Below are 113,215 nucleotides of genomic sequence, written 5' to 3' on the forward strand. Positions count from 1 at the left end.
CCCTTGGAGCTGGGCTGGACGGTCGGGCTGTAGGTGCCGGGGGCGTGCTGCTGCAGCACTTCCACCACCATGTCCGGCAGGGCCGGGTCGGCAACGCCGAGCACCTTGAACGGGAACTTGCAGGGGAACTCCAGCAGTTCATCAAACTTGGTATTCATTTACTCACCTTTTGCGGTCGTCGCGAGACGACTTTCTTGCTTGTGGCTAATGGCCGTTGGCCCCTCGGGGCCGCCATGCCCCCGTCTGTGCGGGGCAATGCTCAAGTGTATATGGGCATTGCCCGGGCCGGGATCAAGGCCGGATCGGCAGACAAGGGATGGAGGTGCTGCTTTTTACCACAAATCGTCAGTCGGCGGAACCTGCAGTTTACAGGGTTATTGACTGGCCAGACCCCAAAAAGACAGCAGCGGCGCCTGTTGGCGCCGCTGTTTGGTCGGGATCCTGCGTGCGGATTACTTGAACCAGCTGGAAACCAGCATCACCAGGTAGTCCCACAGACGGCTCATCAGGCCACCCTCTTGCACCTCTTCCAGGGCGACCAGCGGTACCTGCTTGATCTCCTTGTCCCCTTGCTTGAGGAACACGGTGCCGACGCGCTGACCCTTGGCCAGCGGTGCCTTCAGTTCGCTTTCGAGCTGGAAGTCCGCCTTGAGGTTGTTGCCCTGGCCACGGGTGACCAGCACGGAGACGTCCTTGTCGACGCCCAGCTTCACTTCCGGCTTGTCGCCCATCCAGATCTTCTGGGTCACCAGCTCGGTGCCCGCCTTGTAGGGGGTCAGGCTCTGGAAGAAGCGGAAACCGTAGGTGAGCAGCTTCTTGCTCTCGGCGGCGCGGGAGGCTTCGCTGCTGGCGCCCAGTACCACGGCGATCAGGCGCATGCCTTCGTTGTTGGTGGCGGAGGAGACCAGGTTGTAGCCGACCTGGCTGACGTGACCGGTCTTGATGCCGTCAACCTGCAGGGACTGATCCCACAGCAGGCGGTTGCGGTTGTGCTGGGTGATGCCGTTGAACACGAAGGATTTCTGGGCGTAGATCTTGTACTCCTCCGGCAGGTCGCGGATCAGGGCCTGGCCCAGGCGCGCCATGTCGTGAGCGGTACTGTAGTGACCTTCCGCATCCAGACCGTGCGGGTTCATGAAGTGGCTGTCGTTCATGCCGAGCTTGGCGGCCCAGCTGTTCATCAGGCTGGCGAAGGAGTCGGTGCTGCCCGCCAGGAATTCGGCCATGGCGACGCAGGCGTCGTTGCCGGACTGGATGATGATGCCCTTGTTCAGGTCATCGACGGAGACCTGCTTGCCCACCTCGATGAACATCTTGGAGGAGTCGGAGTAGTTCTTGGACCAGGCGTTCTGGCTGATGGTCACCATGTCGGTGCGCTTGATGTTCCCCTTCAGCAGCTCCTGGCCGATGATGTAGGAGGTCATCATCTTGGTCAGACTGGCGGGCGGCAGACGCTCTTCGGCGTTCTGCTCGGCCAGTACCTGACCGGAGTAGTAGTCGATCAGGATGTGGGCCTTGGCGGAGATCTCCGGCGCGGCGGGAACCACCACGGGGTTGGCGTTCGGCGTCGGGGTCGGTACAGGCGTGTTGGCCTGGGCGGTGGCGCTTATCAGGGAGGCCAGAATAACTGAACGGGCAAATTTGGACATCTTGAAATTCCTGGTGCCTGGTTGGGGTAACCCAAGTTAAAAATGCGGGCTTCACTATACCAGAAGCGACCGTCGGTCAAAGCCCGACGTGCCATCTGGTCTGGTTTTTTCTCCGTCCGTAGCCGCCATCACGCCGGGAAACGACGTGATGGCGGGCCACAGAGGGCGGTTCGGTCAGCTTGAGCCTGAGACGCTCAGGGGACGATGAAGGCTTGCTCCAGCCCCCCCTGGCGCACTTTCTCCAGGGTGGCGGCCTGCTGGTCGGCAGGCACGGGGCCGATCAGCACCCGGAAGATGGCACCATGGGCGTCCACCCGATAGGGCAGGCCGTGACGCTGGGTCATCACCTTGCCCATCGCCTCCGCCCGTGCCTGCGAGCCGCTGGCCAGCACCTGGATCATCTTACCCTCGCCGCTGCTGGCGGGCGCCGCCGTCTTGGCCGCTGCCGGTTTGGCGGGTTTGGTGACCGGCGCCTTGACGGGGGCCGGCTCTTCTGCCGCCGGCGTGGCCATGGCCAGCTCGGTGGGTTGGCCGACGAAGCCGTCCTGAGCGACGGGGGCCGTGGCGGCCGGGGTGGTCGGCGTCATCTCGATGGGCTTCATGGGGGCCATGAGCACCATCTGATCCGGGGTGTCGTTGATGAGTTCGAGCCGCACCCGCGCCTCGCCCCCTTCCACCATCCCCAGCTGCTTGGCGGCGGCATGGGAGAGGTCGATCAGCCGATCGCTGCCGAAGGGGCCGCGATCGTTGACCCGCACTATGGTCTCCTGTCCGTTGTCCAGGTTGGTGACCCGCACATAGCTTGGCAGCGGCAGGTTGCGGTGGGCGGCGCTGAACAGCTTGCTGTCCTGCACGTCGCCGTTGGCGGTCTTCTGGCCGTCCAGATCCTGGGAGAGCCAGCTGGCTGTGCCTTCTTCGCTGTAGTGCTTGATGTCGCGCCACACCTCGTTCTTCTGCTTGCCTATCCAGTAGTCACGGTTGCCGCTGGCGCTCAGGGGCTCGGGACGCGGGATGGCGCCGGTGGCCTGCGGGATCTCGATGACCTGGGGTTTTTCCGGCTGGACCGGTTCGGGAGGCGGGGGAAGCTGTTCCGGCTGGCTGCTACAGGCGGCCAGCAACAAGGTCAGGCTGAGCGGGAGAAGTTTGTGGCTGTAATGCATACGCGTCCTGGATTGCTTGACTGAGTTGATGCACCGCCATCGCATAGAGCGGGCTGCGGTTATAGCGGGTGATCACGTAAAAATTGTGGCGCGCGACCCAGTATTCCGGTCCATCGGCCTGTTCCAATGCCAGCAGTTTCACCGGCGTGTCGGGTGCCAGCGGGGTGGCGAGTTCAATGCCCGCGGCGGCCAGCTCGGCCCAGGTCTGGGTCAGCTCGGGGGCAGGCCCCAGCAGGGTACCCACTGGCGCCAGTCCGATCAAGGCGGGTTCGACCGCCGACTCCCCCCAGCGCCACTGATGCTCGGCAAAATAGTTGGCGACGCTGCCGATGGCATCCACCGGATTGGCGAACAGATCGCGCTTGCCGTCGCCGTCGAAGTCGACCGCGTAGTGGCGATAGCTGGAGGGCATGAACTGACCCATCCCCATGGCACCGGCATAGGAGCCCTTGAGAAGGGTGAGCGGCCACTTCTCTTCCCGGGCAAGCAGCACCAGCTGGGCAAACTCCTTGGCGAAGAAGTCGGCCCGCTCGGGGTAGTGGAAGCCCAGGGTGTAGAGGCTGTCGAGTACCGGATGACGGCCCATCTGGCGGCCGTAGAAGGTCTCGATGCCGATGATGGCGACGATGAGGGAGGCCGGCACCTGATAGGTCTGCTCGGCCCGCGCCAGGGTGGCGGCGTGGCGTTGCCAGAAGCTGACCCCGTCCCGGATCCGCTCCGGGGTGATGAACAGCGGCCGGTAGCGATGCCAGGGTTTGGCCTCCCAGGGGCGGCTGATGGTGTCGAGCACCTCCTGGCGCAGGCTAGCCTGGGCGGTGGCGGCCTGCAACTCGGCCAGCGGCACCTGCTGCTGCTCGGCGAGCCGGGCAAGCCCGGGGGGCTCGACGGCCGCGGCTGCGGCCTGGGCAACGAGCGAGAGCAGCAAACCGGCCAGTCGCATCAGGCCAGTAACCTTCTGTGGGTTTGGATGGACATCAGGATGCCGAAGCCGGCCATCAGGGTCACCATGGAGGTGCCGCCGTAGCTCACCAGCGGCAGGGGGACCCCCACCACGGGCAGGATACCGCTCACCATCCCCATGTTGACGAACACATAAACAAAGAAGGTGAGGGTCAGGGCACCGCCCAGCAGACGTTCGAAGCTGTTCTGGGCCTGCATGGAGATAAACAGGCAGCGGCTGATGATGTAGAGGTAGATCACCAGCAGGAGGGCGACCCCCACCAGGCCGAACTCCTCGCTGAACACCGCGAAGATAAAGTCGGTGTGGCGCTCGGGCAGAAACTCGAGCTGGGACTGGGTGCCCTGCAGCCAGCCCTTGCCGAACACGCCGCCGGAGCCGATGGCGATCTTGGACTGGATGATGTGGTAGCCACGGCCGAGCGGATCCTTCTCCGGGTCTAGCAGCATCAGCACCCGCTGGCGCTGGTAGTCGTGCATCAGGAAGAACCAGAGCACCGGCATGAAGGCGCAGATGAGCAGCACCGCGAGGCCGATGAGCCACCAGCTGATCCCCGCCAGAAAGATCACGAAGAAGCCGGAGGCGGCTACCAGGATGGAGGTGCCAAGGTCGGGCTGGGCCGCGATCAGCAGGGTGGGCAGCAGCACCATGATGAGGCTCAGCACCAGGTGGCTGAACTTGGGCGGCAGCGAATGACGACTGAGCCAGGCGGCCACCATGATGGGCATGGAGAGCTTCATCACCTCGGAGGGCTGGAACTTCATGAAGCCGAGGTCCAGCCAGCGCTGGGCCCCCTTGCCGATGTGGCCGAACACGTCCACCGCGATGAGCAGCAGCACCACCACCGCAAACAGGGGCACCGACCAGCGGGCATAGAGAGAAGGTGGCAGCTGGGCCATGCCGATCATCAGGGCGAACGCCAGTCCGCCGCGCACCAGCTGGCGCACGATGGAGTCGACGTCCTGACCGGAGGCGGAGTAGAGCACCACCATGGAGAGGGACATCAGGGTCAGCAGGCCGAGCAGCAGCGGCAAGTCGATATGCAGCTTGTACCAGATGCTCTGCTGGCGAGCGGAGTTACTCATGAGAGGCAACCTCTTCGGATTGGGGCTTCTTGGCCGGTGCCGGCGGCAGCTGGGGCTCCGGCGGCAGCAGATAGGCATCCAGCATGTTGCGGGCGACCGGCGCCGCCATGGCGCTGCCGCCCCCGGCGTTCTCCAGCACCAGGGCGACTACCGCCTTGGGTGCTTCGAACGGGGCGAACGAGACGAACAGGGCGTTGTCGCGATGCTCCACCTTGGTGGTGGCCGCGTTGTAGACCTGGTTCTCCTTGAGGCCCACCACCTGGGCGGTGCCGGACTTGCCCGCCGCCTTGTAGGGGGTGTTGGCAAAGGCGCGTCGACCGGTTCCTTCGTGGCCGTTGATGACCCGCCACATGCCGTCCTTGGCCACCTGCCAGTAGCTGTCGCTCTTGGTCTGGATGGCCATGTTCGGGTTGATGGGGGCGTTGACCACGCCATCGATGGAGGCGGTGCTCTTGAGCAGGTGCGGCGTCACGTCGTGGCCGTTCTGGGTCAGGATGCTGATGGCCTTGGCCAGCTGGATCGGGGTGGCGCTCCAGTAGCCCTGGCCGATGCCGATGGAGATGGTGTCACCCTGATACCAGGGCTGGCGCCAGCGGGCCATCTTCCAGTCGCGGGACGGCATGACCCCCTTGGTCTCTTCGTAGATGTCGACACCGCTGTACTGACCGAAGCCGAACCTGGTCATGTAGCTGTTGATCTTGTCGATGCCGACCCGGTAGGCGAGATCGTAGAAGTAGGTATCCGCCGACACCTCGATGGCGCGATAGACGTCGAGCCAGCCGTGGCCCCAGCGGCGCCAGTCGCGAAACTTCTTGGTGGTGCCCGGGATGGAAAAGCTGGGGCCGCCGAAGTAGCGGTAGTTGGGGGTGATGGCCCCCTCGTTGAGCCCCATCACCGCCATCATGGGCTTGACGGTGGAGGCGGGGGCATAGATGCCCTGGGTGGTGCGGTTCACCAGCGGCCGGGCCGGATCGTTGAGCAGCGCCGAGTAGTTGGCGCTGGAGATGCCGGTCACGAACAGGTTGGGGTCATAGCTCGGGCTCGACTCCATGGCCAGGAGGGCGCCGGTATTGGGATCCATCATCACGATGGCGCCGCGGCGGCCGGCCAGCAGCTGCTGGGCCTTGAGCTGCAGGCGGATGTCGATGTTGAGGTAGATGTCCTTGCCGGGCTCGGGCGGCTGGAATTTCAGGGTGCGCACCACCCGGCCGCGGTTGTTCACCTCGACCTCCTGGTAGCCCGCCACGCCGTGCAGCTGATCCTCGTAGTACTTCTCCACCCCCTGCTTGCCGATATCCTTGGTGGCGGCATAGTTGGCGAGCTTGTCCTCCTTGTCGAGGCGCTCCACGTCGCGGGTGTTGATCTTGGCCACGTAACCCAGCGCATGGGTCAGGGTGTCGCCAAACGGGTAATAGCGCTTGAGGTAGGCCTCGATGCTGGCACCCGGGTAGTTGTGCTGGTTGACCGAGAAGAGAGCGACCTGATACTCGGTCAGCTTCTCGTACAGGGCGACCGGCTTGAAGCGGCGCTGGCGTTTCACCTCGGCCAGGAACTTCTCCTTGGTCCCCTCCGGCAGCTTCAGCAGGGCGATCAGCTCGTCGGCGGTCTTCTCCAGATCCTTGGTCTCTTCCGGCACTATCTCCAGGCTGTAGACAGGGCGGTTTTCCGCCAGCAGCACGCCGTTGGTGTCATAGATGAGGCCGCGCGGCGGCGCCACCGGCACGACGCGTATGCGGTTGTCGTTGGAACGGGTCTGGTAGGTGTCGTAAGACTCTACTTGCAGGTAGTAGAGATTGCCCAGCAGCACCAGCATCAGCACTATCATGCCAACGTAGGCGACCAGGGTTCGTCGGAAGAAGAGGCGACCCTCGGCGCTGTGGTCGCGCATTTCGATGCGAGTCTTCAGCATGCCGCTACCTTATGACTGTCGAGCAGGTGAGAAACGGGGTGCAGATGTGCATGCTCACGCTCTGTGATTCGGGTTTGAGAGGGGAATGCTTGGATAGTGCATGGCTCACTCTCTGTGATACGGGTATGTGAGGGTGATGCTGGAATAACGCATGGTTCACTCTCTGTGATACGGATGATTGGTTGTGATGCTCCAGGCGCGATAGAGGCTCTCGGCCACCAGCACCCGCACCAGCGGATGGGGCAGGGTCAGCGGCGACAGCGACCAGCTCTGCTCGGCGGCAGCCTTGCATTCGGGGGAGAGCCCTTCCGGGCCGCCCACCAGCAGGGCCACGTCGCGGCCATCGAGCTTCCAGGCTTCCAGTTGCACGGCCAGCTGCTCGGTAGTCCAGGGTTTGCCGGGGATGTCCAGGGTCACGATGCGCGAGCGGCCAGCGGCAGCCAGCATGGCTTCCCCCTCTTTTTGCAGAATGCGGGGAATGTCGGCATTTTTACCACGTTTTCCGGCGCCGATCTCGACAAGTTCGAATGGCATGTCTTTGGGGAAACGGCGGCGATACTCTTCGAAGCCATGCTCTACCCAGGCGGGCATCTTGGTGCCCACCGCAATCAACTGGATTTTCATCGGTCGTTACACTTGTGCTCGTTTATTGCGCATTCACCTGAGCGGTGTTGCTCCAGAGTTTTTCCAGCTGATAGAAATCGCGATGCTCATCCTGCATCACGTGCACGATGACGGAGCCCAGATCCACCAGCACCCACTCGCCGGTGAGCTGGCCTTCCACGCTCAGCAGATCGAGCCCGGCATGGCGAGCTTCGCTGGCCAGATGGTGGGCGATGGCGCTGACGTGACGGCTGGAGTTGCCGGAGCAGATGATCATGGTGTCGGTGATGCTGGATTTGCCGCGCACATCGAGGGTGATGATGTCGCGGCCTTTCATGTCATCGATCTTGTCGACGATAAAGGCATGCAGTTCTTGGCCTTGCAATGAGTCTCTCCTGTATTCCGGCGCGCTTTCACGGCGTGAGGGCGGCGGATTATATCATGGTCACTCCCGTTTCCCAGTCCGGTGAAGGGGAGTGGAACAGGGGCCGTGCCCGCTCGGAAAACGGCCCCCTGTTGATCACTATAGTGCGCGATCCGCGTCGGACAACCACCCCGGCAAACCGGGTTCAGGCCGGTCGATAGAGCCCCTGCTGGCGGATGTACTCCGCCACCGATGGCGGCAGCAGATAGCGGGGATCCGCTCCCGCCGCCAAGCGCTCTCTGAGCCGGGTGGCCGACAGCTCGACGGGCAGGTTGTCCGCCAGCCAGATGCGGCCGTGGCGCAGCCGGTGCAGCTCCGCCACTTCGCGGGTCTGGTGACGGGCCAGCAGCGCGACCACGTCGGCCGGGTAATCCGGCTGCCAGCCGGGACGGGTGCTCACCACCAGGTGGGCGTAGTCGAGCAGCTCCTGCCAGCGATGCCAGCTTGGCAGGCTCAGCAGGGAGTCCATCCCCATCAGAAAGCAGAGCGGGGTGTCCGGCAGCTCGCTCCTCAGCTCGATCAGCGTGTCGATGGTCCAGGAGGGGGTGTCGCGCTTGAGCTCCCGCTCATCCACCACGAAGCCCGGGTTTTCCGCCGCCGCCAGGGCAACCATGGCCAGACGCTGCTCGCTCGAGCAGAAGGGGCTGGCGCGGTGGGGCGGGATATGGTTCGGCAGCAGACGTACTTCGGCCAGACCAATGGCGTCGCGGGCCTCGATGGCCGGGCGCAGATGGCCGATGTGGATGGGATCGAAGGTCCCCCCCAGGATGCCGATGGGCGGCTGCAGCATGAGTTCCCCGCCGGTGATGGCCGGGATGTCGACGGGCTGGCTCATGCGTCAGATCCCGCCAGCGGCAAGGGGGTACCATCGCGAAAACCGAGGGCGACGGTCTGCAGCATCAGCCAGGCTTGGTCGGTATCGAAGCGACGCTGGGCGTCGTCGAGGCGGGCCATCAGCTGCCACAACTGCTGCAACTTGGCGAAGGGGAGCCGGGTCAGCGCCTGCTGAATAAGCTGCTGGCGGCTCTGCCAGATGCGCAGGCGGCTGAAATGCTCCACCAGCGGCTGACCGGCGCGGGCCGCCAGCGCCAGTTCGGTGAGTTGCTCTAGCTCGCGACAGAGAGACCAGGCCAGCATGCCGGGCTCGGTGCCCTCGGCGCGCAGGGCCAGCAGGATGCGCTGGGCCCGGTTCACCTTTCCTTCCAGCAGGGTGTCGATGAGCTGGAACGGGGTGAAGTGGGCGTGGCGGATGATGGTCTCCTGCAGATAGGCGACGCTGATGGGCTGGGGCGGCGAGAGCAGGGTCAGCTTCTCGATCTCCTGGCTGGCGGCCAGCAGGTTGCCCTCGTAGGAGTGGCACATGAAGTTGACCGCATCCGGCAGCGCCTTGAGGCCGAAGCGCTGGAAGCGGGCGCTCATCCAGCGCGGGAAGAAGCGGGGCTCGGGGTGGTTGACCGGCACATAGGTGCCGCTCTGGCTCAGCTTGTCGAACCAGGCTGCCTTCATCTGGGTCTGGTTGAGGCGATTACCACTCAGGACCAGCAGCAGGTCGGGGTGCAGCTGCTTGCCGATCTCGCTGATGCGGGCGGCCAGATCCTTGTCGACCTTGGCCGGCAGCTCCAGCTCGATGATCTGGCGGGCCGAGAACAGGCTCATGGCCTGGCAGGCATCGTAGACCTGATTCCAGTCCAGCCCCTGTTCCACCACGAAGCTGTGACGCTCATCGAAGCCCTGTTTGCGCGCCACCTGGCGCACGGCATCGATCGCTTCCAGCTTGAGCAAGGGCTCGTCCCCAAAAATGAGATAGCAGGGCTTGAGCCCTGCCTTGAGATGATCCGCAAACTGCTCGGGATAGACTCTCATCAACACACTCTCATCAGGATGGGCGCATCAGAATTTGACCTGACTGAGCTGGCGGATCACCAGGTTGGCGGCCTGCTCCTGCATCTCCTTGCCGAGCTGCTCCTGCTCGCGGGAGGAGGCGAGCGCCGCGTCCGGCTTGTTCAGGAAGCTGCGGTTGAAGGCGATGGGGAAGACCTGGGTCGGTTTGCCCGGCATGGAGACGGTGAACTGGGTGTTGTAGCCCAGCACGTACTCACGGGCCTGGCCGATGGAGTCGACGGAGGCGACCTGACTGGTGCTGCCGACGCCGGACAGGGTCAGCACCGGAATGCCCTCCTTGTCGGCGAGTTCGACGCCAGCGGCCTTGAGGCGGGTGGTGACCAGCCGGTAGAAGTCGCTCTTGTTGTCACCGACCACCTTCATGGTCATCAACTCGGGCGGGATGGCGGTGCCGCGCATCTGGAAGCCGCAAGCCTGCAGCAGCAGACCGGTCAGCAGGATGGCCATCCAGCGGGTGAGGGTGGTGCCCATAGAAAATCCTCTTTGCATGAAGTGAAGAGCGGCGGGCGCAGGGCCCGCCGTTATCATCCGTTTGCTGTGACCGCTTGGCAACCGCTCCGTTGGCGACGCAGTTGCGTCGACCCGAACCGGTCCCCGGTTGCCAGTAAGCGATATGGCATCAGTTGGCTACGATGTTGAGCAGCTTGCCCGGCACGTAGATCACCTTGCGTACGGTCAGGCCGTCGGTGAACTTCTGCACGGAGGCATCGGCCATGGCCAGCTTCTCGACGTCGGCCTGGCTGATCTCGGCCGGCACGGTCAGCTTGCCGCGCATCTTGCCGTTGATCTGCACCACTACCAGCTTCTCGGTCTCGACCATGGCTGCCTCGTCGGCCACCGGCCAGGCTGCGTGATCGATGTCGTCGCCCTTGCCCAGCATCTTCCACAGCTCGAAGCCGATATGCGGGGTGATGGGGTAGAGCATGACCACCACCGCTTCCAGCGCTTCCTGCATCAGGGCGCGATCCTGGGCGTCGCTGCCCAGCTTGGCCAGGTTGTTCATCAGCTCCATGATGGCGGCGATGGCGGTGTTGAAGGTCTGACGGCGACCCACGTCGTCGCTCACCTTGGCGATGGTCTTGTGCAGCTCGCGGCGCACGGCTTTCTGGTCGCTGGTGAGGGCGGCCAGATCCAGAGCGGCAACGGCGCCACCAGAGACGTGCTCGAAGGTGATGCGCCACAGGCGGCGCAGGAAGCGCTGGGCACCCTCTACGCCGGAGTCGGACCACTCCAGGGTCATCTCGGCCGGGGAGGCGAACATCATGAACAGACGGACGGTATCGGCGCCGTAACGCTCCACCATCAGCTGCGGGTCGATGCCGTTGTTCTTGGACTTGGACATCTTGGTCATGCCGGAGTGCATCACTTCACGGCCTTCGAGGTCGACCGCCTTGGTGATGCGGCCCTTGTCGTCGCGCTCAACCTTGACGTCGAGCGGGCTGACCCAGACGTTGCCGCCCTTCTCGTCCTTGTAGTAGAAGGCGTCAGCCAGCACCATGCCCTGGCAGAGCAGGCGCTTGAACGGCTCGTCGCTGTTCACCAGGCCCGCATCACGCAGCAGCTTGTGGAAGAAGCGGGCGTAGAGCAGGTGCATACAGGCGTGCTCGATGCCGCCGATGTACTGGTCCACCGGCAGCCAGTGGTTGGCAGCAGCCGGATCCAGCATGCCCTTGTCGTAGTCCGGGGAGCAGTAACGGGCGTAGTACCAGGAGGACTCCATGAAGGTGTCAAAAGTGTCAGTTTCCCGGAACGCTTCCTGACCGTTGTAGGTGGTCTTGGCCCACTCGGCGTCGGCCTTGATCGGGCTCTGGATGCCATCCATCACCACGTCTTCCGGCAGCAGCACCGGCAGCTGATCTTCCGGGGTCGGCACGACGGTGCCGTCGGCCAGGGTCAGCATCGGGATGGGGGCGCCCCAATAGCGCTGACGGGAGACACCCCAGTCGCGCAGACGGTAGTTGACGGTGCGCTTGCCGTGGCCCAGCGTTTCCAGCTTGTTGGCGATGGCATCGAAAGCGCCCTGGAAGTCGAGGCCGTCGAACTCGCCGGAGTTGAACAGCACACCCTTCTCGGCGTAGGCGGCTTCGATCACGTTCGGCGCTTCACCATCGGCCTGCTTGATGACCGGCTTGATCTCGAGGCCGTACTTGGTGGCGAATTCGTGGTCACGCAGGTCGTGACCCGGTACTGCCATCACGGCGCCGGTGCCGTAGTTCATCAGCACGAAGTTGGCGACCCAGACCGGCACCTTGCGGCCATCCAGCGGGTGAATGGCGTAGAGGCCGGTGGCCATGCCCTTTTTCTCCATGGTGGCGAGCTCGGCTTCGGCCACCTTGGTGTTCTTGCACTCTTCGATAAAGGCGGCCAGCTCCGGATTGCTTTCGGCAGCCTGCAGCGCCAGCGGGTGGCCGGCGGCGATGCCCACATAGGTCACGCCCATGAAGGTGTCCGGACGGGTAGTGTAGACCTCAAGATGCTCAGTTTGACCGTCGATGGCGAAGCTGATGTTGACCCCTTCGGAGCGGCCAATCCAGTTGCGCTGCATGGTCTTGACCATCTCAGGCCAACCTTCCAGGTTGTCGATGTCGTTGAGCAGCTCTTCGGCGTAGTCGGTGATCTTGATGAACCACTGGGGGATCTCTTTCTGCTCCACCGGGGTATCGCAGCGCCAGCAGCAGTTGTCGACCACCTGCTCGTTGGCCAGCACCGTCATGTCGTTCGGGCACCAGTTGACGGAGGAGGTCTTCTTGTAGACCAGGCCCTTCTCGTAGAGCTTGGTGAAGAACCACTGCTCCCAGCGGTAGTAGTCCGGCTTGCAGGTGGCCAGCTCGCGATCCCAGTCATAGCCCAGACCCAGCATCTTCAGCTGGTTCTTCATGTATTCGATGTTTTCGTAGGTCCAGGGGGCCGGCGCCGTGTTGTTCTTGATGGCGGCGTTTTCCGCCGGCAGGCCGAAGGCGTCCCAACCGATGGGTTGCAGCACGTTCTTGCCATTGAGGCGTTGATAACGGGAGATCACATCACCTATGGTGTAGTTGCGAACGTGCCCCATGTGTAGACGACCAGACGGATAGGGGAACATGGAGAGGCAGTAGAACTTTTCCTTGTCTACTTTCTCCACCGCCTTGAAGGTTTTCTTGGCATCCCAGTGCTTTTGCACTGCTGGTTCTATGGATTGGGGAACGTATTGCTCTTGCATTGGTGACATCCGGATCTGTGAAATGGATAGATAAATCAGCTGGGAAATCGCAATAGAATACCCATATCCTGCGGCGGCAACAACCGCCAGCGTCCCTCGGGCCTTAAGCCGGGCTCGATCAGGGTTCAGTAGAGGAGTAACGGCCATGGACAAACGTCAAAAAGGGTACGAAGCCTTCATTGCCGAACTGCAAAAGCAGTGGCAAGAGACAGAACAGTTCCAGGGGGAGCGCCTCAACCGGATGATCGCCAAGGTACAGGCCTATCTGGAGGCGGCCGGGGATCTGACCCAGGACGAGCTGGCGCTGATCGCCGAGTATGTGAAGCGGGATCTGGGCAACTATGACGAGGGGCGCAAGGATGAGCAGGTGGAGGAGTCCGCCTTCATGCTGGCGCTCAAAGACACCGCCTGGTCCTGGCTGGCGGACGTGACCGACCGCACCCAGGTGGAGTGGCAGGAGCTGGCGGACGAGCTGGAGCACAAGGGGGTCTACCGGGCCGGCGACTGGGTGGGGCTCGGGGTCTTGGTGTGCGATCACTGCGAGTGGCGCCATACCGTGCTGCACCCGGAGCAGCTAGGCACCTGTCCCGAGTGCGGGGCCGATGAGTATCACCGTGAGCCGCTCTCGCCCTGAGAACCTGTCCACACTCTTACTGCGAGGCCGTGATCAAGGCTCATGTACTGCTCGCTTGTTTGTAACCGAGAGTTCTCACGTATATCTATACGCTCCGGTTCCTGCGCTGCTCTTTACCTTGCTGACGACCTCTCGTTGCAGAGCCTGAACAGGTTCTGAGCGGGTATCAGACTGAACAGAAGAGAGGCGCCCAAGGGCGCCTCTCTTATTTATCGGGTTGTACGACTGGGTCAGCCCTTGCGCGCCCAGGGGTGGGCGCGGGGACGCAGCCACAGGGCCAGTGCCAGCAGGGCGGCGGCCAGACCGTACATGGGCCAGCTGCCAAAGCGCAGATAGGGAGTCACGCCGTGGGCGGGACGCACCTCGGTGCGCAGCACGCCAGCCTCGAACTGCGGGATCTGGGCGATGATGCTGCCGTCGATCTCGGTGACTATGGTGATGCCGGTGTTGGTGTCACGCAGCAGCGGGCGGGCCAGCTCGAGGGCGCGCATGCGGGCGATCTCCATGTGCTGCCAGGGACCGATGCTGGTGCCGAACCAGGCGTCGTTGGAGACAGTCAGCAGGAAGTCGGTATCCGGCTGCACGTTGCGGCGCACCTCATCCGGGAAGATGATCTCGTAGCAGATGGCGGCGGCAAACTTGAGCCCCTTGGCGATCAGGTTCGGTTGCACCTCGTCCCCGCGGCTGAAGGAGGACATGGGCAGGTTGAAGAAGGGAGCGATGGGGCGCAGCAGATCTTCAAACGGCACGAACTCGCCGATGGGCAGCAGGTGATATTTGTAGTAGCGGTTCTTGTGCTGGTAGTAGTAGGACTCCTTGCCCTCCGCATCCTGCACCCCCATGCCGAGCACGGTATTGAAGAAGCGCTGCTGCTCGAGGTCGTAGTGGATGATCCCTGCCAGCAGGCCGGTATCGTTCACCTTCATCGCCTTGTCCAGGCTCTCCAGGTAGTTGCCCATCTCCTTCTCGATGGCCGGGATGGCGGATTCCGGCCAGACGATGATGTCGGCATCCTGGTTCTCGCGGCTCAGATCCTGATACTTGCGTACCGTCGGCACCAGGGCCTCCGGATCCCACTTGAGGGACTGCTCGATATTGCCCTGGACCAGCGCCACCTTGACCGGTTCACCGCGGGTCACCCAGTTGAGCTGCATCAGCCCCTGGGCGGCGCCCACCAGGGCCACCGGCACCAGCAGCCAGGCCGGCTTGCGGCTCTGCCAGAGCAGCCAGAGGGCGGAGGCGGTCAGCAACAGCGCGAGGGTGATGCCCTGTACGCCGAGGATAGGGGCAAAGCCCTTGAGCGGACCGTCGATCTGGCTGTAGCCAAACCAGAGCCAGGGGAAGCCGGTCATCACCCAGCCGCGCAGCCAGTCGGCCATCAGCCAGAGCGCCGGGAAGGCGAGCAGCCAGCGGCTCCAGTGACGTTCGCGGAAGAAACGGGCAAACAACCAGCAGGCCAGGGTCGGGTAGAGCGCCAGATAGGCCGACAGCCCGGCCAGCAGCACGAAGGCGACCGGCAGGGCGATGCCGCCGAACATGGTCATGCTGACGTGGATCCACCACAGCCCCGGCAAAAACAGCCCCATGGCGTAGCCAAAGCCGCGCCAGGCCGCCTGCTTGGGGGTGGCCTTGTCCAGCAGGGCGTAGAGGCCGAGCAGGGATGGGATCACCAGCGGCCAGTAGTTGAATGGGGAGAAGGCCAGCACGGCGATGGCGCCAGAGGCCATGGCAAACAGGCTGGTCAGAAGTTTCGATTTTGCGGGCTGTAATTTCACGGGCGATGAGGCTCGGATTGGACTGCTATGGGTTGAATGGCCGGTATCTTAACCCGTAAAGGCGGTCAACGGCGAGCCTCCCGGCCGACGGCCCGAAGCGAGGGGATAAAAGGGTGATGACGGGCCCGGTAGCCGGTGGGAAACAGGGGGCATGTGGCCAAACGAACAGCGCCCCGACGGGCGGGGCGCTGTTGACTCGAACCAGGGCTTATTGGGCCTCGGACTGGGCCGCGACATGGTTGTCGGGGATCTTCACCTGCAGCTGCTGCAGACGACGCTTGTCGGCATGCATCACCTTGAACAGGTAGCCGTCCAGCTCGATCTCCTCGCCCTTCTTGGGCAGGTGGCTGAAGGCGTGCATCACCAGACCGCCGACGGTATCCACCTCTTCATCGCTGAACTGGGTGCCGAAGAAGTCGTTGAAATCCTCGATCTCGGTGAGGGCGCTCACCGAGAAGACCCGTTTGCTGATGCGGCGGATCTCGTCCGGCTCGTCTTCGATGTCGTCGAATTCGTCGTCGATCTCGCCGACGATGAGCTCAAGGATGTCCTCGATGGTCACCAGACCGGAGACGCCGCCGAACTCGTCCACCACGATGGCCATGTGGTAGCGCTCTTCGCGAAACTCCTTGAGCAGCCGGTCGACCCGTTTGCTCTCGGGCACGATCACCGTGGGGCGCAGGATATTCTCCAGTTGCAGCGGCTCGCTGGCATGGTGGCCGCCGAACCCGAACGGCAGCAGATCCTTGGCGAGCAAGATGCCCTCCACGTGATCCTTGTCCTCGTTGATCACCGGGAAGCGGGAGTGGCCCGACTCGATGATCACCGGCAGGATCTCGTCCACCGGCTGGGACTTCTCGATGGTCACCATCTGGGAGCGGGGGATCATGATGTCGCGCACGCGCAGCTCGGCAATTTCGAGCACCCCCTCGATCATGTCCTTGGTGTCCTGATCGATGAGATCGCGCTCTTCGGCGTCGGCTATCACTTCCACCAAATCGTTGCGGTCTTTTGGCTCGCCCTGGAAGAGTTGGCTGAGCTTGTCGAGCCAGGTTTTCTTCGGCGAGCCGGTACTAGGGTGATCGTCGGTCATTTTCTCTCTTGGTTACTCGTATGAACACACTTGAAATCGTTGTGGCTATATGAGGATGACCATCGGCTGTTTCAAGGCGATGATCATCCCGCGGTTTACTCTTCGTCGTTCAGATAAGGATCGGCGAAACCGAGCTCCTGCATGATGTCGCGCTCGAGCGCTTCCATCTCTTCGGCCTCGTCATCCTCGATATGGTCATAACCTAGCAGATGGAGACTGCCGTGCACAACCATATGGGCCCAGTGGGCCATCAGCGGCTTGCCCTGCTCGATGGCTTCGCGCTCCACCACCTGGCGGCAGATCACCAGATCGCCCAGCAGCGGCAGCTCCAGGCCGGGTGGTGCCTCGAACGGGAAGGAGAGCACGTTGGTGGGCTTGTCCTTGCCGCGATAGGTGAGGTTGAGCTCGTTGCTCTCCGCCTCGTCGACGATGCGCACCGTCACTTCGGCCTCCTGCTGGAAGCCGAGAATGGTGCCGTCGAGCCAGCCCTGCAGCTGGGCCTCGCTCGGCAGGCCGTCGGTGTTGGCACTGGCCAGTTGCAGATCCAGGGTCACGCTCATTGGGCACTCTCTTTACTGGTGTGGGTGGCGACTTTGTCGGCCGCCTGTTTGGCATCGAACGCCTCGTAGGCCTGCACGATGCGGGCCACCACAGGGTGGCGCACCACGTCGGCGGACTGGAAGAAGTTGAAGGAGAGGCCGTCGACATTCTGCAGCACTTCCAACGCGTGGCGCAGGCCCGATTTCTGGTTGCGGGGCAAGTCTATCTGGGTGATGTCACCGGTGACCACCGCCTTGGAGTTGAAGCCGATGCGGGTCAGGAACATCTTCATCTGCTCGGTGGTGGTGTTCTGGGCTTCGTCCAAGATGATGAAGGCGTCATTGAGGGTGCGGCCGCGCATGTAGGCGAGCGGCGCCACTTCGATGATGTTGCGCTCCATCAGCTTCTCCACCCGCTCAAAGCCCAGCATCTCGAACAGGGCGTCGTAGAGCGGGCGCAGGTAGGGATCCACCTTCTGGGAGAGATCACCGGGCAGGAAGCCGAGCTTCTCGCCCGCTTCCACCGCCGGCCGGGTCAGCAGGATACGACGGATCTCCTGGCGCTCCAGCGCATCCACCGCCGCCGCCACCGCCAGATAGGTTTTGCCTGTTCCTGCAGGGCCTATGCCGAAGCAGATGTCGTGGCGCACGATATTGGCGATGTACTGGGCCTGATTGGGGCTGCGCGGCTTGATGAGGCCACGTTTGGTCTTGACCGTCACCTCCTTGCCGTAGGGGATGCTCGGCGCCGGCTCGTCATCCTGCTCCAGCACCCGCGACTCCTGAATGGCCAGATGGACCATGTCGGGGGTGATGTCGGTCACCTTGCCGCCCTTGAGCGGCTGGGTTTCCACATAGAGGTGCTTGATGATGACGGCGGCCGCGTCCACCTGGGCCTGTTTGCCCAGCAGCTGGAAGTGGTTGTCGCGGTAGCTGATCTCGACGCCGAGGCGGCGCTCCAGCTGTTTGATGTTGTCATCGAACGGGCCGCACAGACTGGCGAGACGCTGGTTGTCGGCGGGTTCCAGATGCAGATTCAGGGTCGAGAGGTGTCGGCTCAAAGTGTCCTCGTCTTGACGCGACCCCATCCGGCCGGGGCCGGATGGGGTGAACAGATTAGTGGGGAGTGAAGGCGGCCACGCCCAGCTGATCCGGTACGTTGTCCGGGCGGCGGGCCAGGATTTCGCTCGGGGCGGTGGCGATGCGCAGGTTCATCTCGTTCTCGCCGCGCAGGAATTTGCCGCGCAGGGAGTTGGGGCGCACCTCGGTGATCTCCACGTCGGCAAAGCCGCCGATCAGGGTGTGCGGGCCTTCGAAGTTGACCACCCGGTTGTTCTCGGTGCGGCCGCACAGCTGCATGGGGTCGAGCTTGGAGGGCCCTTCCACCAGGATGCGCTGGGTGGAGCCCAGCATGGCGCGGCCAATCTGCATCGCCTGGTTGTTGATGACGTGCTGCAGGCGGCTCAGGCGGGCTTTCTTCACCTCCATGTCGACGTCATCGGGCAGGTCGGCGGCCGGGGTACCGGGGCGCGGGCTGTAGATGAAGCTGAAGCTCATGTCGAAGTTGATATCCTCGATGAGTTTCATGGTGGCCTCGAAATCCTCGTCCGTCTCGTTCGGGAAGCCGACGATGAAGTCGGAACTGATGGTGATGTCGGGACGGGCGGCGCGCAGGCGGCGGATCTTGGACTTGTACTCCAGCACGGTGTGCGGGCGCTTCATCATGGTCAGGATGCGGTCGGAGCCGCTCTGCACCGGCAGGTGCAGGAAGCTGACCACTTCCGGGGTGTCCTTGTAGACCTCGATGATGTCGTCGGTGAACTCGATGGGGTGGCTGGTGGTGTAGCGAATGCGGTCGATGCCGTCGATGGCGGCCACCAGTCGCAGCAGCTCGGCGAAGGTGCAGATGCCGCCGTCGAAGGTCGGGCCCCGGTAGGCATTGACGTTCTGACCGAGCAGATTCACTTCGCGCACACCCTGCTGGGCGAGCTGGGCGATTTCATAGAGCACATCGTCGAGCGGACGGCTCACCTCCTCGCCGCGGGTGTAGGGCACCACGCAGAAGGAGCAGTATTTGGAGCAGCCTTCCATGATGGAGACGAAGGCGGTCGCCCCTTCGGCGCGCGGCTCGGGCAGGCTGTCGAACTTCTCGATTTCCGGGAAGGCGACGTCCACCTGGGCGCCACGCCCCTCCTGTACCTGCTTGATCATGGTGGGCAGGCGATGCAGGGTCTGCGGACCGAACACTATGTCCACATAGGGGGCGCGGGTGCGAATGTTGTCCCCCTCCTGGGAGGCGACGCAGCCGCCCACGCCGATCACCAGACCGGGCTTGTTCGCTTTCAGTTTTTTCCAGCGTCCCAGCTGGTGGAACACCTTCTCCTGCGCCTTTTCGCGGATGGAGCAGGTGTTGAGCAGCAAGACGTCTGCCTCTTCGGGCTCTTCGGTCAGCGTGTAGCCATTGCTGGCATCCAACAGGTCGGCCATCTTGGACGAGTCGTACTCGTTCATCTGGCAGCCCCAGGTTTTAATGTGAAGTTTCTTGCTCATTGCTTCTCTTGACTTGTTTTGAATGCGGCATGGTCAAAGGACCGGGCATTTTACTCCGCAATCCGGAGACTGCCTAGCAAATATCCAGCCCGCCATGGCCGGAACGCAGCCGTAGCCGCCCCGAGAGGCATCGGCTTTCTCCTTGATTTGGCGCACTAATTCTCCACGGCCTTCACTGTTTCTCGGCGCCCCTTGCGTTATCATGTGACCATTCGGTCCGGCTGCGCTCTCCCCTTGCCCGGGCCCACCCCTTGCAGGAATCAAGTTATGGAACAGTGTGATATCGCCATCGTCGGGGCCGGCATGGTCGGCGCCGCCACCGCCTGTCTGCTGGCGGCGCAGGGCCTCTCCATCCGGGTCATCGAGACCCGGTTGCCGGAGCAGTACGCCCCCGAGCAGCCGCTGGATCTGCGGGTCTCCGCCATCAGTCAGGCCTCGGTGGCCCTGCTGGAGCAGGCCGGTGCCTGGCAGCACCTGCAACAGATGCGGCTGTGCCCCTATCGCCGGCTGGAGACCTGGGAGCTGGACGGCTTCGTCACCCGCTTCAACGCCGCCGACCTCGGCCAGCCCCAGCTCGGTTACATCATCGAAAACCGGCTGGTACAGCTGGCGCTGCTCAGGCGCATGGAAGATTTCCCCAACATCCAGACCCATACCCCGGCGGCGGTGACCAGCCTGCACCAGGGCGCGGACGAGGCGGTGCTGACCCTGGATGATGGCAGCGAGCTTGCCGCCCGCTGGGTGCTGGCCTGCGATGGCGCCGAATCCCGTACCCGCCAGCTGGCCGGCATCGGGGTGTCGCGTTTTGAATACCGCCAGCACTGCATGCTGATCAACATCGACACCGACTTCGAGCAGGAAGACATCACCTGGCAGCAGTTCACCCCGAGCGGCCCGCGCGCCTTCCTGCCGCTGCCCGGCCAGCATGGCTCCCTGGTCTGGTATGACAGCCCGGCCCGGATCCGGGCGCTGGCGGCCATGAGCAACGAGGGGCTGGCAGCCGAGGTGCGCCGCCACTTCCCGAGCCGGCTCGGCGGCTTTACTGTCACCGGCAAGGGGAGTTTCCCGCTGGTGCGCCGCCACGCCAACGACTACCACGCCGGCCGGGTGGTGCTGCTGGGCGATGCCGCCCACACCATCAACCCGCTGGCGGGGCAGGGGGTCAACCTCGGCTTCAAGGATGTGGCCTGCTGGGCGGATCTGTTGCACAGTGCCGGTGCCGAGTGGCACAAGCCCGAACTGGCGACCCGTTATGAACGGCGGCGCCGCCCGGACAACCTGCTGATGCAGTCGGGGATGGATCTCTTCTACGGCGTGTTCAGCAACGAGATAGGCCCGCTCAAGCTGGCCCGCAACCTGGCCCTCAATCTGGCGGACAAGGCGGGCCCGCTCAAGGAGATGGCGCTACGCTATGCGCTGGGGCTGGTTTAAGGCGCGTGGCGCCATCATGAGGGAGGAGAGCCCATGAACAAGGCATTGCTGGTGATCGATTTCATCAACGACATCGCCCACCCGGACGGGCGCATCGCCGCCTCGGCGGCCCATGTGCTGGAGCAGGACGCCATCGCGCACGCCAACCAGGCGCTGGCCCATGCCCGCGCCCACGGCTGGCTGGTGGTACAGGTCAAGGTGGGCTTTGACCCGCACTATCTGCTGCAGCCCAAGGGCTCCCCCATGTTTGGCCGGGCCCACCAGTTCGGCGCGCTGTCGCTGGCCGACCCCGGCACCGACTTTCACCCTGATCTGGATGTGCAACCCGGCGATCTGGTGCTGACCAAGCCCAGGGTCAGCCCCTTCTACGGCACGGCGCTGGAGCCGGCGCTGCGGGCCAACCACATCGACCATCTCTATTTGTGCGGCGTGAGCACCGGCTGGGCCATTCAGGCGGCGGCGCGGGAGGGTCACGATCGGGATTACGCCATCACCATCCTGGAAGATGCCTGCGCAGCGGCGGATGCCAATGAGCACCACGCGTCGCTGCGCCTGCTCGGCCGCATCGCCGAGATCATCAAGGTGGCCCAGCTGGCCTGAGCCCGGCGGCAGGCGGAGCTTGCTCACTGTTTTGACATTTTGTCTGCGGCCCCCTGTCGGGCCGCAGCCATTTTGGGCAACATGAAGCGAGCATCGATGGCCACAAGGATGGGGACATGCGTTATCAGGGACGGATCGTGCGCTGGAACGAGGCGCGCGGCTTTGGTTTTATCGCGCCCGAGCAGGGGGAGGGTACCCCGAAAGGGGCCGAACTGTTCGTGCACATCTCGGCACTGAGGTGCGACGGCCTGCCGCCCATGGCGGGGGAGCGGGTCTCCTACCTGGTGGGGGCCGGCCAGGATGGCAAGCCCAGGGCCGAGCTGGTGTTTTTCCCCGAGCGTCCCCTGTCGCTGGCAGACGGCAATGAGAGTCGACCCACGCTAGCGGGCCGCCGCATGTCGGAGGGCAGTCGCATCCTGGCGGTCCGCGGGCCTACCCCGCAGCACACGCGTCCTCGCCCCGCCTACCGGCGCCGCAGCCACTGGCGCGGCAAGCTCATCCCGCTGCTGGTGCTGGTCGGGATCTTCTCCCTCTACTCCCGTTTTTCGGCCGAGTCGGTTTCACCTACCTCCACTTCCGCGTTCAGCCAGGCAGAGGCCGACAGTTCGGACACCCCGCAGCAGACCGCCAATTTCGTCCGCCAGTGCGACGGTCGGCAGTACTGCTCCCAGATGACCTCCTGCGAGGAGGCGACCTGGTTTTTGCGAAACTGCCCCAATACCAGGATGGACGGCGAGGGCGACGGCATCCCCTGCGAGCGGCAGTGGTGTGGTCACTAGCGGACCCGGAGGCCGACTCAAGTCGTTGATCATCTATCATTATCTTGCTGGTCGGGTCATGGCAGGTGTGGCCTCGGTCATTGGCAACACGCGGGCGGGCCGGGATGGCTCCGGTTGTCGCGGCCATGTCGGGGACGTCGTTTTTGGGTGAGGAGTGCGGTCATGGCGGACTATTTTCAGGGCTCACTGTTTCACTTCTCCGATCGGGCGCAATACCTGGCCGCGCTGCTCAATTCGCTGGAGGAGCAGATCTCGGTGATCGACCGGGACGGTGTCATCCACTACACCAACCTCGCCTGGAATCGCTTTGCCGAGCAGAACGGCATGCCGGCAGGCTATGACTGGCTGGGGGTCAACTACTTGCGGGTGTGCGACAACTCGGTGGAGCCGCTGGCCCTGATGGCGGCGGAGGGGATCCGGCGGGTGCTGCGCCATGAACAGCAGCACTTTCATCTGGAGTACCCCTGTCACAGCCCGGACACCCAGCGCTGGTTCATGATGCGGGTCTCCGCCATCCCGGGTATCGAGGTCGAGTTCTATACCATCAGCCACATCAACGTCACGGAGCGCAAGCTGCAGGAGCTGGATATGGCCTACCTCTCCCTGCACGATCCGCTGACCGGGCTGGCCAACCGACGACTGTTCAACAGCTTTTTGCACAACGAGTGGCGGCGCAGCATGCGCGAACAGACCCCGCTCTCCTTCATCATGCTGGATCTGGACAACTTCAAGCTGTGCAACGACCATTTCGGCCATCAGGTGGGGGATGACTTCTTGCAGCAGGTGGGCCGGCTGCTGAGCACCTTTTGCCAGCGAGCCACCGATCTGCCGAGCCGTTTCGGCGGCGACGAGTTTGCCCTGATCCTCGGCAACACCGGGGCCGAGGCCGCCGCCCGCATGGGGGAGGCCATTCGCCTCGGCATCGGCGAGCTGCTGATCCAGGGGGCGGACACCCTTAGGCTCAGCGCCAGCGTCGGCATCGCCACCCTGCTGCCGCAGCAGGCCCGCGTCTCGGAGGAGGAGTTGCTGAGCGCCGCCGACATGGCGCTCTATCTGGCCAAGCAGGGGGGCAAGAATCGCTGCCACAGCGTCAGCTGCAGTGCCCTGCCATCCCCCTGATATTCCTCGTTTTATCCTGCCTGCGACCCTGCTCTCTATGAACGATTCTGCTTGCTGTTAACGCTGTTGCCCGGCCGGCTGCGGTTCGGGATGGGCATCGACGACCAGTTGCAAGAAACGATCGCGGATCGGGTCGGCAAAGTCGGGGTTCCACACCAGGCTTATCTCCCACTCGGAGCAGGGGCCGGAGAGGGGATAGAGGGTGACGTCCCGGCCCGCGATGAAGCTGACGCTGCGCGGCAGGATGGCGTTGCCGATGCCGGCGGCCACCAGCGCCACCAGGGTCTGGATATCCTCTGCCTCCTGCACCATGCCGGTCAGCCGGTTGGCGCCGAGGAAGCTGGCGATCTGCTGGCTGAGGCCGGGGCAGCGGTGCCCCACCATCTGCAGCAAGGGCTGGCTGGCCAAGGCCTGCTCGATGTCGAAGGCGGCCGGATCCGGCTGCGTCATCTGGGTCGGCACCGCCAGCACCAGCCGGTCGGTCAGCAGCCTGTGCTCCCTAAGCTGCGGGGCTTGGGGCCGGCGCATGAAGCCGAGCTGCAGCTGGCCCGACAGCAGCCGCTCCTGCTGGATGGCGGAGGTCATGTCCTGCAGGTGCACCATCACATCGGGGGCCTGCTGTTTGAAGCGGGCCACCAGCGCCGGCGCCAGCGCAAAGCTCGACAGTCCGAAACCAATCTTGAGTCGTCCGGCAATGCCGCTGGCCAGCGCCAGGGCGTGGCGCTCAAAGCCCTTGCCATGCTCGACCAGCGCCCTGGCCTGGGTGAGCAGCTGGGTGCCGATGGCGGTCAGCTCGGCGCCGTGGCGCCCCCGGTTGAACAGGGTGCTGCCGAGGGTCTGTTCCAGCCCCTGGATCTGCTTGGTGAGCGCCGGCTGGGTGATGAACAGGCGGTTGGCGGCCTCCCGGTAGTTGGCGGTCTCCGCCAGGGTCACGAAGGCCTGCAGCTGTCTCAAATCGAATTTCATTCTGTTTGGTTATCGAAAGTGGCCATTTTGTGATTATAAATTATCTAACTGCCTTGTTCTAATAGACCTGAAGCGGGCCCTGTCGGCCCCGTCAGCTTGCTAACAAGGAGTCATTCATGCCTGCCGAACGCTATCTGTTTTTGATCAAGGGAGATCTGGTGCTGGCCCAGCCGCTGGCTGCGCCGGAGACGGGGGAGCTGCTGACCAGCCTGTTGCTGCAGGGCTTTGCGGTGGGTCCGCTGCAAGTCTGGGCGAGCAACGCCGAGCAGGCGCTGGCCTGTTATGAGCAGGCTGCCCAGCGGCGGGCCTTCGGCGAGATCCTGGCCGGGGCCGAACCCGCCGTGGCCGGAGCCGTTTCATGAGCATGCTCACGCTGCGGGCCCGCGCCCTGCTGTTGGACATGGATGGCACCCTGGTGCACTCTACCGGCGAGGTGGAGGCGGTGTGGCGGCTGTGGTGTCGCCGCCACCGGCTGGATCCCGAGCCCGTGCTGGCCATGTGCCACGGGGTACGCTCGCGGGAGGTGATCCGTACCCTGGCCCCGCAGCTTGACCTGGCACAGGAGGTGGCCCTGCTCGACGATCTCGAGATCCATCACACTGGCCAGGCCGAGGCCCTCGCCGGCGCCCGGCCCCTGCTGGCAAGTCTGCCCGTCGAGCGCTGGGCAGTGGTGACCTCTGCAAGTCAGCGGGTGGCCAGGCATCGATTGCGCAGCGCCGGTCTGCCGCTGCCCGTTCTGCTGGTGGGGGCCGAGGATGTAGAACACGGCAAGCCGGATCCCGAACCCTATCTGTTGGCGGCAGAGCACCTGGGGCTGGCCGCCGCCGATTGCCTGGTGTTTGAAGATGCGCCCGCCGGTATCAGCAGCGCCCTGCGGGCGGGTTGCCGCGTGGTACAGGTGGGGGGCAGGCAGCGGCTCAGTCCCGGCATCAGCGCCCTGATCCAGGACTGGCGCCAGGTGAGCGTGGTGGTGGAGGCTGAGGGTCTGCAGCTGACGCTGCTCACCTGACAACAAAAAGCCCCCGCGAGCGGGGGCCTGACTGGCGACGGGACTATTACTTGAACACGCGAAAACGCACGGCGTCGTCCATGAAGGTCTTGTCACCGGCCGGTTGCTGGATGCTGCCAAAGGGCATCTGGGCGCGCAGCAGCCAGCTGGCGGGCAGGTTCCACTCCTTGCGCACCGCCTCGTCGATGAGCGGGTTGTAGTGCTGCAGGGAGGCGCCGATCTTCTCCTGGGCCAGGGTGGTCCAGACCGCAAACTGGGCGATGCCGGTGGCATGTTCCGACCAGATGGGGAAGTTGTCGGCGTAGAGGGCGAATTTTTGCTGCAGATCCTTGATGACGTCGGTGTCTTCGAAGAAGAGCACTGTGCCGACACCTGCGCGGAAGCTGCCATTCACCTTGGCTTCGCTCTGGGCGTAGGCTTCCGGCGGCACTATCTTCTTCAGCTCAGCCTTGACGATGTCCCACAGTTTGTGATGCTGGGCACCAAACAGGATGACGGCGCGGGAGCTCTGGGAGTTGAACGAGGAGGGACTGTGCTTGATGGCGTCCTGGATGAGGGCGGTCAGCTGCTCCGGCGTATGGGAAACCTGGTCACCCAGGGCATAGATGGTACGACGTACTTTGATCTGTTCGATAAACGGACTGCTCATAACATCTCCTTTGTTTGACGGGGAATCGTCTTCGGTGATCCTTGGCAAGGCCATCCGGCTCCGATTGCTCGAGTTGTAGACTATAACACCCTCTTGCGGGTTAGCCGTCAACGCACAGTGGTCACTGTTTTTACTTTTTGTTGATATGCCTCTTCGTGACGCGGGGGAGCGGTGTCACGTTTATGTGTTTTTTGTCAGTTAGCCGAAATTCGGCTGATATCAATCAATGAATAATTCCGTTTGAGCACCATAAAATTCTCGCATTCCAGTTTTTGTTGCGGAGTGTTGATGATCCAGTGGTTGGTTAGTCGGCGTTATTATCTGTTGACCTCGTTTACCCTCTTGTTGGGGGCCCTGGTGCTGGTGGTCACCCTCACCCTGGCGATGGCCAGTTATCTGCGCAGCATCGACAAGACGGTGACCGGCTACGGTCACATGCTTTCCTCCCTCGAAGCGGCTCTGATCCACGAGCTGGTGCTGGCCAACCAGCGTCAGATCGCCGTGCTGGAGGCATCGCTGGACAAGGCCGCCATCGCCCGCGGCGAGCCGGCCGACAACCCGCTCTGGGCCATCGCCCACCAGATCAAGCGCGACAGCCACTATATCTACTTCTATCACCCACAGACGGATCGCCTCAGCAGCTACCCGGCCTGGCAGCAGCCGGTCGAGTATCGTGCCGCCAGCCGGCCCTGGTATCGGGCGTTGTCGATGCCGGGGGCGGATCTCGTCTGGCTCGCTCCCTATCCGGCGTTCGACACCCAAAAGCCGATCCTGACCCTCATCAAGCGGGTAAAGGGGCTGGACGATCAACTGCTCGGCCTGCTGATGGTCGACATGTCCTTCAACACCATCGAGCAGGCTCTGCAGCGGGCCATGGGCAGCAACCGGGCGGCCATCTACATCAGTGCACGGGAGGACGGAAAGCTGGTGGTGGGCAGCAACATGGGGCTCTATCAGCCGTCAGCGGCCGAGCCGGGCGGCGCGGACAAGGGGCTGGCGGTGATCTGGCACGGCAGCCACCTGCGCCGCGAGCTGGAGGATATCGACTGGGATCTCAACATCTATCTGCCGCCAAGGCTGTTTCATGACGACCTTGAAGAAGCCCTGCTGATGGTGGCACTGCCGCTGCTCCTGCTGTTTGCCATCTGGTTTTGCAGCATCAACTTTCTGGTGCGGGTGTTCAATCAGGAGCAGGCGCTGGTGGCGGGCTCGCTGACCGGCATAGTGCGGGATCCGACCCAGGCTAGGAGACCCGGCCGACTGAAGACCTGGTTCGTACATGACAGCCTCAGCGAGATAGATCAGGTGCGGGCGAGTTTTCTGCAGGGGCAGGATGCGCTGCTGCACGATCCCCTCACCGGCATCATGAACCGGCGGGCCTTCACCCAGCGTCGCGCCGAGCTGGAAGAGCGCGCGACACCCCACTGGCTGCTGCTGTTCGACGTGGATCACTTCAAGCGCATCAACGACAGCTGGGGGCATGCGGTGGGGGATGGCGTGCTCTGCAGGGTGTCCGAGCTGCTGGTGAGCGAGCTTGGCAGCGGCAGCGTCTTCCGGATCGGGGGGGACGAATTTGCCGCCCTGCTGCCCTGGCCGCGCAGCGAGCTGGAGGCGGGGCTGACCCGGTTGCTGACCAGGGTGCGCAACCAGCGCTGGCGCGAGTTTCACGAGGCGGTGACCCTGAGCGTGGGCGGCGCCCACTGCCCGGAGGACGGGGCCCTGCTGTTCGAGCGGGCCGACGAGTGCCTCTACCGGAGCAAACGGCTGGGGCGCGACGGCTGGTCGCTGACGCAGTGGCCCCGGCCGGACGGAGATGCTGACAGATCCTGTCATATCGATCATGGGTGAGCGGGGGCGCTCTGCCCGGGGGGCCAGCGACTGCCTCTGCTGCTATTTCACAACATCTGTTTTTTAGTAAGCAAATTCAAAAGGTTAATCCTGATTTGGTCAGCGCGGCAGGTCGTGCCTAGCCGGGTGTCGCTCTGCTGCGACAGTGGCGCCCTTTGCCGGGAATCGTATAGTTCGGGGAAATTAATCAGGTTTGACAGGAGTACCCCATGGAGATGAACAAGCACGGCATGCGCGCCCTGGCCCTGTTGGGCTCACTGCTGCTGGCCAGCGGTGCGGCGCAGGCGTCGGAGACCCTCAACACCATCCTGGGCGGCGGTGCGGGCGGCGTGGCCGGCACCATGATCGGCAAGGAGCTGGGCGGTGACACCGGCGCCCTGGTGGGTGCTGCACTGGGCGGGGCGGCCGGCGGCGCGGCCACGGCCAACAAGGGCAACAAGAATGAAGCTGCCCTCGGCGGGGCCGTCGGGGCATTGGGCGGGGCCGCCATCGGCAAGAGCGTGGGTGGCAGCACGGGTCAACTGATCGGGGCCGGCGTCGGCGGGGCCAGCGGCTCTGCCATCGGGGCCAAGACCGGGGATGGCCACAAGAGCAACGATCGCTACTACGACGATGACCACAGGCACTACAAGAAACACAAGAAGCACAAGAAACACAGATGGCACGACGATGATTGATCGCCGCCAGCATTGAGAGAGGGGCCGACGGGCCCCTCTCTCGTTTTGGTCGCTAGAGGGGTCACACCAGCCGGTGCTGGCGGCGCCCCTCGGCGAAGGCGTTGATGTTGTCGATCAGCTGATCGGCGAGGCGCTGCATCGACTCCTCGCTGGCCCAGGCCACGTGAGGGGTGAGGATGAAGTGGGGGTACTGCAGCGCCTTCATCAAGGGGTGGTCGGGGGGCGGCGGCTCGACGCTTGCCACGTCGAAACCGGCGCCGCCGAGGCGACCGTTGGCCAACGCTCGCAGCAGGGCCTCCTCGTCCACCAGACCGCCGCGGCCGACGTTGATCAGCAGGGCACCCGGCTTCATCAGCCCCAGCTCCCGCTCGCCGATGAGGTTGCGGGTATAGGGGGTGAGCGGGCAGTGCAGGCTGATGACATCCGCGCTTTGCAACAGCTCGTCCAGCGGCAGTCGATCCTCGTCGTGGCTGGCGTCGACCTGGCTCTGGGCGTAACGCACCTCCATGCCGATCCCCCTGGCCCGCTCGCCGAGGGCCTGGCCGAGGGTACCCTTGCCGATGATGCCGAGCCGCTTGCCGTGCAGATCCGTGATGTGGTGATCGAAGAAGCAGAACTGGCCGCTCTGCTGCCAGCGCCCCTCCAGCAGCGACTGGCGCCAGCAGAAGAGGTTGCGCGCCAGGGCCAGCATCAGCGCCATGGCGTGCTCCGGTACCGAGGGGCCCGAGTAGTTGCGGATGTTGCATACCCCGACGTTGGCGGCGCGGCACGCCTCCAGATCCACGTTGTCGCTGCCGGTGGCCGCCAGCGCGATGAGTCTGAGCTCCGGCAGCTGGGCCAGCTCGGCTGCGCCGATGCGCACCTTGTTGATGATGGCGATGCTGGCGTCTTTGAGCCGCGCCACTACCTGTTCGGGGGCCGTGCTCGGGTAGCTCTGCCAGTGATGGGGAAAGTCGGGGTGGCGCAGGGTGATGCCGGTATCCAGGGTATCGCTGTCGAGAAACACAATTTGCTGCATGAAGCCTCCTGCCGTTGAGGCGTCCATGATGCCAAACATCGGCGGCCGAGGGCCAGTTTGCTGCACCTCAAGGCCTTGGCAATCGCGCCGGATGTGAGACAGGCGGCATTTTTGGCGTCAGAGCCAGCCGAGGTGGGTGAGCCAGCCCTGGATCCGGGTTGGCGTTTCATCCAGCTCCAGCAGGGCGTAGGGGCGGTAGTTGAGCTTGTGGCTGCGGCGGCTCTCGCTTCTGCGCGCCTCGGCGGCCAGCAGCGGCCAGCGTCCGCCATCCTCCTGATAGAGGTCGAGGGTCGGCATGGTGGCCTGGGCGATCTCCTTGGCGAAGATCTGGTTGCTCTGCTGGTCGGGGAAGAAGCCGTCGAGCAGCACCAGCGCATCGGGGGCGGGCAGCTGTTCGCTGGCGATTAGGTTGGTGGCCCAGGCGGCGCCTGTGCCCTGTGCCAGTATCAGCTTGAAGCCCCCCTCCTGCAGCTTGGCGTCTCCCAGCTTGCTGATGCGGGTGGCAAACTGCTTGCGAAAGTCGTCGATGGCCTGCTGTTTCTTCTCGGCGGCGGGGTCAAATTCGGTTTGCTGCGGTGAGGGGAGCAGCAGCAGGGTGTCGAAGCCGAGCCGGCCGAGGGCCCGGGTCAGCTGCCACAGCTGGCCGCTGCGCTGCCAGTCGGGCAAGAGGATGGCGAGCCCCACGTAGCTGTCGCTGTCGTGCTTGGCAAACAGCACCGTCTGCTTGTCGATCTGGGTGCTGTTGGGCAGCCCCTGCCAGTCGCTGTTCTGCCAGTAGTCGAGCGGCGTGAGCGGTGTGCTCTCGCTGGCCTGCAAGGGGTTGCTTGCCAGCAGGGTCAGTAACAGCAGTGATAAGAACAGTCTGGCCATAGTGCGCTCCCCCGGTTATTCGGGTTAGCGGCACCAGGCCGGATTTCTGAAGGGGAAGTGGCAGCGCTAGCGTGACGACCGCTTGAGGCTTGCCAGCCCGGCCAGCTGCCGGTCGTGCAGGGGGGAGAGCAGCAGCAGGGCGCTGACGGCGCCAATCAGGGCGAAGAACATGTCGGACTGGGTATCCCAGGGATCGCCCTGGGTGCCGAGAAACTCATCCGCCCCCTGACCGAGCGCAAGGGCCGCCCCCCACTCGATGAACTCGTAGGTGGCGCTGATGGCGAGCACCACGCAGACCACCAGAAACGCCAGCATGCGCCGGCCCTGCACATAATCTCCGCGCAGCAGGACCTCCCGGCACACCAGGGCGGGCACGAAGCCCTGGAAGAAGTGGCCAATCTTGTCATAGGGGTTGCGACCGAGCTCGAGCCACTGCTGCAGCTCGAACCCGAGCGGGACGCGGGCGTAGGTATAGGCGCCGCCCAGCATCAGCACCATGGCGTGCAGGGTGATGCACAGATAGAGCAGGCTGGTGAGCGGAAAAGAGCGGTGCGTCAGGATAAGCAATGGCATGGCGATGAGCACGGGGGCGACCTCCATCAGCCAGGTAGCCCGGTCATAGGGTTGCCAGCCGGAGAGGGCCAGCAGTAGCAGGGTCAACAGCAGCAACAGCGCTTTGTGCAGGGATGTCATGGGGCGCTCCGGGGGATGGCACAAGCCAGCATGCTCCATTTAGCCATGTTTGCGCCGTGAATACAGCCAGGGGGCCGATGCGCCCATAAAAAAAGCGAGCCGACGGCTCGCTTTTTTACCACTGATCCAAGGGGGCAACTTAGTTGACGCGACGCTTGAACTCACCGGTGCGGGTATCGATTTCGATCTTGTCACCGATCTCTACGAAGGCGGCAACGGCCAGCTCGTAGGTGGTGCCCTTCAGACGGGCAGGCTTGGTCACTTTACCGGAGGTGTCGCCACGGGCAGCCGGCTCGGTGTACTCAACTTCGCGCACGATGGTGGTCGGCAGCTCTACGGAGATGGCTTTCTCGTTGTAGAAAGTCACTTCACACAGATCTTCCATGCCGTCTACCAGGTAGTTCAGCGCGTCACCCAGGTTGTCTTTCTCGACGTCGTACTGGTTGTATTCGGTATCCATGAATACGTACAGCGGGTCGGAGTAGTAGGAGTAGGTGCACTCTTTACGTTCCAGCTGAACAACGTCCAGCTTGTCGTCGGCCTTGAAGACGGTCTCGGTGGCGCTGCCGTTCAGCAGGCCTTTCAGCTTCATTTTGACCACGGCGGAGTTACGGCCGGATTTGTTGAATTCAGCCTTCTGGACCACCATCGGCTCGGTGCCGATCATGACTACGTTACCAGCGCGGATTTCCTGTGCGGTTTTCATGTAAAAAATTCCTGTTCGTGAAACGGACGGATAAAAACTGCCAGATTATATACGGCTTTCTAAAAATTTCACCAACCTCGTGACGAGATCCCCGTCCTGGAGCAGCTTATGTGACCAGTGTCGCCCATGTTGCTGCCATATCGCGGCGTGATCCGGCCATTGGGCCCACCATTCACGGGTATTTTCCCCCTGATTGAGGGCATGGCTGAAACCGCGCAGCCACTGGCCGGTGGCGGTGGGCAGCTCTGCCAGATAGTGGTCGAGAAAGCCGTCCAGCTTGACCATGTGCGCCTGCTCTTCCTGCGGGTAGATATGCCAGAGGAAGGGGCGGGCAGCCCACTGGGCCCGCACGAAGGAGTCTTCGCCGCGCACCAGGTTGAGATCGCAGCTCCACAGCAGCCGATCGTAGCCGGCCTGATCGGTCATCGGCAGCAGCTTGATGGTGAGGTTGCCCACGCGCAGCAGATCCCCCGCCCGGGCCGTGGGGACGGCATCTGCCAGCCCGGCGCCGGTGAGCACGTCGTTGAGGGAGCGCCCGAGCGGCAGCAGCAGGGTGACGGGCGTGGCGCCCTGGCACCAGCTCTCGACCAGGCTGGTCAGGGCGGCGCTCTCGTAGGTAAAGAGGCTGACCCGCAGCTCGAGCTCCTGTTTGGGGGGCAGGCCCAGGCTCGCCCAGTAGGCGGCAAGGCCCGCCTTATCCTGTTGCCAGCGCTCGCGCTCGACGATGAGACCGCGCTCGCACAAGAGGCCGCCGGTTCTGGCGGTGAAGCCCGGGAAGAAGAAGTATTTGTTGAGACTCAGGCTGCCGAGACTCTGGCTCTCGAGACGTTGGGGGGAGGCGAGGCCATGGCAATCCTCGACCCAGCTCTCGGCCGAGAGGTATTCGAGGTTGAGCCAGCAGGGGGGCCTGGGCTGGTTCGCCATTCGCTCAATGAAGGGGGCGGGCAGTTCACAGGCGAACGCCTCGATCACCACCCGGGCCGGGATGGTGTCCGCCGGCAGGGTCTCGTGCCAGTGCTGGATATGGATGCCGTCGACCCACTGGCTCTCCAACGCCGGGTCTAGCCCAGGGCAGATGCGGGCGAAGCTCGCCAGATCGTCCACCCAGAGCCGCACCTGAACCTCACTCTCCTGTGCCGGGAGCGCTCCTTCCTGTTTCAACTGGCGGGCCAGCCGCCAGGTGACACCGATGTCACCGAAGTTGTCCACTACGCAGCAGAAGATGTCCCAGTCAAACGGGGGGAGGGGGCTTGTCATGTCGTGGGGTTCCAGATGCAAAAAACCGGTGCGCAGGGTAGCACACCGGTTGGCTGGCTTCTAACCGTCAGCGCGTGACGGTGGCTGCGGCGAGTTACTCCTTGCCGTAGACGTTGTTCTCTTGCTCGCGCACCCGGATAAAGGTGGTGCGCTTGGTGAGTTCCTTCAGCTGGCTGGCCCCCACATACGTGCAGGTGGAACGCACGCCGCCCAGGATATCGCGCACCGTGTTCTCCACCGGGCCGCGGTAGGGCAGCAGCACCGTCTTGCCCTCGGAGGCGCGGTACTCGGCGACGCCGCCGGCGTGCTTGTCCATGGCGCTGGACGAGCTCATGCCGTAGAACTTCATGAAGGGTTCGCCATCTACATCGACGATCTCGCCACCGCACTCCTCGTGGGCCGCCAGCATGCCGCCCAGCATCACGAAGTCGGCGCCGCCGCCAAACGCCTTCGCCACATCCCCGGGGCAGGTGCAGCCGCCGTCACCGACGATCTGGCCGCCCAGGCCGTGGGCCGCATCGGCACACTCGATGATGGCGGAGAGCTGCGGGTAGCCGACGCCGGTCTTGACCCGGGTGGTACAGACCGAACCCGGGCCTATGCCCACCTTGACGATGTCGGCGCCGGAGAGGATCAGCTCCTCCACCATCTCGCCGGTCACCACGTTGCCCGCCAGGATGACGTGGTTGGGGCAGGCCTCGCGGATCTTGCGCACGAATTCGACGAAGTGCTGGGAGTAGCCGTTTGCCACGTCGACGCAGATGAAGCGCAGCGCCTCGGACATGGCCAGGATCTGGCGGGTCTTGTTGAAGTCATCCTCGGAGGTGCCGGTGGAGACCATCACATGGCCCAGCAGCGCCGGGTCGGTTTCGCTCACGAAGGTTTGCCACTGCGCAAGGCTGTAGTGCTTGTGTACTGCGGTCATCATCTCGAAGCCGGCCAGGGTACGCGCCATGGCGAAGCTGCCGACGGTATCCATGTTGGCGGCGATGACGGGCACGCCCTGCCATTGGGTCTGGGTATGCTTGAAGGTGAACTGGCGGGTCAGGCTGACTTGGGAACGGCTCTTGAGAGTAGAGCGCTTGGGGCGGAACAGGACATCCTTGAAACCGAGCTTCAAGTCTTCTTCGATACGCATTACGAATTCCTTATTGAGCCTTGTTTGATAGGTCACTTTGCAGTGGCAACTTTTCGGCAGGCACAAAAAAACCGGTGGTTTTCAGGGCCTCCGGTTTACAACAGTGTAGGCAAAAATCCCTCCGGAACAAGACTGATAATTCGCGAAGCCTTGTGGTAGCCTTTGGCGTCACAACCTGAGCACAGCCTCGGGTTTCATCCAACGCCAATCTTGCCTCCCTCCTTGCCTGCCAGGTCAGCTTCTGATGACTCTGTTCTGCTCCGTCACCGCAGGCTGCTGACGCACCGCATCCGGCCACTCGTCACTCGCTGGTCTGCCGTGCTTTTCAGCGGTTGACAGCGGCGCCTTCCATCCCCACTCTGGGCGGCTCGGGCCTGTGTCGGCCCCGTCCTGACAAGGAGTAGACATGATCCGATTGCGAATGATACCGCTGCTGCTGGCCGGGTTCGCCCTGCCGGCCCTCGCCGCGCCGGCGCCCGCCATCTATGGCTGGATTGAGAAGGGGCTCATCATGCCGAGCGGGGTGGCGGTGAAGATGAAGCTGGATACCGGGGCGCTCACCTCCTCGCTCGATGCGCGGGATCTGCGCCACTTCAAGCGTGACGGCAAGCCCTGGGTGCGCTTTACCCTGCTGGTGACCGATGCCAATACTGACCGGCAGGTGAGCCAGACCCTGGAGCGGCCGGTGGAGCACATGGTGACGGTGCGTGGCGCCGGCGGCATGGAGCAGCGCCCCACGGTCACCATGTCCATCTGTTTGGGCGACAAGGTGTACGAGGAGTGGTTCACCCTGCGGGATCGCAGCAAGATGATCTATCCGGTGCTGCTGGGACGCCGCCTGCTGGCGGATCTCGGCGCAGTGGATTCGAGCCGCACCTTCACGGTGCAGCCGAGCTGCCGCTAGAGCAATTTCGGCGCGGATCTAAAAAACGGCGTTTCACAGCTAAATCACACTGTCTCTGCCAGCGGTAGCATTTGCACCATACCCTCGATGCGGGCGAGCCCATTCGCCCGCAAGGGATGGAGCATGGAGTGGAGCATAGTGAAAGCCTACCAACAAACCGTATCTGAATGGCTATCGCTCGCAGGTGAGCAGCAGGGCGTTGCCTTGAGCCTGGGAAGTGATGGCCACTGCCGTGTGCCGTTCGGCCAGGATGGCGAGTGTCTGGTCGAGGTGCCAGACAACGATGAGCTGCAAGCGTGTTACCTCTATATCCCGTTGTTGCGCCTACCGGAAGATACCAACGGCCAGTTGACCCTGACTCGGGCAGCCCTCGAACTGAACATGTTTGGCCTTGTCACCGGGGGCAGCCAGATCAGCCTGGACAGTCGCAGTAACCACCTGGTGCTGACTTTTTCTTCTCTCATCGAAATGCTTGATAGCGCTCTGTTCATGCAGACCTTGGGCGAGTTTCTCGATCTCGGCGTTACGTTGCTGGGGCAGTTGCAGAGCGTGCTCGCGCAGCAGGAGAGTCCCTCGCGTCCATCCCCGTTGTCCGGCGTCATCATTCCATGTTGACGGGTGTCCGCTCGTATTAATCAGGAACAGAATATGTCTATCCAAAACATTGGGCAGCCCCTGCATACCACCACAGTTACTTCTCATGCTCATGGCGAGGTACAGACCTCGTCTCGTCAGAGCAAGGTGCACCACAATCTGGCGTCTCACTATACCAGCCTCGGGTTCGGTTCCCGTGTACAGCCAGGCAAGGTATTGAATACCTCGCTCAAATGGCTGACCCTCAGTGCTCCGGCTCGCAAGATTGGCATTGCCATTCAGGGTGGTCATGACTCTCATGCCCAGAGCGCCAAAGGCAAGGCTCGTTACTGGACAGGCGCCCTCATCAAGGGCTTGGCCAATATCACTGGGGGCATCAGCAGTGTCGCCAGTGGCGTTGTGACCGCTGGCGCTGCCGGGGTGAAAAATCTGGGTGAGTCGGCCGCCCGTCTGGTTGCCTCCTCTTCATTGGGACTGGCTGGTGCCGTGATGAAAGGGGCTTCCCATTTGCCCCTGGGCGTGTCGGAGCGACTGCAGCAAGGGTCACAGCAGGCGTTGAGTGCAGCCAAAGAGGTGCTCAAGCCTGCCTTCGTAGCCAAGTCGGAGCAGGAACCACTCACTGCCGAAGGGGCTCGTGCCGTCATGGATGCCGCCCAGCTGGCAAGAGTCAGTTGTTCCAGCAGCTATCGGGAGATGCCGGCTGGTTATCATCACGCTACGCTGGCGGACATACCGCCTTCTATCCTGGCGCGGCGTGAAGATGGAACCGGTGGTAGCGGGAGTGCGCTGGCCCTTCATGTTGTTGCGAAAAAGGGTGAAAACGACCCCTTCATCCTGGCTGGGGATGCCTGGTCTGCGCTCAAGGTCGCTGTCTACAAGCGTGACGATACCGTGGTGCTCTCGTTTGTTGGTACTCAGCCAACCAAACGACCGGGGACGCTGAAGAGCGATGCCGGTGCGGCACTCGGGATCAAGGACAGCGCGTTTCAGGATGCAGACCGTCTGGTCAAGGCGTTTGCCCAGCAGCATGGTGGCAAGGTCGAGGTACAGGGTCACTCTCTGGGAGGTGGTCTGGCGCAATATGCCGGTATCAAACACGGGTTGAAGGTTACGGCCTTTAACAGCATGGGGTTGCATGTTGGGCTACGGGATCGCCTCGCCCACAAGCTTGATCAAGCCAACGTAACCCATATCAATACCAGTGGCGATCCGCTGAGCCAGAAGGTTGAGCACGGGATTTTCGGGCTGGATGCCTCTGCTCAGGTGGGCAAGCGGTATGTCATAGAACATTCCGGTGGCCACCGGATGGAGGCCGTGACGGCCGGTTTGGACAAGCTGCTTGCTTGAGTTGCCGACTGCAGCCTGGCTGCTTCTGCGTAATCAACCAGTGTGAACAACGCCTCCGATGGGAGGCGTTGTCGTTTCCGGGTCATGGCGGGGATGGGGTGCGAGAGGGCAGCAGCACGCTCACTTCCAGCCCCCCTTCTGGCCGGTTGTGGATGTCGAGATCGGCGCCGTGCAGCTGGGCGATGCGCGAGACGATGGCCATGCCGAGGCCGACCCCGTCCCCCTGCTGGGGATTGACCCGAAAGAAACGCTCGCACAGGCGCGACAGGGCGGCGGTGGGGATGCCGGGGCCGTTGTCGCGGATGTCGACCCTGACCCTGTGCCCCTCCTGGCAAGCCTCGACCACGATCTCGCCCTGCGCCTGGGTGTAGCGCAGGGCGTTGTCGATGAGGTTGCTGAACATCAGCTCCAGCAGGGTGGCCTGCCCCATCACCGTCAGTTGCTCGGTGCCCTCCAGCGACAGCTGTTGATCCTTTTTCAGGGCGATGGGGGCCAGGGTGGCCAGGGTGCCCTGCAACAGCTGGTTCAGGTTGAGCTCGCTCAGCTCCAGTCCCTGCTGGTTGTCGATACGGGCCTGGGTCAGCAGCTGGCGTAGCAGCCGATCGCTGCGATCGAGTGCCAGCAGCATCTTCTGCAGGGAGTGCTGACGGCTCTCGGCATCCTCGGCGGCCAGCGCGTTCTCGCTGTGGATGCGCAGCACCGCCAGCGGGGTGCGCAGTTCGTGGGCCGCCTCGTTGGTGAACTGCTTCTCCCGCTCTATGGTGTCGGCAAGGGCGTGCATCAGCCGATTGATCTCGTTGGTGAGCGGGGTCAGCTCCTGGGCCCGGATCTTCAGGTTGAGCGGGCTCAGGTTGGCCGGGTGGCGCTCACCGATGGCCTGGGCCAGCTGGCGTAGCGGCGCCAGCCCGCGGGAGATGAGCCACCACAACAGGCCAAGCAGGAAGGGCAGGGTGATGAGCAGCGGCAGCATGGTCAGGGTGGCCATCTTGCTGGCCAGCTCGCTGCGCTCGTCGTCCCGCTCCGCCACGATGAGCCAGGTCTGTGCATCCTGGTTGTAGAGGGTGAAGGTGCGCCACTCGTGGTTGTCTTTGGTTACGCTGTTGAAGCCGGGAGCCAGGGTACCTAGGGGCTGGCTGGGGGCACTGGGGGAGCGCAGCAGTATGCCGTCCTGCTCGCTTAGCAGTTGGAAGTAGAGGTTGCGCTCGAACTCGTGGCCGAAGGGGGTGAGCTCTCTGTCTTCCCCCCGCAGGTTGAAGCTCTTGTCTTTCTGCCACGGCTCCGGGTTGCTCTGCTCCCACTCCTGATAGACGGTGCCGTTGGCGGGCAGCTCGCCGTTTTGTTCCAGATAGCGGCCGAGCAGCTGGTTGGTGATGCGTGCCGACTGGGCGAGCCTTGCATCGAACAGCTCCTCCATTTCGTGGCTCGCTTCCAGATAGCCGATGAGGGCGCTCACGGCCAGGCTGGTGCTGACCAGCGCCAGGATGCCGGAGAGCAGGAAGCGGCGGATGGAGCGGGGACGTGTCATGCCCGGCCATCCCGGCGCTGGGCCTGTTCAAGCTGGGGAATGATGTAGCCGACCCCGCGGATATTGCGGATGAGGTCGCTGTAGAACTTCTTGCGCAGGTGGTGAATGTGCACCTCCACCGCGTTGCTCTCGGCCCCCTCGTCCCAGCCGTAGAGGCTCTGCTGCAGCTGATCCTTGCTCAGCACCCGGCCGCTCTGGGTGATGAGCTCCTGCAGCAGCTTGTATTCGTGGGGGGTGAGCTTGACCGGCTCGCCCCGATAGGTGACCTGCTGGGATTCGGGATAGAGCTGCAGCTCGCCGTATTCGAGCACCGCCTGGGCCTGGCCCTTGCTGCGGCGCACCAGGGCGCGCAGGCGGGCGTTGAGCTCCTGCAGGGCGAACGGCTTGACCATGTAGTCGTCGGAACCCGCATCCAGCCCCAGCACCCGGTCGTCCAGGGCGTCACGGGCGGTGAGGATCAGCACCGGCAGTGTCTGGCCTTCCCGGCGCAGCTTGCGCAGCAGGCTGATGCCGTCGATGTCCGGCAGGTTGAGATCCAGAATGAGCGCGGCAAACTCCTCGCTCTTGAGCACCGACAGGGCAGGCAGCCCCTGCTGCAGCCAGTCCACCGTGTAGCCGCTGCTGCGCAGGGCATCCACCATGCCGTCGCCCAGCATCACATCATCTTCCACCAACAGGATCCGCATTGTTATTCCCCTCAAAAGACGCTGCCCACCAGTATGCAAGCTGGTGGGCAGAGTTTAAATAGCCCGCTGATCCCGAACGGATTTACAGCTTGTCGAGGCGATCGCGGATCTCGATGCGTCGACCCTGATCAGCCAGCTCGCGACCCGGTCGGGGCGGGGCAGACAGCGCTTTTTCCAGATAGCCCTTGGCCTCGGCCTTGCGGCCCTGATCCAGCAGGAAGTCGCCGTAGAAGAAGTTGGGGTCGATGCCGGTCGGGTTGATGGCCAGCGCCTGCTTGAGCAGCTGCTCGGCCTTCTCGTCATCGCCAAAGCCCACCGGCCAGCCCGGCACCTGGTAGTAGAGCGAGCCCAGGCTGGTGTAGGCGGAGCCGTCCAGTGCCTTGGGGTCCTGCCGGAGGGCGATCTCCAGCTTGGCCTTGGCCTCCTTGACCAGACCGAGCGCACCCAGCCCGCCCTTGGCGCCGGCCCAGGTGCTCTTGACGATGGCCGACCAGATCAGCAGATCGGTGCGAAAGGCCTCCTTGGCGCTGGCCTGATCGGCCTCGCTGCTCAGCTGTTCGAGGCAGCTCTCCTTGGCCTTGCCGGTCTGTTGATACTGACAGACCGCCCACTGCTGCTGGATGACGGGCAGGGCGTCGGCGGCCTGGGCCATCCCCGAGCCCAGCATGAGCAGCAGGAGGGCGCCGTGGGTGAAACGGGGGCGGAAAGTGGCGTGCTTCATCTTAACGTTCCTTCTCTGTCATGACGGAGGTGGCGTGCCCCGACGTGCCGGCAGCGGGTGCCGGGTGGCGGGCATAGCGCTCTATGATGGGTTTTTGCCTGGCCAGCGCCCGGTCGACCAGGCCAGGCAGCAGGCCGTTGAGCCGCACGAACAGCTTCTCCGGCCAGCCGAGCCAGCTGCGGCGGGTTTCGTTGCACAGGGCGATGACGGCCTCCTCGGCCACGTCCTGCGGGCTGTCGGTGTGGGTGCCGAGCTCGGCATTCATCTCGTAGGCCGCCTCCGAGTTGAGGCGGGTACGGGTGGCGCGGGGGGCAAAGTGCAGCACCTGGATGCCGGTTCCCTCCAGCTCGCGGCCGAGTGCCTCGCTGAAACCGCGCAGGGCGAACTTGCTGGCGCAATAGACGCTGTAGCCGGCATAGCCGATGGCGCCGAAGCTGGAGCCGATGTTCATGATCACCGCCGGCTTGCGCAGGCGGGGCAGCAGCATGCGGGTGAGCTGGATCGGCGCCTCGACGTTGAGCAGCAGCTGGCGCTCGACCTGCTCGCTGCTCTGATCCTCCAGCCAGGCAAACTGGTTGCAGCCGGCGTTGTTGATCAGCACGTCCAGCCCCTCGTCCAGCGCCGGGTGCTGCAGCAGTCTGGCCCGCTCCTGGGGCGAGCCCAGATCGGCGATCACCGTCTGGTGGCGCTCCGGGTGCGGCAGCTCCTTGCACAGCCGCTCCAGTGCACCGGCCCTGCGTCCGTGCAGCAACAGGTGTGCTCCCTGGGCCGCCAGCTCCTGGGCCAGCGCCTCGCCGATCCCGCCGCTGGCGCCCGTGAGCAGCACGAGTTTTCCTTCAAGCTTCATGATGTCTGGTTTTCCGTCAGTTGATAGAGCATGTCGGCGTAGAGGCGGTAGACCACCCTGGCCGAGTGAATGATGGCCGCCTGATCGGCCGGGCTCTCCACCCGGTTCATCAGGGATTCGAAAAACTTGAGGTGATCCTGATCCAGTGCGCCGTGGGAGCTGAGATAGCTCATGGCCTGGGGCGGCAGACCGAGGCCCGCCTTGAGCTGGTCGGCCACGGTCAGGGCGATGGCGACGCTGGTGCCTTCCAGCACCTGCACCATGCCGAAGAAGCCCATGGGGTTGCCGCGCTGCACCTGGTCATAGAGAAAGGCCACCATCAGCTCGATGGGCAGATCGGGATGGCCGTGGCGCACCGCCTCGGCATCGCCACCACAGGCGCGGATGTCGCTCAGGATCCACTCCTGATGGCCGTACTCCTCGTCGATGTACTCCTTGATGGCGCCGCGCACCCACTCATACTCCTGGCCCAGCTTGCCGCCCGTGGCCATCAAGAGCGGCACCGTGTGGCGCACGTGATAGAAGGCCTGGGAGAGGAAGCGCAGATAGGTGTCGCGGGAGATCTCCCCCTTGCGGCATGCCTCTATGATGGGGGCGTTGAACAGATGCTCGCGCTCACTGGCAGTGGCTTGTTGCAGAGTCTGATAGAAGCTCATGAGGTCTCTCCTGTAAGGCATTGGCTGATCTGCCGGGAAAAGTGGTGATAAATCCGTTCGCGACGGGGGCGGCCGTTGGCGGTCAGCAGCTCCGGATGTTGATCCAGCGCCACCGGCAGCCAGTGATGGATGCGGGCGTAGTCGGGCAGGCGATGATTGAGCTGCTCGATCTGCTGGGCCAGCAGGGCGTCGGTGCCGGGCTGCGGCTGGATCAGGGCGACGTTGGCCGGCTGGCCGTCGCCGAAGATCACGATGCGGGCGATGGCCGGGCAGAGCTGGGCTTCCGCCTCGACCCATTCGGGGGAGAAGTTGCGACCGAAGGCGGTGATCTGGACGTTCTTCTTGCGCCCGGTGATGTGCAGATAGCCCTCATCATCCAGGTGGCCCAGATCGCCGGTGGCGACCAGCGCTGGTACCGCTTCATCGCTGCCCAGATAGCCGAGCATGGCGGCTCCCTCCACCAGGATCTCGCCGTCGGCGGCGATCGATACCCGGCAGTGGGGCAGTGGCTGGCCGACGCTGCCCAGGCTGTGGCCGTCGGGGCCGTTGAGCGCCACGACGGAGCCGCACTCCGACAGGCCGTACCCCTCGTAGACTGGCAGCCCCAGCTTGCGGGCCCGGCTGATGAGCTCGGGCGAGACCTTGCCGCCCCCCACCGCGACGAAGCGCAGGGCGGCCAGCTGTTCGGCCAGCGCCGGGTTGGCGCTGCACAGGGCCAGCAGCAGGCGCAGCAGTTCGGGCACCAGCACCAGGCTGTGGGTGGGCCAGCGCAGCAGGGCCTGGGCCAGGGTGGCCGGGTCCAGCTTGCTGGAGCCGGCAAAGCCGAGCTCTGCCAGCGAAGGGATGCGACTGCAGGCACCGGTGAGCAGTGGCACGTAGAGACCGGTCAAGTTTTCCAGCAGGGTGGTGAGCGGCAACAGGGTCAGGTGCTTCTCGACCTTGGCCGGGGCGACCCGTTCGGCCAGCGAGCTGCAGACCGCCATCATCTGGGCCAGCGACAGGCAGACCCCCTTGGGCTGGCCTGTGGTGCCGGAGGTATAGGTGATCTTGGCGGTGCCGGCCGGCAGGGGCGGCAGCCGGGCAGGAGTGCGGCGCCACAGCGGCAGCTCGCCGACCGCGAGCGTCAGCGGTTCGCTGGCCTGCCAGCCCGGATGGTGGGGGCCGATCAGGGCGTCGGCGCCGCTGCTCTCCAATAGCCACTCCTGCTGCTCCAGGCTGAAGAAGTGGGGGATCGGGATCACCACGATACCGGCCATGGCGCAGGCGAGATCGATGAGTGCCCAGGGCAGGCTGTTGTCCAGTTGCAGCGCCAGCCGGCTGATCCCGGCCATCTGCAGGCGGTCGGCCAGCGCTGGCAACTGCTGCCACAGCGCCTCGTAACTGAGGCTGTGCTGGCTGCTGGCAAGGGCCGGGCTGTGGGGCGTCTGGCGGGCGAAATAGGCGATTTGGTCAAACAGCATCATAAGGCGCTCCGATGCGGGCAGTTGAACAGGGAGGGCATGGGGGCCAGCAGGGAGAGCAGCAGGCTGCCCCGGGCCAGCGCCTGCCGCCCGAGGCCGAGGTCGCCGACCATCACCTTGGGCTGGCAGTGGTAATAGGCGCCCCAGGCGCTGGCGTCGTCACCCACCTTGTCGGCCCGGGCGGGGGCCAGCTCCACCGGGGTGAGGTGAAGGCGGTGGAAGCTGTTGCGCAGCTTGGCGGTGCCGGTGAACACCACGTAGTCGAGATCGTTGTCGCACAGCAGACGGCAGAGCGCCGCAAACATCAGGCGGGCGTTGCCGGGCTCGCTGCAGGCGAGGTTGCCCACCTCGACGATGCGATCCCGCCGGGCGGGGGCGCCGAGCCGGGTTTCAATGGCGGCCTCGATGGGCTGATCCAGATACTGCTCCAGATAGAGGCGCTCGCTGCCGGCCAGCTTGAGACCGCAGGCGCCGACCAGCAGGCCGTCGGCCCGGTAGAGGCCGAGCAGGCAGGGCAGAAAATGGGGAATGCGGGCGTTGAACTCCTGGCTGTAGGCCGCCTGGATGTAGCCCTGCAGTGCCATGACCTGTTGCGGGGTATCGGCCAGCGCCAGCCGATAGGGGGCTTGAATGTCTGTGGTCATGGATGGCTCCTTCTTGTCGATTGTCATCAGACTAAAGGGGCAAACTTAAGAAACCCTTAAGAGGTGAAAAATCTGTTTCACACAGAGGCAACTGGTTGAAAAAATAGGTAAAGCTGCAACCCGAACACGGGGCGGGCGGACAAAAAACCTTGTCAGCCGCCAGGCGGGCAGGCAAGCTGCGGCCACGTTTGACCGCCCGCTTTCGAGAGGAGATGCCATGACCCCCTTATCCTGCCCGCTCTGCTGCGCCGCCGATGCCTATGAGCTGCCGGTGGCCGGCAAGCTGTACCATCGCTGCCGGGCCTGCGAGCTGATCTGGCTGGATGCGGCCGAGCACCTGGATCCCGCGCGCGAGAAGGCGGTCTATGACGGCCACGACAACCAGGTGGATGATCCCCGCTATCGCGCCTTTTTGCTGCGGGCCTTCGGCGAGGTGCTGCGCCGGCTGCCTCCGCCGGCCAGTGGCCTCGACTTTGGTTGCGGCCCGGGCCCGGCGCTCATCGCCATGGGGCGGGAGGCGGGCTACCAGATGGCGGGCTACGACAAGTTCTATGCCGACGAGCCCGAGTTGCTGACGCGGCAGTATGACTTCATCACCAGCACCGAGGTGATCGAGCACATCGCCGAGCCGCGCGCCGTGCTGGAGAGGCTGTGGGGCTGCCTCAAGCCCGGCGGCCTGCTGGTGCTGCAGACCCAGCGGGTGCTGGGGGACGAGCGCTTTCGGCAGTGGCGCTATCGCCACGATCCGACCCACATCGTCTTCTTCGCCGAGGCCTCCTTTCGCACTCTGGCGGCCCGCTGGCAGGCGCAGGTCGAGTTTCCCCACGCGGATGTGGCGGTCATCACCAAACCCTGAACGGGGCATTTTCATTTGGTGGCGGCTTGGGCATGCTGAGGGCCTGATTGGCGGGTCCTCTTGCCTGTTTCCCTGCATTGAGTCCCAGGCGCCGCAAGCCGCCCGTATCCCGACACCAAGGAGTGGTTCGTCATGTCGATTCCCCATCTTTCACTGCAGGATGCCCGTCATCTGCAACTGGCGGCCCAGGGGCTGCTGACGCCGCGCCGCGGCAAGGCGAAACCGGCCGATCTGCTGGCCACCATCCGCCGCATGGCGCTGCTGCAGATAGACACCATCTCGGTGGTGGCCCGCAGCCCTTACCTGGTGCTGTTCAGCCGGCTGGGGCAGTACGAACCAGGCTGGCTGGAGCAGTTGCTGGCCGATGGCGATATCTTCGAATACTGGGCTCACGAGGCCTGCTTTGTGCCGCGGGAGGATTATCGCCTGCTGCGCCACCGCATGCTGGATCCCGCCGCCATGGGCTGGAAGTTTTCGGCCAACTGGCTTGCCACCCATCAACAGGAGATTGGCGAGATCATCGAGCGCATTCGCCAGCATGGCCCGGTGCGGGCGGCGGATTTTGAACGCAAGGGGGGCAAGGGCAATGGCTGGTGGGACTGGAAGCCGGAGAAGCGCCATCTGGAGGTGCTGTTCACCGCAGGCCAGCTGATGGTGCGCGAGCGGCGCAACTTCCAGCGGGTTTACGATCTGGCCGAGCGGGTGATGCCCGAGTGGCGCGACGCGCGGGATCTGCCGAGCCCGGAACAGGCGCAAAGGGACATGGTGCGAGCCAGTTGCCGGGCGCTGGGGCTGGTCAAGACCGGCTGGGTGGCCGACTACTATCGGTTGCGACGCGGCAAATACGACGCCCTGCTCCATCAGCTGGCGGACGAAGGTGAGCTGCTGCCGGTGCGGGTGGAGGGGTGGCAGCACGGCGCCTTCGTGCACGCCTCGCTGGCGGACGAGCTGGCCCGGGCCCAGGCTGGCACCCTCAAGGCCAGTCACACCACGGCGCTGTCACCGTTTGATCCGCTGGTCTGGGATCGCAAGCGGGCCAGCGAGCTGTTCCAGTTCGACTATCGCATCGAGTGCTACACCCCGGCACCCAAGCGCCAGTACGGCTACTTCGTGCTGCCGCTGCTGCATCGCGGCAAGCTGGTGGGCAGGATGGACGCCAAGGCCCATCGCCAGCAGGAGATCTTCGAGATAAAGAGCCTCTATCTGGAGGCGGGGGTCAGGGTGACCCGGACCCTGGCGCAGGATCTGGCCAAAGCGCTGCAGCGGCTGGCCGACTGGCACCAGACTCCGACCTTGCGCTACGGCGCCATCCCCGCGCCCCTGCTGGCCCTGTGGCAGGAGGGGGCACCCTGACGGGGAGCATCACCCCCGTCTGCACTAAGCTGCAAGGGAGGCGAAGGAGGGAGACGATGACGCGAGCCATGTTGTTGCTGCTGGGATGGGGCCTGACCGGGCTGGTGGAGGCAGCGGAGCCCGAGGTGCAGATCTGCCTGGGGGAGGGCAACGAGTGGGCCCCCTTCACCTACTGGGAGCGCAAGGATGGCGTGCCCGATACCCGGCGTCTCACCGGCTCTGCCACAACCCAGGTGCTCGAGGCCCTGAAGCGGCTCGGTTTGTCCTACAAGATCCGCTATCTGCCCTGGGCAAGGGTGCAGCAGGAGCTGGCCGACTATCGCCAGAACCGCTTGTGCGAGCTGACCTGGGATGCCAGTTACAAGCCGGAGCGGGCGGAATATGCTTTCTACAGCGTGCCGCTTTACTACACCCACCTCGGATTTTTCTACCTCAAGCGGCGCTTCCCCGAGGCGCCCGATCTGCAGACGGTCAATCGCTCACGGGTGTGCGGGGTGCTCGGCTACAACTATGCCCCCTACGGGCTGGCGCAGGAGCCGCGCCGGCTCAAGCAGTTGCAGCAGGCGCTGGACATGCTGGGGCGCGATCGCTGTGACTTTTTGCCCAGCGAGATTGAACCCCTGATGAGCGGTATCGGCCTTGGCATCTACCAGAGCGAGAGCGGCCTGCTCCACCTCGCCCTGCCCAGCCGCAAGGGCTTCTATCTGCTGGTGAGCAAGGGCTCGCCGCGCTCCTATGAGCTGGTGACCCGCCTCAACCAGTTGCTGATCGAGTTTCAGGACAGCGGTTACAGCGACGAGGTGATGCGCCGTTTTTTGCCGCCGATAGAGTGATGACCATAAAAAACCGGGCCTGATGCCCGGTTTTTTATGGCTGTGATGACGCTGACTGGGGCGGCAACTTATCAGCAGGTTTCGCGTTCTGATGTCATCTCGCCCTTTGCCGTGACGCAGCCTCCTGGCCGAGGGGGCTTTACCCTCGCACCAGGCCGGGCAGGACCAGAGCAACGGCGGCGGCGATGCGCGCACGGATATCGCTGCCTGGCGCCAGCAAGCCGAGCGCCATCTGGCGCAGCGGCTCCGCCATGGTCATCGCCAGCAGCAGATCGCTGGTCTGGGCTGAATCAAGCTCGCGCAGCCAGCCCAGTTGCTGCTGGCGCTGCAACCACGCCGCCAGGGTCGCCCTGCCGCGGGTTATCCCGTTCTCCTGATAGGCCGCCAGCAGGGCATCGCGCCCCGTGAACTCATGCTGTAGCAGCCGGAACATGCCCACCGCCTGAGCACTTAGCACCTGATCTGCAATCGCCTGCAAGCCCTGCTCCAGCATCTCCCCCAGGGCGCCTGGGTGAGTGGCATCCTGCTCGAATGCGGGTTGAAAGGCATCGGTCCAGCTGCGCACCGCCTGCGCCACCAGTTCGTCGCGGTTGGCGGCAAAGCGGTAGAGGGTCTTCTTGGCGACCCCCGCCTGTTTGGCCACCGCATCCACGGTCGTGGCGCCGTATCCTCCCTTGAGCAGCAAGGTCAGCGTTGCCTCGGCGAGGGCGCCACGCAGATCCGCTTCCGGGGTGACCGGACGGCCTCGTGAGCGTGTCTCTTCATCGGTTTGCTGTGACATGATGGGCTCCTGGAAAGCATTGACAGACTCAGCATACAGGCATAGCGTAATTTAGGAAACGACTTTCGTTTCCTAAATTTATCGGAGTCTCATCATGAATACTTCCGCCTTGCTTGCCCCCTGGGGCGTCAATGACATCAATGAGTTGCTAAGGCCGCAGCCGCTGCGCCTGGAAATGGGCCTGACCCGCAGCACCGAGGGCCTGCTGACGGTCGCCATCCGCACCGATCTGCACGGCTGCAAGGGGCGCATGCTGGATTGGTGGTTCACCTTCTTCGAGACGACCCAGCACATCCGTTGGTGGCACCCCCACGACCACGTTGAACACCGGGGCTGGGATCATCACTGGAAGAGAGGTGAGCGTTATGTGGGAGCCAGCATAGAGGCGGTGGAGTGGCTTGCCGAGCTGCCGCCGGTAGCGGCTCGCCTCAAGTTCCACGGCGCCGAAGAGGTGTTCGCCCCGCAGCTGCTGCAGGGAGCGCGGGAGACACAGGTTCTCTCTGCCGCCATCTGCGCCCGTATCGGCTTTGGCGATGAGGTGGCGCTGGATGAGAACGGGGCGCCGCTGGATGGCGAGATGCTGCACCTGGCGCGCGATACCCCATACGGCTGTGTGCTGCGCAGCCGCTTCCTGCTGGGCAAGGCTTGCGCCAATCCGCTTGACGAGGTACCGGACGAGGTCGGTTTCAACCTGATGCGCCACTGCTACAGCGAGTTCAGCTATCTGGCGCAGTTTCTGCCGTCGCTCTACTACGCGGAAAACGGTCGTGAGCCGGCACCGCGGCTCTGGTGAAGGGATGTTGAAAGCTGTCTCATCAAACGCGCTGGCCTGCTATCGTGCGGAGATGAGCTGCAGAGATGATCATAAAAAAACCGGGCACTTGGCCCGGTTTGTCATGCAGTCTGGATGTGCTTACTGGAACACCAGCACCATCAGCAGACCCAGGGTGATGGCGGACACCAGGAAGGCGAAGCCATAGAACACATAGTGGTGCAGCTTGGTGGTGTGGATCCCCAAGTCATGCAGGCCATGGTAGATGCGGTGCATGCCGTGCCAGATGGGCAGGGCGATGATGGCCAGCAGGATGCAGGCACCCCACCAGGAGCTGGCGAATTCCAGCACGCGCTCGTAGCTCATGGTCTCCACGTCCATGATGCCCATGGGCACCAGCAGACCTGTGATGAGGACAATGACCGGCAGCAGCATGGCAACGACCATGCCACCCGCACCAAACAGACCCCAGTAAATTGGCTCGTCAGAACGTCTCATTGTTTTCTCCTCAGGCCACGATGATCAGGACAAGCAGGGATACCACCGCCAGCGCCACATACTGGGCGATGACGATCGGCTTCTCCGGCACCAGGTCTTCGCCACGGAAGATGCGCATGGCTTTCGGCGCCAGGGCGAACCAGGTCTTGGCGTGGAACAGGCAGGCTGCCAGGGCGATGACATGGAACAGGATGGCGATCGGGCTCTGCAGGGATTCCAGCCAGCCGTTGAACGCCTCCTGACCCTGTACCAGCCGCAACAGACCCCACATCAGCACGACGGCGTAGATGGAGACGAAGATGCTGGTGCCTTCGCGGATCATGTAACCGGTGTAGAAGGCATTCTTCAGCCACCAGTCTTTCTTCATTTCGCGGACGTAAGGCTTACGTTTGCTATTGGTGTTGTTCATGGTCTCATTCCTGCTCTCAATCTGGCTTGAACATGGCGATCATGTAGTCCTTGGCGCTCTCGACCTTGCCAAGCTGGATAGCCGCCGCCGGATCCACGCCTTTCGGGCACACTTCGGAGCAGTAGCCCACGAAGGTGCAACCCCAGACGCCCTCGTCCTGGCTGATGATTTTCATCCGCTCTTTGGACGCACTGTCGCGGTTGTCGGCGTTGTAGCGGTAGGCCAGTGCCAGGGCCGCCGGACCGGTGAACTTCTTGTTGATGCCATACTGCGGGCAGGCCGCGTAGCACAGACCGCAGTTGATGCACATGGAGAACTGGTGATACTTCGCCATGTCAGCCGGGGTCTGGGTGTACTCGCCATCGCACAGGTTGCGCGGCTCAGACGGGATGATGTAGGGCTTGATGCTCTCCAGCTTCTCGATGAAGTCGGACATGTCGACCACCAGATCGCGCTCGATCGGGAAGTTGTTGAGCGGCTCGATAGTCATCTTGCCCGGCAGGTAGTCGCGCAGGAAGGTCTTGCAACCGAGTTTCGGAATGCCGTTGACCATCATGCCGCAGGAGCCGCAGATTGCCATCCGGCAGGACCAGCGGAAGCTCAGGGTTGAGTCCAGATGATCCTTGATGTATTGCAGCGCATCCAGCAGGGACATCTCTTTGAGGTAGGGCACCTGGAAGGTTTGCATCCAGGGCTCGTTATCCTGCTCGGGACGGTAGCGCAGGATTTCAATTTCGATCATCTCAGCCATTCTTCTTAGCCTCGTCTTGTTTCTCACCCTCGGAACCGTACACGCGCTTGGCCGGTTGGGATTTAGTGATCTTCACATCGGAATAGTCGATGGTCGGGGCCCCTTCGCCGTTGTAGAAGGAGAGAGTGTGCTTGAGGAAGTTGACGTCATCGCGCTCCTCGTAACCGTCCAGACGCTGGTGGGAACCGCGGGACTCTTTCCGGTTGATGGCGGAGTGCGCCATGGCTTCGGCCACGTCCAGCATGTAGCCCAGTTCGATGGCGTACAGCAGATCGGTGTTGAAGACGGAGGACTTGTCGTTGATCTTGATCTTCTTGTAACGGGCTTTCAGTTCGTTGATCTTGTCGATGGTGCCCTGCATCAGCTCTTCGGTACGGTAGATACCGACCCCGGCTTCCATGGACATGCCCAGTTCGTTGCGGATATCGGCCGGGTTTTCGGTGCCGTCGATGTCGAGCAGGGAGAGGTGCTGCTTGATCAACGCCTCGGCCTTGGCGGCCAGCGCCTGGGTGTTGCCGTGAGACTGGGTCTTGGCAAATTCACCAGCGTGCTCACCGGCCACCTTGCCGAACACCACGATCTCGGACAGGGAGTTTGAACCCAGACGGTTGGCGCCGTGCAGACCGACGGAGGCACACTCGCCCAAGGCATAGAGGCCCGGCAGACGGGTGGCGCATGCGCCGTTGGTCTCGATGCCGCCCATGGTGTAGTGGGCAGTCGGACGTACCGGGATCGGCTCCTTGACCGGATCCACACCCACGTAGGCCTTGGCCAGTTCGCAGATAAACGGCAGACGCTCCTTCAGGTACTTTTCGCCAAGGTGGCGCAGGTCGAGGTGAACCACGTCGCCCATCGGGCCCTGGATCACGCGGCCTTTCTGCTGCTCCTGCCAGAAGGCCTGGGAGAGGCGGTCACGGGGACCCAGCTCCATGTGCTTGTTCTTCGGCTGGCCGACCGGGGTTTCCGGGCCCAAGCCGTAGTCTTGCAGGTAGCGGTAGCCATCCTTGTTGAGCAGGATGCCACCCTCACCACGACAACCTTCGGTCATCAGGATGCCGGTGCCAGGCAGACCGGTCGGGTGATACTGGACGAACTCCATGTCGCGCAGCGGTACGCCGTGGCGGTAGGCCAGCGCCATGCCGTCACCGGTGACGATGCCGCCGTTGGTGTTGTAGCGATAGACACGGCCGGCGCCACCGGTGGCCAGGATGACGGATTTGGCCTGGATGAAGCGGGTGATGCCGTTCTGGATGTCAAAGGTCAGTACACCCTGGACGCGGCCATCTTCCACGATGAGATCCATGCAGAAGTGCTCGTCAAAGCGCTTGATGCTCGGGTACTTGATGGAGGTCTGGAACAGGGTGTGCAGAATGTGGAAACCGGATTTGTCTGCCGCGAACCAGGTACGGGGGATCTTCATCCCGCCGAAACGGCGCACGTTGGCCTTGCCGTCCGGCTTGCGGCTCCAGGGGCAACCCCAGTGCTCCAGCTGGATCATCTCGTTGGTGGCATTGTTGACGAAGTAGTCGACCACGTCCTGCTCACACAACCAGTCGCCACCGGAGACGGTGTCGTTGAAGTGGTTTTCGAGGGAGTCATCATCACGGACGACACCGGCGGCGCCGCCCTCTGCGGCCACCGTGTGGCTGCGCATCGGGTAGACCTTGGAGATCAGGGAGATCTCCAGCTCCGGGTGAGCTTCCGCTATGGCGATTGCGGCACGCAGGCCACCACCACCAGCACCGATGATGGCGACATCGGTCTTGATAATATCCACATCTGCCTCCTTAGGGATAGATTTGCTGGGCACGATTTTGCTCTATGAAAAAAATTCAGGCTTGATGCAAGTCAAACTGGTCTGTTTTAGTGCTTGGCAATGGTGATCTTTATCAAAATCACCCCATTCCTTGGATGAAAACGCCGTAATTATCGCCATCCTGCAGTTATCGGTATCAGCCGCTGTCATTACTATGGTTATTTTAAGCTCAGGATTATACGTAGTTTTCTTTCAAAAAAATGAGAAACACCTCTCTTTTTAGGTATTACCCCCAAAGTTTTTAAGTTTTTTATCAAAAATATTTAATAAGAATTATTCACGGATAGAAGAATGTGGTGGTTGAGTTCAAAAAACTAATCCGAAGATCGTGGTGAGTCAGCTGTTGCAGGATCGAGGGCTGACCGGTGTCGTGCAGGAGAGTCGGTAATCCCTGCGGGTTGATGTGGTAATAACTATTGAAACCAAAGCATTTTTTCATAAAAAAAGGGGCCTGCATGGCCCCTTTTGTCGATCTGCATCAGATGCGGAACATGCCGACCTGATTGCTCAGTTCACCTGAAATATTTTTAAGTTGTTCAGAGAGATGGCGTGAGCTGTCGGCATCGACCGCCAGCTCGTCCGAGACGTCCTTGACTGCCTGGATGTTGCGGCTTACCTCGTCGGTAACGGCCCGCTGCTCCTCGGCGGCGCTGGAGATCTGGGTCGCCATGTCGGAGATCTGGTTGATGGAGGCGGTGATCTGCTCCAGTGCCTGAGTGGCATCGTTGGCATCTTCCACGCTGTTCTGGGCCAGCAGCTGGCCTTCGTGCATGGTGCTGACGGCGCCCTGGGTGTTGCGCTGCAGGGTCTCGATCATGTTGCGGATCTCGACGGTGGAGCTGTGGGTGCGCTGTGACAGCACCCGCACCTCGTCGGCCACCACCGCGAAGCCGCGACCCTGCTCGCCGGCACGGGCTGCCTCGATGGCGGCGTTCAGAGCCAGCAGGTTGGTCTGCTCGGCGATGCCCTGAATGGTGGAGAGGATGGTATTGATCTCCTGAGCGTTCTTTTCCAGTTCCTGAATGATGCCGGAAGCCTGTTTGACCTGGGTGGCGAGATCCGTGATGGAGCGCTGGTTGCGGGCGATCACCTGCTTGCCGTGCTCACAGCTGCTGGAGGAGCTGCGGGCTGCATCGGCGGTCTGCTCGGCGTTGCTGGCCACTTCCACCGCGGTGGCGGACATCTCGTGCACCGCAGTCGCGATCTGGGAGATCTCGTTTTGCTGGCGAGCCAGACCCTGGCTCGATTTCTCCGCCATGTTGTGGGACGACTTGGCCTGCTGGTTCAGTTGCCCGGAGGAGTTGGAGATGTCCTGCACCATCACGTGGATGCGGTCGATGAAGGTGTTGACGTGTTTGGCGACTATGCCCACTTCGTCTTCCCGCTCGATCTTGACGCGGCGGGTCAGATCCCCGTTGCCGCGGGAGAGATCGGCAATCGCCTCGCCAAGGGTCTTCAACGGTGCCAGGGAGCCACTGATGGCGACGTAGGAGAAACCGGCCACGATGAGGATGGTCAGCAGGCCTTGCAGCAGGGCGGAGGTGACCATGCGGGAGACGGACTGGTAGGCGACCGCTTCGTCCACCACGATGCCGAAATACCAGTTGGTGTTCGGGATCTCGGTCAGGTCGAATACGCTGGGTTTGCCGCTGATCTCCATCTCGGAGATGGTGTTGTCATGGGCCAGTTCGTTGACCTTGGCTGCGGTCAGATCGGGGGAGAGGGCGGTGGCCGGCTTGAGCGCCAGCTCCTTGTCCGGGTGGGCGATGATGGTGCCATTACCGTCAACCAGAATGGCGTAGGTGCCTTCCGAATTGAGGGCCAGCACATCGCGTACCAGGGCATCGATGGAGACGTCACCGGCGATGACCCCCTGGGTGTTGCCCCGGGTGAAGGGCTCTGCGATGGTGATGATCAGCTGACCCGTGGTGATGTCGGCATAGGGGGCTGTCACCACCATCTTGCCTGCCGCCATGGCGTCCTTGTACCAGGGACGTTGACGGGGGTCATAGCCGGCCGGCAGGTTGGTCGGCTTGCTCTGGATCATCTTGCCATCCTTGGTGCCCACGTAGACCAGGTCGAAGTTGCCTGCGTTCATGGTCTGGGCCAGATGGCTGATGGGTTCGTCTTCCTTGGCGAATGCCTCCTTGGTGGCGGTGACCATGCCGATGCGGGCATCCAGCCAGCGGGAGATGCCTTTGACATTCGAGACCGAGCTGTCGTCGATGAAGCTCCAGATCAGACGCCGGGTCTCGCTTTTCAGTTGACTTGTGTTGTACCAGACCTGCAGGCCTGTGATGACCAGGATAATGACCCCGATGGCGAGGACAAGCTTGTTCTTGATGGATAAGTTCATGTTTACATCCTTGTGAGCTTCAGTCTGCGATGTGTGGTTTTATTGTTATGGGCCAACACTGTATCGGCCAAAGTCGAACTTTTTGTATCCCGGTGCGCCATTAAATTTATAGCTTAAATCAGCGGTTATCGATCACCCCCGACACAATGAGTCCAATTTGGCGGATGGCAGAAAACGATCCGGCCGGTTGGTGAAGATGCCGTCGACGCCGATGGCGGCCAGCATAGCCTGATCGGCGGGTTCATCGACCGTATAGACCAACACTCTTAGCCCGCGTTTGTGGGCATCCTGTACCAGTTGCTGATCGACAAAATCCACGTCGCAGTTGAGCGACCAGGCACCCAGCTCGGCCGCAAAGGCCGCTTGGGTGAGGGGAATGGTGGAGGTGAGCGCCCCCAGCCGGATCTCGGGGCGCAGGGCGGCGAAGCGGGCAAGCTCGGGATGGTGGAAGGAGGAGACGACCCACTGGGCGGTCGTGAAGCCAAGCTCGGCCTCGGCACGCCGGGTCAGTCGGGCCACCTCGTCGGCTGTTTGTGCTCCTTTCAGCTCGATATGCAGCTCGGCCTGTCCGGCGATGGCCTCCATCACCTGCCACAGGGTCGGGATCCCCTCTCCCTCGCCGGCATTCAGGCTTTCCAGATAGGTGCGTGACTGGGCCATCAGCACGCCGCGGCCGTCGGTGCAGCGCTCCAATCTTCGGTCATGGAAGACCCACAGCTCGCCGTCGGCCTGCTGCACGTCGATCTCGATGGCTCCAGCCCCCAGCGTCAACGCCAGCCTGATGGCCTTGAGGGTGTTTTCCGGTGCCAGTCCGCTGGCGCCGCGATGGGCGATGATCTGCATGTTGTGCTCCTGTGAGGGCGACTCAGGCCCGGCTCAGACGAATGTCGATCTGCTGGTGCGGCAGCCCCAGCCCCTGTTGCTGCAGTTTCTCCAGCACCAGCGAGTGGACCTCGTGGGTGATGGGCATGCGGTGATCCATGCTGTTGACGTAGAGCCGGATCTCGTAGATCAGGGCCGAGTCGGTGAATTCGATCAGGAACACCTCGGGGGAGGGGGTCTCCAGCACCAGGGTGGAGGCCTTGATCGACTCTTCCAGAATGGTCTGTATCTTTCTCGGCTCCTGGGTCAGGCCGATGCGGATGCGCAGCCGTACCCGGGTGATGGCGTCGGACAGGGACCAGTTGATGAACTGCTCGGTGATGAAGGCCTTGTTGGGGACGATGATCTCCTTCCTGTCCCAATCCACTATGGTGGTGGCGCGGGTCTTGATCTTGGTGACGGTGCCGGTCAGCTCGCGGATGGTGACTGTGTCGCCGAGCCGGATCGGTTTCTCGAACAGTATGATGAGGCCGGAGACGAAGTTGGCGAAGATCTCCTGCAGCCCGAAACCCAGGCCCAGGGAGAGGGCCGCCACCATCCACTGCGCCTTGGACCAGTCGATGCCGAGAATGGAGAAGCCGGTCAGTGCCCCCACCACCAGCACTATGTACTTGGTCACTGTGGTGATGGCAAAACCGGTGCCGGGAGAGAGGCTCAGGTGCTGGAGCAGGGTCAGCTCCATCAGGCCCGGCAGGTTGCGGGCGGTGACCACGGTCAGGATGAAGGTGAAGGCCGTCAGCATCAGGTCCTGCAATGTGATGGCGACGACCTGCTCGATGCCGCCGATCTTGCTGCTCACCTGCCACACCTCGATGCTGCGCAGGAAGCTGAACGCCGAGTTGAGTTCGGACCACTGCACCACCACCAGCATGGTGAAGCCCAGCATCAGCAGGGTGCGCACCAGCCCGAGGGACTGGGCACTGATGGTGTCCAGATCCAGCTCGGTGTCCTCCACCACGTCCGGGATCTCGGAGCTGAGCTCGTCGTGTCCCTCTTCCCGGCCGCGCTGGGCCAGGATCTCGGCCCGCTTGCTCTTGGCCCGCTCGAAGGCGAGGCGGCGGCGCTGGATCAGCATCCAGCGGTGGGCCAGATAGTAGACGAGCAGGCAACCCAGCCCCATCAGCAGGCTCAGTTCTAATTGGCGCAACAGAATGCGCGAGGTATAGAAATAGCCGAGCAATGAGCCGATCACCGCCAGCAGCGGCGCCAGCATCAGGCTGTTCCAGATGAAGTGGTGCAGCAGGTGGGGCTTGCTCATGTCGGCCTGACCCCAGGTGAGCGGCAGCCGCTCCCGGTTGAGGCGGGCGAAGAACAGCAGCAGCCAGAGGGCGCCGACGATGAAGGCCAGCCGGCCGAGGGAGTCGTAGAAGGCGTGCTCCTGATAGCTGTTGGCCATGCCCTGCACGAAGAAGCTCGGGATGATCACCAGCAGCAGGGTGCGAAACTGGCTCCACACCTTCTGCACCCTCTCCTTCTGCCAGCGAAAATGGAGGATCAGGATCCCCTTCTCCAGCGTCAGGTGGCGGGCCATCAAGAGCGCCAGCAGCAGGAACCAGATCTCGCCGAGGCCGCGGGCCACCGCCACCGCGAACGGGTATTGCCAGGCGCCGTCGAGCAGGCCGCGCACCATCAGCACCATGGCGGGCAGCGGCAGGGAGGCCAGCAGGGAGCGCATCAACAGCCGGCTGGTGAGGCTGAACTTGTCCTGGGTCACCTTGCCGATGCGGGGCGCTATGTACTGGCTGTAGTGGGTCAGGTGGCGAGCCAGCTTGAACCAGCACCAGGCCAGCACCAGGATGCCGATGCTGGCGAAGGTGAGGGTGATGGGGTTGTTCTCGGCGATGGCCTGGGGCAGTTGCAGCCAGTTGACCGGGTTGAGGGCGAGGCCGAGGGCAGCCGGTACCCCGAGCAGCACGGCCGGGGTGAGCGGGCGCACGTCCGGCATCCAGAACAGGTGGCTGGCGCTGAGCTCGCGGATCTCGTCGATCTTGCTGTTCTGGCGGCTGTAGAGCAGTTTGAGCCGGGTCTGCTCCTGAATGAGGCTGTCGGCGGCGTCGTTGAGTCGGGTCAGCAGCTGCCGTCTGGCCTTGAGCAGGTTGTCGAGCACCGCCAGCTGGGCGCGATCCAGGGTGATGCCGTCGGTGGTCAGCAGCTGATCGCGCAGCTGGCGCGGATCCTTGAGGGCATCCTGCTCGGTCTCGTACTGGTATTTGGCCATGCGGGCGTTGACGATGGCCGACTCCAGCTTGTCGAGGGGGAAGTAGGCGGGCAGATCCGAGAGCTTGCTGCGCAGGTTCTCGCCATAGGCGTTGCTGATCTGCAGCCACTCCAGTTGCTCGCGCACCGAGTTGACCAGGTCGTTCAGGGTCGAGAGGTTCGTGTCGATCACCCGCTGCTCGTCCTGCACCCGTTCAATCTGATCTTCGAGCGCGCCGAGCTGGATGGAGAGCGCCTGGTTCTGCTGTTGCTGCTCCAGCAGCAGCGGCATGTCGGAGGTGAGCTGCTTGCGCAGCCGCTCGCTCTCCGCCAGCGCCTGTTCGGTCTTGTCGCGGCGCAGCTGGTTCTGCTGGTTGAGCAGGCTGGTCTGCCACTCGTCCTCGTCGGTGATGGCGAGGTTGAGCTCCTGCAGCCTGAGCTTGCCCAGATCGTTGCGCTGCTGGGCGGAGAGCTGCTCCAGCTCCAGCATCTGGATCCGGTCCGAGAGGCTCTGCTCCTTGAGGCGGGTCACCAGCTGCTGGGCATCCTGCTGGCGGTCAGACTCGCTGCTGAAGCTGAGCCGATCGAGCAGGGCACGGGTCTGCTGCAACTGCTTGCGCAGCTCGTCGACCCGCAGGTGATACTCCTGGCCGGTGCTCTCCAGCTGGTTGAGGCTGTCCATCACCCCCTGGCGCTCCTTGCGCAGGTTGAGCTGGCGGTTGCTGCTCAGGCCGATGGCTTGGCGCAGCGCCTCCTCCTTCAGGGAGGAGAGGGCAGGGCGAGGCTGGGGCTGGTAGTTGTGCAGGCTCTCCTTGAGGCGGGCCGACTCCTTGGGATAGTCGATGAGCACCTGCTGATAGGCCTTGCCCTGCTCGCGGTAGCGCTGGGCTTCCCGGGCAAATTGCAGCGCCTGCTGGTAGCTCTCCCGCAGCTTCTGGTTCTCCGGGGTGTCCGTCTTGGGCACGCTCTGCAGCAGCTCTTCCACCTGGGTGATGGCGTCATCGGCCTGGGCAAGGGGAGAGAGAAGAGTAAGGCAGAGCAGCAGGGAGAGCAGGCGTTGCAACATGGCGCACGTTTCCGTTCAGGTGGAGTCGCCCTAGCCTAAAGCAGGGGCTTGGGCGGGTAAAGTTTTCCATATTAATGATTTGTAACATAAATAACGGGCGATCCCGGCCCGCTTTGGCTATCATTCCGGCCGTTTTCCCCTCCATTGAGCATCCTATGTCCGCAGTCGATCTGGGCACGGCCCCCCTTTCCCGCCTGTTCTGGCGCTACGTCACTCCGACCGTGGCCGCCATGCTGGTCACCGGCATCTATGTCACCATAGACGGCATCTTCGTCGGCCATATCCTGGGCCAGGACGGCCTGGCCGGCATGATGCTGGCCTACCCCATCTGCGCCGTGCTCTATGCGGTGGGGGCGCTGATCGGCATGGGCTCCTCGGCGCTCGCCTCGTTTTATCTGGGCAAGGGGGAGCAGGCCAGGGCCCGTCACATCGTCGGCAACGCGCTGGTGATGGTGCTCATTGCCTCGGCGCTGCTCGCCTTCATCGGCATCCACTATGGCGACGAGATGCTGGTGTGGATGGGGGCGGAGGGGGCCATCTTCGACGCAGGATACGCCTATCTGCAGTGGTATTCCTGGCTCGGGGTGTTCGCGGTGCTCTCCATGGCCTTTACCGCCCTGCTGCGCAACGACGGGCGACCCGGCCTCACCACCTGGATCCTGGTGGGGGGCGGCGTGCTCAACGTGCTGCTCGACTACCTGCTGATGGCGGTGATCCCCTGGGGGCTGGCGGGGGCCGCCATCGCCACCATGCTCTCCCAGGCGGTGACCGGGGGGCTGTGCCTGTGGCACTTCTTCACCCCGCGCAGCCAGCTGCGCATTGGCTGGGATACCCTGCGGCCCGACTGGCGGCTGATGGGGGAGACGCTGCGACTCGGGGTGTCGAGCTTTCTGATGTACCTCTATCTGTCGGTGGTGCTGGCGCTGCACAACAAGGCGCTGCTCTCGGTCGGCACTTCACTGCACGTGGCTGCCTACGGGGTCATCAGCTACAGCGAGGCCTTCTTCTATCTCATCTTCGAGGGGATCGCCATGGGCATCCAGCCCATCGCCAGCTTCAACGCCGGGGCGGGCAACTGGGCACGGGTGCTGCGGGTGCGCAACCTGGCGCTCGGGGTGACGCTGCTGGTGGCCCTGTGCGGCATGTTGCCGCTCTATCTCTGGCCGGAGGGGGTGGTCTACCTGTTTGCCGGTGACAACGCGGCCCTGTTGCCGGTGGCCAGCCTGGGCATCTGGCTCTACTTCTGGGGCTTGCCGATGGAAGGCCTGCTGCTGGTGGGGGCCACCTACTTCCAGGCCATCAACCGGGCCCGCGTCGCCTCCCTGCTCACCGGCGGCAAGCTGGTGCTGATCGGCGGCTTTCTGTGGGGCTTCTCTTCCCTGTGGGGGGTATCCGGCGTCTGGCTGGCGCTGCCCACCTGCAGCACCCTGCTGGTACTGGTGATGTGGCGGGCGATGAACAGGGAGGCGCACCAGCACAGCGCTGCCAGACAGGTGGTCATTCGGCCATGAAAAAGGCAGCCTCGGCTGCCTTTTTCGTTTTGAACGCCCCTGCCTGCGCGCGACAGGTCTCCGGCCTCAGGGCTTGAAGGCCCCGATAAAGATGGCGGGATCGACGCGGGCGTCGTTGAGGCTGACGTTCCAGTGCATGTGGGGACCGGTGGCGCGGCCGGTGGCGCCGACCCGGCCGACGATGCCGCCGCGGGGCAGGCTCTGGCCCAGCTTCACGTCGACCTTCGACATGTGGCAGAACATGCTGATGAGCCCCTGACCGTGATCGACGAACACCGTATTGCCGTTGAAGAAGTAGTTGCCGATCAGGATCACCTTGCCCGCTGCCGGCGACTTGATGGGGGTGCCGGCACCGACCGCGAAGTCGAGACCGGAGTGGGGGTTGCGTTCCTCGCCGTTGAAGAAGCGGCGCAGCCCGAACGGGCTGGAGAGCGGGCCCTCCACCGGCTTGTCGAACAGCAGGTTGCTGGGCTGGGTCGGGCTGAAGGTCTGGTAGGCGCGGGTCTGTTCCGCCAGCTCGCGGTTGATGCGGGCCATGTCCTCGGCCAGCGGGTTGACCTGACGGCTGTTCTTGAGCTTGATGTGCTGCTCCCGGTAGTGCTTGCTGCCGACCGTGAAGCCGAGGGTGCGGCCATCGCTCACCTGCAGCTGGTGGGGGCCGGGCTGGCTCTTGAGAGGGATGCCGACGATGGCAATCCAGCGCTTGCCCTCTTCACGCACCACCAGCACCGGCTTGTCCTGATAGCGGGCGGTCGGGGCCTGCGCCTCGCTGCCAAGGGGCACCACGGCGACACCGCCAGGCACCGGGTGATTGAGCAGGCGGCTGATGAAGCCCTCGGCGAGGGCGGACTGGCTGGCCAGCAGCAACAATAGACAACAAACGACTCTCATGATGATTCCAGGCTGGGTTGACTAAGACAAAACGGTAACGAAATCAGGAGGCTGGCTGGAAGCGCTGGTAGATGGCCTCCATCTGGACCGAGACCTCCTGGCGCACCAGATCCAGCTCCAGCATGTCTTGCAGCACCTTGAGCTGATCCGGGCTCAGGAATCCACGGCTGCTCTCCAGCACCCGCTGGGTATAGGCGCGCTGGTTCTCCAGATAGGTGCCGGCATCGCCGCTCTCCTGTTGGGCCAGCTGCTGGTTCGCCTCGCTTAACAGGCGCGTCAGGGATTGGCGCTGGGCCGGTGCCAGCAGCTCGCCGCGCTCCGCCAGGCGTCCCTGGATCTCCAGCAGGCGGTTGGTGTCGCCCGAGTAGATCTCCTGCTCGAGCCGGGTGCGGGTATCCTCCCCCAGCAGGTTGCTGAGGTTGCTCCAGATGCGCTGGCTCTCCTGCTCATAGGCGTCGGGATGATCGAAGCCGAGGCGATAGAGCTCGCGCAGTTGCTCCTGCACCTGGCCGCGCACGTCCTCCACGATGTCGAGCCGATCGAAGACGGTGGTGAGCTGGCTGCCCTGCTCGGCGTCATAGAGCCGTTCGATCAGCACGGACCCTTCGCTCGACTGGCTCCACTGGCTGATGGCGGCTTCCAGCTCGGGGTTGGGGGGGTGCGCCTCCTGGGTGGGCGCAGGCTCGCTCTGGGGGCCCTTGCCGGGCAGCTTGGCCAGCAGGTTCTGCCCCGGGTTCTGGCTGCTGCTCTGGGAAGCTGACGCGTCGCACTGGGCTGCGCGAGCGGTGCCGGCGGCGTCGGATTCCGGCTGGGCGGCGGTGTGGTCGGCTTGCCACTGCCAGAGGTTGAGCAACAGGGAGGCCAGCAGCAGCGGCGCCAGGTGAGATGTACGCATTTTGGATTCTCTTGAATAAGTGAACGCCCCTCGCAGAGGGGTCTCTTATGATAACCGTAACGTCTGATACAAGCAGCCATGACGTGCACCTGCGGTGTCGACGGCGGCCCGCCATTGAGTCGGGGGCCCCATGGCTCTAGAATCGGCAACCAGCCGTTTTCATCCGAGGAACTGTTATGAATGGATTGTCCCCCCTGCGCACAGCACCCGCCCGTCACCCCATAGGGCGTGGCTGGGTCTGGGTGCGGTCCGGCTTCGATATCTTCAACAAGGGGATGGGGGCCAGCGTCGGCATGGTTCTCGTCTGGTTTGCGGTCGGTCTGCTGCTGGAACGCCTGCCGGCGGGCAGCCTCATCTCCCAGCTGCTCTACATGGTCTGGGGCGCTGGCTGGGTGGCGGTGGCCCACCACGGCTATGAAGGCAACCCGTTGCGCTTCGCCGACTTCTTCTCCGGTTTTCGCCACAAGCTGACCCCGCTGATGCTGGGGGGCCTGCTGGTGCTGGCCCTGTTCAGCCTGATCGGTCTCATCTGCCTGGGATTGCTCTCCATGTGGGGGCTCACCTCCCTGCTGACCCAGGATCCCGAATCTCTGGTGGTCACGGCGGCCCAGGCCCAGGGGCTGCTGCTCTGCCTGCTGCTGGGGCTGGCGCTGCTGATCCCGGCGCTGATGGCCATCACCTTCGCCCCCGCGCTCATCTATTTCCACGACGTGGGGATCCTGCAGGCGGCCAAGCTCAGCTTCAAAGGCTGCCTGACCAACATGTGGCCCTTCCTCTGGTGGGGCATAGTCGCCGCCATCCTGATGCTGTTTGGTGCGGCGCTGATGCTGGTGGGGCTGCTGGTAGTGATCCCGGCGCTCAACTACTCCATCTATGTGGCATATCGGGAGATCTTCCTGGATGTGGCGCAGGAGACGCCGGCCGAGGCCCCGCTCAGCGGTTTCGAAGCCTGAATGCGGCCAGCGAGTCTGGCATATTGAACGAAAGGGGCCTGCTGGCCCCTTTTTCATGCCGGTTTAATCACGCCACATGGGGTCGGCGGCCATTCGCTCCACCATAAAGTCGAGGAAGCTGCGCAACAGCGGTGACATCTGCTTGCGGGTGCCATAGACGGCGTAGACGCCGAGTCGCTTGGGCTGCCACTGCTCCAGCAGCGGTACCAGAGTGCCGGTCTCGAGATGGGGCTGGGCGGAATAGCGAGGCTGCAGGCTGATGCCGGCACCTTCCAGGGTCGCCTCCAGCAACAGGTTGGAGATGTTGGCGCTGAGGTTGCCGCTGACCGGCACGGATTCGGGCCCGTCCGGCCCCTGAAATTCCCACAGGCTCTTGCCGAAATAGGTGTAGGTGAGGCAGTTGTGCAGGGCGAGCTCCTGCACCTTGTGCGGTGTCGGGTGCCTGGCCAGATAGGCCGGGCTGGCACAAACCACGGAGTGGCAGGTGCCGAGCCGGCGGGCCACCAGGTTGGGATCGAGATCATTGGTGATGCGGATGGCGAGATCGATCCGCTCCTCCACCAGGTTGACGGTCCGGTCCAGCAGCAGGATATCGATGGCGGTGCCCGCATAGCGCGCCAGGTAGTCGTTGGCGGCCCCCACCAGCAGGGCTTCCGAGAGCGAATAGCTGCTGGTGATGCGCAGCTGCCCCTTGGGCGCCTCGTCGCCGCGCACGGCGATCTGCTCCATCTCTTCCCCCAGCGCCAGCATGGCCCGGGCCCGGTTCAACGCCTCTTCTCCCGGGCCGGTCAGACTGAGCCGGCGGGTGGTGCGGTGCAGCAGCCGCGCCCCCATCCACTGCTCCAGCTCCGCCAGATAGCGAGTCACCATGGCGCGCGACATCTCCAGTTTCTCCCCGGCGCCGCTCAGGCTGCCCTGTTCGACTACGCTGACAAAGACCCGCAATGCGGTCAGTCGATCCATGTTCAGGCTCTCTATATGCTCGATTAATGCAACAGTGATGCGCTCATTATGCTGTATTTGTACCGAAAGTGATCCAATAAACTGTGTCCATCTGATGAACCCCTGATGACTTGATGAGGAATACCCGATGAACAATACCCTGATCCGCAATCTGACCCTGGCTACCACCCTGCTGAGCGGTGCCGCCATGGCCGCCCCGCTGACCGTAACTGTCTACAACCCTGGCGAGAAGGCCATCTTCCCGGTCTCCTCTTCCCTGGTGGCCGGTGACAAGGAGGCGATCCTGATCGATGCCCAGTTTGACGTGCAAAACGGTCAGGCGCTGGTCGACATGATCAAGAAGAGCGGCAAGAAACTGACCACCGTCTATATCAGTGCCGGTGACCCCGACTTCTACTTCGGTCTGGAACCTGTCATGGCCGCGTTCCCCGACGTCAAGGTGCTGGCCGACCAGCATGTGGTTGACCACATCAACCAGACCAAGGATGCCAAGCTGAGCTACTGGAGCCCCATTCTGGGCAAGGGAGCACCCAAGAGCCTGACCGTGCCGCAAGTGATGACGGCCAGCCACCTGACCCTGGATGGCGAGAAGATCGAGATCAAGGAGATGAACACTCCGAACGCCTACCTGTGGGCGCCGTCCATCAAAACTGCCTTTGGTGGTGTGCCGGTCTACAGCGGCGTACATGTGTGGATGGCGGACAGCCAGACCAAGGCCGCTCGCAGCAACTGGGTCAAGGCGCTGAATAATCTGCTGGCGCTGAAGCCTGAGCGCGTGGTGCCGGGTCACTTCCTGGGGACTGCGCCCAAGGGTACCGAAGCCGTGACCTTCACCCGTGACTACGTAGAGCGCTTTGAGCAGGAGCTGGCCAAGGCCAAGAACTCCGGGCAGCTGATTGAAGCGTTGAAGAAGGCTTACCCGTCCCTGCCGGTCGACGATGGTCTGGCCATCGGTGCCAAGGTCAATACCGGCGAGATGAAGTGGTAATCCCCTGACGCCTACTTCCCTGTGTTTTTTTACCGGGCCCGAGGGCCCGGTTTTTTATCCAGAATTGAAGCGAGAATGATGATGAACGAAGTGCAAACAACCCTCCATTATGTCTATGACCCCCTCTGTGGCTGGTGCTATGGCGCCGCCCCGCTGCTGAAAGCCGCGGCCGATGTCGCCGGCTTGCAGATCGAACTGCATGCCGGCGGCCTCTGGCTGGGTGGCCGCCGCCAGGCCATGGGTCAGGCGCTGCGCGACTATGTACGCCCCCATGACGAGCGGATCCAGGCGCTGACCGGTCAGCCCTTCGGCGAGCGCTATTTCAACGAGCTGCTGCTGCGCGATGGGCTGCTGCTGGACTCGGAGCAACCGATCCGCGCCATCCTGGCGATGACATCCCTGGGGGGCAATGGGTTGGTGATGCTGCACCGCATCCAGCAATCCCACTATCGCGATGGCATCTGGATCGGTTCTCTCGAGCATCTGACCAGCCTGGCCGCGGAGCAGGTCATTGCGCAGGAGGCCTTCGTGCAGGCTTATCAGGCGGTCGAGCTGGCAAGCCATCTGGCGGACAGCCAGGTCTGGATGCGTCGTCTCGGCGGGCAGGGTTACCCGACTCTGGGGCTGGTGCAGGGGGACAAGGTAACGCCCTTGTCAGCGTCCTCTTTCCTGGGTGAGCCCCAGGCATTTGCCCGCCATATCCAGCAGCTGATGGGGCGCTGAGGGGGGAATTGGTCTCCTGCCGAAGATAATCTTGTCTGGATGAGTCCTGAGTGGATTTTCCTGCCTGGGCGACCCTCATGCTATCCCCGGGCAGGACGATATATTCAGCAGCGGATAGTTTGAAAATCATCCGCTTGCAGTCATCGCGCTATGCTCTATGGGGATAGCCCGGACGTTCGATGTCAGGGGCTTGCGTCTAGCCGCCAAGGATACCAATCATGTTCAAAAATATGTCTATAGGTCAGAAGTTGAGCGCCGGTTTTGCGGTGTTGGCATTATTGGTGCTGGTCATCGCCGGATTTGGGATCTCCAGGCTCTCCTACCTGAATGCGAACACTCAGCTTATTGTCAATAACCTGGTGCCTTCCATTCGCTATGCCAGCCAAATGCACGTTGCGCTGCTGGATGCGCGTCGAGCCGAACTGGCCATGGTCATTGCGTTGACCAACAATGACCAGGCGGATATCGCCAAACGGAACGACAGTTTCTCGGATGCCAAGGCTCGCTTTCTAAAAGCGTTGTCGGATTATGGCCGTTTGGCTTTCAACGACGCAGAAGAAGAGCAGACCTATCGTGCCTTGCAACCAGCAGGAGAGGCCTACTTCAGCGCCCATGATCAGCTGTATCAAGCGGTCATGAACAACGAAGGCGCCAAGATTGGCGAGTATCGGGATGGCATTACCCGCACTACGTTGGACCAGACCACTCAGCTCACAATGACGTTGCGCGAGATTAACGACCGCATTGGTAGTGCCATGCATAGCAGCAGTGAGCAATCATATGAGTCAGCCAAACTGCTCAGCATAGCGATTGGACTCGTGACGCTGCTTTTCGTGGTGTTGGTGGCTTGGTATCTGACTCAACAGATCAAGCGCCCGGTCAACGCGTTGCTTGAGGTGGTTGGTAAAGTGTCGGGAGGTGATCTGGCGACCCATCTTGACACCAGCCAGTTCAACAATGACGAACTGGGTCAACTGGCCAAGGGCTTTGGCGAGATGCAGAAAAACTTGCGCAATCTGGTCAGTGAAGTCTCCGGCTCCGTGGTGCAACTGAGCTCAGCGGCCGAGGAGATCAGTGCGGTGGCCCGTCAGTCCGCCAACAACATGAACAGCCAGCAGCACGAGCTGAACCAGCTGGCCACCGCCATGAACGAGATGCAGGCGACGGTGCAGGAGGTGTCCCGCAACACCAGCGATGCCGCCAGTGCCGCCAGCGCCGCCAGCAGCACCGCCGAGCTGGGGGCCCGCACCGTCAACGACTCCATCAAGCGCATTGAGCAGGTGGCCGGTGCCATCGAGAGCACCGCCGCGGTGATTCATCAGTTAGGTGATGACAGCCGCAACATCGGCATGGTGCTGGAGGTCATTCGCGGGATCGCCGAGCAGACCAACCTGCTGGCACTTAACGCCGCCATCGAGGCGGCCCGGGCCGGGGAACAGGGGCGCGGTTTTGCGGTGGTGGCCGATGAGGTGCGCACCCTGGCGAAACGGACTCAGGACTCCACCTCCCAGATCAACACCATCATTGCCGAGCTGCAGCAGCGGGCCGAGCAGGCCGGCACCACCATGCAGCAAAGTCAGGACATGATGAACTCCACCGTCAGTACGGCGCGTGAGGCGGGGGCGTCCATCTCCGAGATCAGCGGCTCGGTGGAGAGCATCTCCCACATGAACATCCAGATTGCGACCGCCACCGAAGAGCAGGGGGCGGTGAGTGAAGAGCTCAACCGCAACGTGGTCAATATCAGCCATGCCTCGGAAGAGGTGGCGGCCGGGGCAACCCAGATGGCGCAGGCCTGCAACGACCTGAACCATCTGGCCACCCAGCTGCAGGAGCTGGTACGCCGCTTCCGGGTGTGATGAGGCGACGCTGACCCGACGGGTCCGGATCCAGGATCCGGGCCCGTTTTATTTATCCCCTGCGCATGGTCTGTCCAATCTCACCATCCCTTGTCCCTCCCGCCGTTCTTGGGCATGCTAATGGCCCCATTGGTTGGCAGGATTCTGGATGTATGAACCTTCGCGATCTCGAGTATTTGGTGGCGCTGGAAGAGGAGAAGCACTTTCGCAAGGCGGCGGAGCGTTGTTTCGTCAGTCAGCCGACCCTGAGCGGCCAGCTGCGCAAGCTGGAGGATGAGCTGGGGGTGATCCTGATCGAGCGCACCTCCCGCAAGGTGCTGTTTACCCCGGCTGGCGATGCCATGGCGCAGCAGGCTCGCAAGGTGCTCAAAGAGGTGCGCGAACTCAAGAGCATAGGCCAGCACTTTGCCGAACCCATGTCTGGCGAGATCCACATCGGCTTCATTCCCACCGTCGGTCCCTATCTGTTGCCACACATCATCCAGGATCTGCGCGAACATTTTCCCAAGCTGGAGTTCTACCTCTATGAAGAGCAGACCCAGGTGCTGCTCAAACGGCTGGAAGAGGGGGAGCTGGACTGCCTGATCCTGGCCGAACTGGAGGGGATGGAAGGGTTTGGCTCCATCCCTCTCTATCAGGAGCCCATGTGGCTGGCGGTGCCCCAGCAGCATCCGGAGGCGAAGGCCAAGGCGGTGCCGCTCAGCAATCTGAAGGGCAAGAAGCTGCTGATGCTGGCCGATGGCCACTGTCTGCGGGATCAGGCGATGGGCTTCTGTTTTGCCGCCGGCATCGGCGAGGATCAACGTTTCAAGGGCACCAGCCTGGAGACGCTGCGCAACATGGTGGCAGCCGGCAGCGGCATGACGCTGGTACCCAGGCTAGCGGTGCCTGCCAATACCGAAGAGGGCGGCGTGAGCTACCGGCCGGTGATCGATCCGGTGCCGGGGCGTACCATAGCGCTGCTCTACCGCCACTACTCGGTGCGCCGGCCCTGCTTCAACGAGCTGGCGGCCCGCATCTCGAGCCTGATGAAAAGCCTGCTCGGCTGACGACAACGCATTCGTGTTCACCAAAAGAAAACCGGCGCCTGGGCGCCGGTTTTTGTCTGCTGCGGTTGCTTAGAAGATATCGTCGGTGGAGACAGGGCCGTCAGTGTCCGAGCCATCGCCGCCATAGACCTGATTGCCATCCGAGCTCTGGGTGGCGAAGCGGGTCGGTTCGGTGCCTTCCTTGAAGAACTCGTCCGTGCTGCTGCCATCGGTGCGGTTGGTCAGCAGGCCGGTTTCACGGTCGATGCGCACCGTGATGATCCCTTCCGGCACCGGCATCTTGCGCTCGGGGATCTGCTTGAGCGCCGTCTTCATGAAATCGATCCAGATGGGCTGTGCGGCGCCGCCGCCAAACTCGGCCCGGCCCAGGCCACGCTGGTGGTTGTCAAAACCGATCCAGGAGGTGGCGACCAGGTTCGGGGTATAGCCGGAGAACCAGGCATCGCGCGACTCGTTGGTGGTCCCGGTCTTGCCCGAAATATCGTGGCGCTTGAGGTCGCGAGCCGCTCGCCAGCCGGTGCCGCGCCAGCCATTGCCGCCCCAGATGGCGGTGGTCAGGGTATCGGTGACCAGGAAGGCACTCTGGGCACTGATGGTCTGCGGTGCCATGTTGTTGGGCACGACGGGATCGATGGGGCACTGGGCCTTCCAGTCGGGGGCCGTATTGGCATAGGCATCCGCGCTGTCCAGACCGGCGGCGGCCAGTACGCCGCAATCGCGGCAGGCGGCGGCCGGATTGGCCTGATAGAGAGGCGCCCCGAAGCTGTCGGTCACCTCGGTAATGAAGTAGGGGGTGACCTGGAAGCCGCCGTTGGCCAGCACCGAATAGCCGCGCACCACTTCCAGCGGGGTGAACTCGGCCGCGCCCAGCGCCAGCGATTCGTTGGGCGAGATGGTGTCGCGGGCAAAGCCGAAGCGGGTGAGGCCGTCGATATAGGTATCCAGCCCGATGGCGCGCATCAGCCGCACCGACATCACGTTCTTCGACTTGGCAAGACCAAGGCGCAGCGGTGTGGGGCCGTCATAGATAGCCGGGGAGTTCTTGGGCTGCCACATGGGGCCCTTGGAGGGATCCCACTGGTTGATCGGCGCATCGTTGATGAGCGAGGCCAGGGTATAGCCCTGCTCCAGCGCGGTGGCATAGAGGAAAGGCTTGATGTTGGAGCCTATCTGGCGACGTGCCTGATCGACCCGGTTGAACTTGGACAACTCGAAGCTGAAACCGCCGACCAGCGCCTCGATGGCGCCATCCTGCGGATTCATGGCCACCAGGGCGGCGTTGACCTCGGGGATCTGGGAGAGCAGCAGCTCTTCACCCTTCTCCCGTACCCAGATCTGGGCGCCGACCTTGAGTACGTCCCGTGCCGATTTCGGGGCAAAACTCTGGCGATCGTCGGTGATGAAAGAACGAGCCCACTTGATGCCGTTCCAGCCAAGCTCGGCCTGTTTGCCGTTTTTCAGCACTATGGTCGCGCTCTTGTCACCCAGCTTGGTGACCACGGCGGCCATCAGCGGCTGATAGGTCGGCTGCTTGGCCAGATGGGCCATGATCTTGTCGTAATCCCAGTCGGCCTCGCCGCTCTTCCACAGCTGGGCGGTCACCCCCTTGTAGCCATGGCGGGTGTCATAGTCGAACACGCCGTCGAGCAGAGCCTGACGGGCAGCCCGCTGACGCTTGGCGGTGACCGTGGTGTAGACGTGCAGGCCCATGGTGTAGGCGTCTTCCCCAAACTGCTCCACCATCTTCTGGCGAACCATTTCGCCGAGATAGGGGGCGTTGAGAGTGGTTTCGGCACCGTGATAACGGGCCTTGATCGGCATCTTGGAGGCTTCGTCATACTGGGCCTGGGTGATCTTGCCGGTTTCCAGCATGCGGCCCAGCACCACGTTGCGACGGGCGAAGGCCCGCTCCGGCGAACGGATCGGGTTCAGCATGGAGGGGGCCTTGGGCAGACCGGCAATGATGGCGATCTCGTCCAGAGTGAGCTCTTTCACCTCCTTGCCAAAGTAGACCTGGGCGGCGGCGCCGACCCCGAAGGCCCGATAGCCGAGCGGGATCTTGTTGAGGTAGAGCTGCAGTATCTCGTCCTTGGAGAGGTTCTGCTCGATGCGCCAGGCCAGGAAGACCTCCTTGATCTTGCGCACCAGGGTCTTCTCGTTGCTCAGGAAGAAGTTGCGGGCAACCTGCTGGGTGATGGTACTGGCGCCCTGGCGTGCCTGGCCGGAGACGGCCCAGACGGTGGCAGCCCGCAGAATGCCGATGGGGTCGATGCCGGGGTGCTCGTAGAAGCGGGCATCTTCGGTGGCAAGCACCGCATCGATCATGGACTGGGGAATTTCATCCAGATGCAGGGGGATGCGACGAATTTCGCCAAATTGGGAGATCAATTCCCCATCCCGGCTGTACACCTTCATCGGGGTGGCCAGCTTGACGTCGCGCAGTGCGGTCACATCCGGCAACTGGGGCTTGATGTAGAAGTAGATACCGATGAGGCTGGCAACACCCAGCACAGCACCCAGCATCATGACAATAAACAGGCGTACGAGCCATTTCAGCATGGAAGAACTACCAATCGTCTTAAAATTAGCCAACGGGCGCAGAGTATAGCCCTTTTGCCTTCGTGAATTCGAGGTTTTCCTGACGATGGTCCGGCTCCTCGAGAAGAGGCGGGAGGTTAGCACTCTGCGACTCAATAACCAAGGGGAGGAGGGCGCGGCTCGGAAAGCGAGTTGCATCACTTTTCGGCATAAACTTTATGACATTGATAGATAGAGCATTTAGGATGAGTTAAGCCATCATCTTCTGATTAGCTGTCCTACAATCAATCCTAAAACCCATATAACGCATGGATGTGTATATGTTTGGGCTATTCAACAAGGGTTCTCTGCTTCCACTGGCAGGCATTGATTTTGGAAGTCAGACCATCAAGGCCGTGACCATCACCGGCCGTCCCGGCAAGCTGCACCTCGAATCCGTGGCGGAGGTTGCCACTCCCAAAGGTACCCTGGTCGATTATCAGCTGCAGGATATCGAGCGGGTCGGCCAGTCTCTCAAGGGCCTCAAGCGCCTCATCTCGGGCAGCAGCCAGTATGTGGCTACTGCCGTCACCGGCTCCAACGTGATCACCAAGGTCATTCAGGTGGATGCCAGCCTGAGTGAAAGCGAGCTGGAAAATCAGGTCCAGCTTGAGGCTGAACAACTCATTCCTTTCCCCCTCGATGAAGTGAGCCTGGATTTCGAGATCCTGGGCAAGGTCGCCGATCAGGAGCGCCAGGAGGTGCTGTTGAGCGCGGCCCGCACCGAGAGCGTGAATGGTCGGGTCACCGCGCTGGCGGAAGCCGACATGACCACCAAGGTGGTGGATGTCGGGGCACACGCCTTGGGGCGGGCGGTACTCGCCTGTCTGCCTGAGCTGCAGGAGTGGGACAAACCGGTCGGTGTCATCGACATCGGCGCCAGCGCCATGACATTTGCCGCGCTGGTGAAGGGGGAGGTGATCTACTCCCGCTTGCAGAACTTCGGTGGCGACCAATACAGCCAGGCACTGGCCTCTTTCTACAGCCTCTCTCTGGATGATGCCGAGCAGGCCAAGCTGCAGGGCAAGTTGCCAGTTGATCACGAGCTGGATGTGTTGCTGCCCCACATGAATGCGTTGCTGCAGCAGGTGCGGCGCAACGTCCAGCTGTTTTGCAGCTCTTCCGGCCACCGGGAGCTTTCCAAACTGGTGTTGAGCGGAGGGGGCAGCCTGCTGCCCGGGTTGGCGGCTCAGATTGGCAACGAGCTCAGCTGCGAGGTGTTGCATCCCGATCCCTTTACCCTGTTCGGCAAACCCAAGGGAGAGGTCGCTGCCCATGGTGCCAAGTACATGACGGCGCTGGGTCTGGCATTGAGGAGCTTCACGCCATGTCAAATATAAACCTCTTGCCCTGGCGCGAGGCCAGGGCCCAGCGGCAGAAGAAGCAATTCGGGGTCATGCTAGGCATCTTCATGGCCATCACGGCTTCACTTGGCTTTGCCGCCGACTGGCTGGTGGAACAGCAGATCGGCCATCAGCAGCAGCGCAACCAGCGTCTGCAGCAGGAGATGACCATACTCGATGCCCAGCTTGGCGAGATCCGCCTGCTCAAGGAGCGGCGCAAGGAGCTGATTGACCGCATGCAGCTGATCGAGCATCTGCAGATGCGTCGCAATCTGCCGGTTCGCCTGTTCAACCAGCTGCCTTCGTTGGTACCCAATGGGGTGTATCTCAACACGTTGGCTCTGCAGGACAACCGGATCGACGTGAACGGCAAGACCGAAGCCTATGGCAGGGTGGCCAGCATGATGCGTCGCATCGATGGTTCCGGCTGGCTGGGGCAGTCGCAGATCAGCACCATCTTTGCGGCTGACGTGGCACCAGTTTCGCTCAGCCAGTTTTCCATGATGTTCCAGGTCGCCGTGGCGGCTGGAGCCAGCCTCGACATGGCTAAGGGGCAGAAATGAACCTGCAACAGCTCAACGAACTGGATTTCAACAACATCGCCAGCTGGCCCAAACTGGCCAAGGGGATCTTCATCCTGTTCTTCTGTGCCCTGCTTGGGGGCGCCATCTATTACTACGTGATTGCCAAGTCGCTGACTCTGTTGACCCAGGAAACCGACAAGGAGGCAGAGCTCAAGTCACAGTTTGAGAGCAAGGCGATGCTGGCCGCCAATCTCGGTGCCTACAAGGCGCAGATGGTGCAGCTTGAACAACTGGTCGATACCCAGCTAAAACAGCTGCCCAATACCCATGAAGTGGCCGGGCTGCTGGATGACATCAGCTTCATCGCCACCGACAATGGCCTCAAGTTGAATCGCATCAACTGGGAGCCGGAGATCAAGCACGAGTTTTCCACCGAGCTGCCCATGCGAATAGAAGTGGTGGGTACCTATCATGAGATCGGCAAGTTCACGGCTGACATGGCGGCCTTGCCAAGGATCGTCATTCTGGAGTCGTTCACGCTGGGTCAGGGCAAGGAGCAGGATGACATGATCGCCATGTCGATGCTGGCCAAGACCTATAAATACAACGGCAAGACGGTGGAGCAGAAAAAATGAGGATACTCTGCGTTTTGTTGCCGGCATTGTTGCTGACGGCCTGCGGCGGTCAGGATGACATGGATAATTACGTGGCCGAGGTGAAGGCCAGAAAGCCGGTTCCCATTGAACCTCTTCCCGAAATAAAGCCCTTCTCTCCCATGGCTTATCATCTCAGTGACCAGCGCAGTCCCTTCATCGCTCCCCAGCCCGAGGCCAGCAGTGCCAAGACGGATGCCAAGGTGAAACCGGATTGCGCCCAGATTGTCGCCAACAGAGAGAAAGAGGTGCTGGAGAACTATTCACTGGCCAGCCTGAGCATGCAGGGTTCCCTTGGCAAGCAGGGGCAGCTCTGGGCCCTGATCAGAACGCCGGATGGTCAGTCCATCCGAGTGGGCCTCAACCAGCATATGGGGCTGGATCAGGGGCGGGTGATCAGGATCACTGACACTTATGTGGATTTGATTGAGACTATACCGGACGGCAAGGGATGCTGGGTGACTCGAGAAACCCAGCTGGGCATGGCCAATCTTGAAGCAAAACGATAATCAGGGATGAACTGCGATGAGAACAACAATAGGTAAGGCAACCAGAGTGGCCCTGCTGTTTTGCGTCGGTGCATGGGGCCAGGCCTGGGCGGTGGCCACCCTGCAGGAGGTCAAAGTCAATCCGCTGATGGCCGATCAACTGCTGCTGGAGCTGAGTTTCAGTGAACCGGTCAGCGGGTTTACCGATCGGCTATCCTATGAACCCAACCAGTTGCTGCTGCATGTGCCGGGGGCGGTGGGGGCACTCAACGTGAATCCCCTGCCCATCAAGCAGCAGGGGGTGGATAACATCAAGGTAGAGGGCAAGGGGGCGGGTCTCGATATCAAGATTGCGCTCGAACAACTGACTCCCTATCAGGTGCACCAGCAGGGCAACAAGCTGTTAGTTGCGTTGGGGGACAAGGCGGCCATGCCGCTGCCAACCACGACCTCTTCCTCCGGGATGGTGGCTCCCCAGCCGAATTCGTCCGCCCTTATCAATACCCAGCCGGCAACCTCGTCGGCATTAATCAACAGCCAGCAGCTTGCCCGCCAGAGTGCCCCGGTGGCGGCGCCGGTTGCCAGCAAACCTGTGTTGCCAACCCCGCAAACTTCGGCCAGTGGCGCTTACTTCAACTCCGTCAAAGGCGTGGATTTTCGACGTGGCAAGGACGGACAGGGGGAATTTCTGGTGACGCTGGATAACAGCTCTGCCGCCGTGGACGTCAGCAGCCGCGGTCAGACTGTGCTGGCCAAGTTTCACGGCACCCGGGTTCCGGACGACCTGCTCAATCTGATCAATGTGCAGGATTTTGCCACCCCTGTTTCTCAGGTTGAGGTGTTTCGCCAGGGCAATGACACCCTGTTCGAGCTGTCGGTCAACGGTCAGTTTGATTATCGCTACGACCAGGCAGACAAGATGTTCATCGTCGAGGTGAAAAAGCGCACCGCAGCGAGTGCCGGGAAGCAGTATCAGGGCAAACCCATCTCCCTCAATTTCCAGGATATTCCGGTCAGAACCGTGTTGCAGCTCATCGCGGACTTCAACAATCTCAACCTGGTGACCACGGACTCGGTGTCGGGCAACATCACTCTGCGGCTGGATGGGGTGCCCTGGGAGCAGGCCCTCGACATCATCTTGAAGGTGCGTGGACTCGACAAGCGGCTGGACAACAACATTCTGCTGGTTGCACCGGCGGAAGAGATTGCCGCCCGCGAGAAACAGCAGCTGGAGAGTCGCAATCAGGTCGCCGATCTGGCTCCGCTCTACACCGAATACCTGCAGATCAACTATGCCAAGGCATCCGAGGTGGCGGCGCTGCTTTCGTCTGAAAGCACCAAGCTGCTCTCTGCCAAGGGGGCGGTGAGCGTGGATGAGCGGACCAACGTGCTGGTAGTCAAGGACACCGCCGACGTCATCAGCAACATTAAGCGCATGCTGGATATTCTGGATATCCCGGTCAAGCAGGTGGTGATCGAAGCGCGCATGGTGACCATAGACGACGGCTTCGACGAGGCACTCGGGGTACGCTGGGGGGTGACCAAGAACGATGGTCACGGCAACAGTACCTCGGGCTCCATCGAGGGTAATGATGGTTCTGGCAACAACAACGGTGGCTCGACCATTACCCGTCCCGGGGTGGACGATCGGTTGAACGTCAATCTGCCGGTGACCAACGCCGCCGGTACCCTGGCCTTCCAGGTGGCGCGGCTGGCGAACGGTACCTTGCTGGATCTCGAGTTGTCGGCACTGGAGAAGGAGAGCAAGGCCGAGATCATCGCCAGTCCCCGGGTGACCACGGCCAACCAGAAGCCGGCGCTGATCGAACAGGGGACCGAAATACCCTATGTGGAATCCTCCTCCAGCGGGGCTACCTCGGTCACCTTCAAGAAAGCTGTGCTGAGCCTCAAGGTGACACCGCAGATCACCCCCGACAACAGGGTGATCCTGGATCTGACCGTGACCCAGGACACCAAGGGTGAAACCGTACCTACCGGTACCGGCGATGCCGTCTCCATCAACGCCCAGTCGATCACCACCCAGGTGCTGGTCAACAATGGCGAGACGCTGGTGCTGGGCGGTATCTATCAGCAGACCATTACCAACGATGTGACCAAGGTCCCCTTGCTGGGTGATATCCCGGGTCTGGGGGTGCTGTTTCGCAAGACGACCAGCGCGAACAAAAAGCGGGAGCTGCTGATTTTCGTGACACCGAAGATAGTCACCGAGACTTTCTGAAGACTTTACATGTGAAGGTAAAACACATATAACCTTACGCCCCAATGAGGCTGGGGCGTAAGGGCTGCGGTTGCCAGTCCTGATTTCTATTGAGATAATCCCCCTCCTGATCCATCGCAAGATAAGGTTCATAGGTACCCCGATCGAGAGTTTGTCGGGGTCGTACAGTTTGTAATTACTAACGAAAAGACATGGCTGAGAAACGCAATATTTTCCTGATAGGTCCCATGGGTGCGGGCAAGAGCACCATAGGTAGACATCTGGCAGAACAACTGCATATGGAGTTTTTCGACTCAGATCATGAGATTGAGCGCCGCAGTGGTGCCGATATCGGCTGGGTGTTCGATGTTGAAGGCGAAGAGGGTTTCCGGATCCGCGAAGAGAAGGTCATTGGTGACCTTTCCGAACAGCAGGGTATCGTGCTGGCAACGGGTGGCGGTGCCATCAAGAGCCGTGAAACACGCAACAAGCTCTCTGCTCGCGGCATCGTGGTGTACCTCGAGACCACCATTGAGAAGCAGCTGGCCCGGACGCAACGTGACAAACGTCGCCCGCTGCTGCAAACCGAAGAGCCGCCGCGCGAGGTACTCGAGCGTCTGGCGCAAGAGCGCAACGCCCTGTACGAAGAAGTGGCTGACTTTGTCATCCAGACTGATGACCAGAGCGCAAAAGTTGTTGCCAATCAAATCGTCAAGTTGATCGGCATGTAATCAAGAGGACGTCCATGGAAAGGTTGAAGGTCGAACTGGGTGAACGCAGCTATCCCATCGAGATAGCGGCAGGTCTGTTGCAGCATGCAGAGGTGCTGACGCAAACCATCAAGGGCAAGCGGGTCATGATAGTGACCAACACCGTTGTCGCCCCCTTGTATCTTGAGCGCATTACCCAGCTGCTGTCCGGTTATCAGGTTGAACACCTGATCTTGCCGGATGGCGAGGCCTACAAGAACCTGGCAACCTTCGAGCGGATCATGTCCGCTCTGCTGGAAACCAACCATGGCCGTGATACCACTCTGATCGCCCTGGGGGGCGGTGTGATAGGCGACGTGGTCGGCTTTGCTGCGGCAAGCTACCAGCGTGGCATTCCTTTCATTCAAGTGCCTACCACACTGCTCTCCCAGGTTGACTCCTCCGTCGGCGGCAAGACCGCCGTCAACCATCCTCTCGGCAAGAACATGATCGGGGCCTTCTATCAGCCCAGGCACGTGGTCATCGACACCGAGTGCCTTCAGACCCTGCCTGCCCGTGAATTCGCCGCCGGCATGGCCGAGGTGATCAAGTACGGCATCATCTGGGATGTCGAATTCTTCTGCTGGCTCGAAGCCAACATGTCCCGTCTGCAGGCGCAGGAGCCGGCCGCGCTGGCCTATGCCATCCGCCGCTGCTGTGAAATCAAGGCCGATGTGGTCGGTCAGGACGAGACCGAGCATGGCGTGCGTGCCCTGCTCAATCTGGGCCATACCTTCGGCCATGCCATCGAAGCCGAAAAGGGCTACGGCAACTGGCTGCACGGCGAAGCCGTCGCGGCAGGCACCATGCTGGCTGCCTGGACCGCACAGGCCCGTGGCGATGTGACCGAGCAGGACGTAGCCCGTATCCGGGCGCTGCTGCTGGCAGCCAATCTGCCGGTACAGGCACCGCCCGAGATGGATTTTGCCGCCTTCATTCGCCACATGCGTCGCGACAAGAAGGTACTGGAAGGCAAACTGCGTCTGGTGCTGCCGGTTGGCATCGGTCATGCCCAGGTGGTGGCCGATGTCTCCGATGCTGAACTGCTGGCGGTGATCGAGTCTGGTCGTGACAAATAAACTGCTGAAGCTTCCTTCCCAGCGGCAGCTGGTTGACCGGCTGCTGCATCTGATTGAATTCAATCATCCTTTCATTTTTCTTTCCGGCAAACCCGGTAGTGGTCGCGGCACCTTGTGCCAGGACATGCTCGATCGTCTGCCTGAAAAAGTCCGCGTCGCCAGCCTGATCGGCAGTCCGGCCATGAAGATGGTGGACGTGCGTCAGCTGTTGCTGCCCCAGGTGGTGGCCCGCCCGCTGTTCAATCCACAGGATGCGCTGGCAGACAGCTTCTTTCGCATGCTGGAGGGCAAACCGGCCACATTGCTGCTGCTGATCGAACGGGCAGACGAGCTGCCTGCCGAACTGGTTGGCGAGCTGTGGAGCCTGTGCCGCCACAACGACACCCTGGCTGTGCCCCATCAGCTGGCGATCATGGTGTCCGGCAATGACGTCTGGTGTCGCACCCAGAAGGCGTTGCTCAAAGGGCGTGCCATGCCGGCACTGGAGCTGGAAGTCGCGCCACTGAGCGCCCCCGAACAACGTATCTTCTTGTATGAGAAGGCCAAAGAGCTCAAGATCCCGACAGCCCTCTTGCCCAAGCCGAAAGTGGAAGAGATCCTGAAAGTGGCGAATGGACATCCGTCCACCATCATGCAGTTACTGGAGGATATCATGACCGACAGAAGGCCCAAGAAACGTCAGGCCGAGTTGCCCGTCAAGAAGATTGCGACCCTGCTGGCACTGGTTGCCGGCGGCCTGCTGGCCCTGAGTTATCTGCTGCCGGCCCTGTTCAGCAGTGACGACAAAGGGGCCGTGTCTGAACCCGCCCAGAGCACGGCGCTGCCGATCCCCGTGTCGGGTGGCGATCCGCTCACCGTCGGCGGCAGCAACAGTAGCCAGAACGGCAATCAGAGTGTGAACAATGATGGTGCCGCCACCAATCAGGGTGGTGTGGTACGCGACTGGCAGCCCGATGCCAAGGCCTTGCCCAAGGCGGTGGAGAGCGACACGGTTACCACCGAATCGACCAACTACGAGGGGCGCCGGGTGGTGATCTCCGACGAGGTGGTCGAGAAGCTGATGAAGCAGCCCAACGTCAGTGGGGCCCTGCCCACGGCGGTGGTGGATGAGTTGACCGGTGCCGATTCCCGGGCGGCAGCCACCCAGGATGCGCCTGCCAAGCAGGCGGCCACACCCAATGCCACCGCCCAGGCTGCCCAGCCAGTAACAGCCGCCAAGGCTCAGTCAGCGCAGGCTACCAGCAAGCCGGTGGTCAAACCGGCTGCCGCCGAGCCGCTGGCGACTCCGGCGCCCAAAGTGGCGCTGACTCCCGCCGCCACCCTGAACAAGAAGCCGCGCAGCCACTACAGCATCCAGCTGATGGGGGCGAGCAACACCAAGGCGGTCGACAAGTTCGTGGCCGAGAATGGCCTCGCCGGCAAGATCTGGGTCTATCAGACCCAGTTCCGCGGCAGCCCCTGGTACGTGGTGCTGCAGGGGCACTACGCCAGCAGCAACCAGGCCAAGGCCGCCATTCGCAAGCTGTCGCCCGCCTTGCTGAAGGGTCAACCCTGGCCTAAGTCGTTTGCGCAGGTACAAAAAGAGTTGAAGCAATAGCCATTTTGGCCGGGAAGGGGGTAGAATCGTCCCCCTTTTTTGGTCGATGCCTTCTTAACACCGGATTTCCATGAAAAAAACACGCGCTTTTTTAAAATGGGCCGGGGGAAAATACTCCCTGGTTGAAGAGATTGCCGAGCGTTTGCCGGCCGGGCGTGTGTTGCTGGAGCCCTTCGTCGGGGCCGGGTCCGTGTTTCTCAACACCGACTACGACGCCTATGTGCTCAACGACATCAATCCGGATCTGATCGGGCTTTACAACCACCTCAAGCAGACGCCGGACAGCTTCATCGCCGAGGCGCGCAAGCTGTTCGTGGCCGAGCACAACCACAAGGCCGCCTACTACCGGCTGCGTACCCAGTTCAATCAGGCCGATACCAGTTTCGAGCGTGCTCTGCTGTTCCTGTTTCTGAATCGGCACGGTTTCAACGGCCTGTGCCGTTACAACAAGAAAGGGGGCTTCAACGTCCCGTTCGGTTCCTACAAGAAACCCTATTTCCCGGAAAAAGAGCTGTGGGCCTTCGCCGAGAAGGCGCAGAAGGCGACCTTCATCTGTGAAAGTTATGCCGACGCCATCCAGCGCGCCGAAGAGGATTGGGTCATCTATTGCGATCCGCCCTATGCGCCGCTCTCCACCACAGCGAGCTTCACCACCTATTCGGCCGGCGGCTTTACCCTGGACGATCAGGCCGTGCTGGCCAGGCTGGCCCGCCACACCGCGGCCCGCAAAGGGGTGCCCGTGCTCATCAGCAACCACGACATCGAGCTGACCCGCGAACTCTATCGCGGCGCCCGTCTCGACGAGATCCTGGTCAAACGCACCATCAGCCGCAACGGTGGCACCCGCAACAAGGTAGCCGAGTTGCTGGCGCTCTATCCGCCCGGCATCGAGCCGGAGCAGGGCTACTACCCGAGCGACGCTGAACTGGCGCCACTCGGCTGAGACAGACGGCACCTTGGGTGCCGTTTATATTCCAGTATTTCGGTTTGAAAATATGGTAAGCACACTTATCTCCGACTTCGATGGGACAAGGTGCGAAGCGAACACAGCGTGATAACTGGTCGATCAGATTGAAAAAGTGAGTGGACCCACTGACAGGCTCAAACCTGTTATGACATTCAGGGAAGCTTGGCCGTTTTGGTGTGGTTGCATAAACACGATCAGCAAGATTGGAGTCATGGCTCTCTCTGTGCGCCGAAAGGCTCACAGTTGCGCCTGACATACACCCGAACAGCGAATCAAAAACTCACTCAGTGATCGATGCGGATGAGTCAGAAGGCCCAAATTTTTAATTGATGCAGGGACAGAGGACAGGACCATACCTGGTTGAAAGTCGGTACCGGACATTAACCTAACACCATCTACTGAGCTAGCCCAGACGGGCTTATAACAAGGCAATGCACAGTTTTCACTGCTTCCATTATCCCCTTTTCGGGTTCAAGTCGATTGGCGCTGGTTTCAAGCACCCTGGTGCTGTGACTCAGAGGTCACGCATTGCTGGCGGGGTATTTCTTTATTTGGATTGAGGTTGTTGATCCTGCGGCGCAGTGAGGTTTCATTGGTATTGCTGAAAGGCTGGCCTGGGGACTGAATTTTTCTGATCGAGTACTTGGAAACCATGGATACGGCTTTCAGCTTGAATTCGACAGTGGATGAGCGACGTAATCTTGTCATTGGGTACCAGAGGTCAGGATGGTGACTTTACCACCTAAACTTATGAATTGCAGGAAAAGGAAGAGGGGGAATAGGTATCAAAAGGTCTAGGCATCATTGAAGAAGCTCCCCGCGGTTATGATCTGCCTTAAAGTTGTTTTTCCAACACGTGATTAGGACTGTACCAAGAAAAACGCCCCGCTGGGCGGGGCGTGGTGATGGGGATGTCAGTCGCGGGGGGTCTTGAGCGCCTCAATCACATCGTCATTGGGGGCCAGCCCCTCCACGTGATTGAAGTTTTCCACCCCCTCCTGTGGGTTGAGGGTGAAGGCGTCGGCGCTCAGATAGCTGCCGCTGCCGGCACTCTCGACCACGACGATGAGCTCGGGCTGCTTGTCGCCATTGAGATCCAGCAGCTTGAGCTCCTTGATGCTGCCATCGCGCGGCAGCACCTTGCCGTCGATGAACTGATCCAGCGGGAACTGGGGGTTGGCGCCAGAGTAGAGGCGTACGTCGTAGCTGCCGGTGGAGGCCGGTTCGCCGCGCCCTTCGCTGACGGTCACTACCTGGCCTGAGGGGAGCGTCAGCTGTTTGAAGAACCCGTTCGCCGCCTGGCTGGCGAGGGGCAGGGTGAGCAGGCCGAGTGTCATGAGCAAGGCTTTCATCGGTTTGACCCTTGTTACTGCGGCGGCGGTTGCCCGCCACCTGTGTCACTGTGCGAACCGGCCTGGCAGTCCCCGCCGGTTCGCGTCATCCGCCCCTCAGCGGGGCCGTCATTACCAGATCTTGACCCGTTTGGCCGGGTCCAGATAGAGCTTGTCACCCGGCTGGATGTTGAACGCCTCGTAGAAGGCGGGGATGTTCGGCACCACGCCGTTGACCCGGTACTCGGGCGGCGAGTGGGGATCCGAGGCGAGCAGCATCTGCATCAGCTCGGGGCGATACATGCCTTTCCATACCTGAGCCCAGCCGAGGAAGAAGCGCTGCTCGCCGGTGAAGCCGTCCAGCACCGGGGCCTCCTTGCCATCCAGCGACAGCAGGTAGGCCTTGTGGGCGATGGTGAGGCCGCCCAGATCGCCGATGTTCTCCCCCAGGGTGAACTGGCCGTTGACGAACTGCCCCGCGATGGGTTCGAAGCGGTTGTACTGGGCCACCAGTCGGCTGGTGCGGAAGCGAAACTCCTTGAGATCGGTTGGCGTCCACCAGTCGCGCATCACGCCGTCACCGTCGGATTTGGCCCCCTGATCATCAAAACCGTGGCCCATCTCGTGACCGATCACCCCGCCGATGGCGCCGTAGTTGACCGCATCATCCGCTTGCATGTCGAAGAAGGGGGGCTGCAGGATGGCGGCCGGGAAGACGATCTCGTTGTTGCTCGGGTTGTAGTAGGCGTTCACCGTCTGCGGTGACATGTGCCACTCGTCTCTGTCCACCGGCTTGCCGAGGCGCGCCAGGTTGTCGGCGTATTCGAAGGCGCGGGCGCGCTGCAGGTTGCCCACCAGATCGTCGGCGCGGATCGCGATGGCGCTGTAATCCTTCCACTTGTCCGGGTAGCCGATCTTGGGGCGGAACTTGGCGAGTTTCTCTTTGGCCTGGGCCTTGGTGGCTGGCGACATCCAGTCCAGCTCCTCGATGCTCTGGCCGTAGGCGGTGCGCAGGTTCTCCACCAGCTGCTCCATGCGGGCCTTGGCCTGGGGCGGGAAGTAGCGCTCCACGTAGAGCTTGCCGACAGCCTCACCCAGATGATCGTCCAGCACGCCGAGCGCCCGCTCCCAGGGGGCGCGCTGCTTGGGCGTGCCGCTCAGGGTGGTGCCGAAGAAGGCGAAGTTCTGGGCATCGGTCTGGCTGTCGAGGTAGGGGGCGTAATCGGTGATGAGCTGCCACTTGAGGTAGGCCTGCCAGTCGCCGATCGGGGTCTGCTTCATCACCTCGTTGAGGGCCGCGAGATAGGTCGGTTGGCCGATGACCAGGCTCTGCTGGCCGGCGAGGCCGGCCTGGCTCAGGTAGGCGTCCCAGTCGATGGCGGGGGCGAGGCGTTTGAGCTCGCTCTGGGGCCCCTTGTTGTAGTTCTTCTCTCGATCCCGCAGGTTGACGTTGTCCCACTGGATCTTGGCGAGTTTGCTCTCGAGGGCCAGCACCCGCTTGGCCTTGGCGGCGGCATCCGGCTCGCCGAAGCGACCCAGCATGGTGGCGATGTGCTGCTCGTATTTCTTGAGCAGCGCCTGGCTGGCGGCATCCGTCTTGAGGTAGTAGTCCCGATCCGGCAGGCTGAGGCCGGCCTGGTAGAGGTAGACGGCATAGCTGTCCGGGGCCTTGGCGTCGGCGTCTATCCAGAAGCCGAAGGGGGCGCCGCCGCCGTTGCGACCGCTCTGGGCGAAGGCGCGGGCCAGATCCTGGCTGCTCTTGATCTGCTCGATCTCGCTCAGCATCGGCAGCAGGGGAGCAGTACCTTTGGCATCCCTGGTCGTCTGATCCAGATAGCTGTGGTAGAGATCGCGGATCTGCTGGGCCTGGGTGCCGGCGGCAGCCTTGCCATCCAGCCCTTCCACCAGCACCCGCACGTCCGCCAGGGACTTGTCCCGCAGCAGGTAGAAGGCGCCGTCGGCGGGCCTGTCGTCCGGGATCTTGGCGGTGGTCAGCCAGTGGCCGTTCACGTAGCGGAAGAAGTCATCGCCGGGTTTGACGCTGGTGTCCATGTTGGCCAGCGCGAGGCCTGAGTGCTTGTTGCTGGTATCCGGCGCCTGACTGCAGCCTGCCAGCAGGGCCAGCCCGATGAGGCCGGCCAGTATGCTTTTCTTATTGTTCATTTTTTGATTCCAATTCGGGTTATACGGCTTCCTTGCCCACGCAGGGAGCGATTCACTCTAGCAGTCGGGTTAGCGCTTGATAAGCCCGACTCTGCTAAGATCGGCCTGGTCGTATTGGGGAAGCCTATGATTTCTCGTATTTATTCTCGCTTTTGTCAGACTCTGCCTGCGCCCGAAGGTTCCCGCGGCCTGCTGGTGGCCTTCAGCGGCGGGCTCGACTCCACCGTGCTGCTGGTGCTGGCGGCCCGCTTCGCTCACGCCCACGGCCTTGCCCTGCGCGCCCTGCACGTCCATCACGGCCTGAGCCCACATGCCGACGAGTGGGTGGACCACTGCGAAGGGGTGTGTCAGCAACTGGCGGTGCCGCTGCTGGTCGAGCGGGTGCAGTTGCAGCGGGGCAGCGGCGACAGCCTGGAGGCGCAGGCGCGGGAGGCCCGCTATCAGGCCCTCGCCGCTCAGCTGGGGGAGGGGGAGTGGCTGCTCACCGCCCACCATCAGGATGATCAGCTGGAGACCCTGCTGCTGGCGCTCAAGCGCGGCGCCGGTCTGCGCGGGCTGGCGGGCATGGTGCCGAGCCAGCCCTTTGCTGGCGGCCTGCTGCTGCGCCCGCTGCTCGAGGTGAGCCGGGCCGAGCTGGCCGAGGCGGCGGCCAGCCTCCCCTATGGCTGGGTGGAGGATGAGAGCAACCAGGATGTGAGTTATGACCGCAACTTCCTGCGCCAGCTGCTCATTCCCCAGCTCAAGGCCCGCTGGCCCGCCATGGCCCAGACGGCGGCGCGCAGCATGGCCCTGTGCGCCGAACAGGAGGCGCTGCTGGAGGAGCTGGCCGAGGCCGACTGGCGGCTGGCGGCGGCAGGAGAGGCGCTGCAGATCACACCGCTGCAGGCCCTGTCAGGCACCCGGCGCAACAACCTGCTGCGTTACTGGATCCGCCGCCAGGGAGGCGAGATGCCCTCTCGCGAGCAGCTCGGCCTGCTCTGGCAGGAGGTGGCGCTGGCGCGGGAAGACGCCAATCCCCAGCTCAACTGGGGGGAGCAGAGCTGCCGCCGCTTTCAGGGCCGGCTTCACCTGGTGCGACCCGGGTTGCAACCTCGTCACGAGCAGCTGGCGTTGAGGGTGGGGGAGACGCTGATCCTGCCGGACGGGCTCGGCGAGGTGCGACTGATCTCGCGGACGGAGGGCGAAGGGCTGCGGCTGCCAGGGGTGGACGAGCCGTTGTCGGTACGCTTCGGGGTGGCCGCCGGCAGCATGCTCAAGCCGGTGGGGCGCGGCGGCAGCCGGCGCCTCAAGAAGCTGCTGCAGGAGTATGGGGTGCCCTCCTGGCAGCGCGGCCGCATTCCCATCCTCTATTACGGAGAACAGGTGGTGGCGGTGGGCGAGCTGTTCCTCTGTGACGGATTTATGACGCAGGAGCCTGGCCTGGCCTGGCACTGGCTGCCGGCGGCAGCCTGTCAGCCCCCGCTGTAATCCTCTCTGCAGCAAACGGACAAGGCCGGCATATGCCGGCCTTGTCGTATTCAGCGGCTTGCCGCTTCAGTCCAGCAGGCCGGCCTTGCCCGCCTTCTTGCGGGCGTAGAGGTGGGCATCGGCCGCTTCGTACAGGCTGTGCACGTCCACCCCGGACTGCCAGCTGGCGGCCCCCAGGCTGCAGCCGACCGAGAAGGTGCTGAGCTCCTTGTGAGTCAGCAACATGTGCTGCAGACGCAGCCAGACCGGGCGCCAGGCCTCGGGCTCGGCGGGTTGCAGCAGCAGGGCGAACTCATCGCCGCCGAGGCGAAACGCCTGATCCGTGCTGCGGATGCAGTGGGTCAGCAGCTGGGCGAAGCGGCTCAGCACCAGATCGCCCACCGGGTGACCCCAGGTGTCGTTGATCTGCTTGAAGCGGTCGAGATCCAGCAGCACCAGCACCAGGCCGTGGGACTCCCGGCTGTGCTGCTCCACCGCGCGGCCGATGGCCTCGTCGAAGTAGGAGCGGTTGCCGAGTCCGGTCAGGTGATCGAGCCGCACCTGCAGCTCCAGCTGTGACAGGCGCAGATAAAGGGGCAGCGGCAGGCTGAGCAGCTGATGATACTGCTGCAGCACCCGTTGCTGACTGCCGCTCAGGGCGTGTTCGAGGGTGTAGTGCAGCTGGCCCAGCAGCTGGCCATGCTGGCCGCGCAGCTCGAACGGGTAGCTGTGTAGGGTCAGGCTGGCCTGGGGTGGATGCTGGATCAGGGTATGCGGTTGGCCGCAGTCGAAGTGCAGGCTGTGGATCCGGACAATTCTTGCCGCACGATCGGCAAAAGTTGCCAGCAGGCTGCCCAGATCCGTCTGCACCAGCAACTGCTCGAGCAGCTGGTTGCGATCCTGGCTTGCCAGCGGCGTGAGCCGCTCCATCTGGCGAACCCACTGCTCGATGCCATGTCCCAAACCGCTCAATGATGATGTGTTTTCCACGGTACAGCCCTCAAACAACCTACTTCCTGCTGCTTACTTGCAATACCTGTGCCCAAAATATGTTCGATGCGAACAAGGGCGGCTGGCTAGGCTTAAGTAGATAAAAAAGGAGGAAATATTGTACGCAGACGTATTGATCCTGCTGCTTGCCGCCGTCCTGCTGGTGGCGATTTTCCGGCGCCTGGGCCAGCCGGTGATCCTCGCCTACCTGCTCGCCGGGGTCGTGCTCGGCCCTCATGGCGCGGCTGTGATCACCGGCCAGTCGATCATGCAGACCATCGCCGAGCTCGGTATCGTCTTTCTGATGTTTTCGCTGGGGCTGGAGTTCTCGCTGCCCCGGCTCATCGCCATGCGCCGGCTGGTGATCGGGGTGGGCGGCCTGCAGGTGCTGCTCACCTCCCTGCTGTTTTTTGCCATCGCCTGGTGGTGGGGCCTGAGCTTGCCTCAGGCGCTGGTGGTGTCGGGCACTCTGGCGCTCTCCTCCACCGCCGTGGTGATCAAGCAGCTGGGGGATCAGAAGCAGCTGCATACCCGCCGTGCCCAGCTCGGGGTGAGCGTGCTGCTGTTTCAGGATCTGGCGGTGGTGCCGTTGTTGGTGATGATCCCCATTCTGGCCCGGCCGGAGATCCAGGGCAGCGCCCTGCTGGCGGAGATCGCCTGGGCCACCCTCAAGGGGCTGTTTGCCTTGCTGAGCCTGCTGGCGGTGGGCAAGTGGCTGCTGCCTCTACTGTTTCACGAGGTGGCGCGGGCTCGCTCCGACGAACTGTTCGTGCTGAGCACCCTGCTGGTGGCGCTGCTGGCCGCCTCGCTCACCCAGTGGATGGGGCTCTCCATGGCGTTGGGAGCCTTTCTGGCGGGCATGATGCTGGGGGAATCCCACTACCGTCACCAGCTGGAGGTGGACATCCGGCCGTTTCGAGACGTGCTGATGGGGCTCTTCTTCATCACCATCGGCATGACCATGGACTGGCAGCGGGTGGCGCTGGACTGGTGGCTGGTGACGCTGAGCGTACCGGCCCTCATCCTGTTCAAGTCCCTGCTGGTGCTGCTGGCCGGCCGGCTGATGGGGGAGCGCAAGCGCGACGCCATGGCGGCGGGGATCATGCTGAGCCAGGTGGGGGAGTTCGGCTTCGTGCTGCTGGCACTGGCCAATCACCACGGTCTGCTCGATCATCGGCTGGTCTCTTTGCTCATCGGTATCGGGGTCACCTCCATCGCCATGACCCCCTGGCTGGTGCAACAGGCTCACCAGCTGGCCCGCTCCCTCACCGATCCGGCCCTGCTCACCCGCTCCGAAGTGGCCCAGTCGGGCCTGAGCAAGAGCCAGCACGTGATCATCGCGGGCTTTGGCCGGGCCGGCCAGACCTGCGCCCGCTTTCTCAAGCAGGAGGAGATCCCCTTCCTGGCGCTGGATCTCGACCCAGAGCGGGTGAGCGAGGCCAAGTCGGCGGGGGAACAGGTGGCATTCGGCGATGCCAGCCGGCGCGACATCCTGCTGGCCGCAGGCCTGCTGCGGGCCCGGCTGGTGATCATCACCTTTGACGATCCCAAGCGGGTGGAGGCCATGCTGGCGCTCATCAGGGAGCTGGCGGGGGAGGTGAAGGTGCTGGTGCGCACCCGCGATGACAGCTTCCTGGAGGCGTTCAAGCGGGCGGGGGCCTTCGAGGTGATCCCCGAATCCCAGGAGGGGGCCCTGATGCTGGTTTCCCACCTGCTGCTCAACTGCGACATCCCCATTGGCCGGGTGATCCGGCGCATGGAGCACGAGCGCAGCAACCAGTATCGCTTCCTGCACGGCTTCTATTGGGGAGATCAAAGCGCCGGCAACCTGGAGACGGATCAACTGCTCGAGCGGCTGCACCCCGTGCTGCTGCACGAGCAGGCCTGGGCAGTGGGACGCAGCGTGCAGGCGCTGGGGCTGGATGCAGTGCGGATCAGGGAGGTGCAGCGGGGCACACAGCGGCTGGAGCCCAGACCCGAACTGGTGCTGGCGACGGGGGATAAGCTGGTGCTGTTCGGCAATGCGGTGGCGGTGGAGCAGGCGGAGCAGCGCCTGCTGGAGGGGCGTTGATCCCTAAGCCCATGTTGCACCTGGCCTGCTGCCAATGCCGTCCCCGCCTCCCTTGAATGCCCCGGCTCAGGCCTCGGCCCGTACCGCCTCCTCTATCCCCAGAAACTGTTCGACCCGCTGGCGCTCGTTCAGGGTATCCAGGTAGCCCAGCTTGATCAGCTGCTGGCAGTAGCCGGGATAGAACATCAGGAAACTGGCCAGGCTGCTGGTCTCGTCCCCCGTCACCCCCAGTACCCGCAGCAGGCGGCGCAGATGCACCGGCAGCTTGCGCAGATAGGCCAGCGCCAGCAGGTCGAGATCCTGGCTTGGTTTGAGCACGCAGGTCTCCACCCGTTTGAGTTTCAACCGGTTGCGCTCCCGCTCCGGGATGAGATCCAGGGTCTGGTTGATGCGCCACAGCCGCTCCAGATCCGAGTTGAGGGTATCGGTGAAGACGGTGTCCAGCAGGTGGCTGGCGATGTTGGAGCTGGTCAGGTGGCCATGGTGGAAGGTGGGCGCCGTGTGCGCCGGCGGATCCAGGGTGATCAGCAGGATCCGCTCCGCCCCCAGGTGGATGGCGGGGCTGAGCGGGCTCAGCTGATGGATGGAGCCGTCGCCGTAGAATTTCTCGCCGATGTGGGTGGCCGGAAAGACAAACGGCAGCGCCGAGGAGGCGAGCAGGTGATCCGAGGTGAGCAGGGTGCGCAGCCCGCGCCGTCTGGCCCGCTCCCACGGCAGGTGTTCCGCTCGCCCCTGAAAGAAGGTGGTGGAGAGGCCATCGTCGTAGTCGGAGGCGGTGATGGCCAGCGCCTCCAGGCTGCCGTAGAGGATGTTGTCGTCGATGCGGTGATAGTCGATGAGCTGATCCAGCAGGCGGCGCAGCGGCGCGTTGTCGAACAGGTGAAAGGCGTGGTTGGTATGGGGATTGACGAGCCCCGCCGAGCCCTCATACATCAGTCGCCACAACAGGCGTCCCGGGTGAAAGTCGAAGATGTGGTGGGTCTCGAAACGGCGCCAGACCCACTCCAGCTTGCGTACTCCCAGATGAAAGCAGGAGGCGTAGCAGGCCAGTGCGGTGACATTGATGGCGCCAGCCGAGGTACCGCACAGGATGGGAAACGGAATGCCGAGATTGCGGGGATAGAACTCGGCGATCGCCTTGAGGGCGCCGACCTGATAGGCGGCGCGGGCACCACCACCGGTCAACAGAAGAGCTGTGTTGGGTCTGGCCATGATACTGCGCCTTATGCATGCCACTGGGGGTGTTGCCACCGAGCAATTTAACTATAAGACGCTGTATCAAATATAAAAACAGGCCTGCCAACCATTTTTTGCAGGCCCTTTTTGAGGCTGTTCAGTGGTTGCTCTGGGCGGCGCTCAGCTGATCGAAGGCGGCGAAGGCCGGGGCACTGGCGAGGATGCGGCCGTGGCCGAGGCCGCGGGTGCTCACCAGCCGGGTGCGACCATCCTGAGTGGCGCGCAGGGAATCGCCGTGCGGAGCGAAGCGATCCTCCTCGTCGTGCACTATGATGGCAGGCCCGCTGCGGCCAGCGAGCCGCCCCAGCGGGTCGACCGTGCTCAAGGGGTGCTGGTACTCCTGCTCAATCTCCTTGACCACCGCATCGAACAGCCGGATGGAGTAGCCGGAGCGCGCCACCATGCCGTAGAGCTGGGGCACGTAGTCGAGCACCGGCGAGATGAGCAGCAGCGGCAGGGCATCCAGCTCGCGTCGACGGCTGGAGAGGGTGACGGCGCCCCCCATGCTGTGGGCGATGACGCCCTGCAACGGGCCACACTCCGCCGCCATCTTTTCCACCAGTTCGTCGAAGGCGCGCACGAAGCGGGGCAGGTGGCCGGTATGGCCGGCGCTGTGGCCGTGCGCCGGGTGATCGTAGGCAATGGCCATGAAGCCCTGGGCGGCGATGTGGCTCATCAGCGGGTAGAACTGACCGGCGCTGCCTGACCAGCCGTGCATCAGCAGCCAGACCGGCCCTCGGCCGAGCCGGTAGCTCATCAGGGTGCCTTCGCTGGTGTGCACGGCCTGTTTGACCAGTCCGGCCGGCGCCGTGTCATCCCGTTGGTTGCGCTGGGGGGTGAGCAGCAGCTTGCTGGCGGTACGCTTGGCATGAGCGGGGGCCAGGGTGTGATGCAAACGGGTGCCAAGGCCGAGCAGCCATTTGCTAGGGCTGAAGCGGCGGGTGTTGAAGTAGATCTTGCTGCTCATGGTCATCCTGTGGTTTTTATGTGCGAACGGTCGTGCTTTTTTGTCGGTTTTAAAAAAGAGAGGTCAATCCATCAGCGCCAGCCATCCAGCAGCGTCTCCACTTCGGGCCAGAAGTGGCGGGCTGGATCCTGACACAGATCGAGGGCATTGAACACCTGATCCGCCAGATAGAGGCCATAGAGGCGATAGACGGCGCGCCAGGGATCCATGTCGCTGCGCCACTCGCCCTCGCTCTGTCCCTGCACCACCTGGCGGGCCAGGTAGTCGAGCCAGAAGCGCACCAGTTGGCGGGCGGCCTGCTGCACCTCCCCCTCCTGGGCCGAGGTCCAGGCGTCGAGGAACATGCAGCGGCCGGCGAAGCACTGGTTCCAGGCCAGCCAGGCCTGCAGCAGGGCAATCAGCTTCTCTCGCTGGCTGCCGTGCTGTTGCTGGCGCACCGGCTGGATCACCCGCTCCCGGAACACCTCGGCGGCGTACTCCAGCACGGCGATCTGCAGGTTGTCGCGGGACTGGAAGTGGGCAAACAGGCCGCTTTTCGACATCTCGCAGGCGCTGGCAAGGGAGCCGATGGTGAGGCTCTCCAGCCCCTGCTGGCTCGCCTGCTCGAACGCAGTCTGCAAAATGTTGTCGCGGGTCAGCCGGCCCTTGCTCATCGCACTCTCCTTCATTGACCGGGGCAGCATAAAGTACGACCGTGCTATTTGTCGAGCGGCAGATGATGTGCAGGCTTGCTGGGAGGGTTCAGCTCTCCTTGATATCCATCTGCTGCAGGGCGATAACCGCCTGGGTGCGGTTCTTGACGCCGAGTTTTCTGAAGATGGCGGTGATGTGGGCCTTGATGGTGGCCTCGGAGACGTTGAGCTCCCAGGCGATCTGCTTGTTGAGGCTGCCGTCGCGCAGCATCACCAGCACCTTGTACTGCTGGGGGGTGAGGCTGGCCAGCTTGCTGGCAAAATCGGCGCCCTCACAAGGCTCGGGGTGGAGCGAAATGCCGGCCGGCACCCAGTTGTCACCCCCGATCACCGTATTGAGGGCGTTGACCAGCTCCTTCATCGGCGCCGACTTGGGGATGAAGCCGAGCGCGCCGAGCCGCAGCACCTGCTGGATGATGGCAGGCTCTTCCGAAGCCGACACCACCACGATGGGCAGGTCGGGATACTGGCCGCGCAGGTGGGCGAGACCGGAGAAGCCGTTGGCCCCCGGCATCTTGAGATCGAGCAGCAGCAGGTCGACTTCCGGGTGTTCCCCCAGCAGGTGGGCCAGGCTGTCGATGGAGTCCGCTTCCAGCAGCTGGGCATCGTCGATGGCCATGTGCACCGCTTGATAGAGGGCGCCCCGAAACAGGGGGTGGTCATCTGCGATGACGATGGTAAATTGGCTGTCCATTGCTCACATTGTTGCTAACTGATTGTTTTGGAAAATCAAACTAGCACCGCTCCCGGAGAGGGTCAAACCTGCCGGCGCGCAAATGTGAAGCGACCGTCGGATGTCGTGCCATTGGGGCAGATGGGATGGTCATGAACAACCCATGCAGGAGGCAATAGATGGGATCTCTGGTATTGACGGTGGGCACTGGCTCCACCTGGGCAATGCGGGCGGCGCTGGTGCTGGCCATGAGCGGGCTGGAGTGGCAGGAGCAGGTGTTCGATCTGGAAGATGCCAAGGATCTGCAGCGGCTCAAGCGGCTGGCCCCCGCCGGCCTGGTGCCCTGGCTCGATCACGACGGTGTGCGGGTGCACGACTCGCTGGCCATCGCCGAATATATCCACGAGCTCTGCCCCGATCGCCAGCTCTATCCCGCATCACAGGCCGAGCGGGCGCTGGCCCGCAGCCTCTGCGCCGAGCTGCACGCCGGTTTTCGCCAAATTCGTACCCTGCTGCCCTTCTTCCTCGGCGCCCCGACCCGCAGCGAACCGCCGGTGGAGGCCATCGGCGAGCTGGCCCGGCTGCAGACCATCTGGTCCCAGGCGCGGGGCCCCTTCTATTTTGGCGAGGCGGGGATCCTCGATGCCTTCTATGCGGTGATGGCCTACCGGCTGGCGAGCTATGGCATCCAGCTGCCCGGCCAGGCGGGCGCCTATCAGCAAGCGCTGCTGGCCTGGCCGCTGTGGCAGCAGACCCTGGTCAAGGCGCGTCTGCAGTGGCCGGCGGCCGCTCGTCAGCTGCAGTGAACCCGCGGGCACAACCGCTGTAAACAGCTTGTCTGAACGGCTGGTGTAAACAGAGAGGGGAGCCACTGGCTCCCCTCTCTGTTTGGGTTTGGTTCCTTGGGCCGGATTACGGCTGGCGGCCGGCGAACACCACCACCACCTTGTCATCCCCCTTCTCCCGCACGAAGGCATAGGGGCTGTCGGCCAGTTTCTTGTGACTGCCCGCCGCCACCGCCGGGTGGGCGGCGCGGAACTGGCCGAGCCGCTGCCAGTGCTTGACCAGCTCGGCCTTCTCGCCACTGGCCAGCTCCTGCCAGTTCATGTCCGAGCGCAAGCCTTGATCGAACACGCCGCCATCCTTGGCGAGCCCGCGGCCGGACTCATCGCCGTAGTAGATCTGGATGCCGCCCGGCAGCAGCATGAAGCTGCTGGCGACCCGGCGCTGCAACGGCACGTCCTGATAGTCACCGAAGAACAGCTTGGTGTCGTGGGAGCTGATGTAGCTCAGCACGTTGAACTCGGGATCCTGATTGATGCGGCTGGCGTAGCCGGCATAGGTAGGCTCGGCGCTGGCCAGGCACTGGGCCTGGGGCAGGGCGAACTCGCGCTGATAGTCGAAGTTGATCAGCGAATCGAAGCCGTTTTGATACCAGAAATCCTTGGCCACCCCGTGATCCCACACCTCTCCCACCATGTAGAAGGGCAGGTCGTCGAGCTTTTTGGTCGGGTTGGCGGCTTTCCACTCCTTGAGGGCATCGGTGCCAGCCTGCTTGAGGCGGGCCCACACCTCGGGCTCCAGGTGTTTGACGGTGTCGGCTCGAAAGCCGTCGATGCCGAAGCGGCGCACCCAGTCGGTGTGCCAGGCAATCAGATAGTCGCTCACGGTAGCGTTGGGCAGTGGCTTGGCCCTGGAGTCCTGTTTGGCCGCCAGCAGCGGCGGCAGCCCCACCGGCTTGGTGGATTCGGTCAGAAAGTCCGGCAGCCCCGCCACCGAGCCGGTGACATCATCTGTGCCGGGCTGCGGGTAGCCGGGCAGGCCGGCCCGCACCCAGTCACCGCTCCACCACTGGTCCCATTTCGGCGACTGGTAATCGATGAACTGGTTGTAGCCATGCCAGCTGAGACCGCCGCTCGGGCGCCACTGGTTCCAGGTGGTCGGTAGTTTGGCTGTGTTTTGGGCCAGATCGGTGAGCCCCAGATCTTGCAGGTCGGCGAGGGTGGCGTAGCCGGCGTGGTTCATCACCACGTCGAGGATGATGCGCATGCCGCGCTGGTGCGCCTCGTCCACCAGGGTCTTCAGGCTATCCTCGTCGCCGTAGTTGGGATCGATTTTGGTGAAGTCGAGCGCCCAGTAGCCGTGGTAGGCGTAGAAGGGGAAGTTGCCCTGCTCGCCACCGCCGATGAAGCCGTGCACCTGCTCCACCATGGGGGTGATCCAGATGGCGTTGATGCCAAGCTGCTTGATGTAATCGAGCTTGGCGGTCAGCCCCTTGAAGTCGCCGCCATGCCAGGTGGCCACCTCATCCTGCCCGTCCTTTTGGCGCCCGAAGCTGTGGTCGTTGGCGGGATCGCCGTTGTTGAAGCGGTCGGTCAGCAGGAAATAGACGCTCGCCTGATCCCAGCTGAAGGGGGCCGCAGTGGCCGCCTTGACCGGCTCGAGCAGCAGCAGGCCGCCGCTCTCTTTACTGGGCGTCAGGGTCAGCTTGCCACCCTTGACCACCCCTTGCTGGCCGGAGTAGGCGTCCCGCAGTTGGGTGCCGTCGGGCCAGACCCCTTTCAGGGATACCGTGACCGGGCCGCCATCCCAGCTGATGCAGGGCTCCGCTGGCGGCTGGCGTTTGAACTCGCTCTTCCTGGTGGCTCGCAGCACCTTGAGGCTGGGGGTATCCGGGTTGAAGGTGAACTCATAATCCCCCGCCAGCATCACCCGCAGGTTGAAGTGCTGCCCCTTGCTGCACTTGTCCATGGGCTGGGCGGTGCCGAAGGGGAGCGGTTTGGCCTCGCTCGGACCGAAGCTGGTGCCGCAGCTGTTGCCCGCGTCGCTGATGCGGATCTGGTGGCTCCCCTTGGTGAGCGGATGGGTCAGCTGCACCGCCCCCTTGTCCAGCGTCAGCGGCGCGCCGACCGGCTGGTCATCCACGTAGAGGCGCACCTCGGCGGCCATGGCCTGATGGAGGAAGAGGGGGCAGGCCAGCAGGGCGAGCCAGAGGGAAGAAACCGAGGGGGTGCGACGCATAAGCCATTCCTTGCTGGGGTTAAGCGGACCAGATTGCCGTCAATGGGGCTCATTCTAGGAGGCATGAGGGCGCGCTTGGACAGGCAAACCGCCGATTTGTGACATCAGTTCAAATGGTTACGTTTTCAAGAGTGGAAAAGTGTGAGCGGGGTGTCGCGCCCATAAAAAAAGCCGGTCGATAGACCGGCTTGTTGCATTGCCACCTTCGTCACACGGTGAAGAACTTGAAGTTGACGAAGGCCACCGCGATGAAGGAGGCCACCATGCCGCTCAGGCAGAGCACGGCCGGGCGAATGGCCGGCCAGCGATGGGTCAGCAGGATGATCGCCAGCATGGTGGGATAGAGGCCGAACATGTAGCGCGGCATGGCATTGAGCCCTGTCATCAGCGGAATGGTGCAGCAGATGAACATCAGGGTCGCCTCGGCCCAGCGCTTCTGGCTGAACAGATAGAGGTTCAGCGCCCAGCCGAACATTACCATGATGGAGAGGTAGGATTTGCGTCCGCCCAGCTCGAAGCCGCTCAGCCACCAGTCCAGCGGGCTGTCCATGTAACGGCCCCAGGCCACCTGGATGTGCTTGAACGCCAGCGCGTCACCGGTGAGGTGATAGAGATAGAACATGTAGGCGAACAGGCCGAGCGGGATCATCCAGAGGGTGAACACCACCTTGAAGGCGCGCTCGGTGAAGCGGAAGAACTCGCGCCAGCCGTAGGCCTGCAGCGCCAGGATCAGCACCGGGAACACCATCATCACCCCCAGGTTGCGGGTGGCGGAGATGAAGACGCCGAGCAGGGCCACCATCAGCCACTGTTGGCGATAGGCGAACAGGAACATCCCCAGCATCAGCGCCATGAACATCGACTCGGTATATCCGGAGACGAAGTAGGCGGAGAAGGGGGAGAAGGCGAGCAGCCAGACACCGAAGCGGGCGGTGTCATCACCCAGCTTGAGTTGGCGCAGCACCAGCAGCATCAGCGGCAGGCTGATGAAGAACGCCAGGTTGGCCACCAGCATCAGGCCGATCAGGCTCTCGACGTTGAGCAGGTTGGAGAGGGTGCCGGAGATCATCGGGTAGAGCGGCATGAAGGCCCAGTTGGCCGCGTTGCCCTTGCTCAGCCAGCGTGGGTAGAGGTCGTAGCCGTTCTCGATGATGCGCTGGAACCAGACACAGTCAAACTGGCAATAGGCCTGCAGCGGACCTATGTCGGTGGCGCCGTAGAGCTGGACGCCGAAGTAACCCATGCCGTACAGGGCGACCCGGCTCAGCACGAAGGCTGCGACGATCATCAGCCAGTCGCGACCGCTGATGCGAAGTGACGGGCGATAGGGCGCCGCCTGGTCGGGGGCAGTGGTGGTAGTCATGTCATTCATCAGGCAAATACCCAGATCCTAGAGAGGAGGTAGGTGAGCACGGTGACCGTCAGTGTGGCGATCACCACCGGTAGCAGACCGGAAAGACCCGCAAACAGCAGACCGCTCAATATCAGGTTACGCACCGCCAGCGAGAAGAGGGCGACCAGCAGGAACTTGCTGGCGGCACCCTGCTTCTGGAAGGTGATGTAACGGTGACCGAAGAAGGAGAACCAGAACGCGATGGCAAAGGCCAGCGTCGTCACCAGGTGCTCCGAGATGGTGGGCCAGGTGTGAAACAGGGCGATGGAGGTGCCCAGATCGACGAGGGTGGCCCCCCCGCCGACAAACCCGAAACGTACCAGCCGCCAGAATTCCTCGCGGGAGATCATTGAGAAGCCTGCTCCTGCTGGTCATCAGCGGCTTTCGCAGCTGCCTTCTTGCTGGCGCTCTTCTTGCTGCCGGTGACGGCGTCTTGCTTCGGCTCTTCATCCTGCTTGGCATACTGGCCGTAGACCCCTTCGATGAGGTAGACGGGGCGCTGCTTCACTTCCACGAACATGCGGCCGATGTACTCGCCGATGATGCCGAGCGACAGCAGCTGGATGCCGCCGAGGAACAGCACCACCGACATCAGGGAGGCGTAACCCGGTACGTCGATGCCGAAGAAGACCACCTGGGTGACAATCTTGAGGATGTAGAGGAAGGCGACGAAGGAGACGCCGACGCCGACGTAGCTCCATACCCGCAGCGGCCAGCTGGAGAAGCTCATCAGACCGTCGAGGGCGAAGTTCCACAGCTTCCAGTAGTTGAACTTGGTCTCGCCAGCGTGGCGAGCAGGGCGCTCGTAGGGCACACCGACGGCGCGGAAACCTGCCCAGGCGAACAGCCCCTTCATGAAGCGGTTGCGCTCCGGCAGCTGCTTGATCGCCTCGACCACCTTGCGGTCGATCAGACGGAAGTCGCCGGCGTTCTCCGGCAGCTTGGTGCTGGTGGAGAGGGCGTTGAAGAAGCGGTAGAAGCCACCGGCGGTGAGGCGCTTCATCGGGGTGTCGGCGCTGCGATCCACCCGGATGCCGTAGACGGTGTCGTAGTCGCCGGTCTGCCACAGCTTGACGAATTCGAGAATGAGCGAGGGCGGATCCTGCAGATCCACGTCCATCGGCACCACGGCATCACCCTTGGCATGATGCAGGCCGGCGGTCATGGCCGCCTCCTTGCCGAAGTTGCGGGCCAGGTTGACCAGGGTGACTCGCGGGTCGCGGGCGATGGCCTGCTCGACCACCTCACGGGTGCGGTCGCGGCTGCCGTCGTTGACGAATACAATTTCCAGCTGATCCTTGAGCGGCGCCAGTTCGTTATCTATCGCGTTGATGAAGGCATCTATGCTCTCTTCCTCGTTGTAAACGGGAACGATCAGAGAGAGTCGAAAATCGGCATGCGACATGAAAACTTCCTTATTTGGAAAATTATTTTATAAAACAGCGTATTGGAGAATACGTCTTACTGGGCGACGGTCAAGCGCACCGACTGGACATTGAGCGGTGTCGGGGCGGAGAGCGCCAGAAAGTTGGGACGCTTGGGATCCGAGGTCAGCGACTCGCCCGGCAGGCTGAGACGGATCTCGTTGATGCCGGCCTTGGCCAGCTTGACGGTGGTAGTGAAATCGTGACCCAGTGCCACCTTGAGCAGGGCGCCGGCCTGCGGGCTGTTGACCCGGGCCTGGATGGTCAGCTCTTCCGGCTGTGCCTGCTGTTTGGGCAGCACGAAATAGAGGCCACCCTGGCCGCTCAGTTCGGTGCCATCCGCGCTCGGTTTCTTGGCCCAGCCTTCGCTGGAGAGGAAGCGGCTCGGCTTGGTCAGATTGAGCTCGTTGCCGGGCTGGTAGGTCATGCTGGAGTTGTGCTCCCAGAAGCGGGTCTTGCCTTCCAGGTAATAGAGCTTGTAGGCCAGGCTCACGTTGGGGTGGGCGGCCAGATAGAGGGTGTAGAGATAGAAACCACTCAGCGCCATGATGGCGGTCAGAAAACCAAACTTTTTGTACGTCATATCACTCTCTGCGCCTCACGGTTTGTAGGCTGATTTCGCGCATATGCTAATCCAATTGCAAAAAAAGCATAGTGGATCACAAAAATATATTTGGTCACATATTAACCCCTTTCTGATTGGTGTTCCAAATGTCGCTTCCTCCTCTTTTTAGCTAGCCCCCAGGCCCTGTTGTGGCGGGCTGGCCGGGCCCCTTTTCTGCTCGGGCGATGCCGCTTTTTCGGTGCCCCGATCATGGTCTGCATCCCTGTGGCAGGATCTGTCGCCATTTTGCCGAGGCCGATTTATGATGAGCTGATACGCCGTCAAGGATGACCCATGAAGCTGAAACTCTGCTGCTGGATGCTCTGGTTGCTGACACCGCTGGTATCGGCAAATGCGCTGTGCCCTGCTCCCTTGCGGATCGGTTATGACAACTGGCCGCCCTATCACTATTACCTCGAGTCCGCGGCCGGCAAGAAAGAGCTGCAGGGCTTTGCCATCGAGGCGCTCAACGCCATGCTCAAACGGCTGGATTGCAAGGCCAGCTACGTGGAGATGCCCTGGAAACGGGTGTTGCACGGCCTGGAGCTTGGAGTGGTCGACATCGCCATGGAGGCCTACTTCAACGAGGATCGTGCCCGTTACGCCTGGTTTTCCTATGCCTACAATCCGGGCCGCAGCGTGCTCTGGATCCGCAAGTCAGGCGCCTATGCCGACACCGATCTGGCGAGCTGGCTGGCCGACGGGCATACCCTGGGGGTCACCAAGGACTACTACTACGGCGCCGATATCAGCGAGCTGCTGCGCCGTTATGCCGCCCAGGTGAGCGTGGTCAACGACGAGCAGAACTACGGCAAGCTGGTGTTGGGTCGCATCGACGGTTTTCTCGGCGATGTGCTGGCCACCCCCTGGGGCTTGAAGAAGGAGGGGCTGAGCGATCTGATCGTCCCCCATGCCATGGCCGTATATGAAGCACCGACCTTTTTCATGTTCAGCAAGAAACGGTTGTCTCCCGAATTCGTGCGGGAGTTCAATCGCGAACTGGCCAAGTTTAAAGCAACAAATGAGTATGACATTATCTGGCGGCGCTATGCGCCCGCCGGCTAGCAAAGTCGCGGGTATTCACGCATGATGAGCGCCTTGGCCGCCGGGTCTGACGGATTGAAGTGAACCTATCTTGAGGTAAGCATGGGGAAGAAATATTGGCTGGCATTGGCAAACCTGATCTGGCTGGGCTGCTGGCCAGCGGCCATGGCACAGGCCAGCGAAGGCCAGGTGGTGGTGAGCAATGCGGCGGAGCAGCACGACTGGTATCAGAACCGGACGGCGGAGCAGGCCAGGCAAGAGCTGGAGCAGCAACTGCAGGAGGCCGTGCTGGCCCAGCTGCACCCGGATTTCTATACGCTCTGGAAGAAACTGCAGGCCAAGCCGGCGGATCAGCGTGGCGCCCTCTATGACGAGGCGTTTGGCAAGCTGGCCCGGTTCCAGCAGGCCTGGCGCGCCATGGATCTGGTCTCCCGCGAGCAGATGCAGACCCTCAAACTCAATCTGAACAAGCCGCTGGCTCACGAGCCGGCCGGCGACAACCTGCTGGAACAGGTCAAGCAGCTCAGACCCCAGGTCGCGGAATACGAGGCGGTGCGCGAGGAAGTGCGCAAGCTGCTGGCGCTGCCCATGGCCAAGAGGTGGCCGACCCTGACCATGCCAACCCTGCGAGCCGGCGAGGTTTCCCCGGAGCTGGGCCAGATCCGCTCCATCCTCAACGAGCTGGGCGACACGGCCCCGCGCCATGACGACGCCACCTACGACGACGACACCCTGCAGGCGGTCAAGCAGTTCCAGCGCCGCCACGGCCTGACCGCCGACGGCATCATAGGCCGGCAGACCCGCAGCTGGCTCAACACCGGGCCCGAGGTGCGCGCCAGCCTGCTGCTGCGCAACCTGTGGCGACGCGATCTGGTGGATCAGCTCTCCGGTGCCCGCTACGTGCTGGTCAACATCCCCGACTATCGGCTGAGCGTGGTGGAGTCCGGCAACGAGGTGTTCACCAGCCGGGTGATCGTCGGCAAGGAGCAGCGGGCTACCCCGATCCTCGCCAGCGAGATCCGCTCCATCGTGCTCAACCCGGCCTGGCACGTGCCGCGCTCCATCCTGAGCAAGGACATTCTGCCCAAGCTGGGGCGTGACCCCGCCTACCTCAATCGCGAGCAGTTCGAGGTGATCGACGGCGAAGGCAATCCGGTGCAGTTCACCGAAGAGGGCTGGCAGCAGGCATTGGCGTCCGGTTTCCCCTATCGTCTGCGGCAAAAGCCCGGCGATCACAATGCACTGGGTCGCTACAAGTTCTATCTGCCCAACAACGAGGCGATCTACCTGCACTCCACCCCGCGCAAGGCGCTGTTCGAGCAGGGCGCGCGCGCCTTCAGTTCGGGTTGCATCCGGGTGGAGCACGCCGACGATCTGGCCGAGTTGCTGCTGGCGGACTCCCGCTACCAGCCCGACAAGGTGGCCAGCATTCTGAAGGAGAGCCAGACCAAGTGGCTGCCGCTGACCACTCCGATCCCGGTGTTCACCGTCTACTGGAGCAGCTGGATCGATGAGGAGGGACGTCAGCAACTGCGCAACGACATCTATGGATTTGATCGAGTCAGCTACCAGAGTCGCCTGCTGTGATCCTCGCCACAGAGTGAAAAGCCCGGCCTGCGCCGGGCTTTTTCATGGCCCCTTGCGGTTTGACAGCGGCCGGCTCGGCGGGTAGTTTCAAGCGCCTGTATCAAATTCATTCAACGGTTTCACCTCAACATTGCGATGGACGGACAAGGGATGCTTGATCAAGAGATAAGCCGACGTCGCCTGCTGCTGGGTGCCGGTTGCCTGCTGGGGGGCTCGCTGTTGTCCTTCCCCGCTATGGCGAGCCGCAGTACGGCGGGACGTGAACTCAGCTTCTTCAATCTCAATACCGGCGAGCGGGTGCGCACCAGCTACTGGGAAGATGGTCGCTATCTGAAAGACGGGCTGGCCGAGCTCAACCACATCTTTCGCGACTACCGTCGCAACGAAGTGTTCAACATCGACAGGAAGCTGTTCGACCAGCTCTACCTGCTGCAGCACAAGCTGGGTCGCCACGGCGAAATCCAGCTCATCTCGGGCTATCGCTCCCCCGTGACCAATCGCCAGAAGCGCAGTCGCAGCCGCGGGGTAGCCAAGCATAGCTACCACACCCTGGGGCAGGCGGTGGACGTGCGGATCCCCGGGGTACAGCTGGCGCACCTGCGCAAGGCGGCGCTCCATCTCAAGGTGGGCGGCGTCGGTTACTACCCGAGCGACAACTTCGTGCATCTCGACACCGGGCCCGTGCGCAGCTGGTAACGGCGGTTTGCTGGCCGCATCGGCCCGGCGGGTGACTGGTCAGCGGGGTGGTCGAGCTGGTAGGCTCTGGACACCATGCAGAGGAGAACCAGATGAAACATATTTTGCTTGGCGGGCTGATTGCCCTGCTGCTGACCGGCTGTGGCAAGCTCAACCGCGAAAACTACGACAAGCTCAAGATGGGGATCAGCTACGCCGAGGCGAGCAGCATCCTCGGCAAGGCCGAGCGTTGTGACGATGCGCTGGGCACTACCAGCTGCATCTGGGGCGACGAGGGCAAGAACATCAAGATCCGTTTCATCGCCGACAAGGCGACCTTCTTCAGCTCGGAAGGGATCAACTGAGGTAGTTGCAGCCCCCCTGCCCAACAAAAAAGCGCCTGACCGGCGCTTTCTTGTTGGCTGTGATCCGTACCGGCTCGCCAGAAGCTGGCGCGCTCAGTGCGCGGCGTACTGATAGTGAAAGGTGGGCAGCCCCCACTTGAAGCGCACCGCCAGGAGGCGCAGCACGAAGCCGATGCCGATGGCACCGAAGGCGGCCCAGTCGTTGGGCAGGCCCTGATCCAGCGCCAGGCAGTAGAGGGCGGCGGTCACCAGCGAGATGGCGGCATAGAGCTCGCGGCGAAACACCAGCGGAATGCGCTGGCAGAGCAGATCCCTGAGCACGCCGCCGAAGGCCCCCGTCACCACCGCCATAATGCAGGCGATGCCGGCGCCGTGACCCATTTCCAGCGCCCTGGCCGCACCGAAGATGGAGAAGACCACCAGCCCCAGGGCATCGAGCGCCATGAACAGCTTGCCGAGATAGCGCATCAGCGGTGCCGAGATGACGCCAGCCATGGCCGCGCCGGCGACCAGCAGCACATACTCCGGGTGTTCGACCCAGAGCAGGGGGTAATGTCCCAACAGTACGTCGCGGATGGTGCCGCCACCGATGGCCGTTGCCGAGGCGATGATCACCACGCCGAACAAGTCCATCCGTCGCCGGCCCGCGGCCAGCGCGCCTGTCATCCCTTCGGCCACCAGGCCCAGCAAGAAGAGTGCATGTAACATGAGATATCCCAGGGTGCGAGAAAGGCCCGCATCCTAACAATCTAGCGCTGGCGGGACAAGCAAACTCATATATGCATTAGATTAAGTAATGAAAAGGGGGCTTTCGCCCCCATTTTTCATCATGCTTGTCCGGGTCAGCGTTTGAGCTGTTCGCTGCGGTAGTGATCGACCCACATGGCGGTGGCGCCGCAGATGGCGACCGGCATCACGAACAGGTTCACCACCGGGATGGCGGAGAAGAGGGTGACCAGGGCGCCGAAGCTCAGGCACTTGCCGCGGCGCTGCTTGAGGGCGTCGCGCATGGTGATGAAGTCGATCTTGTGATTGTCGAACGGATAGTCGACATACTGGATTGCCATCATCCAGGCGCTGAACAGGAACCAGAGCACAGGCGCCAGGGTCTGGCCCACCACCGGAATGAGGAACAGGATCAGGCAGCCGATGGCCTTGGGCAGGTAGTATTTGAGCTTGATCCACTCGCGACCGAAGGTGCGTGGTACGTCCTTGACGATGTCCAGCATACCGGTGTCGTTGGCCGCCTCGCCAGTGAGCGCCTGCTCCACCTTCTCCGCCAGCAGGCCGTTGAAGGGGGCGGCTATCCAGTTGGCCACCGAGCTGAACAGGAAGGAGAAGACCACCAGTATGGTAATGAGGGCGATGGGCCAGAGCAGGTAGTCCAGCCAGTCGAGCCAGCTCGGGATCTGCTGGTGCAGCCAGGCGAACAGGCCATCCAGCTGCAGCAGCAGGGCGTAGAAGGCCCCGGCAAACAGCACGAAGTTGACCAGCAGGGGGATCAGCACGAAGGTGCGGATGCCGGGCTGGCGAATGAGGGAGAAGCCGCGCAGAAAGTAGTCTGCACCGCTGATCGAGTCTTTTACCATACGGGGGGAGTGGCTCATCGGAGCTCCATCTGTTCATGGGAAACTGCCAGCATATTACAAACAAGCTTTTGATTTGGTAAAGTCGCCTGCCCGCCTCCTCTTTATTTCGTTACCGACATAGGCCGCCATGCGTCTGAAATTGATCAAACTCGCCGGCTTCAAGTCGTTTGTCGAGCCGACCCGCATCGAACTCAACGCCGACATGACTGCCGTGGTGGGGCCCAATGGCTGCGGCAAATCCAACGTCATCGACGCCGTGCGCTGGGTGCTGGGGGAGAGCTCCGCCCGCCATCTGCGTGGCGAGAACATGACCGACGTCATCTTCAACGGCTCCATCAACCGCAGCGCCCACGGCCGCGCCTCGGTGGAGCTGGTGTTCGACAACCCCCACAACCGGGTGCCCGGCGAGTTCGGCCGCTTTACCGAGATCTCGGTGCGCCGCGAAGTGCTGCGTGACGGCTCCAACCACTACCAGATCAATGGCCAGAAGTGCCGCCGCAAGGACGTGACCGACCTCTTCCTCGGCACCGGCCTCGGGCCGCGCAGCTACGCCATCATAGAGCAGGGCACCGTCAGCCGGCTGGTGGAGTCCCGTCCCGCCGATCTCAAGCTGTTCATGGAAGAGGCCGCCGGGGTCTCCCGCTACAAGGAGCGGCGCCGGGAGACCGAACAGCGTATCCGCCATACCCAGGAGAACCTGGAGCGCCTCGGTGACATTCGCGGCGAACTGGGGTCGCGCCTCGACCATCTCAAAGCTCAGGCCGAGACCGCCGAGCGCTACAAGCAGCTCAAGAGCCGCAGTCGCGCTGCCCGCGCCGAGCTGATCGGCTCTGAACTGTGGGCGCTGGAGACGCGTCTTTGCGAGGCCAAGACCGAGCTGGCCCAGACCGAGCAGGTGCTGGCGGCCCTCGATGCCAAGCGCACCGCCGATGAGGGGCGCCACGTCACCCTGTCGGTCGCCCGCCAGGAGGCGCAGGCCGAACAGGCCAGCCGTCAGCAACAGATTTTTCTCGGCGGCCAGGCCATCGCCCGCCTCGAGCAGCAGCAACTGCACCAAACCGAACTCGGTCGAGACTGGCAGGCAAGGCGGCAGGCCCTCGGTGAGCGCATCGAGGGGCTCAAGACCCAGCTGGCCGGCCAGCTGGAACAACTGGGCGAAAGCACTCTGCAGGGGGAGGTGGCGTCGGCGCGCCTCGAGCAGTGTGAGCAGTTGCTTACCGACCAGCAGAGTGTGCGCACGGCGGCGGGCGAGCGGCTCGAGCAGGCGCGCCAGCGCCAGCAGCAGTGGCAGCAGCAGCTTGGCCAGTTGCAGGGGCGGCTCAACCAGACCCGCGCCGAGGTGAACGGCCTGCAGGAGCTGCAGGCCAAGACCCGGTTGGCCCGTCTCAAGCTGGAAGATGAACAGGCCGGGCCCCTCGGCGGGGAGGAGGAGAACCTGCAACCGGCGCTCGATGCGTTGGCGGCGACGCTCTCGCTCTCCCGCGCCCGCCATGAAGAAGCCGAAGCGGCCTGGCAGGCCGGCGTGGCCCGTCATGAAGAGCTCAAGGCAGAGCAGGGGCGCCAGCAGGGCTTGTTGCGCGAACTGGAGGCTCGCCTCGCTACCCTGGATCAGATCCTGGGGGAGCAGATGGCGGGCGCCACCCTGGCGGATCGGCTGCAGGTCCCCCCCGAGTGGGCCCGGGGGCTGGATAAGGTGCTCGGTCGCTGGTTAACCGCCACCCCGGCGGACGAGTGCAATCTGGCGCAATCCGGGCTCTGGATTGGTCCGGCCCGGCCGGCGGTTGCCGGCACCTTGGCGGCGCAACTGGGCGGTGAGCACATACCCGCCTTCCTCAACGCCATCTGGCTGGCAGAGAGCCGGGAGGAGGCGCAGGCCCGCCTGCACAGCCTCTCTGCCGGTGAGTCGCTGCTCACTCCTGCCGGTGACTGGTTCGGCCCCAACTGGGCGGATCTGGGGGAGGGCATGGCCCTCGGCACCCTGGCGCTGCTCGGCGAACGTGAGCGGTTGCACAGCGAGCTGGCCACGGGCCGGGAGGCGCTGCGCCGGCTCGATGAACAGCTTGCCGCCGCCGATGCGGCGCGGGCCCAGCTGCACAGCGCCCATGAACTGGCCCAGCGCACCCTGCGCGAGCAGGAGCAGCAGTGGCAGCAACTGCGCGAGGCCTGGAGCCTGCGTGAAGGGCAGCGCCAGGCGCGGTTGCAGCGCCTCGGCCAGCTGGGAGAGGAGTTGATCCGGCTGGATAAGGAGCAGGCTGAGGAGGCGCAGCGGCTGGTGTCGGCCGGGGAGCGGCTTGAGCAGGATGAAGCGGCCCTTGGCGAGCTGCAGGAGCAGGGGGAGCTGCTTGCCGAGGCGCTGCTGCTCACCCAAGAGCAGGCGAGCGCGGCGGATCGGGCGGTGGAAGAGGCCCGCCTGCGTCGTGAACAGCAGCAGGCCGCCTGCCAGCGGCTGCAACTGGAGCAGCAGAACCTGCGCCAACTCATCACCCTGCGCGAGCAGGAGCTGGCCCGCCTCGGGCTGGAGCTGGCCGAACTCAAGGAGCCGGGGGCCACTTCGAGTCAGGATCTGTCGCCCCTGCTGGCCGAGCAGCGCAGCCTCGAGGAACAGCAACTTGCCTGTCATCAGCGGCTTGCAGAATTGGAGCGCCAGTTGACCGAGCTGGAGCAGGCCAGAAGCGCCGACCACAAGCAGCTGGTGCAGATACAGGAGAAGCTGGCGACCCTGCGGCTCGAGCGCGAACGCAACCTCACCCGCCGGCAGGGGCTGCACGAGCAGTTCGAAGAGCTGGGGGTACGGTTGGTGGATCTCGATCAGGCGGTGCTGATTGCGGCTGATCGCGGCAAGCTGCGCCAGGAGATCCAGACCCTGGAGGCGCAAGTGGAGGCGCTTGGCGCCATCAATCTGGCGGCGCTGGAGGAGTATGAAGAGGCGAAAACCCGCGCAAGCTACCTGGAAAACCAGTGCCAGGATCTGGAGCAGGCGCTGGAAACCTTGAGCCAAGCCATTAAAAGAATTGATAAAGAGACACAAATACGCTTCCGTGACACTTTCGATAAGGTCAACGAAGATTTAAAATCCCTGTTTCCAAAAGTGTTCGGTGGGGGCAGTGCCTGGCTTGAACTCACCTCCGATGATCTTTTGGAGGCCGGAGTGAGCATCATGGCGAGACCTCCGGGTAAGAAGAATGCTACCATTGCCCTGCTTTCCGGGGGGGAGAAGGCGTTAACCGCTCTTGCGCTGGTTTTTGCCATCTTCAGACTCAATCCGGCACCTTTTTGTCTGCTGGATGAGGTGGATGCACCGCTCGATGAAGTGAACGTCGGTCGCTTCTGTTCTCTTGTCAAAGAGATGTCGAGCACAGTACAGTTCGTTTACATCAGTCATAATAAGGTCTCCATGGAGATGGCTGAGCAGCTGGTTGGCGTCACGATGCAAGAGCCCGGGGTTTCGCGCATAGTGTCGGTCGATATCGGTGAAGCCGTCGCTTTGGCTGAGCAAAACTAGAAAGAGAAGCAGCTAATGCAGGAATTGCGTTACATCTTGGTTGCCCTGGGCGGTATTGCCATCGCGGCATTGCTCATTCACGGGTTGTGGAGCAACAGAAAGAATCGTCAGGCACCGATCAAAGAGAAACCTCTGGGCCGGATGGAATCCAAATCACGGGACCGTGACAACGACGCCTTCGACAGCGATGGTATCGGTCAGGTGCGAGTGGTCAGCGGTGGCCGTCGTGCCGAGCCCAAGCTCCACCATGATGAACCCCGCCAGCCGGACGTCAGTCGTCGCGCCCCTGCGCCCGCCTTCGATGATGAAGAAGATGATGACGCTGATCTGCCGCCGCCCGTGGTACGCAAGCCTGCCGCTCGCCCCGTGCCCCCGCCTCCCGTCTATGAAGAGGAGGAGTATGAGGAGCCGGTCGCCGAGCCCGTCGAGGAGGTGCCTGCCGCGCCGGTGCGCAAGCCTGCCCAGGTGATCCGTCGTACCCCGGTTCACCGTTCTCGTCCCCAGCGCGAGCCGCTGCTGCAGCCGCTGGACGAAGAGCCGCTGGTGGAGCCAGCCTACGCCACCGCACCCACCTTCGGTGCCCGTGAACAGGTCCAGGCCGCCGCCCCCGAATACAAGGCGCAGCCCCGTTACGCAGCCCCCGAGCCTGCCTACGAGGAGCCCGCCTATGAAGAGCCGGTGCCGGAGCCGCAGATCGAACGTCAGCCGGTCGAGAAGATCTGGCAGGATGTCTATGTCATCAACCTGATGGCGCGCCCCGGTCACGATCTGCAGGGGGCGACCCTGATCTCTTCCCTGCTGGCGCTGGGCTTCAAGTTTGGCGAGATGGACATCTTCCATCGCCACGAGGATCTCAACGGCAAGGGTGAAGTGCTCTTCTCCATGATCAACATGGTCAAGCCGGGTACCTTCAACCCGTACCGGATGGAGCAGTTCACCACTCCGGGTGTGTCGCTCTTCATGCAACTGCCGCTGCGCAGCAACGCCGCCTTTGCCTTCGAGCACATGCTGCAGTCTGCCGACCAGCTGGCCAGCGATCTCGATGCCATGCTGACTGACGTGGATCGCAGCCCGCTGAGCGACGAGACCATCGCCCGTTACCGGCACGAGCTGGCCGCCTACGAGGCCAGTCGCGACTGATACGCCAGGCGGGTCGAATGAATCAAAAGTGCGGTACCCAGGTGCCGCATTTTTATTGGTCCGCCGGCCAGTTTTTCCATCACACTTCGAGACTTTTTCATGAGCGATATCCTCTCCCGCCACCGTCAACTGTGTGAGCTGCTTACCGAATATGGGCATCAGTACTATGTGCTGGACAACCCCACAGTGCCGGATGCCGAATACGACCGCCTGATGCGCGAGCTGATCGCGCTGGAGGCCGACCATCCCGAGCTGAAAACCCCTGCCTCGCCGAGCGTGCGGGTGGGCGGTCAGCCGCTCACCGCCTTCAAGCAGGTGCGCCACGAGATCCCCATGCTGAGCCTGGACAATGTGTTCAGCAGCGAAGAGCTGCAGGCGTTTGAACAGCGCATGAGCGATCGCCTCAAGCGGGAGGTCAATTTCACCTTCTGCTGCGAGCCCAAGCTGGATGGCCTGGCGGTGAGCCTGCTCTATGTAGACGGCCAGCTGGTGCAGGCCGCCACCCGGGGCGATGGCACCACGGGTGAGGAGATCACCGAGAACGTGCGCACCATCAAGGCCATTCCCCTGACCCTGCGTGGCGAGGGGTGGCCGGCTCGGCTGGAAGTGCGCGGCGAGGTGTTCATGCCCAAGGCGGGGTTCGAGGCGATGAACGCCAGGGCGCTGGCCGCCGGCGAGAAGGTGTTTGTCAATCCGCGCAACGCCGCCGCCGGCAGCCTGCGCCAGCTCGACTCGCGCATCACCGCCAGCCGTCCGCTCAGCTTCTACGCCTATGGGGTGGGGGTCGGTGGCGAGCTGCTGGGAGATTCCCACTACGGCCGCCTCACCCGGCTCAATGCCTGGGGGCTGCCGCTCAGCTCGGAGGTGAAACTCAAGGAGGGGGCTGCCGGTTGTCAGGCGTTCCATGACGACATCCTGGCCCGCCGTGGCGCACTCCCCTACGAGATCGATGGCGTGGTCTACAAGGTGGATGCCATTCCCCTGCAAGAGGAGCTCGGCTTCGTGGCCCGTGCGCCGCGCTGGGCCACCGCCCACAAGTTCCCGGCCCAGGAGGAGATGACCCTGCTCGAAAACGTCGAGTTCCAGGTCGGTCGCACCGGCGCCGTGACCCCGGTGGCCAAGCTCAAACCTGTGTTCGTCGGCGGCGTCACCGTCTCCAACGCCACCCTGCACAATGCCGACGAGATTGAGCGCCTCGGCGTCATGATCGGCGACACCGTGATCGTGCGCCGGGCCGGGGACGTGATCCCGCAGATCGTGGCGGTGGTGGAGGCCCAGCGTCCAAGCGATGCCCGTGAAATCCTCTTCCCGACCGAGTGTCCGGTGTGCGGCTCTGCGGTAGAGCGGCTGGAAGGGGAGGCGGTGACCCGCTGTTCCGGCGGCCTGTTCTGCGAGGCGCAGCGCAAGGAGGCGATCAAGCACTTCGCCGCACGCCGCGCCATGGACGTGGACGGTCTCGGCGACAAGATAGTGGAGCAACTGGTGGACAAGGGGCTGGTGAAGACCCCGGCCGATCTGTTCGGCCTCAACGCCATCCAGCTGGCCGGGCTCGAGCGGATGGGGCAAAAATCGGCCCTCAATCTGGTGGCGGCCATCGATGCGGCGCGCAGCACCACGTTGCCGCGCTTCCTGTTTGCGCTGGGGATCCGCGAAGTGGGGGAGGCGACTGCGCTGAACCTCGCCAACCACTTCCTCACTCTGGACGCCCTGCGTGCCGCCTCGGTGGAGCAGCTGCTGGAAGTGGCCGATGTGGGGGACGTGGTGGCCAAGCATGTCTACTACTTCCTGCGCCAGCCCCACAATATCGAGGTGCTGGAGGCCCTGCTGGCCGCCGGTATCCACTGGCCCGCCATCGAGAAGAAGGAGGCAAGCGATCAGCCCTTTGCCGGCAAGACCTTCGTGCTGACCGGCACCCTCACCACCTTGTCGCGCAACGACGCCAAGGCGGCGCTGCAGGCGCTCGGCGCCAAGGTGGCGGGCTCGGTGTCGGCCAAGACCGATGTGCTGGTGGCGGGGGAGGCGGCGGGCTCCAAACTGGCCAAGGCCCAGGAGCTCGGCATCACCGTCTGGACCGAAGAGGAGTTGCAGCAGGCGCTGCAGGGCTGAGTCGCTGGCTCAACCAGATAAACGAAGAACCCGGCCATGCCGGGTTCTTCGTTATGAGGGCAATGATCGAGGCTCAATCACGCCAGAGGATCTTGTAGCGCCACTTGTCGGGCAGGGTGAGCTGCCAGCGGGCCAGCTCGCTCTTGCTGAACACATACTCGCCGCGCAGGGCAGCCCGCGGCGCCAGGGTCTTGGGCTGGGCTCCCTCCAGAATGGCATTGACCAGTTCGGCCGCCTTGGCCCCCTGATCGTGCCCATCCAGCACCAGGCCGCCGATGGCCTTACCCTTGCCCACCGTAAACTCCCAGAAGCAGAACAGCGGCACCGGACTGTGGGCACTGGTCCACTCCAGCACCTGGCGTTCATCCACGTGGCGGCCCTGCTCATCGATGAGGGTGTGGTAGAGGCCGATAAAGATCGCCTGATAGCCGTTCTGCCTGGCATTGAGCACGGCCTCCTGCCACAGGTCGTAGTCGCCGAGCAGCTGGCTGTTGACCCGGGTCTGGCCGACCCGCAACTCGGTCTGGGTCTTGAACTCATCCTCGATGGCGGTCAGGGCCACGTTGCTCGAATCAAACAGCACCAGTGCCTTCTTGATCCCCCCCATCAGCTGGCTCATCTCGCTGATGTTGCGCTTGAGCAGGGGGCGCTCCAGCACGCCGGTGATCTTGGGGTGGCCGACCAGCCCCTTGTGGCGCGGGTTCTCGTTCATGCCGAGGAACACCACCGGGGTGCCGAGGGAGGCGATGCTGGTGGCCAGGTAGTTGATGGCGTTGTCATCGCCGAGCACCACCAGATCCGGTTTCACCTGGTGGTAGTAGGCGAGCGCCCGTTCGGCGATCTGGTCGAACTCTTCGGCGGGGCGGCGTTTGGTATCCATGTAGAAGTGACTGATGTGGTGCTCGCCCTTGAGGTTGGCCACCAGGCTGGCGTTGTAGCTCTGATCCCACAGGTACTCGGGATGGTAGCTGCTGATCACCAGGATCTCGGCCGCCCACAGCCGCAGCGACAGGGGGCACAACAGCAGTAGCAGCAACAAAGGCTTGGTCATATGGCTTCCCATCGGCACAGAGGTGTTGTCATTCATTATGTTCACTCCTGGGCCAGCCGGTGCCGGTCAATTACTGTCGGAAGGGAAATCTTTTTCTCGCTGGCCGGCATCGGGCGCTAGCCCGCACCAGGCTTGGAGGTGGTCTCGTGTGGTACCTTTTATGGCTGGTCGGGAACTGCGCCACTCGCCTCAAAACCTGTTCTGGATCAAGAAATACGACCCCGCTTTGGTGCCTAATAGACACCACATATAGGGCTGCATTCGTTTTTAATCCCTATATGTTGTGTTATTAAGCTGTGTAAAAGCTGTTCCCTTCTCGTCGTCAGCCCAGGCTTGTCAAGCCTCGGCTGAATTTATTTGCGCCGAGGACGAGGCGTGGAGAAGGGGGCCAAACAAGGGTAAGCCGAGGGCGAGAGCCCGGCCTTTTTAACGGGGAAACTCCATGAAACCGGTTGTGATCAAACGTGATGGATGTCGCGCACCATTCAATGCCCAGCTGATTGCCGAGGCGGTGGGCCGAGCGGCGGAGGCGGTCAATCAGGCCAGTCCGGCGCTGGCAGAGCGCATTGCCGCCGCCGTCAGCCAAGAGCTGGAAGGGCGGGGAGAAGTGGACATCCACGAGATCCAGAACCGGGTCGAGAACCACCTGATGGCCTCCGACGATAAGGCCATCGCCCGTGCCTACATCGAATACCGTCACGACCGGGATCAGGCTCGCGAGGCCCGCGGCCGGCTGGCCCAGGAGATCCGCGGCCTGGTGGAGCAGACCAACGCGGCCCTGCTCAACGAGAACGCCAACAAGGATTCCAAGGTGATCCCGACCCAGCGCGACCTGCTGGCGGGCATCGTCGCCAAGCATTACGCCACCAGCCACATGCTGCCCCGCGACGTGGTGCAGGCTCACGAGAGCGGCGATCTGCACTTCCACGATCTCGACTACTCCCCCTTCTTCCCCATGTTCAACTGCATGTTGATCGACCTGAAGGGGATGCTGACCCACGGCTTCAAGATGGGTAACGCGGAGATCGACACTCCCAAGTCCATCAGCACCGCCACCGCGGTCACCGCTCAGATCATCGCCCAGGTGGCGAGCCACATCTATGGCGGCACCACCATCAACCGCATCGACGAAGTGCTGGCTCCCTACGTGACCATCAGCTGGGAGAAGCACCGGGAAGTAGCGGTGGAGTGGGGCATCGGCGATGTGGATGCCTACGCCATGGCCCGCACCGAGAAGGAGTGCTACGACGCCTTCCAGTCGCTGGAGTACGAGGTGAACACCCTGCACACCGCCAACGGTCAGACCCCGTTCGTCACCTTCGGCTTTGGCCTTGGCGACAGCTGGCAGTCACGCCTGATCCAGCGCGCGATCCTGAGCAACCGCATCGCCGGCCTTGGCAAGAACAAGAAGACCGCCGTGTTCCCTAAACTGGTGTTCGCCATCAAGGATGGCCTTAACCACAAACAGGGCGATCCCAACTACGACATCAAGCAGCTGGCGCTGGAGTGCGCCTCCAAGCGGATGTATCCGGACATCCTCAACTACGACCAGGTGGTGAAGGTGACCGGCTCCTTCAAGACCCCGATGGGTTGCCGCTCTTTCCTCGGTGCCTACGAGGAGAATGGCGAGCTGATCCACGAAGGTCGCAACAACCTCGGCGTGGTTAGCCTCAACCTGCCACGCATTGCCCTGAAATCCCGCGATGAAGCGGATTTCTGGGACAAGCTGGACGCCGCCCTGCGGGTCGCTAAGAAGGCGCTGATGTATCGCATCGAACGTCTCGACGGGGTCAAGGCCCGGGTCGCTCCCATCCTCTATATGGAAGGTGCTTGCGGTGTGCGTCTCAAGGCCGACGACAACGTCAGCGAGATCTTCAAGAACGGCCGCGCCTCCATCTCCCTTGGCTACATCGGGGTACACGAGA

At 62.9% G+C, this 113,215-nt stretch carries 101 protein-coding genes (2 of these 101 cut by a window edge); 42 read left to right on the plus strand and 59 right to left on the minus strand.

Going from position 1 to position 113,215, the window contains the following annotated elements; all coding sequences use genetic code 11:
* From ybeD to leuS, 12 genes are all read right to left on the minus strand, one after another.
* Positions 1-158, minus strand: the 5' portion of a protein-coding gene (ybeD, locus tag AB5Y95_RS12940) for a DUF493 family protein YbeD (protein WP_005298227.1). It extends 106 nt beyond the left edge of the window; the window shows 158 of its 264 coding nt (coding positions 1-158); its start codon is at positions 156-158; its stop codon lies beyond the left edge, outside the window.
* Between the two features lie 294 nt (positions 159-452).
* Positions 453-1,649, minus strand: a complete 1,197-nt coding sequence (locus tag AB5Y95_RS12945; protein WP_005298230.1) for a D-alanyl-D-alanine carboxypeptidase family protein — start codon at positions 1,647-1,649, stop codon at positions 453-455.
* Between the two features lie 194 nt (positions 1,650-1,843).
* Positions 1,844-2,809 carry a septal ring lytic transglycosylase RlpA family protein gene (locus tag AB5Y95_RS12950; RefSeq protein WP_201898933.1) on the minus strand — a complete coding sequence of 322 codons (966 nt, stop codon included), beginning with the start codon at positions 2,807-2,809 and terminating at the stop codon, positions 1,844-1,846.
* Positions 2,751-3,749 (minus strand): lytic murein transglycosylase B, encoded by a 999-nt coding sequence (gene mltB / locus AB5Y95_RS12955; protein WP_368161285.1) that lies wholly within the window; start codon positions 3,747-3,749, stop codon positions 2,751-2,753. Before mltB ends, AB5Y95_RS12950 begins: the two co-directional genes overlap by 59 nt.
* Positions 3,749-4,852: a rod shape-determining protein RodA gene (gene rodA / locus AB5Y95_RS12960; RefSeq protein ID WP_005298235.1), complete on the minus strand. Its 1,104-nt coding sequence runs from the start codon at positions 4,850-4,852 to the stop codon at positions 3,749-3,751. The genes mltB and rodA overlap by 1 nt, the downstream gene beginning before the upstream one ends.
* On the minus strand, positions 4,845-6,761 hold the full coding sequence (gene mrdA, locus AB5Y95_RS12965) for a penicillin-binding protein 2 (RefSeq protein ID WP_017765125.1): 1,917 nt from the start codon (positions 6,759-6,761) through the stop codon (positions 4,845-4,847). The genes rodA and mrdA overlap by 8 nt, the downstream gene beginning before the upstream one ends.
* Before the next feature lie 156 nt (positions 6,762-6,917).
* Positions 6,918-7,385, minus strand: coding sequence for a 23S rRNA (pseudouridine(1915)-N(3))-methyltransferase RlmH (gene rlmH, locus AB5Y95_RS12970; RefSeq protein WP_005298242.1), 468 nt, complete (start codon positions 7,383-7,385; stop codon positions 6,918-6,920).
* A gap of 22 nt (positions 7,386-7,407) precedes the next feature.
* Positions 7,408-7,749, minus strand: coding sequence for a ribosome silencing factor (gene rsfS, locus AB5Y95_RS12975; RefSeq protein WP_005298244.1), 342 nt, complete (start codon positions 7,747-7,749; stop codon positions 7,408-7,410).
* Positions 7,750-7,933: 184 nt separating this feature from the next.
* Positions 7,934-8,578 (minus strand): nicotinate-nucleotide adenylyltransferase, encoded by a 645-nt coding sequence (gene nadD / locus AB5Y95_RS12980; protein ID WP_065017042.1) that lies wholly within the window; start codon positions 8,576-8,578, stop codon positions 7,934-7,936.
* A 41-nt stretch (positions 8,579-8,619) separates the two neighbouring features.
* Positions 8,620-9,651, minus strand: coding sequence for a DNA polymerase III subunit delta (gene holA, locus AB5Y95_RS12985; RefSeq protein ID WP_065016805.1), 1,032 nt, complete (start codon positions 9,649-9,651; stop codon positions 8,620-8,622).
* A gap of 27 nt (positions 9,652-9,678) precedes the next feature.
* Positions 9,679-10,161 (minus strand): LPS assembly lipoprotein LptE, encoded by a 483-nt coding sequence (lptE, locus tag AB5Y95_RS12990; protein ID WP_005298250.1) that lies wholly within the window; start codon positions 10,159-10,161, stop codon positions 9,679-9,681.
* A 148-nt stretch (positions 10,162-10,309) separates the two neighbouring features.
* On the minus strand, positions 10,310-12,889 hold the full coding sequence (leuS, locus tag AB5Y95_RS12995; RefSeq protein ID WP_010633152.1) for a leucine--tRNA ligase: 2,580 nt from the start codon (positions 12,887-12,889) through the stop codon (positions 10,310-10,312).
* Positions 12,890-13,034: 145 nt separating this feature from the next.
* Between leuS and AB5Y95_RS13000 the strand changes: the two genes are divergently transcribed.
* The gene (locus AB5Y95_RS13000) at positions 13,035-13,523 is read left to right on the plus strand and encodes a zinc ribbon-containing protein (RefSeq protein WP_005298255.1); all 489 of its coding nucleotides are present in this window, start codon (positions 13,035-13,037) and stop codon (positions 13,521-13,523) included.
* 230 nt (positions 13,524-13,753) lie between these two features.
* Here AB5Y95_RS13000 and lnt read toward each other — a convergent pair whose 3' ends face one another.
* The 5 genes from lnt to miaB form a co-directional block, all read right to left on the minus strand.
* Positions 13,754-15,298: an apolipoprotein N-acyltransferase gene (gene lnt, locus AB5Y95_RS13005; RefSeq protein WP_017764959.1), complete on the minus strand. Its 1,545-nt coding sequence runs from the start codon at positions 15,296-15,298 to the stop codon at positions 13,754-13,756.
* 208 nt (positions 15,299-15,506) lie between these two features.
* Positions 15,507-16,391 (minus strand): CNNM family magnesium/cobalt transport protein CorC, encoded by an 885-nt coding sequence (gene corC / locus AB5Y95_RS13010; RefSeq protein ID WP_005298259.1) that lies wholly within the window; start codon positions 16,389-16,391, stop codon positions 15,507-15,509.
* 95 nt (positions 16,392-16,486) lie between these two features.
* Positions 16,487-16,951, minus strand: a complete 465-nt coding sequence (gene ybeY / locus AB5Y95_RS13015) for an rRNA maturation RNase YbeY (RefSeq protein WP_017787985.1) — start codon at positions 16,949-16,951, stop codon at positions 16,487-16,489.
* A complete protein-coding gene (locus AB5Y95_RS13020) occupies positions 16,948-17,991 on the minus strand; it encodes a PhoH family protein (RefSeq protein ID WP_010633155.1) in 1,044 nt (347 codons plus the stop codon). The genes ybeY and AB5Y95_RS13020 overlap by 4 nt, the downstream gene beginning before the upstream one ends.
* Before the next feature lie 55 nt (positions 17,992-18,046).
* Complete coding sequence (miaB, locus tag AB5Y95_RS13025) at positions 18,047-19,480, minus strand: tRNA (N6-isopentenyl adenosine(37)-C2)-methylthiotransferase MiaB (protein WP_005298264.1); 1,434 nt, start codon at positions 19,478-19,480, stop codon at positions 18,047-18,049.
* 267 nt (positions 19,481-19,747) lie between these two features.
* Between miaB and AB5Y95_RS13030 the strand changes: the two genes are divergently transcribed.
* The 4 genes from AB5Y95_RS13030 (at position 19,748) to AB5Y95_RS13045 (ending at position 23,409) form a co-directional block, all read left to right on the plus strand.
* The gene (locus tag AB5Y95_RS13030) at positions 19,748-20,911 is read left to right on the plus strand and encodes an FAD-dependent monooxygenase (RefSeq protein WP_368161289.1); all 1,164 of its coding nucleotides are present in this window, start codon (positions 19,748-19,750) and stop codon (positions 20,909-20,911) included.
* A 33-nt stretch (positions 20,912-20,944) separates the two neighbouring features.
* Entirely contained in the window at positions 20,945-21,511 is a 567-nt protein-coding gene (locus AB5Y95_RS13035; protein ID WP_117402530.1) for a cysteine hydrolase family protein, read from the plus strand.
* Positions 21,512-21,627: 116 nt separating this feature from the next.
* Positions 21,628-22,290, plus strand: coding sequence for an excalibur calcium-binding domain-containing protein (locus tag AB5Y95_RS13040; protein WP_368161291.1), 663 nt, complete (start codon positions 21,628-21,630; stop codon positions 22,288-22,290).
* Positions 22,291-22,452: 162 nt separating this feature from the next.
* Positions 22,453-23,409, plus strand: coding sequence for a sensor domain-containing diguanylate cyclase (locus tag AB5Y95_RS13045; RefSeq protein ID WP_005298271.1), 957 nt, complete (start codon positions 22,453-22,455; stop codon positions 23,407-23,409).
* Between the two features lie 57 nt (positions 23,410-23,466).
* Here the strand turns inward: AB5Y95_RS13045 and AB5Y95_RS13050 are convergent, their stop codons facing one another.
* Positions 23,467-24,375: a LysR family transcriptional regulator gene (locus AB5Y95_RS13050; RefSeq protein WP_005298273.1), complete on the minus strand. Its 909-nt coding sequence runs from the start codon at positions 24,373-24,375 to the stop codon at positions 23,467-23,469.
* Positions 24,376-24,491: 116 nt separating this feature from the next.
* On the opposite strand from AB5Y95_RS13050, the gene AB5Y95_RS13055 reads away from it, so the two are divergent.
* Both AB5Y95_RS13055 and AB5Y95_RS13060 read left to right on the plus strand, forming a co-directional pair.
* Positions 24,492-24,737, plus strand: coding sequence for a hypothetical protein (locus tag AB5Y95_RS13055; RefSeq protein ID WP_005298276.1), 246 nt, complete (start codon positions 24,492-24,494; stop codon positions 24,735-24,737).
* Positions 24,734-25,384, plus strand: coding sequence for an HAD-IA family hydrolase (locus AB5Y95_RS13060; protein WP_042049685.1), 651 nt, complete (start codon positions 24,734-24,736; stop codon positions 25,382-25,384). The genes AB5Y95_RS13055 and AB5Y95_RS13060 overlap by 4 nt, the downstream gene beginning before the upstream one ends.
* 46 nt (positions 25,385-25,430) lie before the next feature.
* On the opposite strand, the gene AB5Y95_RS13065 is transcribed toward AB5Y95_RS13060, so the two are convergent.
* Positions 25,431-26,033, minus strand: coding sequence for a nitroreductase family protein (locus AB5Y95_RS13065; RefSeq protein ID WP_017780555.1), 603 nt, complete (start codon positions 26,031-26,033; stop codon positions 25,431-25,433).
* Between the two features lie 288 nt (positions 26,034-26,321).
* On the opposite strand from AB5Y95_RS13065, the gene AB5Y95_RS13070 reads away from it, so the two are divergent.
* Entirely contained in the window at positions 26,322-27,881 is a 1,560-nt protein-coding gene (locus AB5Y95_RS13070; protein WP_054545390.1) for a diguanylate cyclase, read from the plus strand.
* A gap of 209 nt (positions 27,882-28,090) precedes the next feature.
* Complete coding sequence (locus AB5Y95_RS13075; protein ID WP_005298287.1) at positions 28,091-28,558, plus strand: YMGG-like glycine zipper-containing protein; 468 nt, start codon at positions 28,091-28,093, stop codon at positions 28,556-28,558.
* A gap of 61 nt (positions 28,559-28,619) precedes the next feature.
* Here the strand turns inward: AB5Y95_RS13075 and AB5Y95_RS13080 are convergent, their stop codons facing one another.
* From AB5Y95_RS13080 to AB5Y95_RS13105, 6 genes are all read right to left on the minus strand, one after another.
* Entirely contained in the window at positions 28,620-29,576 is a 957-nt protein-coding gene (locus tag AB5Y95_RS13080; RefSeq protein WP_054545389.1) for a D-2-hydroxyacid dehydrogenase, read from the minus strand.
* Between the two features lie 117 nt (positions 29,577-29,693).
* Positions 29,694-30,446: a DUF3530 family protein gene (locus AB5Y95_RS13085; protein WP_368161294.1), complete on the minus strand. Its 753-nt coding sequence runs from the start codon at positions 30,444-30,446 to the stop codon at positions 29,694-29,696.
* Between the two features lie 66 nt (positions 30,447-30,512).
* Positions 30,513-31,139, minus strand: a complete 627-nt coding sequence (locus tag AB5Y95_RS13090; protein ID WP_368161296.1) for a DUF2238 domain-containing protein — start codon at positions 31,137-31,139, stop codon at positions 30,513-30,515.
* 139 nt (positions 31,140-31,278) lie between these two features.
* Positions 31,279-31,845 (minus strand): elongation factor P, encoded by a 567-nt coding sequence (gene efp / locus AB5Y95_RS13095; protein WP_005298294.1) that lies wholly within the window; start codon positions 31,843-31,845, stop codon positions 31,279-31,281.
* 45 nt (positions 31,846-31,890) lie between these two features.
* Positions 31,891-33,102 carry an elongation factor P maturation arginine rhamnosyltransferase EarP gene (earP, locus tag AB5Y95_RS13100; RefSeq protein WP_216973269.1) on the minus strand — a complete coding sequence of 404 codons (1,212 nt, stop codon included), beginning with the start codon at positions 33,100-33,102 and terminating at the stop codon, positions 31,891-31,893.
* 94 nt (positions 33,103-33,196) lie between these two features.
* Complete coding sequence (locus AB5Y95_RS13105) at positions 33,197-34,240, minus strand: GMP reductase (protein WP_017764973.1); 1,044 nt, start codon at positions 34,238-34,240, stop codon at positions 33,197-33,199.
* Positions 34,241-34,646: 406 nt separating this feature from the next.
* Here AB5Y95_RS13105 and AB5Y95_RS13110 point away from each other — a divergent pair, with 406 nt between their 5' ends.
* The 3 genes from AB5Y95_RS13110 (at position 34,647) to AB5Y95_RS13120 (ending at position 37,085) form a co-directional block, all read left to right on the plus strand.
* Entirely contained in the window at positions 34,647-35,144 is a 498-nt protein-coding gene (locus tag AB5Y95_RS13110; protein WP_216973267.1) for an ATP-dependent zinc protease, read from the plus strand.
* Between the two features lie 123 nt (positions 35,145-35,267).
* Complete coding sequence (locus AB5Y95_RS13115) at positions 35,268-35,759, plus strand: CesT family type III secretion system chaperone (RefSeq protein ID WP_017781585.1); 492 nt, start codon at positions 35,268-35,270, stop codon at positions 35,757-35,759.
* 33 nt (positions 35,760-35,792) lie between these two features.
* Positions 35,793-37,085, plus strand: coding sequence for a phospholipase (locus AB5Y95_RS13120; protein ID WP_017781586.1), 1,293 nt, complete (start codon positions 35,793-35,795; stop codon positions 37,083-37,085).
* A gap of 82 nt (positions 37,086-37,167) precedes the next feature.
* On the opposite strand, the gene AB5Y95_RS13125 is transcribed toward AB5Y95_RS13120, so the two are convergent.
* From AB5Y95_RS13125 to AB5Y95_RS13155, 7 genes are all read right to left on the minus strand, one after another.
* Positions 37,168-38,610, minus strand: coding sequence for an ATP-binding protein (locus AB5Y95_RS13125; RefSeq protein ID WP_368161300.1), 1,443 nt, complete (start codon positions 38,608-38,610; stop codon positions 37,168-37,170).
* Positions 38,607-39,296, minus strand: coding sequence for a response regulator (locus AB5Y95_RS13130; RefSeq protein ID WP_005298307.1), 690 nt, complete (start codon positions 39,294-39,296; stop codon positions 38,607-38,609). The genes AB5Y95_RS13125 and AB5Y95_RS13130 overlap by 4 nt, the downstream gene beginning before the upstream one ends.
* Before the next feature lie 82 nt (positions 39,297-39,378).
* Complete coding sequence (locus tag AB5Y95_RS13135) at positions 39,379-40,017, minus strand: tetratricopeptide repeat protein (RefSeq protein ID WP_099358723.1); 639 nt, start codon at positions 40,015-40,017, stop codon at positions 39,379-39,381.
* Between the two features lies 1 nt (position 40,018).
* Positions 40,019-40,864 (minus strand): SDR family oxidoreductase, encoded by an 846-nt coding sequence (locus tag AB5Y95_RS13140; protein ID WP_005298312.1) that lies wholly within the window; start codon positions 40,862-40,864, stop codon positions 40,019-40,021.
* Entirely contained in the window at positions 40,861-41,520 is a 660-nt protein-coding gene (locus tag AB5Y95_RS13145) for a TenA family transcriptional regulator (protein WP_019839559.1), read from the minus strand. The genes AB5Y95_RS13140 and AB5Y95_RS13145 overlap by 4 nt, the downstream gene beginning before the upstream one ends.
* A complete protein-coding gene (locus tag AB5Y95_RS13150) occupies positions 41,517-42,983 on the minus strand; it encodes an AMP-dependent synthetase/ligase (protein WP_368161303.1) in 1,467 nt (488 codons plus the stop codon). Before AB5Y95_RS13150 ends, AB5Y95_RS13145 begins: the two co-directional genes overlap by 4 nt.
* Positions 42,980-43,624, minus strand: a complete 645-nt coding sequence (locus AB5Y95_RS13155) for a thermostable hemolysin (RefSeq protein ID WP_201898946.1) — start codon at positions 43,622-43,624, stop codon at positions 42,980-42,982. Before AB5Y95_RS13155 ends, AB5Y95_RS13150 begins: the two co-directional genes overlap by 4 nt.
* Before the next feature lie 217 nt (positions 43,625-43,841).
* On the opposite strand from AB5Y95_RS13155, the gene AB5Y95_RS13160 reads away from it, so the two are divergent.
* From AB5Y95_RS13160 to AB5Y95_RS13170, 3 genes are all read left to right on the plus strand, one after another.
* Entirely contained in the window at positions 43,842-44,480 is a 639-nt protein-coding gene (locus tag AB5Y95_RS13160) for a class I SAM-dependent methyltransferase (RefSeq protein ID WP_368161305.1), read from the plus strand.
* A 132-nt stretch (positions 44,481-44,612) separates the two neighbouring features.
* The gene (locus AB5Y95_RS13165) at positions 44,613-45,833 is read left to right on the plus strand and encodes a winged helix-turn-helix domain-containing protein (protein ID WP_252604114.1); all 1,221 of its coding nucleotides are present in this window, start codon (positions 44,613-44,615) and stop codon (positions 45,831-45,833) included.
* A gap of 56 nt (positions 45,834-45,889) precedes the next feature.
* Positions 45,890-46,666 (plus strand): substrate-binding periplasmic protein, encoded by a 777-nt coding sequence (locus AB5Y95_RS13170; RefSeq protein ID WP_368161307.1) that lies wholly within the window; start codon positions 45,890-45,892, stop codon positions 46,664-46,666.
* A gap of 139 nt (positions 46,667-46,805) precedes the next feature.
* Here AB5Y95_RS13170 and AB5Y95_RS13175 read toward each other — a convergent pair whose 3' ends face one another.
* Positions 46,806-47,447 carry a TetR/AcrR family transcriptional regulator gene (locus tag AB5Y95_RS13175; RefSeq protein ID WP_126881302.1) on the minus strand — a complete coding sequence of 214 codons (642 nt, stop codon included), beginning with the start codon at positions 47,445-47,447 and terminating at the stop codon, positions 46,806-46,808.
* 94 nt (positions 47,448-47,541) lie between these two features.
* Between AB5Y95_RS13175 and AB5Y95_RS13180 the strand changes: the two genes are divergently transcribed.
* Positions 47,542-48,240, plus strand: coding sequence for a hydrolase (locus AB5Y95_RS13180; RefSeq protein ID WP_252604116.1), 699 nt, complete (start codon positions 47,542-47,544; stop codon positions 48,238-48,240).
* 120 nt (positions 48,241-48,360) lie between these two features.
* Here the strand turns inward: AB5Y95_RS13180 and frdD are convergent, their stop codons facing one another.
* From frdD to mscM, 7 genes are all read right to left on the minus strand, one after another.
* On the minus strand, positions 48,361-48,717 hold the full coding sequence (gene frdD / locus AB5Y95_RS13185; protein WP_005298330.1) for a fumarate reductase subunit FrdD: 357 nt from the start codon (positions 48,715-48,717) through the stop codon (positions 48,361-48,363).
* A gap of 10 nt (positions 48,718-48,727) precedes the next feature.
* On the minus strand, positions 48,728-49,126 hold the full coding sequence (locus AB5Y95_RS13190) for a fumarate reductase subunit C (protein ID WP_005298336.1): 399 nt from the start codon (positions 49,124-49,126) through the stop codon (positions 48,728-48,730).
* 16 nt (positions 49,127-49,142) lie between these two features.
* Positions 49,143-49,877, minus strand: a complete 735-nt coding sequence (locus tag AB5Y95_RS13195) for a succinate dehydrogenase/fumarate reductase iron-sulfur subunit (protein ID WP_005298338.1) — start codon at positions 49,875-49,877, stop codon at positions 49,143-49,145.
* A complete protein-coding gene (frdA, locus tag AB5Y95_RS13200; RefSeq protein ID WP_043171199.1) occupies positions 49,870-51,654 on the minus strand; it encodes a fumarate reductase (quinol) flavoprotein subunit in 1,785 nt (594 codons plus the stop codon). The genes AB5Y95_RS13195 and frdA overlap by 8 nt, the downstream gene beginning before the upstream one ends.
* Positions 51,655-52,171: 517 nt before the next feature.
* Positions 52,172-54,049 (minus strand): methyl-accepting chemotaxis protein, encoded by a 1,878-nt coding sequence (locus tag AB5Y95_RS13205; RefSeq protein WP_268009426.1) that lies wholly within the window; start codon positions 54,047-54,049, stop codon positions 52,172-52,174.
* A 132-nt stretch (positions 54,050-54,181) separates the two neighbouring features.
* Positions 54,182-54,892 (minus strand): glycerophosphodiester phosphodiesterase, encoded by a 711-nt coding sequence (locus tag AB5Y95_RS13210; RefSeq protein ID WP_368161310.1) that lies wholly within the window; start codon positions 54,890-54,892, stop codon positions 54,182-54,184.
* A gap of 22 nt (positions 54,893-54,914) precedes the next feature.
* A complete protein-coding gene (gene mscM / locus AB5Y95_RS13215; protein WP_368161312.1) occupies positions 54,915-58,193 on the minus strand; it encodes a miniconductance mechanosensitive channel MscM in 3,279 nt (1,092 codons plus the stop codon).
* A gap of 155 nt (positions 58,194-58,348) precedes the next feature.
* Between mscM and AB5Y95_RS13220 the strand changes: the two genes are divergently transcribed.
* Positions 58,349-59,704 (plus strand): MATE family efflux transporter, encoded by a 1,356-nt coding sequence (locus AB5Y95_RS13220; RefSeq protein WP_065016827.1) that lies wholly within the window; start codon positions 58,349-58,351, stop codon positions 59,702-59,704.
* A gap of 66 nt (positions 59,705-59,770) precedes the next feature.
* On the opposite strand, the gene AB5Y95_RS13225 is transcribed toward AB5Y95_RS13220, so the two are convergent.
* Both AB5Y95_RS13225 and AB5Y95_RS13230 read right to left on the minus strand, forming a co-directional pair.
* Entirely contained in the window at positions 59,771-60,595 is an 825-nt protein-coding gene (locus AB5Y95_RS13225) for a M23 family metallopeptidase (RefSeq protein WP_065016828.1), read from the minus strand.
* Positions 60,596-60,638: 43 nt separating this feature from the next.
* Entirely contained in the window at positions 60,639-61,490 is an 852-nt protein-coding gene (locus AB5Y95_RS13230; protein ID WP_368161315.1) for a hypothetical protein, read from the minus strand.
* A gap of 176 nt (positions 61,491-61,666) precedes the next feature.
* On the opposite strand from AB5Y95_RS13230, the gene AB5Y95_RS13235 reads away from it, so the two are divergent.
* The gene (locus AB5Y95_RS13235) at positions 61,667-62,443 is read left to right on the plus strand and encodes a BPSS1780 family membrane protein (protein WP_065016830.1); all 777 of its coding nucleotides are present in this window, start codon (positions 61,667-61,669) and stop codon (positions 62,441-62,443) included.
* A gap of 63 nt (positions 62,444-62,506) precedes the next feature.
* Here AB5Y95_RS13235 and AB5Y95_RS13240 read toward each other — a convergent pair whose 3' ends face one another.
* Complete coding sequence (locus AB5Y95_RS13240) at positions 62,507-63,406, minus strand: LysR family transcriptional regulator (protein WP_017764991.1); 900 nt, start codon at positions 63,404-63,406, stop codon at positions 62,507-62,509.
* 127 nt (positions 63,407-63,533) lie between these two features.
* Between AB5Y95_RS13240 and AB5Y95_RS13245 the strand changes: the two genes are divergently transcribed.
* The 4 genes from AB5Y95_RS13245 (at position 63,534) to oxyR (ending at position 68,025) form a co-directional block, all read left to right on the plus strand.
* Entirely contained in the window at positions 63,534-64,394 is an 861-nt protein-coding gene (locus AB5Y95_RS13245) for a Vmh family MBL fold metallo-hydrolase (protein ID WP_017778962.1), read from the plus strand.
* Between the two features lie 75 nt (positions 64,395-64,469).
* On the plus strand, positions 64,470-65,117 hold the full coding sequence (locus AB5Y95_RS13250; RefSeq protein ID WP_368161318.1) for a DsbA family protein: 648 nt from the start codon (positions 64,470-64,472) through the stop codon (positions 65,115-65,117).
* A gap of 218 nt (positions 65,118-65,335) precedes the next feature.
* Entirely contained in the window at positions 65,336-66,976 is a 1,641-nt protein-coding gene (locus AB5Y95_RS13255) for a methyl-accepting chemotaxis protein (RefSeq protein ID WP_017778960.1), read from the plus strand.
* Positions 66,977-67,128: 152 nt separating this feature from the next.
* On the plus strand, positions 67,129-68,025 hold the full coding sequence (gene oxyR, locus AB5Y95_RS13260; RefSeq protein WP_010633192.1) for a DNA-binding transcriptional regulator OxyR: 897 nt from the start codon (positions 67,129-67,131) through the stop codon (positions 68,023-68,025).
* A 69-nt stretch (positions 68,026-68,094) separates the two neighbouring features.
* Here the strand turns inward: oxyR and AB5Y95_RS13265 are convergent, their stop codons facing one another.
* Positions 68,095-70,584 carry a penicillin-binding protein 1A gene (locus AB5Y95_RS13265; RefSeq protein WP_010633193.1) on the minus strand — a complete coding sequence of 830 codons (2,490 nt, stop codon included), beginning with the start codon at positions 70,582-70,584 and terminating at the stop codon, positions 68,095-68,097.
* Between the two features lie 287 nt (positions 70,585-70,871).
* Between AB5Y95_RS13265 and tapM the strand changes: the two genes are divergently transcribed.
* From tapM to AB5Y95_RS13310, 9 genes are all read left to right on the plus strand, one after another.
* Positions 70,872-71,942: a PilM family type IVa pilus assembly protein TapM gene (gene tapM, locus AB5Y95_RS13270; RefSeq protein ID WP_024941160.1), complete on the plus strand. Its 1,071-nt coding sequence runs from the start codon at positions 70,872-70,874 to the stop codon at positions 71,940-71,942.
* Entirely contained in the window at positions 71,930-72,508 is a 579-nt protein-coding gene (gene tapN, locus AB5Y95_RS13275; RefSeq protein ID WP_206866579.1) for a PilN family type IV pilus biogenesis protein TapN, read from the plus strand. The genes tapM and tapN overlap by 13 nt, the downstream gene beginning before the upstream one ends.
* Positions 72,505-73,104, plus strand: coding sequence for a PilO family type IV pilus biogenesis protein TapO (gene tapO / locus AB5Y95_RS13280; protein WP_005298374.1), 600 nt, complete (start codon positions 72,505-72,507; stop codon positions 73,102-73,104). The genes tapN and tapO overlap by 4 nt, the downstream gene beginning before the upstream one ends.
* Positions 73,101-73,631 carry a pilus assembly protein PilP gene (locus tag AB5Y95_RS13285; protein ID WP_005298376.1) on the plus strand — a complete coding sequence of 177 codons (531 nt, stop codon included), beginning with the start codon at positions 73,101-73,103 and terminating at the stop codon, positions 73,629-73,631. The genes tapO and AB5Y95_RS13285 overlap by 4 nt, the downstream gene beginning before the upstream one ends.
* Positions 73,632-73,647: 16 nt before the next feature.
* Positions 73,648-75,849, plus strand: coding sequence for a type IV pilus secretin PilQ (locus AB5Y95_RS13290; RefSeq protein ID WP_368161321.1), 2,202 nt, complete (start codon positions 73,648-73,650; stop codon positions 75,847-75,849).
* A 191-nt stretch (positions 75,850-76,040) separates the two neighbouring features.
* Entirely contained in the window at positions 76,041-76,559 is a 519-nt protein-coding gene (aroK, locus tag AB5Y95_RS13295) for a shikimate kinase AroK (protein ID WP_005298388.1), read from the plus strand.
* Positions 76,560-76,573: 14 nt separating this feature from the next.
* Entirely contained in the window at positions 76,574-77,656 is a 1,083-nt protein-coding gene (gene aroB / locus AB5Y95_RS13300) for a 3-dehydroquinate synthase (RefSeq protein ID WP_017778955.1), read from the plus strand.
* On the plus strand, positions 77,646-79,253 hold the full coding sequence (locus AB5Y95_RS13305; RefSeq protein ID WP_368161323.1) for an SPOR domain-containing protein: 1,608 nt from the start codon (positions 77,646-77,648) through the stop codon (positions 79,251-79,253). Before aroB ends, AB5Y95_RS13305 begins: the two co-directional genes overlap by 11 nt.
* A 70-nt stretch (positions 79,254-79,323) precedes the next feature.
* The gene (locus AB5Y95_RS13310; RefSeq protein WP_017765003.1) at positions 79,324-80,196 is read left to right on the plus strand and encodes a Dam family site-specific DNA-(adenine-N6)-methyltransferase; all 873 of its coding nucleotides are present in this window, start codon (positions 79,324-79,326) and stop codon (positions 80,194-80,196) included.
* 938 nt (positions 80,197-81,134) lie between these two features.
* Here the strand turns inward: AB5Y95_RS13310 and AB5Y95_RS13315 are convergent.
* Together AB5Y95_RS13315 and AB5Y95_RS13320 are read right to left on the minus strand one after the other, a co-directional pair.
* Positions 81,135-81,572, minus strand: a complete 438-nt coding sequence (locus AB5Y95_RS13315) for a PliI family lysozyme inhibitor of I-type lysozyme (RefSeq protein ID WP_211028913.1) — start codon at positions 81,570-81,572, stop codon at positions 81,135-81,137.
* A gap of 111 nt (positions 81,573-81,683) precedes the next feature.
* Positions 81,684-83,714, minus strand: coding sequence for a M13 family metallopeptidase (locus AB5Y95_RS13320; protein ID WP_211028915.1), 2,031 nt, complete (start codon positions 83,712-83,714; stop codon positions 81,684-81,686).
* 126 nt (positions 83,715-83,840) lie between these two features.
* Between AB5Y95_RS13320 and tilS the strand changes: the two genes are divergently transcribed.
* Entirely contained in the window at positions 83,841-85,181 is a 1,341-nt protein-coding gene (gene tilS / locus AB5Y95_RS13325; protein WP_368161325.1) for a tRNA lysidine(34) synthetase TilS, read from the plus strand.
* 66 nt (positions 85,182-85,247) lie between these two features.
* Here tilS and AB5Y95_RS13330 read toward each other — a convergent pair whose 3' ends face one another.
* Positions 85,248-86,168, minus strand: coding sequence for a GGDEF domain-containing protein (locus tag AB5Y95_RS13330; protein ID WP_095593212.1), 921 nt, complete (start codon positions 86,166-86,168; stop codon positions 85,248-85,250).
* Positions 86,169-86,268: 100 nt separating this feature from the next.
* Between AB5Y95_RS13330 and AB5Y95_RS13335 the strand changes: the two genes are divergently transcribed.
* Positions 86,269-88,221, plus strand: a complete 1,953-nt coding sequence (locus AB5Y95_RS13335) for a cation:proton antiporter (protein WP_368161327.1) — start codon at positions 86,269-86,271, stop codon at positions 88,219-88,221.
* A 66-nt stretch (positions 88,222-88,287) separates the two neighbouring features.
* Here AB5Y95_RS13335 and AB5Y95_RS13340 read toward each other — a convergent pair whose 3' ends face one another.
* The 4 genes from AB5Y95_RS13340 to AB5Y95_RS13355 all read right to left on the minus strand — a co-directional run bounded on the left by AB5Y95_RS13340 (position 88,288) and on the right by AB5Y95_RS13355 (position 91,810).
* Entirely contained in the window at positions 88,288-89,433 is a 1,146-nt protein-coding gene (locus AB5Y95_RS13340) for a patatin-like phospholipase family protein (RefSeq protein WP_005303393.1), read from the minus strand.
* A 121-nt stretch (positions 89,434-89,554) separates the two neighbouring features.
* Entirely contained in the window at positions 89,555-90,424 is an 870-nt protein-coding gene (locus AB5Y95_RS13345; protein WP_368161330.1) for an alpha/beta hydrolase, read from the minus strand.
* A gap of 71 nt (positions 90,425-90,495) precedes the next feature.
* Entirely contained in the window at positions 90,496-91,077 is a 582-nt protein-coding gene (locus tag AB5Y95_RS13350) for a TetR/AcrR family transcriptional regulator (RefSeq protein ID WP_017787811.1), read from the minus strand.
* 88 nt (positions 91,078-91,165) lie between these two features.
* Positions 91,166-91,810 carry a response regulator transcription factor gene (locus tag AB5Y95_RS13355; RefSeq protein WP_019839067.1) on the minus strand — a complete coding sequence of 215 codons (645 nt, stop codon included), beginning with the start codon at positions 91,808-91,810 and terminating at the stop codon, positions 91,166-91,168.
* Between the two features lie 158 nt (positions 91,811-91,968).
* Between AB5Y95_RS13355 and AB5Y95_RS13360 the strand changes: the two genes are divergently transcribed.
* Entirely contained in the window at positions 91,969-92,595 is a 627-nt protein-coding gene (locus tag AB5Y95_RS13360) for a glutathione S-transferase (RefSeq protein WP_005303384.1), read from the plus strand.
* Between the two features lie 106 nt (positions 92,596-92,701).
* On the opposite strand, the gene AB5Y95_RS13365 is transcribed toward AB5Y95_RS13360, so the two are convergent.
* The 5 genes from AB5Y95_RS13365 to AB5Y95_RS13385 form a co-directional block, all read right to left on the minus strand.
* On the minus strand, positions 92,702-94,810 hold the full coding sequence (locus tag AB5Y95_RS13365) for an alpha-amylase (RefSeq protein ID WP_368161333.1): 2,109 nt from the start codon (positions 94,808-94,810) through the stop codon (positions 92,702-92,704).
* 208 nt (positions 94,811-95,018) lie between these two features.
* Positions 95,019-96,182 carry a membrane protein gene (locus AB5Y95_RS13370; protein WP_017781903.1) on the minus strand — a complete coding sequence of 388 codons (1,164 nt, stop codon included), beginning with the start codon at positions 96,180-96,182 and terminating at the stop codon, positions 95,019-95,021.
* Entirely contained in the window at positions 96,182-96,553 is a 372-nt protein-coding gene (locus AB5Y95_RS13375) for a GtrA family protein (protein WP_005303379.1), read from the minus strand. Before AB5Y95_RS13375 ends, AB5Y95_RS13370 begins: the two co-directional genes overlap by 1 nt.
* A complete protein-coding gene (locus tag AB5Y95_RS13380) occupies positions 96,550-97,608 on the minus strand; it encodes a glycosyltransferase family 2 protein (protein WP_368161335.1) in 1,059 nt (352 codons plus the stop codon). The genes AB5Y95_RS13375 and AB5Y95_RS13380 overlap by 4 nt, the downstream gene beginning before the upstream one ends.
* Positions 97,609-97,664: 56 nt before the next feature.
* A complete protein-coding gene (locus AB5Y95_RS13385) occupies positions 97,665-98,210 on the minus strand; it encodes a hypothetical protein (RefSeq protein WP_005303374.1) in 546 nt (181 codons plus the stop codon).
* Between the two features lie 315 nt (positions 98,211-98,525).
* On the opposite strand from AB5Y95_RS13385, the gene AB5Y95_RS13390 reads away from it, so the two are divergent.
* From AB5Y95_RS13390 to AB5Y95_RS13405, 4 genes are all read left to right on the plus strand, one after another.
* Positions 98,526-99,296 (plus strand): substrate-binding periplasmic protein, encoded by a 771-nt coding sequence (locus tag AB5Y95_RS13390; protein ID WP_368161337.1) that lies wholly within the window; start codon positions 98,526-98,528, stop codon positions 99,294-99,296.
* A gap of 81 nt (positions 99,297-99,377) precedes the next feature.
* Positions 99,378-100,862 (plus strand): murein L,D-transpeptidase, encoded by a 1,485-nt coding sequence (locus AB5Y95_RS13395; RefSeq protein ID WP_211051606.1) that lies wholly within the window; start codon positions 99,378-99,380, stop codon positions 100,860-100,862.
* Between the two features lie 150 nt (positions 100,863-101,012).
* On the plus strand, positions 101,013-101,558 hold the full coding sequence (locus AB5Y95_RS13400) for a DUF882 domain-containing protein (protein ID WP_005303369.1): 546 nt from the start codon (positions 101,013-101,015) through the stop codon (positions 101,556-101,558).
* A 92-nt stretch (positions 101,559-101,650) separates the two neighbouring features.
* Complete coding sequence (locus AB5Y95_RS13405; RefSeq protein WP_005303367.1) at positions 101,651-101,902, plus strand: hypothetical protein; 252 nt, start codon at positions 101,651-101,653, stop codon at positions 101,900-101,902.
* Positions 101,903-101,995: 93 nt separating this feature from the next.
* On the opposite strand, the gene AB5Y95_RS13410 is transcribed toward AB5Y95_RS13405, so the two are convergent.
* Complete coding sequence (locus AB5Y95_RS13410; RefSeq protein ID WP_005303366.1) at positions 101,996-102,610, minus strand: trimeric intracellular cation channel family protein; 615 nt, start codon at positions 102,608-102,610, stop codon at positions 101,996-101,998.
* A 134-nt stretch (positions 102,611-102,744) separates the two neighbouring features.
* Positions 102,745-103,509, minus strand: a complete 765-nt coding sequence (gene cysZ, locus AB5Y95_RS13415; RefSeq protein WP_017779872.1) for a sulfate transporter CysZ — start codon at positions 103,507-103,509, stop codon at positions 102,745-102,747.
* A 109-nt stretch (positions 103,510-103,618) separates the two neighbouring features.
* Between cysZ and AB5Y95_RS13420 the strand changes: the two genes are divergently transcribed.
* From AB5Y95_RS13420 to ligA, 3 genes are all read left to right on the plus strand, one after another.
* The gene (locus AB5Y95_RS13420; RefSeq protein WP_368161341.1) at positions 103,619-106,993 is read left to right on the plus strand and encodes an AAA family ATPase; all 3,375 of its coding nucleotides are present in this window, start codon (positions 103,619-103,621) and stop codon (positions 106,991-106,993) included.
* A 15-nt stretch (positions 106,994-107,008) separates the two neighbouring features.
* A complete protein-coding gene (gene zipA, locus AB5Y95_RS13425; protein ID WP_368161343.1) occupies positions 107,009-108,133 on the plus strand; it encodes a cell division protein ZipA in 1,125 nt (374 codons plus the stop codon).
* Between the two features lie 99 nt (positions 108,134-108,232).
* Positions 108,233-110,239: an NAD-dependent DNA ligase LigA gene (gene ligA / locus AB5Y95_RS13430; RefSeq protein WP_368161345.1), complete on the plus strand. Its 2,007-nt coding sequence runs from the start codon at positions 108,233-108,235 to the stop codon at positions 110,237-110,239.
* A gap of 73 nt (positions 110,240-110,312) precedes the next feature.
* On the opposite strand, the gene AB5Y95_RS13435 is transcribed toward ligA, so the two are convergent.
* Positions 110,313-111,290: an ABC transporter substrate-binding protein gene (locus AB5Y95_RS13435; RefSeq protein ID WP_017787821.1), complete on the minus strand. Its 978-nt coding sequence runs from the start codon at positions 111,288-111,290 to the stop codon at positions 110,313-110,315.
* A gap of 442 nt (positions 111,291-111,732) precedes the next feature.
* Between AB5Y95_RS13435 and nrdD the strand changes: the two genes are divergently transcribed.
* Positions 111,733-113,215: the 5' portion of an anaerobic ribonucleoside-triphosphate reductase gene (gene nrdD, locus AB5Y95_RS13440; protein WP_368161347.1), read on the plus strand. 635 nt of this gene lie beyond the right edge of the window; only the first 1,483 of its 2,118 coding nucleotides appear in the window; its start codon is at positions 111,733-111,735; its stop codon lies off the right edge, out of view.

Source organism: Aeromonas sp. R5-3, assembly GCF_040908225.1.
GTDB lineage: Bacteria > Pseudomonadota > Gammaproteobacteria > Enterobacterales > Aeromonadaceae > Aeromonas > Aeromonas dhakensis.

Excerpts from the sequence above, each read along its gene's own strand:
- AB5Y95_RS12945 (WP_005298230.1), bottom strand. The coding sequence starts at position 1,649 with ATGTCCAAATTTGCCCGTTCAGTTATTCTGGCCTCCCTGATAAGCGCC.
- AB5Y95_RS12950 (WP_201898933.1), bottom strand. The coding sequence starts at position 2,809 with ATGCATTACAGCCACAAACTTCTCCCGCTCAGCCTGACCTTGTTGCTG.
- mltB (WP_368161285.1), bottom strand. The coding sequence starts at position 3,749 with ATGCGACTGGCCGGTTTGCTGCTCTCGCTCGTTGCCCAGGCCGCAGCC.
- rodA (WP_005298235.1), bottom strand. The coding sequence starts at position 4,852 with ATGAGTAACTCCGCTCGCCAGCAGAGCATCTGGTACAAGCTGCATATC.
- mrdA (WP_017765125.1), bottom strand. The coding sequence starts at position 6,761 with ATGCTGAAGACTCGCATCGAAATGCGCGACCACAGCGCCGAGGGTCGC.
- rlmH (WP_005298242.1), bottom strand. The coding sequence starts at position 7,385 with ATGAAAATCCAGTTGATTGCGGTGGGCACCAAGATGCCCGCCTGGGTA.
- nadD (WP_065017042.1), bottom strand. The coding sequence starts at position 8,578 with ATGCTGCAGCCGCCCATCGGCATCCTGGGGGGGACCTTCGATCCCATC.
- holA (WP_065016805.1), bottom strand. The coding sequence starts at position 9,651 with ATGAGAGTCTATCCCGAGCAGTTTGCGGATCATCTCAAGGCAGGGCTC.
- lptE (WP_005298250.1), bottom strand. The coding sequence starts at position 10,161 with ATGGGCACCACCCTCACCCGCTGGATGGCCATCCTGCTGACCGGTCTG.
- leuS (WP_010633152.1), bottom strand. The coding sequence starts at position 12,889 with ATGCAAGAGCAATACGTTCCCCAATCCATAGAACCAGCAGTGCAAAAG.
- AB5Y95_RS13000 (WP_005298255.1), top strand. The coding sequence starts at position 13,035 with ATGGACAAACGTCAAAAAGGGTACGAAGCCTTCATTGCCGAACTGCAA.
- corC (WP_005298259.1), bottom strand. The coding sequence starts at position 16,391 with ATGACCGACGATCACCCTAGTACCGGCTCGCCGAAGAAAACCTGGCTC.
- ybeY (WP_017787985.1), bottom strand. The coding sequence starts at position 16,951 with ATGAGCGTGACCCTGGATCTGCAACTGGCCAGTGCCAACACCGACGGC.
- miaB (WP_005298264.1), bottom strand. The coding sequence starts at position 19,480 with ATGAGCAAGAAACTTCACATTAAAACCTGGGGCTGCCAGATGAACGAG.
- AB5Y95_RS13030 (WP_368161289.1), top strand. The coding sequence starts at position 19,748 with ATGGAACAGTGTGATATCGCCATCGTCGGGGCCGGCATGGTCGGCGCC.
- AB5Y95_RS13035 (WP_117402530.1), top strand. The coding sequence starts at position 20,945 with ATGAACAAGGCATTGCTGGTGATCGATTTCATCAACGACATCGCCCAC.
- AB5Y95_RS13040 (WP_368161291.1), top strand. The coding sequence starts at position 21,628 with ATGCGTTATCAGGGACGGATCGTGCGCTGGAACGAGGCGCGCGGCTTT.
- AB5Y95_RS13045 (WP_005298271.1), top strand. The coding sequence starts at position 22,453 with ATGGCGGACTATTTTCAGGGCTCACTGTTTCACTTCTCCGATCGGGCG.
- AB5Y95_RS13050 (WP_005298273.1), bottom strand. The coding sequence starts at position 24,375 with ATGAAATTCGATTTGAGACAGCTGCAGGCCTTCGTGACCCTGGCGGAG.
- AB5Y95_RS13055 (WP_005298276.1), top strand. The coding sequence starts at position 24,492 with ATGCCTGCCGAACGCTATCTGTTTTTGATCAAGGGAGATCTGGTGCTG.
- AB5Y95_RS13060 (WP_042049685.1), top strand. The coding sequence starts at position 24,734 with ATGAGCATGCTCACGCTGCGGGCCCGCGCCCTGCTGTTGGACATGGAT.
- AB5Y95_RS13065 (WP_017780555.1), bottom strand. The coding sequence starts at position 26,033 with ATGAGCAGTCCGTTTATCGAACAGATCAAAGTACGTCGTACCATCTAT.
- AB5Y95_RS13070 (WP_054545390.1), top strand. The coding sequence starts at position 26,322 with ATGATCCAGTGGTTGGTTAGTCGGCGTTATTATCTGTTGACCTCGTTT.
- AB5Y95_RS13075 (WP_005298287.1), top strand. The coding sequence starts at position 28,091 with ATGGAGATGAACAAGCACGGCATGCGCGCCCTGGCCCTGTTGGGCTCA.
- AB5Y95_RS13080 (WP_054545389.1), bottom strand. The coding sequence starts at position 29,576 with ATGCAGCAAATTGTGTTTCTCGACAGCGATACCCTGGATACCGGCATC.
- AB5Y95_RS13085 (WP_368161294.1), bottom strand. The coding sequence starts at position 30,446 with ATGGCCAGACTGTTCTTATCACTGCTGTTACTGACCCTGCTGGCAAGC.
- AB5Y95_RS13090 (WP_368161296.1), bottom strand. The coding sequence starts at position 31,139 with ATGACATCCCTGCACAAAGCGCTGTTGCTGCTGTTGACCCTGCTACTG.
- efp (WP_005298294.1), bottom strand. The coding sequence starts at position 31,845 with ATGAAAACCGCACAGGAAATCCGCGCTGGTAACGTAGTCATGATCGGC.
- earP (WP_216973269.1), bottom strand. The coding sequence starts at position 33,102 with ATGACAAGCCCCCTCCCCCCGTTTGACTGGGACATCTTCTGCTGCGTA.
- AB5Y95_RS13105 (WP_017764973.1), bottom strand. The coding sequence starts at position 34,240 with ATGCGTATCGAAGAAGACTTGAAGCTCGGTTTCAAGGATGTCCTGTTC.
- AB5Y95_RS13110 (WP_216973267.1), top strand. The coding sequence starts at position 34,647 with ATGATCCGATTGCGAATGATACCGCTGCTGCTGGCCGGGTTCGCCCTG.
- AB5Y95_RS13115 (WP_017781585.1), top strand. The coding sequence starts at position 35,268 with ATGGAGTGGAGCATAGTGAAAGCCTACCAACAAACCGTATCTGAATGG.
- AB5Y95_RS13120 (WP_017781586.1), top strand. The coding sequence starts at position 35,793 with ATGTCTATCCAAAACATTGGGCAGCCCCTGCATACCACCACAGTTACT.
- AB5Y95_RS13125 (WP_368161300.1), bottom strand. The coding sequence starts at position 38,610 with ATGACACGTCCCCGCTCCATCCGCCGCTTCCTGCTCTCCGGCATCCTG.
- AB5Y95_RS13130 (WP_005298307.1), bottom strand. The coding sequence starts at position 39,296 with ATGCGGATCCTGTTGGTGGAAGATGATGTGATGCTGGGCGACGGCATG.
- AB5Y95_RS13135 (WP_099358723.1), bottom strand. The coding sequence starts at position 40,017 with ATGAAGCACGCCACTTTCCGCCCCCGTTTCACCCACGGCGCCCTCCTG.
- AB5Y95_RS13140 (WP_005298312.1), bottom strand. The coding sequence starts at position 40,864 with ATGAAGCTTGAAGGAAAACTCGTGCTGCTCACGGGCGCCAGCGGCGGG.
- AB5Y95_RS13145 (WP_019839559.1), bottom strand. The coding sequence starts at position 41,520 with ATGAGCTTCTATCAGACTCTGCAACAAGCCACTGCCAGTGAGCGCGAG.
- AB5Y95_RS13150 (WP_368161303.1), bottom strand. The coding sequence starts at position 42,983 with ATGATGCTGTTTGACCAAATCGCCTATTTCGCCCGCCAGACGCCCCAC.
- AB5Y95_RS13155 (WP_201898946.1), bottom strand. The coding sequence starts at position 43,624 with ATGACCACAGACATTCAAGCCCCCTATCGGCTGGCGCTGGCCGATACC.
- AB5Y95_RS13160 (WP_368161305.1), top strand. The coding sequence starts at position 43,842 with ATGACCCCCTTATCCTGCCCGCTCTGCTGCGCCGCCGATGCCTATGAG.
- AB5Y95_RS13165 (WP_252604114.1), top strand. The coding sequence starts at position 44,613 with ATGTCGATTCCCCATCTTTCACTGCAGGATGCCCGTCATCTGCAACTG.
- AB5Y95_RS13170 (WP_368161307.1), top strand. The coding sequence starts at position 45,890 with ATGACGCGAGCCATGTTGTTGCTGCTGGGATGGGGCCTGACCGGGCTG.
- AB5Y95_RS13175 (WP_126881302.1), bottom strand. The coding sequence starts at position 47,447 with ATGTCACAGCAAACCGATGAAGAGACACGCTCACGAGGCCGTCCGGTC.
- AB5Y95_RS13180 (WP_252604116.1), top strand. The coding sequence starts at position 47,542 with ATGAATACTTCCGCCTTGCTTGCCCCCTGGGGCGTCAATGACATCAAT.
- frdD (WP_005298330.1), bottom strand. The coding sequence starts at position 48,717 with ATGAGACGTTCTGACGAGCCAATTTACTGGGGTCTGTTTGGTGCGGGT.
- AB5Y95_RS13190 (WP_005298336.1), bottom strand. The coding sequence starts at position 49,126 with ATGAACAACACCAATAGCAAACGTAAGCCTTACGTCCGCGAAATGAAG.
- AB5Y95_RS13195 (WP_005298338.1), bottom strand. The coding sequence starts at position 49,877 with ATGGCTGAGATGATCGAAATTGAAATCCTGCGCTACCGTCCCGAGCAG.
- AB5Y95_RS13205 (WP_268009426.1), bottom strand. The coding sequence starts at position 54,049 with ATGAACTTATCCATCAAGAACAAGCTTGTCCTCGCCATCGGGGTCATT.
- AB5Y95_RS13210 (WP_368161310.1), bottom strand. The coding sequence starts at position 54,892 with ATGCAGATCATCGCCCATCGCGGCGCCAGCGGACTGGCACCGGAAAAC.
- mscM (WP_368161312.1), bottom strand. The coding sequence starts at position 58,193 with ATGTTGCAACGCCTGCTCTCCCTGCTGCTCTGCCTTACTCTTCTCTCT.
- AB5Y95_RS13220 (WP_065016827.1), top strand. The coding sequence starts at position 58,349 with ATGTCCGCAGTCGATCTGGGCACGGCCCCCCTTTCCCGCCTGTTCTGG.
- AB5Y95_RS13225 (WP_065016828.1), bottom strand. The coding sequence starts at position 60,595 with ATGAGAGTCGTTTGTTGTCTATTGTTGCTGCTGGCCAGCCAGTCCGCC.
- AB5Y95_RS13230 (WP_368161315.1), bottom strand. The coding sequence starts at position 61,490 with ATGCGTACATCTCACCTGGCGCCGCTGCTGCTGGCCTCCCTGTTGCTC.
- AB5Y95_RS13235 (WP_065016830.1), top strand. The coding sequence starts at position 61,667 with ATGAATGGATTGTCCCCCCTGCGCACAGCACCCGCCCGTCACCCCATA.
- AB5Y95_RS13240 (WP_017764991.1), bottom strand. The coding sequence starts at position 63,406 with ATGGATCGACTGACCGCATTGCGGGTCTTTGTCAGCGTAGTCGAACAG.
- AB5Y95_RS13245 (WP_017778962.1), top strand. The coding sequence starts at position 63,534 with ATGAACAATACCCTGATCCGCAATCTGACCCTGGCTACCACCCTGCTG.
- AB5Y95_RS13250 (WP_368161318.1), top strand. The coding sequence starts at position 64,470 with ATGATGATGAACGAAGTGCAAACAACCCTCCATTATGTCTATGACCCC.
- AB5Y95_RS13255 (WP_017778960.1), top strand. The coding sequence starts at position 65,336 with ATGTTCAAAAATATGTCTATAGGTCAGAAGTTGAGCGCCGGTTTTGCG.
- oxyR (WP_010633192.1), top strand. The coding sequence starts at position 67,129 with ATGAACCTTCGCGATCTCGAGTATTTGGTGGCGCTGGAAGAGGAGAAG.
- AB5Y95_RS13265 (WP_010633193.1), bottom strand. The coding sequence starts at position 70,584 with ATGCTGAAATGGCTCGTACGCCTGTTTATTGTCATGATGCTGGGTGCT.
- tapM (WP_024941160.1), top strand. The coding sequence starts at position 70,872 with ATGGATGTGTATATGTTTGGGCTATTCAACAAGGGTTCTCTGCTTCCA.
- tapN (WP_206866579.1), top strand. The coding sequence starts at position 71,930 with ATGTCAAATATAAACCTCTTGCCCTGGCGCGAGGCCAGGGCCCAGCGG.
- tapO (WP_005298374.1), top strand. The coding sequence starts at position 72,505 with ATGAACCTGCAACAGCTCAACGAACTGGATTTCAACAACATCGCCAGC.
- AB5Y95_RS13285 (WP_005298376.1), top strand. The coding sequence starts at position 73,101 with ATGAGGATACTCTGCGTTTTGTTGCCGGCATTGTTGCTGACGGCCTGC.
- AB5Y95_RS13290 (WP_368161321.1), top strand. The coding sequence starts at position 73,648 with ATGAGAACAACAATAGGTAAGGCAACCAGAGTGGCCCTGCTGTTTTGC.
- aroK (WP_005298388.1), top strand. The coding sequence starts at position 76,041 with ATGGCTGAGAAACGCAATATTTTCCTGATAGGTCCCATGGGTGCGGGC.
- aroB (WP_017778955.1), top strand. The coding sequence starts at position 76,574 with ATGGAAAGGTTGAAGGTCGAACTGGGTGAACGCAGCTATCCCATCGAG.
- AB5Y95_RS13310 (WP_017765003.1), top strand. The coding sequence starts at position 79,324 with ATGAAAAAAACACGCGCTTTTTTAAAATGGGCCGGGGGAAAATACTCC.
- AB5Y95_RS13315 (WP_211028913.1), bottom strand. The coding sequence starts at position 81,572 with ATGAAAGCCTTGCTCATGACACTCGGCCTGCTCACCCTGCCCCTCGCC.
- AB5Y95_RS13320 (WP_211028915.1), bottom strand. The coding sequence starts at position 83,714 with ATGAACAATAAGAAAAGCATACTGGCCGGCCTCATCGGGCTGGCCCTG.
- tilS (WP_368161325.1), top strand. The coding sequence starts at position 83,841 with ATGATTTCTCGTATTTATTCTCGCTTTTGTCAGACTCTGCCTGCGCCC.
- AB5Y95_RS13340 (WP_005303393.1), bottom strand. The coding sequence starts at position 89,433 with ATGGCCAGACCCAACACAGCTCTTCTGTTGACCGGTGGTGGTGCCCGC.
- AB5Y95_RS13345 (WP_368161330.1), bottom strand. The coding sequence starts at position 90,424 with ATGAGCAGCAAGATCTACTTCAACACCCGCCGCTTCAGCCCTAGCAAA.
- AB5Y95_RS13350 (WP_017787811.1), bottom strand. The coding sequence starts at position 91,077 with ATGAGCAAGGGCCGGCTGACCCGCGACAACATTTTGCAGACTGCGTTC.
- AB5Y95_RS13355 (WP_019839067.1), bottom strand. The coding sequence starts at position 91,810 with ATGGACAGCCAATTTACCATCGTCATCGCAGATGACCACCCCCTGTTT.
- AB5Y95_RS13360 (WP_005303384.1), top strand. The coding sequence starts at position 91,969 with ATGGGATCTCTGGTATTGACGGTGGGCACTGGCTCCACCTGGGCAATG.
- AB5Y95_RS13365 (WP_368161333.1), bottom strand. The coding sequence starts at position 94,810 with ATGCGTCGCACCCCCTCGGTTTCTTCCCTCTGGCTCGCCCTGCTGGCC.
- AB5Y95_RS13370 (WP_017781903.1), bottom strand. The coding sequence starts at position 96,182 with ATGAATGACATGACTACCACCACTGCCCCCGACCAGGCGGCGCCCTAT.
- AB5Y95_RS13375 (WP_005303379.1), bottom strand. The coding sequence starts at position 96,553 with ATGATCTCCCGCGAGGAATTCTGGCGGCTGGTACGTTTCGGGTTTGTC.
- AB5Y95_RS13380 (WP_368161335.1), bottom strand. The coding sequence starts at position 97,608 with ATGTCGCATGCCGATTTTCGACTCTCTCTGATCGTTCCCGTTTACAAC.
- AB5Y95_RS13385 (WP_005303374.1), bottom strand. The coding sequence starts at position 98,210 with ATGACGTACAAAAAGTTTGGTTTTCTGACCGCCATCATGGCGCTGAGT.
- AB5Y95_RS13390 (WP_368161337.1), top strand. The coding sequence starts at position 98,526 with ATGAAGCTGAAACTCTGCTGCTGGATGCTCTGGTTGCTGACACCGCTG.
- AB5Y95_RS13395 (WP_211051606.1), top strand. The coding sequence starts at position 99,378 with ATGGGGAAGAAATATTGGCTGGCATTGGCAAACCTGATCTGGCTGGGC.
- AB5Y95_RS13400 (WP_005303369.1), top strand. The coding sequence starts at position 101,013 with ATGCTTGATCAAGAGATAAGCCGACGTCGCCTGCTGCTGGGTGCCGGT.
- AB5Y95_RS13405 (WP_005303367.1), top strand. The coding sequence starts at position 101,651 with ATGAAACATATTTTGCTTGGCGGGCTGATTGCCCTGCTGCTGACCGGC.
- AB5Y95_RS13410 (WP_005303366.1), bottom strand. The coding sequence starts at position 102,610 with ATGTTACATGCACTCTTCTTGCTGGGCCTGGTGGCCGAAGGGATGACA.
- cysZ (WP_017779872.1), bottom strand. The coding sequence starts at position 103,509 with ATGAGCCACTCCCCCCGTATGGTAAAAGACTCGATCAGCGGTGCAGAC.
- AB5Y95_RS13420 (WP_368161341.1), top strand. The coding sequence starts at position 103,619 with ATGCGTCTGAAATTGATCAAACTCGCCGGCTTCAAGTCGTTTGTCGAG.
- zipA (WP_368161343.1), top strand. The coding sequence starts at position 107,009 with ATGCAGGAATTGCGTTACATCTTGGTTGCCCTGGGCGGTATTGCCATC.
- ligA (WP_368161345.1), top strand. The coding sequence starts at position 108,233 with ATGAGCGATATCCTCTCCCGCCACCGTCAACTGTGTGAGCTGCTTACC.
- AB5Y95_RS13435 (WP_017787821.1), bottom strand. The coding sequence starts at position 111,290 with ATGACCAAGCCTTTGTTGCTGCTACTGCTGTTGTGCCCCCTGTCGCTG.